Here is a 115343-nt window from a genome sequence, read left to right on the forward strand (position 1 = left end):
TACGATCCGATCCTCGGGATACATGAGCCTGCAATCCTTCTTTTTCAATCACTTCAACAATAGCTTGAATATGTTCTTCAGGTGTTTGAACACCAGCGATAACGATCATTTTTTTCTTCCTCTCTATAAACCATATTTTATTATCCACATAGAATAATATTATGACACTTAGACGCTTGTTCGCTTTTAAGCTTTTATCCGTTAAAGCAACTATACCTGTTTTAACTTGCCTCGTCAAGGCTTAATTATCCCGAATAGTTCTTTTTTTTGACTTAGTGAAGCTGATCTAATTGAATAATATCGGTACTTAAACAATTTGAAAAAAGCCGCTACCCGGATGTTTGTATCCGAATAACGGCTGTAATCAATGACATACTATTTCGTCGTTTTTGACTTTTCTCGTACAGGAGGCAGCAGTTTTTTCATATCAATGGTTCGCTGAATCTCCCATGTTTCCGGGTTATCCGCTTCATACTGTTCCAAATACGTAATGACCTCTTTGGTAATCAGCGTAGGTGTTGAAGCCCCGGAGGTCACAGCTACTTTGGCTACACCCTCAAGCCACTCCCTCTTCAGCTCCGTTATATCAGAAATACGATAAGCCGTAGTACCAGCTATTTCCTCTGACACCTGAGCCAATCGGTTGGAATTGTTGCTTCGCGGGTCACCGACCACGATTACCAGATCCGCCTGTCCTGCCTGCTCAGCTACCGCTTCCTGACGTACCTGTGTCGCCAAACAGATTTCATTGTGTATCTCGGCACCTGGGTACTTTTCTAGAAGCTTTTTCATTATGTGCTTGATGTCCCATTGACTCATGGTCGTCTGATTCGTAATGAGGATTTTGTCTGCTGACAGTGTAAGACTGTCAATCTCTTCTTCCTTTTCAATCAGATGAACATGGTCAGGAGCAATACCGATAGCTCCCTCTGGCTCTGGATGATTCTTTTTGCCAATATAAATAATCTGATAGCCTTCGGCAGACTTCTCCCGAATCAGATCATGTGTCTTCGTGACGTCAGGGCAGGTTGCGTCAACCGTAGTCAATCCCTTGTCTCGTGCCAGCTTGCGAACCTCTGGTGATACGCCATGAGCAGTGAAAATGACAGTACCACTCTCTACCTGGCTTAAAATCTCCATGCGGTTCGGTCCGTCCAATGTAATGATTCCTTCGTCTTCGAAGGAATTGGTGACATGACTGTTATGAACAATCATGCCTAGTATATAAATAGGCCGGGGTAAGTCCAAATTTCTGGCTGCCTGACGAGCCAATACCATGGCATCGACTACGCCGTAGCAGTAACCCCGGGGCGAAATTCTGAGTACCTCCAAAAATAGCCCCCACTTTCTTCGACACAGTATACAGCTCCAGTAACTGGACAGCTGCAGGCCTTTATGCCTCTACCGGCCAATTCTATGATGTAGTTCTCCTCCTATTATAGCCTATTCCAAAGGCGCGGAAAAGCTGACAGGAAGCCAAATGACAAAGGTTGTTCCTTCTCCTTGGCGCGTAACCACTTCCACAGACCCCTGATGTTCATCAATAATCCACTTGGCAATAGATAATCCCAAGCCAATTCCCTCCGTCACGCCGCGTGACTCATCTGCCCGGTAAAACCGGTCAAAAATAAAGGGAACCTCACTTTTGTCCATACCAATACCTGTATCACTGATCCGTAGCCCCACCTGACCCTGATAAACAATCGCATCAAATCGGACTGTGCCTTCAGGTGTATATTTAAAAGCATTATCAATGAAAATGAATAGCATTTGCTGCAAATAATCTTTGCTTCCGTCCATATAAATACCATTCAACAACGAAAAGTCGCCCACATTCCATTCGGCCGTTCGCTCCAAAAACTGAGCACGACGAGCAACCTCGTTTACGAGCGGCTCCAGCGCAACAGGCATCTTATCGAATGTTTTCCCCGTGTCCGCTCTTGCGAGTGACAACATATCGCTCACCAAGCGACTCATTCGCTTGCCTTCATCCGCCATGTCATTCAGCGCCTCCATGGAAAGCTCGCGAATCATGGCTTCATCCATATTCGGTCGCTCGCCCGGTTCGGTAGTCCACATTTTGAGCAGAAAATCAACGTTGCCACGAATCGTCGTCAAAGGTGTGCGCAGTTCATGGGAAGCATCGGCCACAAACCGGCGCTGCGCACCATATGCATCTTCAAGTTCCTTATAGAACACTTCTGTACGCCCCAGCATGTTGTTAACCGTCCCGATCAATTGTCCAATTTCATCTGGTGGTCCGTCATATTCAATCCGAACACTCAAATCATTACTCGATTGAATCTGATTGGCCCCCTCAATGACCTTAACCAGCGGCTTCATAGATTTACGAGCCAGGAAGAGACCAGAGGTCGCAGCAGCGAGTAAGGCAAATAGTGAACCGTACACAAGCACATTTTGTAACCTGTTCATAAGTCGGTCCTGAGAACCCGTGAATTGCCCTACCTGTAGCAGCCCGACCACCAAGCCCAACTCCTCGGATTTGATCGGCTGTTGAATAATCATAAAGGAATCACCATTTACGTTCACACGCCGAATTCCTTCATTTTGAACTGCTCCTGCCGCTGTAGACGGAACAGGGAAGGTGATACTGAGGTCTTTCATATTTTGGGTCGTTTTGGTTACACCGGACGTATAATTGTAAATTTGAACATAGAGCTGTGAGTCATCTATTCCACGCCCCTGCTCCAATCCCAAATCCAGATTAGGGACCTCAAACAATCCCCCTTTTATAATAAGGCGTAATTGCTTGTTAATCTGTGGCGCCTGAGTCATAAGCTGACTTTTCACTTCATTATATGTGTAGTAATATACTAGTCCGTAAATAGCCAGACCAAAAATGACAAGCACTATAGCCAAGATGCTCGAATACCAAGCTGTCAGCCGCCACCGAATAGACATATTACACATCACCTCTTAAAATATAGCCAGCTCCCCGAATGGTACGAATAAGCCGTTTGCCACCATCCTGCTCCGTTTTTTGTCGCAACATGGCAATATATACTTCCAGCACATTCGATTCTCCGCTATAGTCATAGCCCCAAATTTTATCCATAATCAGATCACGCGACAGAACGCGTTTTGGGTTTTGCATGAACAGATGGAGCAGTTCAAATTCTTTGGCCGTCAGTTCCAAGCGTTTGCCACCACGAACTACTTCACGTGATTCGTTATCCAGTTGTAAATCCTCGAAGGTAAGCCGATTCCCATTATTGTCCTGCTGTTCAGTTTTACGCCGCAAAAGCGCTCGTACGCGTGCCAGCAGCTCCTCCAGAGCAAACGGCTTCACGAGATAATCATCAGCCCCCAGGTCCAGACCCTTCACCCGGTTCTCCACCTCATCCTTGGCTGTAAGCATCAGGACAGGTACTGTGCTTCCCCCCTCCCGCATACGACGGCAAACCTCAAAACCATCGACCTGCGGCATCATTACATCGAGCACGACCAAATCAGGCTCAGCCGTTAGCATTTTATTTAATCCCTCTGCTCCATTGGCGGCTGTCAGCACTTCATATCCTTCAAAAGCCAGCCCTCTGCGCAGCATGGATACAATTTTTTCATCATCATCAATGATCAGAATAGTAGAGCGCATACACGATCAAACTCCTTTATCTCTTCTTCTTTTCCCTCTATTGTAGCAGGAGTAGACGCGTGTAGCATCTTGCCGCCGCATACAGCAAGAAACGGAAGGGTCGTCTTCCTTCCGTTTCTTACGTTCGTGTTCAATTCTAGAGTTGTTCTCTTACTGCTGAAGAGTCGAGCTAAAGTCATTTTTATTTCCTATTTTTAGTTGAATATCTTTTTTCTGCCCGGCTCGTTCGATGTTAAGCGTAAGTGCTGTACCCACTTTTTGTTTTTGAATGAATTGAATTAACTCCTGTGATGTGCTATAAGGCGTGCCATTAGCTCCGATAATTACATCATAAGGACGTAGATCGGCCTGATATGCTGGTGATTTGTATATAATATCCCGAACAACCGAGCCTTCAGTCAGAGATGTACCCAATTCCTTGGCTACTTCAGGGCTCAAGTTCAACAGACTTGCACCAATGAAAGGTACAGGTTCTTTTGGAATAGGCTGGTTATTTTTCAGCTTATCGACGACTTCCAAAATCGTATTGGACGGAATTGCAAACCCGATCCCCTGTGCATCTGCACTAACAGCTACGTTCATACCGATAACCTGCCCTTGCAGATTTAACAACGGTCCGCCAGAGTTACCAGGATTAATGGAGGCATCCGTCTGAATGAGATGCTTGTATTGTGTCGGTTTTCCAGTTGACTCACTATTAATGGTGATGGTACGTTCTTTCGCGCTTAGCACACCGGCTGTTACCGAATGCTCAAAGCCTTCTGGGTTACCGATTGCAACCATCCACTCGCCGACTTTAGCGTTATCGGAGTCTCCCAAGGTTACGGTCGGGAAGTTATTTTTGCCTTCAATTTTAAGAACTGCCAAATCTAGATCTGCATTTTTGCCCAAAACTTTGGCTTCGTAAGGCTTGTTGGTTCCCTCTACTGTAACCTGTACCACACTCGCGCCTTCCACAACATGGTTGTTAGTCAGGACGTAACCCGATTTATCAAAAATAAAACCGGAACCAATACCCAGCGGAGTCAGCTGTCCACTGTTGCTGCCTTCATTTTCATTACTATTGCCGCTGCTGCCACTATCCCCATACTGGTTACCGAAAAAGTATTGATACAGCGGGTCATTGTAATAAGGGCTGCTTTGTCTGCCGCTTCCAGCACTAGATTGCTTGGCAAGTGTTTCAATTTTGACGACTGCCGGGCCAGCCTTGGCTACAACAGATTGAACATCAGCCGTACCTGAAGGCATCACAGCCGGAACTGCGCTTGGAGACGAGTTAGTGGTTCCCGAATTCGTCGTTTCTCCGCTTTCAGCTGCCGCCGAAGTCAACGCTGTCTCCGGTGTGAACATATTGGTTCGGTCAGCTGTATACATCAATACCGTAATGACCAGCATTCCGGCTAAAAAAGATAACAAAATCGTTTTTACCTGCGATTTGGGCTTATTCGGTTTAAATTGCCAGTTGCCGCTATTCCGACCAGAACCATCCTGTTGCTCAGGCATAGCACGTTGATAAGAGGAAGGAAGCGGTCTCACTGCCTGCGGTGGCGTAATCTCAACGTCCTCCACCGACTGCCCTTCCCTGCGTTGTCCGTCCGACTGCACTGAGGAGAAAGGGCCATAGGAATAGTAATATGAGGAACCATTTGAATCGTTTGGCCGAGTTGTTTTATCGTTATCAACCTGATCATTGTCGTTCCGGCGCCCGGAATTATTATTTTTAAATTCGTCCATTGTATATCTCCTCCCAAACCCTATGCTTCAAGGTGGTGTTGTTTAGCTGACTTTATTTTGCACTTTAAACCTTAATTCCACCTTAAAAAAAATTAAAAAGGAGATAAAACCTCAGACCTATTGTATCTAGCCACTTTTACTCAACACGAAATGCCCCGGAATTCAATCCGGAGCATTTCGTGTTGAGTATGCTTTTTATTTTGTGTTAAAGTTCTCGTCGAACTTTTCGTTCGGTGTTTGTGCATTGCTTTGAATTTTGCTGCGACTGGAGTTTTGAACTTTTTGCGCTACTGCACTTGTACCGCCTTGATCTGTTGCAAATTCTTCATCATACTTCTCATTTGGTGTTTGGAAGTTGTCTTGAATTTTATTTTGTTCAGACTGCTTCACCTTTTGAGAAACAACGCCTACCGTATCGTCCTGTGCAAATTCCGCTTTGAACTGATTTCCTGTGTTTGCCTTGAAGCCTTTGTTCATGAAAGAACTACCGCCTTGATTTGGCATATTCCTCGACCTCCCAGTATGGTTTGCGGGATAAGCTCATCCCGAAACATAGTATGTGAAGTCAGGAAAAACAATATTCAAGGATTATATGGAAGCATCCAGTGTCTCGGGCGGAATGGTCTTATGCGTTTCTATCGCCTTTTGCAGCGATTTTATCATTTTTTCGGTACACTTGCCGTTTCCTTTTTTTATGATTTGAACATCCACATCTTTCTTGCCCCATTCAGAATACACCTGCCGGATTGTTTTAAAATACAAGTCAATTTTATTGCCCTTAATCGCTGAACCTGTATCTGCTACAATCCCGTAACCGTAACCTGGAATGTACAATATGCTGCCCAAAGGAAACATCTTCGGATCAGCCGCAATCGTGGACAGTGTATTTTTGTCACGACGCACTTTTACACCGGAATACGTAATACCGTAACCGGGATGATTCGGCCGTTTGCCAGTGGATTCATACCCTGCTGTATAACCTGTTGCCGTGACTGTCATGGTCGTAATAACCTGCTCTTCGCGTGGAGCTATAACAGGTGCGGATTGCCATTTCTTATGCTGGACCGGTTCTTTGTGACCGTAAACCTCATTGCCGGATAATACCAGACAGATTGCGATTAACATGGTTCCCAAAACCCGTTTCCATACCAACATGGATCTCATAAAAAACCTCCCCTTGAGGCAAAGGCTTTCCAGAAATCCATGAGTTTATACGGACTATTAATTATTTTTGAACATCCTGCCCCGGATAAAGTCTGCTCAGCTTTACTTTGTCTTCAAAAATATGCAAGAGCGTCCGTACAATAGGGGTGTGCTCATCGTCTGTGTGCAATATAATGGAAGCAGGGGATATCGAAATAAGAGTGCTGACGATTCGATCCTCTACCTCCATCTCCAGTTCAATACCGGGCATTTCAACAATAATATCATCTGCATCAGGAGTCGGTATGGGCACCATGGCACTATCGAGAATGATAAAATCATGCCCGCCTTGGTGAAGTACATGCACGAGTGGAACTTTGCTCTCCTGAAAAAACACAAAATATTTAAGCAGCCCCATAAATTCTTCGTATTGCCGATCTGCCCAGAATTCTTCCATCGCATAGTCAACGATTTCTTCAAGCTCTTTTTTATACGCATGCAGTCTGAATTGAATAAGCCCTTCCAAATTGATTACACGAAGCTCCTTAAAGTCCTTTTCCAAGAGGGTGGTCAGCTTACCATGGCGCTTTAAACGTCCTCGGGGACCATCATCATTTAACAGTGAGCGAATCATGCTACGAATTTGTTCAACGTCCTCTTTCTCCAGCAACGAGCAGGCTTTGTTGAGAATATGATCGAGAATCCCCCACTCCCTGACTTCGATAATATAATCCGCTATTGCCGAAGACATGATGCTGTATACACAGGGAAGAAAGCTTTCAAACGCTGAATTGCTTTCAGTGCCCTTGCAGGTCCATGCCACTTTGTTGTCCAGCTGTCTGAAAGTGAATCGAAATCCGCGCCGTGACATATGTAGTCCCTTGGTTCTACTTTTGACCACTTCGTAAAAACGGTCGGTTTCTTGATCTCCGTCTGTATTGGTCCACACTGTAAACAGTTCCATTGGCTCACTCCTTTCGATCACTGCTTTCAGTATATGGCGGCCTCTGAAGGGTTATACGAAGTGAACGACTGGAAACAAAAAGACATATGCAAAAGAGGCTGATCAGGTTTCAAAGAGACGTTAAGCGTGTTATAAACAATTACCGTGATTAGGTAAAAACCGAAAGACGTTTGAATATTTAGGGCGGGGTATGTTAAGGTTATAGTGATATGAATTTTTCACAAGAGGGAGGAGATAAGATGTCAACGATGCTGAACATGCTGCGCACATTCATGATCGTCATATTGAGCCTCGTTCAGATTTTGTCCCTTCCTGTGACGTTTCACGCGGAAGATACCACTCAATCCCTTCAGTTTACTTCGGGATCTTCACTTATGCTTCATGCTGATGTTACTTCGTTAGAAACAGATTCTCACGGTCTGGAACATCATTCCAAACCAGCGGTGCGCAAATCCTCCCCATTACTGCATCTGGTGATCGCTGCGGCTAAATCACTTCCCTTTGTCATTCTGATAGCGCTTGTGCTGCTAATGAGCATTCCTAAGCTACGTCTGCCTTTTATTCCTGTCATCTGTAAGCTAAAGAAACAATTGTTTTTGTTCCCCATCAAATTTACCTCTAGTTATGTGGCTTAACCTCCTTTTAGCATGCATATCACCATATTTGCATGTCTCTTTGCTAACTTTTCCTATTCATCTACTGCGTAAAATTTAATTTTCCATTTTTATTTAAAATTTAATGCAATCTAATTTTTCATATGACTTCCAAAGTATGTGATTTATTTCCCATATCATTCACTTAAATAAACGTATTATACAGGAGGCTTTATAAATGGATATTCGAGAGTCTATTTTGCCAGGAATCGGAATTAAGTATCGAATTGATGCGGAGAGTGGCGACCGAATTGTCATTATTATTCATGATGATGGCAGACGTGAGCTATATCACTTTGATTACGAGGATCTGGAACAAAGCATTTCTATGACGACCCTGAATGATCAGGAAGCACGATTAGTAGCCTCCATCATCGGTGGTATGACTTATAAGCCCAAGCAGCTCGAAAGTGTAGAGATGACATTTGACGATTTTATTATCGAATGGTACAGAGTGGAATCCCACTATGCAAGTGTAGGCAAATCCATTGGGGAGCTCGATGTAAGGCAAAATTCGGGTGCCACGGTTATTGCCATTGTGGAGAAAAAGGGAAAAAAATATGTAAATCCTGGCCCTGAAGTGATTATTAGCGATGATGCCACTGTAGTTGTTGTTGGAGAACGTGACCAGCAGAAACGCTTTAAACAAATCCTTATGAACGGAAGCGGGTGATTGGATGGATCATCTGGTATTTGAGGTTGGATTGGCTATTGCTCTAATTGCTGCAGCGGGGCTGATATCCTCCAAACTGCGCTTCTCGGTCATCCCTTTTTATATTCTGATCGGAATGGCAGTTGGACCTCATGCGATGGAGCTATGGCATTTTGATTTTCGGTTTATCGAAAGCGCCCCGTTTATTGATTTTATGGGGAGAATCGGAGTGCTGTTTCTTCTCTTCTACCTAGGGCTGGAGTTCTCAGTAGGTCGGTTGATTAAATCAGGTCGTTCCATTGCTGTGGGCGGTACCATTTATATTGGCATCAATTTTACACTGGGGCTGGCTCTCGGCTTCCTGAGCGGCTTTCCTGTAGCCGAGACACTAGTTATTGCCGGAATTACGACAATATCATCCAGTGCGATTGCAGCCAAGGTGCTAGTCGATCTCAAGCGTACCGCTAATGCTGAAACAGAAATGATTTTAGGTATTATTATGTTTGAGGATGTTTTCCTCGCCGTCTACATCTCCATCCTCTCCGGATTGGTTCTTAGCGACTCTTCCTCGCTCGGGGGTGTACTGCTATCGGCACTCATCGCACTTGGCTTTATGCTTGCAGTTATTATTATCGGTCGAAAGGCCGTCCCTCTGCTAAATCGGATTCTCCGTATCCGCTCCAATGAGGTATTCGGCCTCGTTGTTTTTGGCTCACTGTTTCTGGTGGCTGGTTTTTCAGAAACGATCCATGTAGCAGAAGCTATTGGAGCCCTGCTGGTCGGTCTGGTACTGGCCGAAACGGAACACGCCAAACGGATTGAGCATTTAATTGTTCCTTTCCGCGATTTCTTTGGTGCCCTGTTCTTCTTCAGTTTCGGACTGTCCATTGATCCGCTGTCTCTAGGAGGTAACGCCATATGGCTTGCGCTGGCAGCAGTCCTTCTCACACTATTTGGTAACATTTGGGCGGGTATGCTGGCTGGGCGTACAGCGTCTCTATCTCCCAAAGCATCCGCAAATATCGGTTTGACTATTGTGGCGCGAGGCGAATTTTCGATCATCATGGCCAACTTGGGTAAAGAAGGCGGTTTGCTTGATATTGTTCAACCTTTTGCAGCCATCTATGTACTCATACTGGCCATTCTTGGACCGCTTCTGACAAAGCAGTCAAAGCCTATCTTTAATATGCTAAACAAAATATTCAAATTTAAGGACCCTCGCTTACGAAAGGAAGAAAGCAAATCGGCGTAACTGTAAAAGCTGGATACGACAATCCATAGGAGGGAAGGCTATGCCGCACGTTGTAAAACATGCCGAAACTTTATGAGGCGGCTTGTGAAGCCCGCTTCAGGAGATGCGAGCAGGTTCCCTGTCTTTTATACGATAATTGGCGGAATTACGGCATCCGTCGGTCTGGAATTGTTTTTACATCCGCATGATATGATCGCTGGAGGCGTTACGGGAATCTCCAGACTCATGTCGCTTTATACACAGGAGCATTTTGGGTTACTGCTATTTGTTTTGAACTTGCCACTAATGCTGCTGTATTCTTTGTCTACTCACAAACCCATGCTGCTTCGCGCACTCCCCGGCTTGTTTGCCTTTTCAGGCTCAGCCATCATTCTCTCGCCTTTTCCGGCAGTGAGTGGCCATCCGGTCGTATGTGCTTTGGGAGGCGGAATCTGTATTGGGCTTGGGGCAGCGCTGACAGCTCGTCACGGGGGGTTGCTTGATTCATTAGGACTCAGCGAATCTGACGATGGCCGTCCATCCACTTTGTTGCTAATTCATCGGAAAATTCCGTTAATACAGATCGTAATGTTGTGTAATGGCCTGCTGCTCATTACGGCTGGTTTTGTGTTAGGCTGGGAGCCAGCCCTCTATTCCGCCTTATCCTGTCTCGCTGCCTATGAAACGACTCGGCTGATGTTTACTGGTCTGAGACGCATGGTCTGTGTTGTCAGCAAAAAACAGCCAACTGTCGAAGATGCCATATATCGCAGGTTGCGTTTACACAGCACACCTATTGAAGGTTCTGCCGCCCAGATAAAGGGCAAGATTAAAAGCGAATCAGATAAAAAAGAACAAATGGTCATCATTTACAGTGTTCATCTTTTGGATTTGCAGCGCTTTAAGGCGGCCATCCAAATGGCAGACCCACAGGCTGAGATCATGTATATGAAGCGATGGGAAACGTAGCAAAGCCCAAATATATTAACCATAATAGAAAAAAGATTAAAGATATTGTAGTATTCACTCTTCCGCACAAAAACGCTTATCTTCACTATCCTTGTACATAGGATAGTGAAAGATAAGCGTTTTATAATGTACGATATTAGCTGATATTAATTTTGCATAATAAAGTCATGCTCAATACTGCTGGCACTGTCAAAAGTACGAATAATATCATAACGGGTATTGCGCTGTGCCGGAATGTGACCCGTCTCACGGATCAACTGTAAAATGGATTCGATGTTAACCTTATACGTTGCGCCTGCAGCGGAAACTACATTTTCCTCAATCATGGTGCTGCCAAAATCATCACAACCGTAGTACAGTGATTTTTTACCGATTTCCGGTCCCATCGTTACCCATGAAGACTGGATATGCTTGATGTTATCCAAAACAAGACGACTGATCGCTACAGTCTTCAAATATTCCTCTGGCGTCTGGCGTTCTTTCTTCAAATTCGTGTTGTCTGGTTGGAAGGTCCAAGGAATAAAGGCCAGAAATCCTTCAGAATTATATTTGTTTTCAATGCATTCGTCCTGAGCATCACGGACACGCAGCAAATGCAGCGCACGCTCCTCCATCAGCTCGCCAAATCCGATTACCATGGTAGCCGTTGTGTTCATCCCAACCTTGTGAGCTGTTTGCATGACATCCATCCAATCACGCCAGGAGCCTTTGAGACGGCTAATTTTGCGGCGTGTACGGTCATCCAAAATTTCTCCGCCTCCACCCGGCAGCGAATCCAATCCAGCTTCATGAATGGCTCGGATCGTTTCCTCCATGGATAGGCCGGATTTTTCCTTCATTTTGTGAATTTCAGCTGGTGAGAAGGAGTGCATTGTAATATCTGGAAAACGTTCCTTAATAGCTTTCAGCAAATCGGTATAATAGCTGAACGGCAGGTTTGGATTTACACCGCCTTGCATTAGGATTTCGGTGCCACCTACATCCTGCGTTTCCTTAATTTTTTGGAAAATCACCTCATCCGGCAAAACATAACCTTCATCGGAACCCGGTCTGCGGTAAAATGCGCAAAAGCGGCAGTATACGTCACACACGTTCGTATAGTTAATATTTCGTCCGATGACGAAGGTTTTTATGGGATCGGGATGCATGCGATTCATGACTTTATTCGCCGCATGACCTATTTTTTCAACCTCGTCTGATTCGAACAAAGCAACGGTATCCTCTAAATTCAGGCGTTCGCCGCGTAGGGCTTTATCTAAAATATGGTCGATTACACTCATGGTGTATCCTCCTTCGCTGTCACAGGGCGACGAAATGAAAGACAGGACTTATGAACGAGAATGCTTTCACAAACCTGCGTTCGAACCCTGCCGTAATGTATGTTCATGACTAGCCTTGTATGTTGTCTGTGCTATTTAGCATAGTAAAACCTAATGATAATACTAACATATCTTTTGGTAAGGAACCATACTTAGACTGAAAAGTGCCTTTTTTCACACTGTCTATCATGTCATTCATATAGAAAACAGCAAGTCTCCTGAATACCGGAAACCTGCTGCTTAGGGCTGTACCTATTTGCTTCCTTCGTATAACGTTGAGATGCTATGGACGTGCTAACGTTCTAGCTCAGCGCCTCATCCAGATCACGGATCAGGTCATCAATGTCCTCCAGACCTACGGAGAAACGAAGTAGTCCGTCTGTAATCCCGCGCTCCAACCGTACACTTTGCGGCATAGCCGCATGTGACATCATTGCTGGGTACGACAAGATACTTTCCACAGCTCCCAGACTCACCGCCACAATGGGAATACGTACACGACTGAGGACCTCTTTTGCACGCTCACCAGAACCCACATCAAACGATATCACTGCACCATAACCGCTCGATTGACTCTCATGAATTGCACGCCCTGGATGGTTCTCCAAACCCGGATAGTATACCGCTTCAATGTCATTGTGCTCGTTTAGCCAGTTTGCAAGCTTAGCTGCACTTTTTTCGCTGTGAGCCATACGCGCCTCTAGTGTCTTCATCCCACGCATAAGCAACCAAGACTCTTGCGGAGCCAGCACGGTACCCAATCCATTCTGCAGCTGCTTGATTTGTCTTCCCAATGATTCAGTACGCGCTACCGCAAGTCCTGCCAGTACATCACTGTGTCCACCTAAAAACTTGGTCGCACTGTGCAATACAATATCGACTCCCTGCTCAATCGGACGTTGATAATATGGTGTCATAAAAGTATTATCCAATAACGTCAATAGCCCATTATCTCTTGCCCAAGAGGTTATTCCTGCCACATCGGTAATTTTAAGTGTCGGATTAGAGGGGGTTTCCATATACACAGCCCTTGTATTTTCCTGCAACGCCTCTTTCACAAGGTTGAGATCCGTCATATCGACGAAGGTCGTTTCGATATTCATCCGTTTCAAGATGGAGGTCAGCAGTCGATATGTTCCTCCATATACGTCCTCCGTAACAATGACATGATCACCAGCAGATAAGAGCATAAATGTAGTGGAGATAGCAGCCATACCAGAAGCAAAGGCAAAACCGCAAGCTCCGCCTTCTAATAATGCGATATAATCTTCTAAAGCTTGTCGTGTCGGATTACCTGAACGGCTATAATCATGCTGTGGAGGATTAAAAATATCATGATGGTGAAAGGTCGAAGCTTGATAGATCGGGACACTCGATGCCCCTGTAACACTGTCAATTTCAGAGCCAAAATGCAGCAGCTTGGTTGCGAATTTCCGCCCTTTGTCCTGATCCTCTCCGATCTTCCTCGCATCCTCTATCATTGCTGCTCCCCTCCTTCTACCTCTTGACGTGCCGCTTCCAGTGCCGAACGCAAATCTTCAATCAGGTCATCTGTATGCTCGATACCTACGGAGAAACGAAGCAACCTGTCATCTACCCCGACTGCATCCCGAATTTCTGCCGGTATGTCCGCATGTGTCTGCACAGCAGGATAAGTCATTAGCGATTCCACACCGCCTAGACTTTCGGCAAACGCAATAAGCTTAATATGACGAAGCAAAGGCTCCACATAACGAGCATCCTTTACTTTGAAAGAGAAAATACCCGTATTTCCGCTGGATTGTTTATTTTGTATCTCACGACCTGGATGGCCCTCAAGCGCCGGGTAAAATACTTCCGCCACTGCCGGATGCGTCAGTAAATAATTAGACAACACCGTTGCATTATGCTCATGTCGATCCATGCGCAGCGCTAACGTCTTCATCCCCTTCATCAACTGATAACAGTCGCTCGGGGAAAGCACGGCCCCTATGGAATTGTGCAGGAAGGAAATTTCAGCTGACAGCTCTTTTCCTTTGGTTACAATCAACCCTGCCAGCACATCGTTGTGCCCGCCCAAATATTTGGTTGCGCTATGTACCACAATATCCGCACCCAGTTCCAATGGCCGCTGGAAATATGGTGTTAGCAGCGTATTATCTACAATAGTAAGCAACTCATGTTGTGATGCCCATGAAGCCACCGCTTGAATATCAGTTATCATCATTAACGGGTTTGTAGGCGTTTCTATGAATACAGCTTTGGTATTCGGTCGACATGACTGTTGGAGTGCTTCGAGATCGTTTGTATCCACATAAGTTGCGGTCACACCAAATTTGGATAAAATACGCTCTAGCAAACGATAGGTCCCGCCATAAAGATCCAGCGATACAATGAGATGGTCTCCCTGTCCAAACAAAGCAAATACCGTTTGCAGCGCTGCCATACCTGAACTGCAAGCAAAGCCTGCATCACCAGATTCAAGTGCAGCAGCAGCCTCTTCCAGTACCTTTCGCGTGGGATTAATCGTCCGAATGTAATCAAACCCTGTGCTTTGACCCAGACGGGGATGGCGGAACGCCGTAGATTGGTAAATCGGGTAATTAACAGCCCCGGTTACTGGCTCCTCTACTGAACCGATTTGTGCCAATCTGCTTTCGATTCTCCACTGCTTATCACTCATATGAATCCTCCTGTTCACTTCCATAGTAGGTGCTATAACATATGCTGCAAAAATGGATGTCCAAGACTATACTGCTGCGCTACTGCAAGGCGGTACTGTATAAGGGTAAACTACAAACCCATTTTTAAATCTGAGGTCCGATATCATAAGGTGTTTCTTGGTATACATAATAGTTAAGCCAATTTGAAAATAATAAATTGGCATGAGCCCGCCAGATCGAGGGCGGTATGCGTCCAGGATCATCATTAGGATAATAATTTTTGGGGACGTCAATATCCAGTCCTTTGGCTATATCGCGATCGTATTCCCATTTCAGCGAAAGTGGGTCATATTCAGAATGCCCTGTTACAAAAATTTGTTTACCATCAAGCGTGGCTACCAGGTACACTCCAGCTTCCTCGGATTCGGATAAAACTTCTAATTCGGCAATATGGTCAATATCTTCCCGCCGAACCTCGGTATGCCGAGAGTGGGGAGCATAAAACAGTTCATCAAAGCCGCGTAGCAGTTTCACTTTAGGTTTAATAACGGTGTGTGGAAATACCCCAAAGCATTTGGTGTCGAGCCCGTATTTCGGAACATTGAAATGATGGTATAAGCCTGCCTGTGAGGCCCAACAGATATGCATGGTCGAAGTAACATTTGTTTTCGTCCACTCAAAGATTTGCCGGATCTCCGCCCAGTAGGTCACATCCTCAAACTCAAGTTGTTCTACGGGGGCTCCTGTAATAATCATGCCGTCAAAACGACTGTTCTTGATCTCATCAAACGTTTTATAAAACATGTTCAAATATTCTTGCGATGTATTTTTAGATACATGTGACTTCATATGCACCAACGTGACATCCACTTGTAACGGCGTATTGCCGACCAGACGCAACAGTTGGGTTTCCGTTGTTTCCTTCGTAGGCATCAAATTCAAAATGGCGATGCGCAACGGACGAATATCCTGATGATAAGCCAGGCTTTCGTCCATTACGAAAATATTTTCGCCCTCCAGTACTTCCTTAGCAGGCAGTGTATCTGGAATTTTAATCGGCATGTAAACTCACTCCTTGATCGGTAAGTTGTGCGAAAATCGTCTGGTAGAGATGCCGGGCATATAATAAAAAGACCTTTCTCGGTTAGAGAAAGGTCATATTTGTATCCATATGCGCCTCTCTCATCTGTCAGGGCTACGCTTCTTTGTACAAAGCGCGAGTCCTGCAAGAATTAGCACCGTGCGATAAAAATCGCCGGTTGCCGGGTATCATCGGGCTAGTCCCTCCACCTGCTCTTGATAAGAAAATGACATTTAATTAGCCTTAATTAATCTTAGAAAACCTTATTGTACCAAGGGTTTTCCTTGTTTAACTTGCTAATTAACCTTATTTAGTTTTAAGTAATATTACCTATTTTTTTTGTCGGCGTGACCGCTGAGTGACCACTACAACAATAAAAAAGAACATGCTCAACATCTAGATGCTTCATTGCATGTTCATAATTATACACATATTATTCAGTTCCGCAAGAGGATTCGATTATGTATTTTGCAAAGAATGGTTTGGCGACTCTCATCAGTTTGCCAACCTTCATGACTGGGAACTTTCCTGATTTCATTTCTTGATAGGCAACATTTTCACCCACCATTAGTATTTCCATGATGTGTTTTACATCTAACAATGGTGGATATGCTTCTAAAGCCTTTACCATTTCATCTATATATGTACTGTTATTTACTTGGTTTTCTTCTGTGTATGTATCTAGTTCAGTACTCATCATTGCCGCCTAACATTCCAATAGCTTCATCTCCAGAACTATTACTTATCAATTTTTCTTGAGCTAAACCAATAATTCTAAAAGTGGCATCGTCTTTTAATCCTTGTTCACTCAAAATAGTAGCAAACAAGTAACTAACTGTTTCTAGATCAGATTTTTTCAATGTAATATTATCTCCTTAGTCTATGTATTTTTGCTATTTAAATCTAAATTAGTTCATCAATATTTGTCTCTAAAATTATTCCATTTGACTTCATTTTAAAATATAATTCAGCTTTCTCGTACAAAGAACAGATGAGTATGCCTTCGCCTAGAGTTCCACTAATAATATCTTCATGAGTATATGTATGTTTGTTCTGAATATCATTTAAAAAATCACAAATTAGTTTTGTCAAATAGGTCGTATCCTTTCTCATAAAACTATTATTTTATTTAGACTTCTTTCCCACTTGCTACCGTAAAAGATACATAACAATCGCCTTCATATCCATTTACATAAATCAAAGCATATCCACTTTCATAACTCTTTTCTAAATCCAACTCTCTTAATGTGTCGCTATGATATTGATAGATTGTTTCACCAACAAAATTAAATTGCTCAATCAAAGTAGCGTCTACTGGAAGAAAACGTTCCGATTGCTCCTTAGCCTGTTCTATTGAGTCTGTTTCAGCAGAAATATTATATACTTGCTGATTTTCATTAACAGCGCAAACAATGTTCAGCCCTTCATGATAATATCTAGCCAAATTATTGTTACCGTGATTAGCTCCAAAATGTAACCGATATGTATCCAATGTATCCCCAAGCTGCGGATAGTTCTTTTCATTCATTTATTGTTCTCCCTTTTAATTAATTTTTAGTACAGCACCTACCAACTTGGTAGGCACTGAAGTTTAATATGTTTTAATTGAATTCCATGGATTTTGCTACATTACTATCAAATTCAACATCTTGCGTTAGATTCAATACATAATTAGCTCTATGCCCTTTTAAGTAGTTACCATTACCCGGCTTAACAATAATTCTAATATTGAAATTATCTGATTCCAATTCATCACATTCATTAGTTCGTGTAGTTTCATTTAGCTGTTCATTTAAGAGCAATTTAAACATCTCAAATAGCTTGTCTTTTTCATTTCTATTCGGGACAATTACGATTGCGTTTTTCGGTTCAACGGCTTTTGAATTAGATTTAAACAATGAACCCTTCATAAACAAATCGCCATCGGGAGAGGTATACAAAGACTGCGAAGAGAAATTTCGATTTATGGATTTAACTCCAATATTCATCCATTCTACAAAAGCATCTAAATTGTTTCGTCCAGCAATTAATACCCCAAGTTTTTGTTGCTCTTCTTTTGTGAGATAATCCCATTCATCTGAGAGATATTCAATGATTTCTTTTGGTGAATAATTATATTCTGAAATACGATGCGACATCATATCCGAAAGTTTCTCAATTACATGTTCATTTTCCAGTCGTGCATAAAGATTATCCTGAAACTTTTGACAATTTTCTTCAACTGACTCTAGTGCTTTCCCCAGATCGTTTAGTGCATAACCTAAATAGTTTGATAGATTTATAAATCTATCGATTTCATATTGGATAGCTTCTTTGTTAGAATTACTCATTATATTATTCATCCTTTTTATTATGTATTTTTATTTTGGTGAAATTATCATTTAACATATCAAAGTATTCCTTACTGTAAATCTTCTTATTATTTGTTTCATACAACATTTTATCTCTGTATCTTCTCAAATTTCCGTCCGAACAAAGATACTTTGTGTATCCTCCACCAAAAGGAGACGGGACAAACACTCCTTCATTGGCTTTCCTCATAAGTTCGATTCCTTTATAAATTCCTTCTTGCACTCCTTGTGTGTAGGCTCTAGTTTCAATCTGTTTAATGCGCTTTCTAAACAATAGATTCAAAATGCTCATTTAATTCTTCCCTCCTTTTTTGCTGAATTTTTTAGGATAATCAGAGTAAACTCAAAAATCAGTCAGAACGTAACCCATTTCTTTTCACCTCCCTTCTCAATTTCTTTTCCAATTTAGTCAAGCGTTCTACTTTACGTCTATATTTGTCGTGATCCATAAAGCCGCCTACGATTCTGTCCTTATCCGACAACGCCAGATTATCAATATCAACATTTGCAGATACTAGAATTTCATTCGGTCTTTTAGATGGATCTGTTAAATTAAAATCTGATTCTTTGTAGATATACTTTTGGCGTTCAGACCTTTTGTATGGATTTATAGCACCACGTCCAAGAACAACACAAATATTATTTTTCAATCCTGCATCAATAAGTGTAGCAACCATTTTTTGAGTTTGATTGATACCACCTATATCTACTATATATGTCATGTCACTTTTCTTGGATTCCTCAATTGCATTCAATAAGAGCAATTCAGCCTGCTTGTTTATTTCTTCATACACCTTTAGTAAAAGGCTGTTACCAAAAACTAATTTATCTTTCAAACGACTAACTCCCTTTTTATTTATGTCATACAACGTGATACAAATACAGACGATTAAGTACGATGTATGCCACAAAATCAAATCAGTCTTTTACTTAAAACTAAAGGTCCCTAACTATCTATTTACAGTGTTGTTTGGTCGATTTTACAAGCGCTTGGGACCTAACCTTCGTCACTTTGACGATAGTTCAACAATCCTCTTTCAATCAATTCTTGATGATACGCAAGAAGCATTCTCCGCACATATAATTGGGTTGCGTTTGAAATGTGAGGTTCAAGGCTAAAACCAAGCTCTTCACTAGCTTCATTAATTACTTTTCTGCTTAAATGATTTAACTCAAATCGGTTCATTATGTATTCTCCTTACACGAGTTTAAGATTTGGTCTATTCAATTTCATGTCTGTGATATTCCCAAGCTCATCCACTGTACTTGTGAATGATGGCAGTGGTTGCCCTACAATATCCTGAACCATGTCAAAGATATCGAATCCACCTTGTTTCAACATCTCATAGCTTTCATGCATCAAAAACTTGCCTAGAGCACGGTCATTCAATAGAACGCTGTCTGTAGCAGCGAATTGTAAGAACGCATTCCCATCAATCATATCTGGCAAATCATTGATTGCTTCAATCGTTCCTTTATAATTTGCTCTACTCCCATCGTCTTTATCTTTATCCCGATTAAAGGAAAACAGCCCAAGGAACTCGTCTTTCGTCAGTGGATGAAGATCAAAAAAATAGCTGTATTCTTTTAGTTTTGGGTAGCTCACTTCAAACTTTTGTCTGATATTTGAATCAATATCGAGCATCATAGCCTTCTTATTTTCAAAGTCATTCTTAACCTGTTTCGTTACCCCATCTAAATTATCTCGCACACAGGTACAAATACGTTTAGCTTCATTTGAAGCCTTTTTAAAAATTCTTTCATATGTATGAATCTTATTAATCATAGTATTAAGATAAACGATTGCGCTTGTTGCTTTTATTTTTGGTATCGCTGGAGAATCATCAGCAAGAATTCCAGACAATTCTTTATATGTTTTGATTAGAGCTTGTTCAGCATAATCAAATTTTCCATCTCTATCTAGGTCTATAGATGCGCTTACCATTAGCATTACACAATAATCAAGTTCATCAAGTTGTTTTTTAATCTCAAAATTTTTATCCATTTAATTACTCCCTTTATGTATGTTTTGATAAAACTTATCTTTTACTTGACCTTACTTTTCAATCTCTTAAGTTCTTGTAATGCCCTATTAACTAGAACATCATCATCGTCAGGTTGAACAGGAATACTAAATCTAGGTTTACCGTGAATCAAGTTTTCAATGGCTCTTTCTACTTTCTCAATATCGACTGGCTCGTCACATTTACGTAAAAATTCTTCGTTTGTCATTCTTATTTTCCGTCCCATTCATATCTATTTAAAATTTTCTCTGTAGATTCAGGAACGTAAAATTGATTCAAAAATTCTTTTGTCGCTTCTTTTGAAGGTTGTTCTCCCCATTCAATCGTATCATCTAAATAATCATCAGGCGTTTTAATATATGATGCAGTTAAAATATGTGCGTGTGGTTCATTGATGCTTAGTGCTTCGAAACTCAATGAGGCTACATAAAGTGCATAATCCTTATTCATTTCATCTACTGTTAATGATTTATTCATTATTCCATCTCCATTATGATTATTTTAGTTTTGTCCATTTAATCGTCGGCAATTTTTTTACTCCAAAATATGATAATAGCCAAAATTTAAAATAAATTAACCCCTCAACGTTCTGTCTAAATACCTCTATCTTTTTCCTATCAATTAATTCGTATAAAACCACACTTTGATAATAATCGTTCTCATGTTTTGGGTCTTTGAGCATACCCTTCGAATACAAAGTATCTGTAGACACAGCATAAAATTTTCTTTTTTTGTATTCAAAGACGTTTGAGATATACCGCCCATCTAATACTGACAACATTTCAGTATTGTCTTTACCGAATGAAGTATCTTTATTTGCTAATCTGATCCACTCATTGAAAATATAAAAATTAGTGAATCCTGTAGCTATAGGAATACGTGCATCGTTTAAATTTTTAAAGATCCTGTCCTGTGCATCATAATGGACTATAGTCGTTGATAATCCTTTTACTAAATTTGTTAAATTCTTAGCACCGTAGATGTATTTATAATCGTATTTTTCACGTAGTTCAATCGCTTTTTTATATGTATCAACAACCACATTGTGTCCTTGTTGTCTAGCATATTCAGTCAGAGCAGTTAGTAACATATCTTCATCTTGGATTTCATTTGTTCTCAATAATTCATGACTTTGTTCTGCTTTGGCGAGTTGATTTTTTATTTCATCTACCGTTAAATTAGGACTACATAAATCATTTATGTGTGAACCTATACGTATTTTATACAATTTAACTCCTTGTTATATGTATTTGTTGAACAAGGAGTATGCAAAGAGCATACACCCTATCCTATTTAATTAATATCTAAAATATTAATTCCCAATTGTAGCGACTTAAAAATTCTTCAATCTGTTCTGATTTATAAAATCGACTTAGAAAATCTTTAGCTACTTCTCTAGAAGGAAGCTCTGCAAGTTCATTAGTGAGATCAATATATTCTTCTGGATCAACAATATATGATACAAAGTCGTCGCTAGTTACTTCAGGCTCAAGGGCTTCAATAGCGAGTTGTCCCACATATAGAGCATAATCAATCATTAGTTGGTCAGCGCTTTTAATGTTTTTGTTTGTCATAGTATTTAATTTTCTCCCTTTATATGTATCTATGTTTTTATCAGTTCATTATTTTCTCTTATTCAACATCCATCATATCTTCGTACAACTCTACGGTTCTTTCTCCTGACTCATATCGTTGAATCATAATATTCAGAAAGTGTAATCCAAAAATTCCTGTAGGGATTTCTTTATAAAGTTCTCGATAGTACTCTGCATGCTCAATGGCTTGATCCCACTGTTCTTGTGTAATAGTTGACATCTAAATATCTCCTTTTAGTTATTTGATTGAGTCAATTTCTACAATAAGATTTCCACTCTTGTTCCAATATTGAACAACTTCGCGTATTGGATCATTATCAGTGCCAGCTCCCTTGTTAGTCACAACTTTGATTACCTCTTCAATTCCACATTGCTTGATTGTCATCTTAAATCTCCCTTTATATGTATGTTTATTGTTCAATCCATTTAATTCTTTTACCTTTACAATTCAGTTGAGTGCGAATAGTTGTACTACAGTCTCTAAGGTTGTAAATGTTATGTGGGTTAATGTAAATCTCATTCAACTCTTCGTTCTCAACCTCGTAGATAGTAAGACTAAAGTCAGCGTCTGGACAGAAAATCTTGTAATTCTTAGCAACAGCTTCATAATATTTTCCCTCATGTTGAAACGATGTTTTGTATTGCTCCAACTCTTCACCTCCCTTCATGATATTGGACTGTCATTTTAATTTCGAGAGACGCTTATCAATTTCTTCTAGTATTGGATTGACACAGGTAGAAATGAAATAGCTTTTCCCTTCACCTTGGGGCAACATTGAAAGAGTATCTAATTGAATGCTTAATGTAATCAATAGGCTCTTGTTAGTGTGATCTTTTAAATCGTGATCTTCACCATACAAAGTATCTTCAATAGAATAGTCTTTTGGGATATAAAACTTGTACATTTTCATTCCTCCGTTAATATATTATTATTTTGTGTGTAAAATCCTTATTTTATCTATTCTTCTTTCCACTTGATTCGCTTGAATTTACACTTGACAATCAACTTTACTATTTCTGTTGCGTCTTTAAGATTAAAAACAGTATCGGGCAATGTTAGTATTTCCTCTTTATGTTCATTGTCAATCTCATAGATGATTAAATAGAATGCTCTATCTTCATCAATATTCCTACTAATAACAGATTCGTACCTTTTACCATCATAATCAATTATTGATCTGTACCTTTCTACATTAACCACATATCTTACTTCAGTGTCTTTCGGTATAACCCCATACTTTTCTTTTAATCTGTTGATAAATTTGATTTCTTCTTTTATTTCTTTCTTGGTGTGATTAGGATTCAATTCAATGTAACAAGATACATTTCGTTCATGTAGCCATCTAACAAACTGACAAAATGAGTTGATGTTATCCATTGGTTCATATCCATATTTATTTTTAAATAAATTTAACTCAAACTCACCAAAGTATTTATCTGTGACAACTACTGCAATAGCTTGATCAAAGATAAACATTTTGCCTTCATGACAATTTGCAGTACTAATTTTGCATGTCTCCTTCTTTTATGTAGCTCTCTATCAGATATTCAGCCTTCGAAACTCGCATTGGATTCTTGTAATTGTACTCACTATTGCATTTCAAATACTCACCAAGATAGGGTAAACTTTCATTTTGTGTTGCTGGTAAATGGAACTTGTAATCGCCAACCTTATAATATGTAAAATAAGTCTTATTTCCAAACAGGTCAGTTTTGCTATGTATCCCAACTACTTCTGCCAATCCGCTGTCTACTAGATTAGCAATCGCGCGTTCTTTCAAAGAATAATATTGTTGCTGTAGCTTCAATAGTTTGTGATTGGCACATTTACCGTTTGTCATTTTCTTGTTGTACCAAAGTAATCTATTCAATCTTCTAGCTGCTCGATTCAGAGTATACAATGCTTGCCCGACATCAACACCTTCGTTAATCATAGTTTGAATCTCAATCACCTCCTTTCTATATTTTCATTATATTTAGTTATTTATTGTTTGTCAACATTTAATTATTTTTGTGTTTTAACGAATTAAATATAGTATTTTTGCGGACATAGCAACATTGGGGTAATACTTTGTATGCCTGCTTCATTTACAACATAGAACTCTTCGCTATACATTTCAGTTTCTGGATAACTAAACAGCTCGTAAACTTTACCATATGTAATTTCCATCGGCACTTCGTGAATAGGTCGATCAAAAACTACATAATGAGCCGATTTGATATTGTCTACTTCGTTTAACGTTAGTTGTTGCATAATATCTTCCTCCAAATATATATTAATTCTATTATTAAATATCTGCTGTACTCATATGTAGGGCATCATTCATTACTGTTCTATATTTTGCTGGAGCTTCAAAAAACTTTACACTTAACTTATCTTTTAGAATTGTAATATGCTGCTCAAACTGAACCACACTATCCCTATCAATGCCACAATCTTCTTTTCTCATAAGAACATGAGTTGGTAGTTTTGCTTTTTGAATCTGAGCAGTTATTGGAACTACTACTACTACTGGAGAAAATCTGTTTCCTATATTATTACTAATCACCATTACTGGTCGAACTCCAGCTTGCACACTTCCTTCTGGTTTACCTAAGTCTGCCATCCATACATCAAATTTTTTGATTAACTTCGCATCCACCCTTTCGCGTTCCAATGTTGCATTCATTCCAATCACTCCCGACTAGTTTTTTTAATTTCATTATTTTTGTTTATCTGCTGTAATTACATTAAACCATATCGCATAATACATAACAAGAGAACAAGTGTTCTTTTTATAATTTATTTCATTATTTTTGTTTATTAGGATATAAAATGATAAAAAAAAGAGCCAACCCATAATTGGATTGACTCTCTGATTTGTTGTTATTTTAATAGATTTTCCATAGGGACACCCAATGCACTCGAAATAAGCTTAATTGTCTCTATATTAGGAGATGAACCGTACTCTAGTTCTTCGATATCTGATTCTTCTAATTTTGTTATATTTGCAACAGCTAAATGTGTTAAGTCTAATTCTTCCCAAGCCTTTACAAGTCTTGAAACCATCTTATTTAGGGTTTCTGAATCGTATTGTATTGGTTCATAAGCCGGCTCATCCATTTCACCAAGCTTGAATATCATATTTGCTAAACTACCGTTATTAGATAGCCATTTAAATCCTCTTTTATTGTAAAACTCCACGGTACTTTCTAAAGCTTCCACGTTCAAAAAGTTACATCCGCTCAACTCAGATATGTCGGCTGCAATCTTTATAGCTTCTAGAACCATATATTTTCCATAGCCCAGCTTACGATATTTTGTATCAACACCTAAATAATGAAGCTTTACTGAGGGAAATTGAGTTAGATCGCTATCTTTGGGAAGTGTCCATCCATACAAACTTTCTAATCTATCTCTCTGCTTTGGATTAATAGCAATTAAATCATTATGTAAAGTAAAGAACCCAACCAATTTATCATTGTCATCAAAATAGAGTCGGGTTCTAGCAGTTTGTAGTTCATGCAACAAAAGAGCTTTCTCTTTTAAAAAATTCTCTACAGACATTTCATCAGGAGTTTGTGCAAAACTAAGTCCCTCAATATCCTTTATATATTTCGAAGAGATATCATCGTATATTAACAAGAATCATGGCCTACTTTCTTTTAGCTGATCTCACATGATCTTTTAGTTCTTTTCGAACTCGGTTCATAATTTCATTGTCTGTTTTTTTTCTGCTTGTGGCATATTCAATAAAATTTTTATAGTCAGTTTCATTTTCGAAAAAAATCTGAGTTTGACGAATTGGTTTGATTTCAGTTGCTTGCATTTTTTTATCCTCCTTACCACTACACATTTTACGCACCTCCACACACAATACTTTTTTCTTAAAAGTATGTCACCGCAAAGTGTAACTTATACTGTGTGATTATGCTTTGTGTACCTTTGACTATATCTGTCGTATATTCATTATAGCACGTGTCACGTAACACGTACAATATGTCACGTGACACAAATGGAAAATAATTGTACGATTTTCGTCTGAAAATAGACGATTTATTGAGGGATATTTCAAGTTGAAATAAGGGTGAAAAATTGAACAACAAAAAACGCCCATTATGGACGTTTATTTATGTGAGTTGAGCATTGTTTTTTTATCTCCCTTTTGAGACTCCAATTAGAATAGATAAATCAAGTCGGTTTGTAGTTGAATTACTCCTTACTTGTTTACACATATTATCGATCACAAAATTCACATTGTTTTCTTTCCTATAAATGTTCAAAATTGTTGTTCATTTATCCGTCTTTTCCGCATTGTAAATGCTGATGAATTTATGCTAAAATAAAGCCAAGAAGCGTATACTAAAAAAGAGCAAGGATGGGTGAACATCCCTACTCTTTTGGTAACAACCGCCTTGAAGAGCGGTCAGCCGTGGTTTGGTTCAACGAAATAGACCGTTTACCTTTGCACAGGGGCGGTCTATTTTCGTTTGTTTTGGTTCAATGCAATAACAATCGTGACGATCAATCCGATCAACGCTACAATCAGCGTACCGAACATCATCATTAATGTCAGAGCATCTTTAACCTCCACAGGCATCACCTCCTTTGCAGGAGACTAGCCGACCGCCCATCTAAGCCATTCTGTTACCAAGGAATATTATAACATATTGATAGATAAGTGAACATTAAAAAGAGGAGTCGGAGTTTAAGTCCGCTTCCTCTCTACTACTGCTTAAGTATTACCACATGTATACTTCCAATAAAGATTTAGCTGTAGAATTCGCTTTGGCATAGTCAATTGGTAATTTACCTTCAGCGTTCTTGATTGTTGGTGTAGCCTTCAAGTCTTTAAGTTCACCCAAGAAAAAACCATTTTCATCTTTAACAGCTTCATGTAAAGGAGTATCCCCAAACGAACGATTCTTTACGTTCACATTCAAGCCATTCTTCTTGATCACAAGGTATGTTGCATAGTCATTCTTACGAATTACCCAATGAAGGATTGAGTCTCCATTTGCATCCTGACTGTTAATCGTTAACTCACCAGAAGCAATGGCTGCTGCAATCTTTTCACTGTCTAATTTATCTCCTTTTGCATACTGCTCCACGTTAAAAGTTTTACCTCCTTGCTTAACCGCTGTTGTTGCTGGCTCAGCTTTTGTAGTTTGTGTAGTTGTACTCGTAGAAGTTGAGGAAGGTGTGTTTGTTCCCCCCTCCACTAACTCAATTTTGCTGCTACTTGCTGATTTAACACTATAACCCATTGCTGAAGCCGTATCGCGTACAGGCAAGTAGCTGCGTCCATTGACTGAAATAGGCTGATCGTTCAGTTTAGCTTCTGTACCGTTCACAATTACTTTTGTATTCAACAATGTTGCTTTAACAAAGTTAGATGCTCCAACAGATACACTGGTTGTTACAAGTATTCCGACTCCAAGACCGAATAGGAATGTTGGAATTTTTCTTTTCATAGTATGTACCCCCATAAATTAGCTAGTCTTTACATTATTATCGGTCTTTGGAGTGGAAAATTTTAGATGCAATTACATGAAGTCATAGCGCTTTGCGTTAAAGACCATAGTTCCGTCCGCCTTGCATTCAATGTAGGCTAAACTATTTCCTAGCTTAGTGGCACCACCAGTAGATGAAAGTAAACTAATGTCTTTTGCTCTGATTATAACATCTTTATCCTGAGATGTTATAAACACACCTTCATCACCTAATTTTAATGATCTCTCTTTACCTGTATTGCTTGCCCCGTAGATGAAATCAAATGAGCCATTAGGCTTCTTAATCCAACCTATACCACTATTCTCAGTTGCTCCATCACCAAGCCCCATTTTACGATATGGAGTACTGGCATCCCCAGAACCTTCAAATCCATCTTCCATTTTAATTTTCTGGTTCTGGCTTGTATCGTACACATATACAGGCCAAGCCGTTGGATTAATAGTGTACTTACCAGATTGGGCAGATGTTTCCCAATACAACAATCTTCCATCAGGAAGTTTCTTCTGTTCTCCCTGTGTGACCTTACCCGTAATCCATCTAGCCTTATTACCTTCAATAGTTATGTAATTAGACCAATCAGTAATGGCAGCATTTGTCAAAGTCGACAACCTACCCGCTGTCAGATCCGTGATCACACCGCTATCGCCTGCAAAAATATTAGCCGCCATTAGCTGCGCGTCGACCATCCCAGCACCAATAATGTTATAATTATTGAGAAAAAGATCACCGTTTAACGAATTCATCAACTTTGTTCCATCTGGTTTGGTAATCTCTACATTTTTAAATCTAGCTGAACCATCCATTCTAATTACTGCATTTGCTGTATTTTCGTCTGCGCTCCCCAGTCTCAACCCGTTCTGGTCGATTACAACGATTCTATTTCCTGATCCAACTTGGAACTTACTATCGACAACAACTGAATCACTAATATCGGCTCCAACCATCCATACTTTACCGTAGTAATCTATGTGGAACGGAGATGAACTCCATTGACCACTCCCCATTGACAAGCCCTCTTTATCGACGCGGAAAACTCTTTCACCTTCGCCAGCTTGAAAGTTGCCCTTCATAAACAAATCGCCATCGGGAGAGGTATAGAGTGTCTTTTCAAAAGTGCCATTACGATTGCGCTCTAGCTTAAAACCATCTACATTATCGAAGGTGAATCTATTCAAAATCTTATCATTTCCACATACATTCGGTTCTTCGAATCTATTAATTTGCATACCAAATCTATCTGGATCGGTACTCAGCAATCCAATACGTTGAACTTCACGATGACAACGGTCAAAGATACTGAATTTTGGACCTCTTATATCTAAGAGTCCATCATTATCACCTAGATTCAAATTTACTCCAACTATAAGTTTGCCCCATACATTATCAGCTACTATATGCGTTGGGGTGATCGCTGTCTTAAAAGAAAGACCGCCATCGTCTGTCAGGGCTATTATCCCGTTAGACATTCGAACAAACTTCAAATTATCGTTCGTATCAGTTAAAGTAATTCCTTTTCTATCGATGGTAACTGTTTGATTGTTGGCTATGTTGATCTCATTGGTAATTTTATTTCTAAAGTTATCAATTTGTTTCGTTATGTCATTTGATTCAACAATAGCTTTATCATATCTGTACTTACTTGTGTCTACAGCTACAGATGTTCTATTTGCATTCTCAAGTACCTTTTTAAGATCGGTAAATTCATCGGCAACATTTTTCACATTGGCAACAACAAGATTAACATTTGAGCCTTCATAATCGTATTTAATCTCTGTGATTCTAGCAGTCAAGTTAAGTTCCATTGGTTCATACTTTACATTAACAAAGTCACCAAGATTTAATTTCTTCCAATCAAACTGAGCTTCTACAATTTCCATGAAATTTACAATGTCTAAGTCCATGCTTAGTTGAGGAACCTGTAATTCTTTAAACTTCTCTTGTGCTGCATTATATAAATCTTGCTCATCTATGTATTTACTATCTGAAAATTCTTTTTCTATAATATAATCCTTTAGTTCATACAACTGCTCATTTGTAAAATTGACACTTTCACTTGTTTCGTGTTGAAGTGTACTAATTCTATTTTTCACATCTGTAATTTTATCTTCTATAGATTGTATTTCTTCTTTTTTTATTCTAATCTGGTTCTCTTTATTGTCGTAATTGTACTTGTCTATAATTTTGTCGGCATTCCCTGAAGCTTCAAGTTCTTCAACAGAAATGAATGCTACTTGCATAAATACTTGAGTAGAACCACCGGATACATTCACCGTAGTATTGCTCTTATCTCTAAACTTATCTAATAAGACCCATTTGCCTGACTGAATAACTTTGTTTGAACCGTCAACACTCACACTCACACCGTTTGCATTATCAACCTTAATCATAACGGCATAACCTAGTCTGTTGTTTAACTCAAATGTTCGTGAGCTATTGCCACTATGTTGATACTTTTCAAAAAACATTTTACCATCAAACTGTTGAGTAACTTGTAGTTCACCCAAAACGGAATTGTCATTCAACAACTTATTCAATTCTACATTAAGTTGATTTAACTGTTTTTCGTAACCTTGTCTTTCTTTTAGATAGCTGTCATACAAACCCTTTTTGGACTTCAACAAATCTGCATAATCAAGCAGAGCATGACAAAGCGAATCAGACATAAAGTAACTAGACTGAATAACATTTCTGTTTTTGTCTCGGTTAAAAGGATAAATCCAATAGGTGAAATCTTCGATATAGTTTTGCCCTGTTGGATTCACATTTTGAATCCCCATATCATCTTGACCATATGCATATAATCGTGTGATAATTCCCTCTACGTTAGATATAACATTCATTGTTTTTAAATATTTATTCCAACTAAAGGTCAAGCCTAGATTGTTACCGAATAGTTCCGGCTTAATTAAATCGACTAGCCGTTTATCTGTATCGAATCTTACAATTGCATTATATGTATCTGCTACAGTGTATATTGCGTCTAAAACATTTGTACTGTCGAAGGAAAATGTTCTATAAGTTAATTGAAAATCAGCATCAATTGTACCTATCTCCCATTTAGTATCAGCCAACAAATCATCCATAACTCGTTTAGCATGATACGCTTCTTTATTATAACCACGGATTTTTTTATCTTTTAGCTCGAAAGTCAAAGAGTCGGCACGTACAGTTCTAGCATCACGTTCCTCAGTAGAATCATCGATAATATTATTAATCATAAACCATTCAGTTTTATGACCTTCGATAACTTTGATTAAATACTTTTCACGTAAGAGTTCAATATTCTTATTTTTCACTAAACGATGATTGATATCGATATGGAAAGGAAGGGATAATTCAATTGAAGATACTTGGTTTATCTTTGTTTCTTTACTGTCATTATAAGCTTCACTTAATTTACTTATAATTGTTCTATCTCGCTTACACAGAAAATATTGTGGTTGTATTGGTTTTAAGCTAAAATCTATTTCACCTATCAATATATTAATCTCCTTAATATAAAAGAAGGGCTAAATTTAGCCCCCCAATTTCTTACTTTATATTTATGTCAAATCCATTACGTTTTAATTCTCTCATTAAAGTTTGAACATTATCTTTCATTGCTCTCTTATCACTGGAACCCTGCAAAGTAATTTCTGCATGATAATTATTTGTGATTCTGGAATCTGAATTATTGTTCGTTACAGGTGTAACCTTCGAAACATCAAATCCACCACTTATTTTATCAACGATACTGCGCGTAACATCCACAACTTTAATCAGATTAGCCGTATCGCTCTTATTAAGTATCAATTCCTTCTCATGAGCCAACAGGAACATGCCTTTACCGCCCATGTTATCGGGTGTCTTACCACCAGTTTCGGCACTAAATACTTTCTGTTTAACCAGATAGTCGTAGTTTCCATCTGGAAATCCCCATCTTGAGCGCATTGCATCATTTTCAGCTTTAAGAGACTGAAATTGTGCTTGAAGACTTTTAATTTTATTGTTATCTGGTTTCTTTTCGCGCTGTAACTGTGTAACTTGTCTAGAGATTGATTCGGCTTGTTGTTTGTTTGAAAGGTATTTCTGCCAATCTCCTTTTTGGTCGCTATTGCCCTTGCCATTTCCTGAACCATTTCCAATGCCTACACCTGAACCACTGCCTTTACCACCATTATCTAAATTCAAGAAATCATCAAGCTTGCTTTGATCCATAGTCAAACTATCACGCATATTCTGCATTTGTTTAGCTGTCTCGGTTGCTTGATCTTGAAGGAACGTAAAGAAATTAGAATACTCGCCTTTCAGTTCGTCTATGGTTGATTTAACTTTTGTCTTATCGTCTGACATAAGATTTTGCTTCATTCTGTAGTACCGTTGCTCATCTTCAAGGATATCGTCAAATTTACGCTCAGTTAAATCTTTTTCTCTCTCAATATTGTCCGTTATTGCATCGTGCGCTTTATCTTCAGCGTCTTTGGATTTATCAAGATATTTCTTACGGTCTTCAAGTTGGTCGCTCAGGTTTTCTTGACGTAGTTCGCGTTCACGATCTAATTTAAACTTGTCGATTTCCTCATTTTTAGCATCAATTTGTTCCTGTAAATCTTTTCGTCTAGCTTTAGCTTCGAATGAGTTATCTAGTAATTCCTTATTAAATCTATCCTGTAACTTCTGACGTTCATCAAGTTTCTTCTTTAATTCCTTTTCATAGTCGTCTGCTTCGTCAGAACGATTCATCGCTTTGATTCGGGCATTAATCATATCCTCAAAACGCTTTGCTTCATCGTCTATATTTTTTGTTGCCTGATCGTGACGCTTATCCTCAGCTTCTTTTTGTTTATCGATAGCCTTTAGAGCAATATCTTTTTGCTCTTCAACTTGTTTCTTATAATCCTCGATAATCTTATCGGCTGCATCAGATTTGATTCTTCTGATTGCGTTCTGGTACTCAAGAAGTTTCAGATTCAATTCTTCTTGTTGTTTTATGTATTCTTCCTTATTTTTAGCAGATAATTTTTCACTGACAATCATCTTGTCTAAATCAGCAATTGTTTTTCTGGTAATATTGCTTTGTTGATTATATAGAGAAATCTGTTTCTGCAATACCTTCTGATATTCTGGCGAATGTTCATCTAACGCTTCGAGTTGGGCATTTGTAACCTCTAATTCTCTACCGAGTTTCTCAACTTTTTCACTACTTTCGCCCAAATTACTATTGAATACAGCCACACGTTTTTCTTGAATACTATTGTCGAACTCTGCAATTTTGGCGTTATTATCTCTAATTTGCTTCTCGAATTCACCAGCAGTTATTTGCTTAGATGCTACCATCTTCTTCAATGACTCATTCTGCTTACGAACCTCATCTTGTTGCTTTGTCATGTAGCTTATTTGAGACATTTCTTCTTTACGCCATTTACTGGACGTTTCCGAATACATAGACTGCTTTGACTGAGAGATAGCGATTAAGTTATCTATATTATCTAGTTTATTTTGAGATTCAGTAATATAGTCATTAATCCAATTTACTCTATTTTGATATTGCTTTTCATCTAGTTCTGAATATGTTTTCTGTGCATCTTCCTTAGCCTTTGCCATATCAGAAGCAGAAGGGAGCGAATATTTGTTTTTAGATTTACCGCTAAACACACTAGAACTATCACCGTCATAATATCGAAGAACATTGCCAACATAATTCGTATCACCATAGACTTTACTACCAGTTTTCTGCTTTTGCATAGCAGAGAACTTCTTCATGTTCTCTACACTGTAGCCACCATTTTTATTGAAATATTCCAATATTCCTGGTCCCATATTATACATAGCTAGAGCAACGTCTACGTTACCTGTTTGATTGAGATATTTAGCAAACATAGCAGTTCCAGTTTTAATACTGCTTTCAACATTAGTGTTTTTACCAAGGCTGCTAACCTGCATTACATTTTTAATACCATTAGCGCCATTACCTGACTCTTGTTGAATGATCGCCTTAATTAACGCAGGGTCTACACCATTAGCTCCAGCATATTTGTTTATTAAGTCAGCGTTTTTCCCTGTGACCTTAGTAGACGAAGAAGTAGTGGGAGCTTGAATATCTGGAATAGCATTAGCACCGGGGATACGTCTGGCACCACTGTACCTATCTGCCCAGTATTTAGTGTTCAGATTCCCTTGCTTTAGTCCAGAATCACCCATCTGCATAAAGTTACCGTCACCCATGTAGAAACCGACATGTGAATTGGCTTTACCTTTGACAGTGTTAAAGAATACAAGGTCACCTTTTTGTAAATCCTTTTTATTGGTCACGGCTTGACCTTGTTTTACTTGCTCCTGCGTAGTTCGAGGAAGTTTGATATCAAGGAATTGTTTAAACATCTGTTGAACGAATAGAGAACAATCGGATACAGCGGTAGCAGTGAACTGGTCATAACTAACATTAGATTTAGCCGCTTGACTATACTTGAACGTTTTGGAAGAAGACAATGAAAGAGCTTCAGAAACCATTGAATCCAAACCAGTACCGCCTTTAGTAGTGGTAGTCACTTTTGTAGATACCAGTTTTGATGGATCAGCAATACCTTCCTTGAGTAGATTCTTTCGTTGTTCTATTAATTTGTTTTCTTGCTCAAGTGATTTACGGTATGCCGCAGACCCTTTACGCATTCTAGTTCGTTTATTTTCCAAATCGTCCTGTGCAGCAGCGACAGCTTTAAGTTTCTTCTGTGTTTCGGTTAAGATTTCATTAGTTTCTGACAAAGAATCGTTGTATTGGTCATTCTTCTTGGTGGCTTCTTTACTGACTCCTAAATCGGGGTCAGAGTAAATACCCAACATCTCTTTAGCAATCTTAGACTTCTCTTCAAGAGCAGATGTGAATTTATCTAATTCAGCTCTTTGTTCCTCTAAAGCCTTTGTTCGGAAAGTTGTTAATCCTTGACCTTCAGGTATTTGCTGATTCTTTGGAAGTAGCCCATTCAGAGCATCCCTAATACCATCTGTAATAGGTAGCTTACTTTTTGCTATTTCCTCATCAATCTTAGCAAGAGCTTTTTTGGCATCAGCTAAATCTTTTATGCTATTAAGTTCAAGTCCATAAGCTTTAATATTACTAATAACAGAATTGACGTTATTGATCTCTCTCTGTTTTTCACTTTCTAATGCTTGTTTGACCATCAGAATTTGAGCTTGTCTTAAATCCTCAATTGCTTTAGATTCTAGCACATATCCATCTTTGACCTTCTTAACACTCGCAGCCAATTGTGGGTTCTTCTTAATCAATTCTGCGACCGTTTCAGCACTTAGGTAGCCATTTTTCTGTTGGTCATACATGACTTGATTCAAAGATTTAAGTTCAGATGCAGAGTCATCTAATGTCTTGTTTAACTTTTCCCTAGATTCAGTAGCATCATCTGTAGCATTAGCCAATTTATTCGAAACACCAGCTAATTGATCGGTAGCATCAATATTAGCTGTATATTTTTGATACGCTTCATCCATTTCGCCAGTAAGTTTGTTCTGACTAATCGTTAAAGTTTCAACTTCTTTTTCAGCACTAGCTATCATCTGGTAATAGCCTTGAATAGTTTCAGGCGTTTTTGCGAACGATCCCATAATCGAATTATCGTTCAATAAAGTATTCAAATCTTTTTTATAATTAGCTAACTTACTTTTTGCTGTTTTAAGAAGTTCATCATTATTATTTTTCGCAGACTTTTTCTTTTCATAATCTACCCTTGAACTTTCAACATTAGCTTCTATTTCAGCCTGCTTCTTTTTCTTTAATAGTTCGATTTCATACTTGATTGCTTCTTCGCTAAAATTTGCCGCTTTTAATCTTTTCAAGCCATCTTCTTCAATTGTAATTCCAACAGCTTTATACATCTCTTCTAGTTGCTTTTGGGCATTTGCTTGTTGTTGGGCAGATAGAGTACCAGAATCGACTATTTTCTTATACTTCTGAATAGCATTAGTCAGTTTAGGCAGGAAATCAATTTGTCGTTTATATTGACTTATTTGTCGCTCTCTAGCTTCAATATTATCATTTATCTGTTGTGTCTCATCGCGTTGCGCTTTTTCTGCTGTACCCAATCCAAATGCCAATGAAGCTAATAGCCCTATTGCAAGTGATATACCAGCAGTTGCCACAGCCGTAGTAATAGCAGCTCTAGCCGCAGCAGCAGTTTGTTGATTGATTGCAACTGTTGTGAGTTCGGTTGCCACAGTTCTTCCAGCTTCAGCACTGGCGGCGGCTTTAGAATTTACCGCATTTGCAGCGGTTGCTACAGAATTGGCTGTCACTGCTGCTGTTTCTGTATTTGTAACAGAAACTAATCCCGATCTAATACCTCTTACAACGGTTAGCGAATCTATAACTGTTTTGATTGGTGATTTTAAAGTAAGAAACGCTGCACCTAATGCAACAACAGCAGTCGATACACCGAATACACTTGAAGGTATCTTTGTTAAACCAATAAATAATTGGTCTGTGATATCGAGTACACTCTTAATCATGGTACGCAATCCATCATTACCAGCAGTATTGAATATATCAATGAAAGAGGTTTTTACTTGTGATGCTTTACGAGAAATAGTGTCCATCTGTGTAGTCAAATATTCCAAAGTTGAACCAGTTGAACCAATAGAATATGCCGTACCAAGTAAAATATCACCCGGATTTAATGAAGCGGCTAATTTAGCATATTGATAAACACCACGAGAAATAGCAGCGTATGATTGTGTTAAATCATAGTTTTTATCAATGACTGCAATGGACAGATCTAGTAAGATGTCTTCAGCTTTGCGCCATTGTTCAACACCGTTTACAACGTCTTTAGTTTTGACACCTAATTTTTCAATCTCTGAAACGGCTTTACCTGTACGAATAGTACCCAATACTGTCTTCCACATGTTACCTAGATTTTCACCAGATAATGCGGTGTTACGCATACCCGATGAAATCAAACCGTTCATGAAATCAAAACTAACGCCTGTTTCTTGAGCAATTTTACCTGTGCGCTCAAATGCTGCGCCTAAGTCTCTAGCAGGAGCCATAGTTTCGTGCGCTACCTTACTCCAAGAATCAAGGATTCGACCACCATACAGTTGTGCATCATTTGTATTCTTAAGTTGCACACCATATTGAGCTAGCACCGATTCCATTGATTTTGTGGCATCTTCAAGACTCACCAAGTCAACAGTAGACAACATGGTAGATTGGCGAACTAGCGTCTGAACAACACCAACATCTTTATACATACGACCCCAGAGACGTGCAGACTCAATTACATCGTTAATGGCAGCGCCTTGATCGTGTGCGGTTTGGATGAATTGTCTGGATTGGTCATTGACCTTTTGCATATCCAAAGCACCATGTTGCAGACCTTTAAAATAATCTTCATTAGTTTGAATATAGCCAGCCATCTTAGTTTCAATGTCAACCATACCTTTGAAACCTTCTGAAATAGAAGAAAATACAGTCCCATATAATGCACCAGCAATTAGATGTGCTCCAATTGACTTGAATGCATGGCTAACCTTATCACCAAATGACTGAACTTGTGTGCTTGCAGTTTTAGCGGAAGATTCTAAATCTCTGAATCCTTGCTGAATCTGCTTAATTTTATTTTTCAGATTGGAATCATTGATATCTAATTTGGAAGCATTATTTAAAAGAGAAGTCAAATCAACTTGATTAACTGTTGACCCATATTTAGTATTTAAACGTTTAGCGCTTGCTTCGGCTTGTTGTTTAAACTCATTCAGATTTTGAAGTTTCTTTTGATTTGCACTCGTTTCAGCTATTTCTTGTTGGCGTAGGTTTCGAGTCCACCAATCAGCATATTCTTTTCTTGATTGTTGATTTTTTAACTCGGCGGCTCTTTGTAATTCAGCATTCTTTTGAACGCTTTGCTGTTGATTGGTGGATAGTTGTCTTTCTGAATCTCTAACTCGCTCCATGGACTTGATGCGTCCATTGTACATTTGATTAACTAAAGATTCTTGATCCTTTAGGACTTTGGCATGATTAATTATTTCATCATATTTTTTTACAATCCCGTTTTGATCAATATTTGCTGTAACTTTTTGTCCAGTTTCTTTGTTCTCATATGTATTTTTATATCCTACAACTTGCCCTTTGCCATTCTTGATTGCTTTTTCAGTAGCTAGGTTATACCCTTTTAGTTCTGATTCTAATTGTTTGATTGACTTTCTTTTCTTATCATAAGCTTCAGTCTCTTGCTGTAATTTCTGCCTATGTTCATCAACAATTTTATTCGACTTCGTAATAACAGAGTTATCTGCTAATCGTTGCTGAGTTACCTTTTCAATGGTTCCATCTAATCGTTTATATGTAGTAGTGGATTCGTTTACTACTTTATTCTGTTGTTCCATCGCTACATTCAATTTGTTTGCAGCGGCAACAAAGCTATTCATAGACTTAACGAAACTTTGATCTATATTTATCTTCACATTTAACTTTTGTAAAGACGGATGATTCGCCAATGCCTTTAGTTTTTCATTTACGGATTTTAAACTAGTACCGACATTTAAGTCGGCAGTCACTAATATTTTTAACATGTCATTCATAAGTTCTTGAATCACTTCCTTTTTATACTTTGCACTGAAAATTAAAATAAAAAAAAGAAGAGACTCAATATCTCTTCTTAATTATCTTTCCTATTTATTTCACTTCGACATTCAAACCCTGTCTAACTAACCCCTTATGTAGAGCAGCTACATGAGCATTTGTATTACGTAGTTCCTCAGCAGTTTTTTCTACGAATGGACGAGGACGACCAGAATAAGCGAACTCATGATCATATCCAGCCCCTGTCTCGACAACCTGTCCAACATTCTTATCGCCATCCATACGTCTACTTTCAATTGAGACAGTATCGTTACCTATCATATTTACTACAATGTTTTCATCGTCAGTCAAACCACCATGTTCTTTCTGTCGTTCATACATTGTAGGAGTGTATACATTATAGACTTCTTCCTGAACTTTCTCCTTCATTGTTTCCCTGACACTTTGTGCCACTTCAACTAGTAGAGATGCAGCGATTTTTTGCTTTATTAGCTTCTCAAGTTCTTTAAAGTTATTCGCTGTCGCCATTGTGTTCGGCCTCAACAGGTACAGTTGTCGTTTCGTTTGCTTTTCTTTCAATTTCATCAAAAGTAGATTTAATATCATTAAAACGTTTTTCTACTTTTCTTATTTGATCTTCAGGTAGTTTGTTCATTACTTCTACATAGATGTTTGTATTCAACAAGTTTTCATATACTTTAATCAAAGTTTGGAAATCATTTTTATTTGGAATAGGCAAATCAGTAAATTCACGCAGCATCAAAGTCATTCCGATTTGTTGAGCAATTCTACTGAACGTCAATTCTGTTAGTTCCGATGCCTCAATACCTTTAACGACTTCAACTAGTCCAGTAAAAATATTGTTGATTGAGGTATCTTTAAAGTGTTGATTAATAATTACGTCAAATTGTCCATCCAAAATTGGATATGTTCTTGTTTCATTAATTCCTTTACTTAATTTATTCAAGTCTGTTGCAGTCAGTTTTTTAGCCATTATTTATTCCTCCAATTTGTATGTAAGTCAACCTTCAAATCGTGACTCCTTTTGAGTCCCTATAAACGCAAAAAAGAAGTACCCATTTCAAGGTAGCTTCAATTTAATCAAATTCGTATTTTATCATGATTATTTCGTTTCACAGATTTTTGATAGCAAAGGCATGAAGTGTATACCATGTTCTCTTGCATAATCCATAAGTGCTTTCATATAAGTATCCTGTAATGTTCGCATATCAGTAAGTAATGAATGCCCTTGTTCGAACCCTTCAATTTCATCAACAGTTAACGAACAATATTTTGCAATATCTTCAGTAGTAGCTTTCAGTTCATTCCTAACCCAAGTGAAATTAATCCCAATTTGTTCATAAAAATGATCTGTTGTGGTGTAATTCATTTTACCCACCTCACTTCGAGATTCTAACTTTTTTTCAACTTTAGCAATGTCGTCTTTTGAAAACACAGACATAAACTTATCTAAATAAGATATATCCTCACTTTTTGATTGCATGTCATTCAGTTGTATTATATTTTTCATGAAGCGTTTAATGTCCCTGTGCATACTAAAACTCATTCGCTCTAAACCAATTCTGGTGAAATGCTTTATTATTAATCCTTCTATTAAAAGATTAAAATTAGGATTGATTTCATGTACCTTGTCATATATATCGTGATACTCAGAAACTAGAATTTCTATTTCACTATTTCTAAAATTCTCATAGTAACTAAACGTCCTATCGTCAATAATTACTTTTTTTAATGTGAATGTATTATCGACAGCTTTAGATACTTCGTCTATTGTTAAATCTTTCTCACACATTCACTATCCCTCTTTAATGTAATAACAGGGGAACTTAGTCCCCTGTGTTTATGTAATTAGTTGTTGTTATTCGTCTTCCAGCACATCGATAATAACCATAGCCGTGGAATTCGTATCCTTCAATACCTCACACGTAAACGTAAAAGGCTGTGGATCTCCAGAGCTTGCCATATTGATTTTGAAGTTAGGTTGTACTTTTAACTTGGGAATTGTGTACAATGCTTCAACATCAACACCATCTTCTGTACGCCACAGAGTAGTTCCTTCAAGCAAGTATGTACCCGGAAAAATATCAGATGTAATTGTTAGACTTTTAGTAGTAGTAGGAGCATTGTAATAATAATCAGCAATAACTCTGTCTCCTTCAGTTAGCCCTGCAAAAGTCATACTTTGTGATACTGGCGTAGCTGCTACAAGCTTTTCATCCATAACTGTTCCATTAGTTGTCTTAAAGAAGAAAGATTTTTTACTTGCTAGTGGCTCTTTAGTAAGTTCAATTGTTCCACCAGTACCAGCAGTAATGACTTCTTTCTTGTGGACAGGTTTAGCACCAGCTTTAAATTCAGAACCAGTGAGAACACCCAGAGATTCTTTACTAATCAAAGCATCTTCCATGTTCATAGTGGCATCTTTTTCAGAATCCCATCCAATCAGCTTGGGGTGTCCCTTTCCGCCACGGGCATAAACTGACGATCCTTGGAATTCCAAAGATGATGTAGTCAAACTTTCAAGATATGCTTTTGGTTCTCCTGTTCGAACGTCCTTCAAAACAACGTCCATAATTTCGCGTGAGCCGTAACGATCACCCATTAATAAGTTCCTCCAATGAATATTATTCTTTTATTTTTGAAAGCCAATGCTCCAGTTTTATTTGCTTGGAATCTGCTCCATGAATTAGAGCATTTATATTGACCTCATAATCTTTAGTAATTTTTAGTCGGTTAAATTGGTCATTGAATTGTAGGTAATTCAAATCGTAGACATTGAAAATATTGATTCCATTCGCATTAGCTGCAACTATAGAAATCAAATCGTAAAGCGTAAGCTTATCATCGTCACTTGAATCAGCTTTGAGTTCTTGTATTCTTTTCTTTCTGGCTAAGATTCTTTCTTTAAGCTTTTTGGCTCGTTCATTCGCAGGATTGAAGTCGTCATTTTTCAAAGCTACAATTGCACAATTCTGAATTTTAATTATTTCTGTTATGGCTGTTAAATCTTCATAATAGACCTCTATCTCGTCTAAATATAAATTTCCGTTTTCAGTGATTACAAACTTGCCATCTAAGAAGAACTCAATTGAATTCAAGTAAGCATTTAAGAACTCAGCATCTCCTGACCTAACTATTAGTTCAGAAAGGTGCATGTCTTTATACTCATCATTTAAATCAGGGAAAATTGTTTCTTTTGAAACAGCAGCCACACTTAAACACTGGTTATATGTATCAAGTCCTTTTTCAGCTATGCTTCGCAAACTTTTTGGTTTAATCACAATTCCATTATGGTATGAAGGAAGGTTTGCTAACGTCTTCATTTTAATGTCTTGGATATTCAAGACTACTTAAAATCCCAAAGTTTGTACTGCAAATAAAAGCCTACATACTTTTCATTAACAAACATTTCATCCATACGATAGAATTCCAATTTACCAATACCAAGCTCCCTATTTTCATTAAACAATTCATCAATACAAACTAGAATATGGTCATATCTCAACATTTCATAGTCGGTAGAAATTAAATCCTTATGCACAATGATTTGAAAATGAAGTAATCCAGATTTAAACGAATTTTTTACTGGACGGTAGTCTTTAAACGAAAAGGTAAGGTAAGAGGAAGCTGTATCAGCTAATTTTGGAACATGACCATAGGGGAAGATCTTATTACTAATCAGTTCCGAGGTGTCTTCAATGTCTGGTTTATCTAGGTAATTACCATCATCATAATGTAATGCTTTACAAAGTTCTTGAGAGCTGGTTAACTGCTGAAGCACGACTAGACGATTTTCCCCCAATTCTTGAAACCTAGACATGTTAATTCACAATGAAATCTGGTTTAATTTCATATTTCACATACCCACTTGTGGACACATCTCTTGTACTGTCAAAGGTACTAATAACTTTGTCAATTTGATCAAGTGTTAAAGGATTAGTGCGATGCAATTCTGCCCCTAGATTGTCACGGGCAATTACTCTATAATAGTCGCCATTTCTTTTCAAATCGCCTAATTCATAAGTAATTGTCACACACTTTAAGCTGTCAAGAGCGCTACCCTTATCAGCATGTTTGCTTTTTGCAAAAGCTAATTTAAGTTTGTTATCTGTTGAAATCGAATATGAATAATCATAAGCCGCATCAATTACAACGTCCAAATCTGCATCAATAATTTCTACTGCTTTCAGTGCATTAAGAATAACGTCACCATCAATACCAGAAGAATGTTGTTTTGATTCAGGCAGTGTACTGAAGATGAGCCAGTTGTTGTTTGTTCCCTGAACGAATTGTTCCAATTTCAATTCAGCGAGTTTAATAATTGTCTCCATAATTACCTCCTTATAATAATGATTTGATTTCTATTTTCTTGCTAATTTGAGATAGACCGCTACTGTTTTCAACGTGCAACAATACATAACCCTTTTTGTTACTAGCTTTAATCTTGCAAGTATTTTCAGTATCGTTTTGTTCTGTTATGGTGGCAAGCGTTGTGACTTCTCCATCTAAACCAGTAATCCAAAACCGACTCTTATCTACTTGTTGCGTACCGTTGTTTCTGAAAATCCCGGTGAAAGTTTTGATCATATTATATTTAATAAAATCATCACCTGTGATTTCAGCCGAGTAATTATTGACTACATCTTCTATTACATTTAACTGAATAGAATCGGACACATCTTTGTACTCTGCTCTAACAACACATGAACCTTTTGCAATTGCAGTTATCATTCCATTTTCATCAATAGTGACTATGCTTTCGTCTGACGAATAATATGTAACTACTGCTTGAATTGGAACATCTCGATTAGTCACCTTGACATTCAACTGTAAAGTCTCGTCAACTTTGAATGCCGTAACATCTCGATTCAGAATATCAACTTTATAGTCAACAACTTTTCCATAGTAATCAGCGATGCCTAATTCTAAATTATCGGTTGTAGAATTGTATGTATCTGATTTAAAACTTAGATTTACTAATCCTTCATCACTCACAAAATCAACATCATTTACTTTGAATAAATCCCCACCAATAATGAACCTTTGATCTCGACGAATTTTAACCGTATCTTCGTTTTTTGGAAGCACAGTCTGTCTTCGTCCGTCTACGAGGTTCATTATCTTCCCTTCTTCAATACCGAAACTTGAACGTGTATTAAAGTAAACAACCGATGGATAAGAAACGATATTACCTGTTTCGTCTAGCCATTTTAAATAAATATTACACATTTCCATTTTACTGGATTGATACATCCGATTGTCTTGAGGAAGAAGATTGATTAAATAATCATGACCTTTATACGAAACAATATCTCCAGCATGAAAAGAGCCGATAATTCCAATAATCTTTAATACGTTATCTTTCGTGGTTTGCTGGATAATGCTTTTAACTTTTTGGTTATTTATCATTACCTCATAAGCTTCAGGTGAATTGTCAAGTAGTTCACTAAAGCCAGAAACTGCATAATCATCAAATTCATTTGTTTCATAGCCACTATAATATGTATCTTTCATTAAATACCATGATGATGATATATCTATCACCTCTAATCGTAGAAACTTGATTCTTTTAGCTTATTTATTGTGGTTTGGTTTGACTTTGCAAGGCTCTCAAGCCTAGCATTGGTGACTCTTTTTGAATCTCCCATTCCTGTAAGACTAATGTCTTTACCCACAATGCTATTTAATTTGATTATTCTGTCTAGCTCTCTTTCCATATAAGCCTGATACATTAAAGAAGACAACAGGGATATTTCTGAAGTAGATAATTCCTTCTCAAACTCAAAAGAATCTTCGTTCCAATTTAACAAATATAGATCTAACTCGAAATACCCTAATGCAGTATTAAAAAATTCATGAATCAAGCCTTCTGGAAAAAGCGATTTCTTTTGAGGTTTGGAATGAAATGATTGAATAACTTTCTCATAGGAAGTCACTTTTATCACTCCTTGTTAAATTTCAAACCTGTATATTCTTCAATAAATTTAATTTTCTCAAAGTCATTGAGTTTATTCTTTTTGCTCACGTTCAAGAGCAGGTGTTTTTGGTTTTCAGTCACAACTTTTTTCTCAATATTATCTTTAAATGAATTGAATGTTTTTAGATTGATAATCCGTTCAATCTCTTCTGCGGTAAGAATCTCCTGTTTTACTTCTCCGTCTTCAGACTCAAAGTCTAAATGAACACGCAAATCTCTATCTTCAATATAAATTCTTGGATTAGATCCCATTCCATCTGTTCCAGTAAATAAGTTATTACCGTTATTTACTTGGGCTTCAATTTCTTCTCGTGTAAGCTTTACAGTCTTATTGGCTGCAATCTTTACGTCACCATTTTTTAAAATACGTTTAATAAACAAATCCCAATTACACAGATTTTTAATTAGTACTTTTTCATCCATATTTAGTTCCATAGTCGACCACCTTTTTAGTAAAGAGGGGAAATCCCCTCTTATGATTTTATCTTTTAGTTTTACTGTCCAACTTGTTGCACTTCGTAAGAAGTATCGTTAATTAGACCAATTTCATACTCACGACCTTTAACGACATCGGCTGCGATTTCCATATCAAAACGTGTAATTTCTGTACCTGTGGTAATATCGTTTGCAGACATACTTGTTAATCCACCACGCTGGAATGTTTGCAATGGAGAAATACCACCTTGAGGAATAACAAACAGCAAACCTTCTGGCAGATACTTTGTAAAATTGGCTCCATCCGCAGTCAATTTTGTGAAGTTGTATTGATTAGGAATCTCAACAACTGGCGCACCATTATAAGTTTTCAACAGTCCAGTTTGCATAATTTCGTCCATTACTGCTTGAGATAGAAATGTATTTTTCAAATCTGTTGCGTCAGCTTTGAATCCAGCAAAATCATTCAGTTGACTAATCACATTGTAATCGCCAACTAGAGAAGGACGTCCATTTGGTCGAACATCTTTCATAACTTCGTCTACTGCTGCTTTAACAATTCCATGAGCTTCTTTGTAATACTTAACACCATTTGCATTCTTAATTGCATTGAAAAGAGTAGCTACTACATAGAGCATGAAGTTATTCATCATATCTGTTTTCACTTGTTGAATACCTTCAGATACTTTATCTAAATTTCCGCTTGCGATTTCACGGTAATTAACAGCATAACCGCTAGAAATTGTTTGAGTTTTAATTGGGTATTCATCCCAAGCAACCGTAGGGAAATTTACATCGCCTTGAGAAGCTTGAAAGTTACTGCGGATTGATTCATGTTTACGAGTAGTAACCATTGGTTGAACATCGTAACCAATCTGCTTATGATCACCAAAGAAGCTGGCAAGTTTGATTTCATTCAAAAGGTGCGGCTCAATCGAGAAGCGCTGAATGGTATTCAATTCATGTCGTGCCATAGAATCACCGCGAGACACTCTTTGCGCCAAATTTTTAACATGATTCATGACTGTATCTACGTTTTTACCATACTTACTGTAGTCTTTATCGTTGACAATGGCAGAAAAGATTTCAACCATAGGAGACTTACTGTTGAATTTAAATTCAAATGCATCATCTCTTTGGATGTTTTGATGCGTATTTACCTCGAAAAACTGTTTAACAAAATTTTTGAAATTGAAACCTGTGTTGCTCATAATATTATATTCCTCCAAATTTTATGTATTAGTTAGTAACTACTTCACAATAGAATCCTTTGTCACCAAAAGAAGTTTTCTCAATAACTAGAAGCTTAACTTTGTAATCTGCCGCCTCAGCAATGGTCACTTTTTTCCATTTTCCTGCATCTACACCATCGTCGGCTACATTTGTTGACACTAGAACATCTTTAACGTTCACGTCTTGGTATGCATCCTTAACAATTCTATAATCAAGTTCAACTGGCAAACCAGCAAGATCAGAGAGACGGAAAGAGCGGACATATTCACCGATTTCAATTTTAAAATCTTTACTATTACGAATTTCTGGCTTATCAATGATATTCCCAGCAACATACACATCTCCTTTTGCCTGAGCTGGTGTAGCAGGAACAGGAGATTCATTCAGAATTCTATCAGGAATTACTGTCATTCCATCTAACAAAACACTTTTAGCTTTACCTCTAGGATTGTTGCGCACCTGTTTATACGCACCGATTGTACCAAATTTAAACATATCTTTTCCTCCGTTTATTAATATAGTTTTGTGATATCGTTATCAACGCTGCCGTTACTATTGCTTTCGAATACATCGCCAAAAATTGCATCACTTTTTTGATGTTGTACATTGGTTGGATTCTTTCTTGCTTTAATTACTTGACCAGCAATTGCTGAATTGATTTCGTTAATAATCTCATTGATCTTTCCTTGTTGCGGTTCTTTTGAGAATTGTTCAACTTTATTTTTAACAATCTCTTTTTCGCTATCGCTGTACTCAGACAGTTTCTGATTCAATTCCGCTACCAAAAGTTTATCCTCATTTTGTTTTTTATAATTACGTAGTTCATTTAGTTCATTCGTCAATGTCCCAACCTGTTCAGTAAGCCCACTAACCTTTTCTTCTAATTCTTTGCTCATTTTTTCTTCCTCCTTATTGTTATAACTATTCATTTCAATCAAAATAGCCTTATCATCTGATGGTTCAATTCCAATAATAGCAACTCCCGTATAATCGTAAATCATGGGAATACGACCTTCGCCACCTTGATTGTTTTCATAAATAATAGTTTCATTGTCTCCATTAGCTTTATTGCAAATTTCTACTGATGTATCTGGAAACTCTTTATCGTATAATTTAGTTTTTATCCAATCTACAAAATTAGGATAGCGTTGTTCATATATATAGCCTTCACCTATTAATGCTCTAATAGTTTCACCGTCAACCTCGATATCATCTATGTATGCACCTTCAGTTGTTCCAACAGTTGTACTGTATTCAAACAGCACCTTATTATCTTTGGTATTACTTAAGCCATGACCCATCGGTTCTGATTTGTCGCAATCCAAAAACTCAACACATATTGGCATCCCTTTTAATGAATCAATATTATTAAGGACATACTGTTCTTTCCAACTAATCCCATTTTTATTCCATTTATTTGGATCGTTGTAGATTTCATGTATAATCCATTTAATATATCGTCTTCCTGTTATCTTCTTGTTTTCTGATAACTCAAAAATCCTATTTTTCAAAAGTTCACCTCCTTTACCCCTTCTCTTTTGATGGTGCTGGATTTTCATTGTTATTATTTGTTTTTGTCTTAACTGTATGTTCGCTCTCAGGATTTAGATTTTCTGGCTTTTTATCATTATTGCTCTGAGTAAAAGAGGTTTGATGCACTGGATATTTTTGATCAAACTTTTCTTCTCTTTCTCTATCCATAAGTGATAAGTAAGCTTCTGGAGGGATACCAATTGAACTAATCCAAGCCATCAAAGAACCGCCAGCATGAGTATACAAATCCTTCATGTGGCCGATTTTCTCATTTCTATTTAAATGTGTAATGGGAAGATAGGTTAGAATAATCGGGTTTTTCATGTCTTTAATAACATTCAAATTAATTACCTTATTCAATTCTTCCACAATTTGTTCTAACCATGTAAATACTTCGGCTGTAATTAGATTTAAGTTCGTTTGTTGACTTGAATAATTGCCCTTGTCACCATTGAGGGCAGACACAGCAAATCCCAAGTCGGTTGATATTTTCTTCAACAGGTCTTCATCTTTAATTTTTGTTAAAATATCTGAGTCTACTTCTATATTTTCAAGTTTTGTCCCGGCTGCCAAAGAAACTAGGTTTTGTCCATTACTGTTTCTTCGCGCAAACAAAGCCTTCTTTAAACTCTCATGTTGATTTTTTTGTTGTGTCAAAGTTAAAGTAGACTGACCTTTTTCATTACTCTCTGGAAATGTATGAACAACTAAGTTGCCATTAGTTTCATCAATAACATTCCTTTTAGTGTCTGAGAACAATTGATCGAATAATATATCAACAAAGGCTTGAAGACCGCGAGGTATACCCCATTGGTCGGATATGTTGACACCGACTTTTAACGTTATCGTTTTATCATTGTCCATTACATACCAATTTTTATTTCTTTCTTTGAGATATTTTTGATAAGCGTTCCTAATTTCTTTTGGATACTTTCTCAACTTATTTGCCAATCCATTAGTTCTGTATTGATCAAAGTAACTCAAATCAAATGCCGAAACGTAACTAGTATCTTTTGTCCCAACAATTTTGCAATAATTAGAAGGTAGTGTTAAAACGCTGCACTTAATTATTTCATTGGTATTAATTTCGTTAATATACCTTAATTCATCGTTAGAAAATGAACCTTGCGTTTTAGGTTGTTCATTTGTTTCAAGATAGCCAAAATATGTTCCTTCGATACCAAGTTTGAGTAAAATGTCTCTAACGATTAATTTATGTTTTGAAACTCTCAAGGCATCATTGAACTTATCTATATTTTTATGGCTTTTTTTAGATTTTTGAAGTTCATAAACAATATGATCTAGTGTAGGAAGGCTAACCATATAATTAATTACTCTAGAATAAACACCATTACTAAAATAAAGATATTTGGACACATCTCTTATTTGTTGATTATAAATTACTGGATCAGATACCCATCTTTTTATATCTTCTAAGGTACTAGATCTATAATTCAGTATGCTGCTGTCTATCCACTGTAAATCGACATATGAATTGAACTCATAAGAATTTTCCTCTGTATTTGTAATTAGTTTCACCTCCGATTAATTAAAAAAGAATCCAAAGTCGTATTGGTCTTCTTTATTTGATTTTAAATTTTCATCTTCAAGCTCGTATATGTATTGCAATCCATATCCCAAGCTAGTAACCCTGTCACGCTTTGTTTGTTTTGTTATTCTGATATACTGTATATTATTATTTTCGGTAGTTTCTTGTTTTATATTGCTCAGTTCTGAGACCAAAGCATCTGTATTCAAAATTAATGAAAATTCTTCTAATGTCATTTTTTCGTCTTCTTCTTCGAATTCATCTGCAATTGCTCTTCTTAAAAGTCTCAGACTCTTATCTTCAAAACAAGCTTTCATATATGTATACATTAAATTATTAGAAGCCTGAGTTGCATTCACTCTTCTTATTAAAGGAATTGCACCTTTAATCTTCATTGCTTTTTCGTCGTCATCGGGAACCAAGGGTGGACATTCAATAATTTTTCCAGAATCATCCTTGTATTCCCAAGGTTCTGCAAAGAATCTAGGTAAAGATTGCCCATTGCCTCTAACGTCAATAATTAGCTTTATTGTGTTAGGAAACTTTAATAGTAAGTTTCTTAGAAAGTCATGTTGTTCTGGTAAATCCATTCCTTTATGTGCCTTTATGTAAACCACTTCTTTTATGTATGTTCCATTCGATTTTTCTTTCAACTTTATTACAGTGGTAGCTGCATTATCATTTTGCTTATTTCCGCTAATTGCTACATCATGACTAATGACATAACTAACAGTAGATTTGTGTGGTTGTCCTAGTTCGCCCTTGTTAACAATTCTAGATTGTTCTGTCAGTTCATAAGGATAGTATGAATCGCCTGAACTGCCCACAAATATTGCTCCATACTCGTATTCAAACATCTCTTCTGTCATACTAATTTTATTACGCTCTTTTTCAATACCTTCTTCTGATAATATGCCTTCATCAATACCAATCTGATAAGGGAAAGCTGCCACAAAGTAATCCTTGCTTCCATTTTTCATTTCTGTATAATGCTTCATAAATCTCTGATAGAAAGAACTTGTTTTTAAATATGCAGATGATATGTAAATCATTTTTCCACTCTCTATAGGTAGGAGCCTTTTTAGTTTTCCTTGTAGCGTAAGAAGTGTACTTCTTTTCGTTTGGGTCATCGGTGATAGGATTTCTGATATCACTCTGTCCGTTACAATTCTAGCTTCATCAACCAAAATCATATTAAAACGCCATGATCTTGCACTTTCTCCGTCATGACCCAACACAATTGCACGTATTTCAGAGTTATTATGAAAAATTACTACACAATCATCTTTGCCTGTCCTAATATCCTTGATTTCTCTAGCAACGTTTGGATTATTCATTAGTTCGCCTTTTATTTTTTGAATAATCACATTTCTGGCTTGCTGTCCTTTACCAGAGGCTATTCCTAGCTTTATGTTACTGTATAGAATCCCAACACATATAAAAAACACTGCTGAGATAAATGATTTTGTTAGTCCTCGACATGCAACAATCATAATTTCAGTATGTCTTCCCATTGCTCTTAACGTAAGACGCTGAAACGGCGACAAAGTTATTCCAAGTACATCAACCGCAAATTCATCTATGTAATATCTATAGTACGAAATGAATTCTACCCATTTTTCTACCTTAATATCGCTGGTGTCATTTATATTTAAGTTACTATTATCCATATAATTAAACCCTTTACACAGACTTATCAACATGCTTTTGATTTTCAAGCAAGCGATCATACAGGTCTTTGTCAAATGGGACATGTTCATATACATATGTTCCATTTTCAACTGTGTCTACAATCTTACTAAGGCTTCCTGATGATAAATCTTTATTTCTACTACTTTCCGCAAAATTTGCTGATTTTGATAAATCGTCGAATATTTTTTTAGCTGATTCATATTTTTTATCCGCTCCAGCTACTCCACTAGACATTTCATCAAAACATTTGTCCATATGAAGGCTTGCTTTGCATATTTTTCTAGCGTAATCCATATGTGATGTATTAATAATTTTGAAGTCTTTCATAAGACCACTCAAATAATTATTTAAAAATTCAATATCTTCATTCGGGTAAGTCCCTCTCCATTTTTCACTATATCCATAATCATTGTTGACATTTTCTGTTGCTAGAATTTCTTTTTTGAATTCACTATCATGAAATGTAAGTGTCTTATTTTGAGACAAGGACAATTCTTTAAGATATTTGCCAAAGTTACATTCATTTTTGATCCACGACGAATGAATGTATGGACGATTCAACATACGCAATACATCTATAACCTTGTCGATATATCCAACGTCTTTGCTATTACCCATATACTTTTGAATACAGTTTTTATGTACTGGAAAATATTCTGGCTCAAACCCATCATTATTGTGTTTGTAACACATATTAGTGGTGAGACTCACATCTTTACCACAAAAAAGACATTTAAGAATACCTATATTCGTGTGATTTTTTTCGTTTTTTATGTTAATCACCCATTTCATTTCATTATTTAATTATCTTTTTAATTGGTCATTGCTCGACATTATCAAATTATCACCGAATAAAAAGAAGAGGATGTAAGTTTCAATTAGAAACCCACATCCCAAGAGGTTCAACCATCTTTGCTCGGAGAATGATTGATTATAAGGAGGTAAAAAAGTGTTGCTGATTGAGAAAAAAACAAATAAGGTCAATTGGAGGGCTGCCTAGTAGTATGAGGACTAGACAGCAAATAAATACAATTGTAAATCTGAGAAAAGGTTGTTCACTCCTTCTCTCCAATATTGAATAATACCATAATATAGTCTTAATTTTTATTCTTCATATAATACTTTGCATTAATTTCTTTTCTGCGCTTCTTTAAACATACTTTGCAATATCTTGTGTTCTTATGTTTTACTTCAATCTCTTTACCACATTTATCACACACTATGTATTTGGGCATACTATCGCGAATATGATTTAACGTCTTTCCCTTTATACTTTTATTGAAATAATTTATCACATAATTCTCTTCTGTGAATATTGTTTCATTCCTATATTCCCATCCATGTTCTTGTTCATATCGTTCTGGTGTTTTATACAAATCAAACAAATGATCGATCCAGCCATTCACCAGTTCAACATATTCATCCCATGTTAATGAAAGCTTTTTATTTGATGAGTTTGCCTTTGCCTGTTCTGCTAAATCAAAAGATCGTTTAATCTCTTCTTCTATTTCTTTTGTGTCTATATGTATATTTCCATCTTGTTTTAGCTGTCCAATTACTTCATAATATTTATTTGCTGCTGTGCTTAACAGTCGGTAATACTCTTTGTCCAAGTACACTTCACTATCAAAATGATAGGCGTACAGATTGTTGATCCTGATTCTGATAAAATCGATGTAGTCTAATTCATCATAACTATATCTGTTTCGGTTGTTAAAGTATTCGAATTTCTTATGCCTGTCAAACATTTCAATCAATTCTTTATCGTTTTGCAACAAAGAATCAACAACCCTGTATTTATATGATAGTTTCCTCTTCTTTAGTTTCAATTTGCTACCCCATAGAGTTTCTTTGAATTCTTCAATTAGAGCAGGATCGTGCGTTTCAGTATATTCTTCTAGTATTGTAGACAATAATTTCAATTACATTTCTCCTTTACTGTTTCTTTGAAAGTATAGTATCTCCCCAGGTACTCTTTAGCCCCTTCGGTTTCTTTGCTACATTCTTCTATTTGGTATCTATATTTGCTATCTGAATTTTGCTGAAGATTAGACAGCATCTCTTCCCCAAACAATGACCAACATAAAACTTTATCGCTAGAAATGTTAGTATAAGAAATCTTGATAACATAATTGGCAAGTTCTTTTTTATTGTTATGTATGGAATACAGTAATTCTTCGTATTCAGTAAATATATTGTTTAGCGCCTTACCTCTTTTACCCTGATTGATTAACTGTTTAAATTCAGCATTGAAATTTGAAATGACTATTTTTATTTTCTCCATTAACTGCTTATCGGTAAGACTCGGTTCAATCTTTTTATCAATTAATAAGTGTCCATTGTTCACCACATTTATGTTTTTCCACATTCCTTTTTCCCAATGCCATCTATCAACATATCTACACAACTCATTCATTGCAGATGGAGAATCAAAAACGTTATACGGAATTTTTTTATCAATACCTCTTTTTTCATATTCCTTATTTTTCTTTTTTATCTTCTCGTACATTTCTTTTTCCTTCGGATATTTATAAATAAGAAAGTGTGGCAGCTTTTTGGCCTTATTTCTCATTATCTTCGGTATGCTCCATCTTAATCCTGTTTTCCGATAATCGATTTCTTTGCCCTGTGCCAGCCGCAAAAAGGCTATACTATCCTTATTAAAACTTATTGTTTTTTCATCTTCTGAGCGTTGATTTATCAAAGATGTAGCTGTGTTTGTAATTTCACCAATTCTGCTGTCACGGCTATTCAATTCAAACTTAACTATGGCATCTATGTTATATTTTAGTGATTTGGATGTTGCTTTATCCTCAACATCAATGACTATTGGACGTTGAATTACCGAATCAATAATTGACATATCATTACATAAATAGAATCCATCCCCATCCAAATCTGCGCCGCCCTGCTGCGGTAAAGAAAGATCGTACATATTAAACATAACGATATCTTGATTAGTGAAGTAGTCAAAGTATTTTTTAGTAATCTCATTTTCCACTATATTTACCTTGTTTACTTCACTTACGTCCATTAGTGGCGATCTGAAGGAAACCACTTCTCCAACTGGCAAAGTCTTTACGAATATTTCTCCAGCTTTTAAGCAGCCTACTACTGGAAGTCCAGCCGCATATTCAAGATAACCTATAATATCACCAATGCCAGTATGGTAGAATCCATCAACATATATCTTGCCCTGCTTGGCTTCTTTTATTTGTTTGTCTAGCAATCGACGAATAGAAGACTTAACTGAAGGATCATTGATCATAATGGGATTTGTTAAAATAGCATTGATGTAATTACTTGTTGAAGTGTAGCCTTGTGTATCTCCAATTCCTAGTAGTTTTAATGTATAAAATAGATCACCATTGATAATCTTTTCAAATATATCAGTAGTATACCTAGCCAACTTAACCATTTTTCCATCGTTCTTAATATCGAGAATGTCATATTCTTTGTCTTTATTGTTGAAGCTCTCAATATATTTTGGATTGTCTAAATCTAGACACTGCAAATATTGAAAATTCATTCTGGTTTTGAGTGGAGACTTTGACTTATCATGTGAATACTTGCTTATACCAATTTGTTCTAATCCATATTTCTCAGTGCGTTTCACATATTCATCCCAAGGTGTCTTTTCGGCTGTGTTAGGAAAAGTCTTTTTAAATAGCCCATATGCCTTCCACATTGAAACGTTCCATATACAATCAATGTCCTCAACTCTGTGTGATTTACCAAACACATCAACAATATGAGTTACACTACGTTCAGCATAATATTCCTCTATAGGTGCTTCAACTGACACACCTTTCATAAATGGTTTTCGGATTTGACCTAATACTACATCAAACATTTTTGAAACATGTGGTTTATGTACGCCGAATCCATCAAATGGTGAAATCTCAACATCATGATAACCCTCTTCTATCTTCTTATCAGTAAAACTATATTCTTTTCCTGTTTTCTTATCTACACCTGTCATTGGAGTCAACTTTGCATATCTAATATACTGATCTTTTAATGTCTTCTTGTATTCATCGATAATCACTATGTAAGGTGGTCTTCCTTCCACAAACGTACAGGAAGTAAATAGTAAATTCCTTTGTGCTTCATATTTGCTTGTGACTACTGTATCAGGCGTAACACCTAATTGACTGGCTTCAATTAAAACTTCGCTTATATCCTCAACAACAAAATTAGTAACTCCATCGCTTCCAATACTATAACGTACATATTTCTTATCATTAAAAATGAAACCATTGCGAATGATATGTTCCAGATGCTTATCCTTTTTCTTGTTCTTTGGAGCTTCGACAAAAATCATATCATCAATGTAAGGTATAATTCGCTTCTTCTTTTTGACCTTCAAACTAATATAATTAATCAGTGGAAAATGATTATACCTCTTGGACAGGCGATAGGTCGTCTTTTTGTTTTGACAGTCTGTTTCCTGATTATTTAATCTACGATAATTCATTATAAATTGAAGTACAGCGTTGTTCTGCTGCTCGACAAACAAATGACGATAATCAGAATAATCCATAGACAAGTTATAATCTGATTCAATGAGTTGATCAATGTTAATTTTGACAATATTGTATTGTATAGTTTTAGTTTTCAATAAATAAGTCCTCCTTTAATGTTTAAGAACCCAAATTACAGACAGTCACTTGTGACTGGATGACGTAGCAATAGCGTAGCGCTTGCGGAGACTCTTTTGACCTTGATCTTTAAAAGCTTAAGTGCAAGGGAAACTCAGTGGCAATAAAACTATTCCGCTACGCTGCATAGTAGTATTGCTTGTCACCGTTTCCCCTCTTGCCTTTGGCAATTCACCCCTATGCTCCTAATTTGGTATATCTTTCTGTTCTGCTTTCTCTTTGTACAGATAGATTCCAATAAAAAGCACCAAAAGCATCTAAAAAACCTTATTAACATTGGAATTTTGCAATAGTGTTCTTCTCTTATATAGAGACTTATCCAATAAAAAGCACCAAAAGCATCTAAAAAACCTTATTAACATTGGAATTTTGCAATAACCCAATAATATTTATCGTGATTTGGATTAGGCTGACCATTACTCAAAGTCCTTCTCTTGTCTCTGTTTTTATAACTGATAACATACGGTATTTCGTTTTCAGAGAAATATACATTTAGTGATTTAGCAGATTTCTGTAATCTTTTTCTACCATCACGTAGACCTATTTTTTTCACCAATTTGTCCTGATCTTCTTTATATAGTCGTTTATTAATTAACGTGTCTAAAAAGTCTGATAAACTTACTTTCTCATATGTATCATCTAACACTGTATATGTTTGTTGCTGAAGTTTGCTTTGAATGTAGTTCATATATCCATTTTCTTCTAATAGCATACTTTCATAAAGCTCCTTATCATAGTTTTCTTTAAAAAATCTCAGCTCATTAATTGTCTTTTTGTAACCTGTTTCATCATCAGACAAACAATCATACACTATTTTGTTATTGGTCTTCTTTTTGTATTTTTTCACATACTCTGCTGCACCATTTTCTTTCAGATAAATTGCTGGGTTAATCTGTATTTCACAATCTCTAATTAATTTATTTATCATCTTATCAGATATGTCCTTGATGATCACAGTAACTTTATCTCTCTTATCAATGATTCTTTTTCTACCCAAACATTGAATTAAAGTATCTACATCACCAATATCGGCAATTACGTATTTGATCGCTCTGTCTTTTAGATTAACACCATTATCTAACGTAGAAGTTGTGAAAAGAAACTTTTCAGCGAACTTTTCTTCTGTCAGCATGTTCATTACTTTATCTTTGTCCACATACTTTTTTTCTTTAGTTGTACCAGAATCAGAACAAACAAATAATGAATTTTTAAATGTTTCGTGTAATGCTAGTCCTTTGGCTGAACTTTTATTGAAACAGATTGCCTTCTTATTTTTAGGCACAGTACCTAGAAACTTTTCTAGCACTTTGTCGTTCTTATAGAAAATCAGTTCTTTTATATGACTGTAATCATGAGGTATAGAGTGACTTTCATGTTCTATATTTTTGAATTTTAAATAGGAAATCATTGCATCAGCAGTTGCAGACATAAATATGCGAATCTTATTTTTCTCCTTGATTATTGCGTTAAATGAATCTTCTGTGTTCTCATTAAATTTTGATTCCGTCAAGAAATAATGAAACTCATCGCATACTAGATACTTATATTCTTCGTTTACTACCACATTGTTATGTATAAGTTCCCATTCATATTTCTGATAGAGTCGAATAGTTATCACATCAGTTTTACAATCTCGTTCTATTTCTTTTTGAAATTGTTCATTTAACCTAGTCCTATTCAACAAGAATAAAATTTTAGAGCCTTCTTCCTTTGCCACAGGGTAAAGTCCATTTTTAATGAAATGACTTTTGCCTACTCCCGTACCAGCTTCTATTGTAATAATATCTCCACGTTGCCACTTGTGCATATGATCCTTTAGCACATCTGAAACAGTAATCCTTTTATTCCGAGCCAATCTCTCACCCTCTCTGATTTATTGAGCTACAATCAGCTCCTATGAACATTATATGATTAGCGGTCTTACATGTCAACATATTTCATTATATTTAATTATTTTTCTGTATTGGATTTGTAGTTATCAGTAAACCCGTATCGAGAAATGAACTATTTTGATTAATAATCCGTATATATAAAGGAAGAAACTCGATTATGGTGTCGGAAGTATCGAAGAAACTATTGGTATCATTGTGTTTTTGGACAGTTTTGGAGTGAAATTAGAGAGAGTATACATAAAACAATTAAAAATGTGGAGAGAAAAGTGGCTATTTGTATAGGTGTTTTCGATAAGGGTGTCGATACGGGTAGGATAAAACTGTACCATATTATAACGTAAATAAGAGTGATACAGTCATGAGCAATAGTGATTGAAAATTATAGTTGGGTGTCGGAGTGGAAGTGCTACAGCATTATTTGGTAATTTTAACACTAATTACGATTTTATATACCCCCCACTACCCTATTCTAAATGAGGTAAAACCACAGTTGTAGCGCATTTAGATACCATATAAGTATAGTTATGTAGTATATGTGATTTGGCATTAATTTCGATGAAAATCGTTGACATTATGATATGATTATGCTTATTAATTTGTAAAAAATTTCAAAATAATATGACCAAAAAACAAAACTGTTATAGTGTTATTAAAAAATCTGTACCAGTGCAAGACGCATCGCCTATTATAATAGGAATCGCGGAACGTTTGTGTTATAGTTAGGATTCACTAACCATATACTATCATCTTGTCCTACTCTACTCGCCAACTATGTTCATGCTGTCCTACTACTCACCAGTATCATATCCACATCATAACTACAAATAACACCTAACTTTCAACATACAAAAATAAATAAATACTTGAATATAATGAAATAACGTGGTATAATTATATATGTAAGGAAGAGAGGTGGTGACAACATGAAAGAATACATACCTTACATTATCAGCACTCTAACCTTAATCCTAACGTCAATCAAATTCATTCTTGACGAAAAGCGAGCAAGACGAAAGGAACGGCTTGAACTATTGGACAGGCTAAAGGATGCTGAAAATGAAAAGAGTGCATTTCCTCCACGAAAGGAAACACACTCAAAACGGTAAAGCTTCACAACTAAGGGAATCGAAAGTTGGTTCCCTTAGAACCACACCTACATATTACCACAGTTATTGACTATAGACAACGTAAAGGAGGAATTTGACCATGAAACGATTCATCAAAGGTCTATCGAATGTTTATGTATTATTGCTCATCACTGCTATCGCTTCAATGTTTTTCGTCTATCCATCCCAGCAAACCAATATACTTATGAAAGCAATATCAATCATAACCGCTGTATTATGTATAATCGGATTGGTACGTTACAGAAAGAATAAATAAATACAGCAACCAAGCACACAAGCAATACGACACAATGTATAACTATGATTTGACAATCTTAATCCAATATCGAATTGCCATTCTTATCCGCATCTTATGGTACAATATAGCTAAACTATTGATAGGATGGGGCAAATGAATATGTCTGATAGGTACAACAAATTTCTTGCATCACAGGCAAGACTTAATAAAAAGTCGGATTATGCAAGTGATTACCATGAACGTATAATAGAAATGATAGCAGACTTTGAAAGTGAATTAGACGATACTCAAGAGGTGGGCATGAGACTTGTTACATTTGGACAAAGTGTTACCTTTCATGTTCAAAATATTGGCTACTATGATCCTTATCTAATTCGATTTATAGGACAGCTTGAAGATGGTTCACCAGTTGAATTGGTTCAACACGTTTCACAAATTAGTTTCTTACTTATGGCTGCTAAAAAGCTTGATCCTGAAAAGCCAGCCAACAGAATTGGCTTTATCCTTGAGGAAGAAAAGTAAGATAATAAAACACAAACAAGCCTAGATACCGTTATGGTCTAGGCTCTTTACTATGCTTATCAGTAGGGGTCAAGTTGACCATCGCTTGTTTAACACTGTGTTAAACTGTTGGACTGTTGGACTTAACGTCCAAGTTAATTATTGTACACAGCATACAACTTTTGCGAGGTCTGTAACGAACCTGACAAATCATATTGAATACACAGGCAAAAAGGACAACCATTACAGGTCATCCACTTTACAATATATTCAATTCATTACCCTAATCACAATGAACACCCATAATGTTATACAACTAATCAGCGTTGCTTTATCTTTCATTCTCCACTTCATCGACATATCACCCTTTCAAATGTATGTAGACATGTTAGCCTTGGTACTCAACTCTATCTGTTTGGAATGCTGTAGAAAGCTCCAATATATCCAGATCCGTTCCAAGGGAATGTATGATAACAGACCCATCCTTTTTAACTACATGTATATGCTTCAACGAGTTCATACCGTGACACCATGTAACGCTTTAAGAAACGTTATAGGATTGATTGAATCTGGATTAAACACGTTGTTATCTGCATCCAATACATTGAACAAGTCATCAACAACTTGAATACGGTCAAAGTAAACATAGCTTTTCTTGCTTCCATTCATACGGTAACTGTATCCACGTCTAAAACATTCAGCCTGTACCAATTCATCAAAACTATCCGAACAAGTTTGATTAATGTAAATATTATATCCACAATTTTCATTATTTTTATTTATGTATTTTTGTATTTCAGCTACAGTTTTAGGTGATACGTCATATATAGTTATTGCAATTTCATTATGTGAAACAGGTAATCCAGCAACAATCAATTTAGGAAACGCAGTTTTAACCTCTTTTTCTTTAATCTTTGCGACTGTACCTATTGGCATATGATTCATTATATATCGCTCCTTTTTATTATTATTATTTGTTCGATTCATTATTTTCGATTACTTCCAAAGGTAAGCTATCTTTCATTTCATTCAGTCCCCAAAGTCCTGCTCTGATTTTGAAAAAGTATTTTTGGTTTTGAACAATCCTTCTTATAGTTGCATCTGGTGTTTTAGTTTTCCATTCTACTCCCTCAACTTGTCGAACATCTACATACAACTCTTTAAGCGTTGCATATCCACCTTTTTGTTTCATTGCTTCAATTACGGCTTGCGTTTGAGTTACCTTTGTCATTTGTTGTTCTCTCCTTTTGTATTCCTCTTGATATCTTTATTATATAATAACCACTAGTGTTTAGCAAGTAGTATTTAATTGTTAATCACAATTATTTTTTGTATAATAGATTCAATAATATAATGGAGGAATACGTTTTTATGCTGAAGGTTACACCACGTTTAGGAGAGGTATTGAAAGAAAAAGGTTATACATCGCAATTGTCATTTTGTAATGAACATGGAATCAATCAAAGAGCTGTCAATTCGTTTGATAAAAGTGTTCAACATAAAAGTGTTAATTTGTTCGCAATAGCTAGAGCGCTAAATGTTAATGTGGAAGAATTGTTTAAGGTTGAGGAAGTACCAGACGAAGAAACTACAGAGTAATTAGGATTGAGGACACATGAAAATTACGCCAAGACTAAACGAACTATTAAAAGAACATGGATACACAAGCCAACTACAATTTTGCAAACAGCATGGTTTGTCACAACGTTCAGTGAATCAATTTGATAAAAACAAAGCATTCCACATTAAAACCTTGTTTGCAATATCGTCTGCATTAGGCGTTAGTATCAATGAGCTGTTTATAGTTGAATATGATGAATAAAAGAAAAGAGCCATTTGTATTGTGGCTCTTTGTGTATTTTAAGCTTTAGTGTTGCTTTTCAATTTTCAAACCTATGCTATTAAGGTATTAAATAAAAGGTTCCCATAGTTTCTTCATATTCTCCCATCTTGGCTGCAAGAACTCTTTTACTTTATCCTCATCCTCTTTGTTTACTTTAACTGTACAGTATTGATAATCGCCTATCCGCTGAAGTATCCAAAACATATGTAATTCATCGCTACCTTCGTCATACACTTTCCAATCCCATCTAAAGAGCAAATGGTAATCCATATCTGCATCATCCCATTCTTTCAAAAACTTTTTGAATGAATCATACTCACACCCTCCTTCATCTCCTTTTGTGCGATAATTGCTCAAATTGCAATAGTAGGGATGTTCAACTTCCCACAAATGTTTTGTCATATCTTTTATTCCTCTCTTTTAGAGATACAGTGCTTTTTAAAGTATAGCAAACTATCTTATTTTCACTGAAAATATGATCCCATTTATTTGTTTTCTGTTTGTTGATTTTCCTAGTTCCTGAGATTTTTCGTTTGTTCTTTTTGAATCTTTAATTGCAGATCCTTTTCAATCAATGAATCCTCAAATGCTTCAGCCGCACGATTTAAATCAATATGACTAAGCCCTACAAATACATCATAAAGGACATTAACAATTTGCTTATCGCTTTTCATATGATATTTCATCGACAACATAATCAGTCCTAACACACGCTCAGTACTAAACTCATAAAAATCTTTATATCCTGCCTTCTCATATCCTGCTTTATACGCCTCTTTTAATGCTTCTTCGAATAGGTCTAATGCCTTTTCTTGTTTAAGTGACATTCTTTTTGGATATAGTTTCTTTTGAATGTTATAGCGAAACTGTCTTTCGTTTATCATTTTTTGCAAGAAATCGCCCTCTTTTTTATCCGTATAATTTAAATACTCATCATTGTTATAGTATTCTTTTGCTTAGGACTGATATCATTCAGTACAAAACGCGCTTTATTAACCAATTGTTTAGTCTTGTCATCACTAAATCTCAACTGTCTACAAACAATAGCTAGATAGCCTAAACACGATTCATTATCCCATTGGGCTGGTTCTTCCGGTGGCTCAACCTCTGTGTAAAATATTTTCGTCATATTTAACACTCACTTCTGTCACAAATTGGGCTTAATACTTCAGCTAATGCAATCAATCCATTAGTGAATAGTGTAGGAACCCACATGTTATGAATCGACTCAGGTAGGTGTGTAATCATCTTTTCTAATGTGAATAAGGTTAGATTATTGATTGGTATTAGGATATATTTAATCATTGTCAATTTACGTTTCCCTTCAAAGTGATGCTTTACATAATTCCAATACATTGTTGCTCGTTTCCAGTACAGTGTTACGTACCCACAAGTGGGCATCATCATTTCGCATCTTGTTGCGAATAAAATGGCAATTTTACATTGATTTTAGTTCTTCTTTGTAGGGTATAAGTGCATCCCAAATCTCTACATTAATAGCTTCTAAGTAATTCTGTTCTTGTGAATACGAAGGTTTGTCTATGTCCAAGCAATCAATGATTGTCTGTAGCTTAGGAATCTTCTCCTTTGCTTTCTCCAGATAAGAAATATACAGTATTGTCGTTGTGTTATATTCGGGAAAGTATTTAGCCAACATTTGACGCATTAACAAGTAATCTTTAGCTTTCCACTTTTTACGTTCTTTTTTACGAAGTCGATCATAATCATCTATCCATTGAGATAATTGTTCATCCAATTCCTTTCACCTCATAAATGTTATTAATTAGTTGTTATATGATTTAACAGGACAGATATGACCTATGATGAGTGAAGTATGTAGTTTGACCTGTCCTGCTATGTATTATTGAATTAGATGGATAATGCCACAGTTAACGATGAAGAATATTTGCCTTTTTTAAAGTATGCATCATAGATAAGTTCAGGGTTGTCCGTTTTAAAACGTCTAATCTTGACCGCCTTCATTGGTTCCTGAAACAATTTCTCCAATGCAGACTGTTTATCTCGATAATAATCGTAAACGAATGTTGCTTTATCGGTATAGCTGTAGGAATCAATATCCTCTTTTCTCATTTTAGCGAGTAATGACAATTCAGGTACGCTACCGCTAGTTTCAAACAGTAACCGTTCAACAAACTCATTTAGTCGTTCAATCGTTTTGAGATGAAACTTCATCAGGTCGATAATGATCGTTGCTTTAGGTGAGATTTCGAGTTCAATCATAACTTTTTGTAATTCCGCGTCCATGTTGTACACCCCTTTGTTGGTATTGGATTGAGTTGGTTGCGGCTTTGTTAATGTGATTGTCATATGTATCAGTTCCCTTCAGATTAGGTCGTTTAACCGTTTCGTTTAACCTTGTTTACACTTCGAATTATACTGTCTGTTTAACCAACTGTCAACACTATTAAACAAGATTATTTTATTCTGTTAAGACTTTTTTTGCTTTTTTTGTAGTACAATATGTTTAACGAATATTACAGGAGGAAAATGTATAAATGGAGCATTTTGGTTCTTTCCTCAAATCAATAAGAGGTGACATGAGTTTGCGAAAGGCTGCTGAAAAAAGTGGTCTAAGCCACACCTATATAAGTTTTCTTGAGAAAGGTGAACATCCTAAAACCCACAAACCTATCAACCCAACTCCTGACACGTTGAAGGCATTAGCACTTGCATATAATTATCCTTATAAAGATTTGCTACTTAAAGCGGGATACTTGAGTAATCAGTATTCCTTAGATTTTGAAACAGGTGGGACACGCCCAGCAACAGTTGAGGAAAGTTATTCGGATTATCTTACTGACAAAAGATATAAAGACAACGATATAAGGAAAATTCTTTATGAAAATGATGACTTGAACTATGGTGGTCGAGTTTTAACTATGAGTGAAAAAGAACGTATAATTCAACTGATTCCAATTTTGATTAATGAATAATTTCATGGATCAATCATACAGTGCCATCCTAATTTTCAGGATGGTTTTTTGTTGTATTGCGGATGAATTTAGCACGAATTTTGGATTTTGGTTGTAGACCTCCTTTTTGTTTATTATATTCAATCGAATTTATCATTAAAACGTTCGATATAATAGTTATAGTCCATTTTTTCGATTGTGTCAAACATTAAAATGATTAAATGAAGTGAATTTCAATTCATTTTTCTGTTATAATGAATGAAACAATAGTCGAAGTGAGGGAAAAAAGTGTCTACAGTCAACAATAATTTAAATACAATCGGAGAAAGATTATTTGTACTTCGTAAGAGCAAAAACTTGTCTATGCAAGAACTAGCAAGTCAATTGCTTATTCCTGTTTCCCGAGTAGATAATAAAGATATAGTTAGATATAAAGCCGTAGCTCAATCGACAATAAATAATATTGAAAAAGACATAAACAAACCGACTTCGGATATAATCATTGCCATATGTAATTTTTTTGACGTTTCGGCAGATTGGTTTTTAACTGGCAAAGAATACGAACCCAGAAAAGAAGAACAAGTTAAATTTTCCGCTTCAATCAAATTAGACGATAACTATGACGAACACAATGACATGCAACGTTTTATTTATGAAACGGCTATAAACTATGTTCAAAGCGATGAATTCACTGAAAAAATCACAAAAAAAATAAAAGACAAAATCAAAAAAGAGGATTCCTAAATAATGGAGTCCTCTTTTGTTTTGTACAGAATATTCAATTGGCTTTTAACAAGTTAACAAAACCATTGATATGACTGGTGTTAATACTGAAATTAATTCAGCATTTAACCAACGGAGAATTCCGTTCGTCTTGATTCCACGAATTTAAGTGTTCTTTTCACATAACGAGAAAACCCTACTCATACACCTTCAGAAACGTATCCAACACATTCGCCACGTCAGCGCCTACCTTACAGTTTAAGCTGCCATATTGATGAAATAATAGATATGTCTCGGAATTGAATTGTGAGCTAATTTGCCTATACTCAGCGCTTGTAAATATGATATTGCGATGCTTTGCTATATGCTCTAATGCTGTTCGATTAAAAACTAACGTTAGGTCGACAACAAACTCAATTTGCTTGTAGTTAACCACCAGTGATACATATTTCTCCTTATGATACAGCAGCACTTCGATTCTAGGCTCTTGTGTAGTAAAGGTAAAGGGATTACCTCTCAACTCGTTAACGTCCCATACAATGACAATATGATCGTCTCTACCGTTCTGAATAACAGACACGCGCTTCAAAGTTTCCCCTACTCTCTACTATGTATATTATTTTTCTAACATTCTATCTTGCATCCTAATTGGCAGATCCCATCCTAAATATTCAGTTACATATAAAACTAGAATAACTGCAAGGACAGCCAATACAAGGAATATCCATTCTCTTCGACTTTTTGGTTTTATTTTGTCCCATAATTTCTTCATGGTGTCAACCCCTTAGATGCATATGATTTAAGTTTACTATGGGCATGGTAAGGTTGACCAATTGAAAAAGTTTACAATTAAAAAAAAGACACCCCAAAAGGATGACTTTATGTTCCAGAGAACCATCTAAATATTTTTTCAAAAAAGCTTACAAATTCATCAGATGATTCAGGTAAGTTTGAGAAAAAATAAATTAAGTAGAGTACAGCTATTATCAAAAGTATTATTTGTGTAATCGAGATATCATTTTTTGATGAATTCAATAGTTTTAGTCTCCTTAATATGTTGTTATCCCCATTCTATCACGTTCTATATATGCTATTCAAACAAGCATCTTATCACTTTCTGTTGCAAAAAACGATATATGTGATATGATTATTTTGTTTCATTATATTTAATTATATTTATATTTTGGGAGGGTACTTATGTCAAAAGGTTCAGTCAAACTTGATGAAAAAACAGGTACATATTATTTCGTTGTGGACGTTGCGAAGAAAGGTGAGCCACGAAAGCAGAAAAAGGAACGAGGATTCAAAAGAAAGAAAGATGCACAAGCAGCTTTAACGGATTTATTAGCTCAGGTAAACAAAGGAGAGTACATTGAACCAAGCAAGATAAAATTTACAGATTATATGTTGAATGAGTGGTTAACTGAGAAAGAACAAAACCAACATATGACTAGGCTCACAGTTGACTCGTATAAATCATACATTACAAATCACATTGAACCTTTTTTAAAAAGCAAAACGCTTGGAGAGTTAACCACTAGTCACATAAAAGGACTCGTGAAGTATTTAAAGACGAAAAAGAGTCCACAGAACAATAAACCGCTCTCAGACTCAACTGTACAACGTATATATAATATTGTTGTGACTGCATTAAATTATGCTGTAAAAAATGAATTGATAAAAGTCAATCCAGCTAAAAAAGTAGATCGTCCTAAAATAGCAAAGAGAAAATTGACCATCTGGAACGTCGAACAGATTCAAAAATTTCTGAGCAGTTTCGAATACAGTCGTCACTACGTTGCTTTCTTTTTAGCAATACACACAGGAATGCGGCAGGGTGAAATACTTGGACTTCCTTGGAGCAATATCGATTATCAGAATAGAATAATAATGGTGACCCAGACTTTGGAGCATGATGGAAAGGGTATTAAGCAAGGAGCGAAGACTTCTTCAGGGGTTCGTCCAATCGCTGTTTCGGATGAGGTAATCGAAGTGTTACAGAAACAACATGAAAGAGTTTATTTAGAAAAAGAAATGGCTGGAGAAATGTATGTAGACAATGATCTCGTGTGTTGTACTAATATCGGTAAACCAGTATTCCCTGACACTTTAACAAAGATGATGCGAAGAAAGATAAAAGAATTGGAACTACCACCTATTCGATTTCATGACCTTAGACATACATCGGCTACATTAATGTTATCCATTGGAGTTCATCCAAAAGTTGTTTCTGAAAGATTGGGACATAGCAGTGTAGTAATTACATTAGACACTTATTCACATTTGCTTATGAATATGCAGTCTGATGCAACAGAAGGATTAAGCAAGTTATTGAGCAATAAAGAAGAAACAGAACCAGTAGAAATTGAAGAAAATTTGTGTGACCAAAAATGTGAACAGACCACTGAAATTAAGAAGAAGTAGTAAGCAAAACCCTTGATACATAAGGATTTTTTGATAAGGCTATAATAAAATCATCTTATCTGCTCTTGATAAGATTTCGCTATATTCATTTTGGGTTCACAAAGTTCTTGTTGTTCACTTTAATGCATCGGCTGGGCTTCGTCAAGATGGACTTGTAAATTTGTGCCCTGCATTCACATTTTGTCTACCTTTTCCATAGGTTAAATCATATCCCCCCTTTCGCAGAAGCTCATATGACTGCTGTTGATTTAGCCCATGATTTTGCCCTTGAAAGGCCGTAGGCCGAGCGTTATACTATACAAGTGCTAATAGGCAAAAATACGGTGCAACAGTGTAGATTAGAGTGTTTTCTTCGATACTGTGGCAACCTAAAAAAGAACATTTGTGAGGTGAATCCGGAATGGAAGGCGACCCGAGTCCGAATAGGCGGCGATCCCTGAACAACAGCATAGGAATGACTTCAGCTTGCCGAAAGACGGGACGCCAGGCTCCGCATGCTCCAAAAGCCTTCTGCTTTTGATGGTATGCACGCTTACCCGCACCGGCTAACTGGCTAACTGAGTCCATTCCTTATGCTTAAGGTAAACGTATTTCCGTTACGACGGAGCATAAGGAGTGACATATATGAAAATCCGTTTGGTTAACAACGGGGTTTTTACCCCTGTCGAAGAAATTGAAATGGCGCTCACTGCACCGGCAGAAGGCTTTTATTGGATTGATGCCGATGTCGAGGATCTGACAGTGCTTCAGCCCTTATTTTCTATGCATGATCTTGCAGTAGAAGACTGTTTGAGTGAAGAAGAACAGCGTCCAAAGATTGAAATTTATGAAAGCCATTATTTTATCGTTGTAAATAGTATTCGTTTTGATGATGAAGAAATATTTTTGCGTGCTTTGAACATTTTTCTCGGCCGCCATTTTATCATTACGGTGACCAAGCAGAAAATCAATGAGCTTCGTACTCTCAAGCCTATGCTGTGGGAGCAGGAAGTTAGCCAGCCTGACCGTTTTATGTATCTGTTGGTCGATTTGATCGTTGATAACTATTTTCTGGTTGGTGACCGGATTGAAGTTCGTATTGAAAAGCTGGAAGAAGACATTCTGATGCATACGAAAAAGTCGCACTTGAACGAAATCATCGGCTTGCGCAGTGAGATTTTATGGCTAAAAAAAGTGCTCGGCCCGCAAAAGGAAGTCATCAATACCCTGAACAAACGGGATTTGCGGCTTATCGACGATCAACTACAAAAATATTTTAGCGACATTTATGAAAATGCTGTGAAAATTTCGGAGACTTTCGAAACTTATCGCGACTTGATGGGGAACCTTAGAGAAGCTTATCAGTCAAGTATCGCCAACCGTGCTAATGAAATCATGCGTGTGTTTACCGCCATTACAACCGTATTTATGCCGTTGACGGTCATTACCGGAATATATGGGATGAACTTTGATAATATGCCTGAGCTTCATACACGTTATGGTTATTTTGTCGTCATTGGGATTATGGTGGCACTAGGTGTCAGTATGTTCTGTATTTTCCGCAAGAAGGATTGGGTTTGAATTATTTGGTTTTCAAGCTTGGTCATCAAAAGCAGCAGCCGAGTCCTATGAGGAACTCGCTGCTGCTTTTTTTATGTTGCACCTTATTTGTACTTTAGGACACTTTCAATCGTCTCTATATTATCCAACATGTCGGTCAGGTACCTCCTGATGGCGGAACCGTATACGAATCAATCGCAGTCGCTCATAAATTTCATCCAGCCCTGCTTCCGTCGCTTTTTCTTCTCCATACACTTTTAGCATAATGGGCTTGAGCAGCGTATCTCCCAACTCTGCATAAGCAGACCAGATGGCTGCCTGCTCCTCCTCTGATACATGTGCCAATTCCTTGCGGATCAGCTTCTCCATATCCATTCCATCCCTATCCAAATGCTCCACAGCTTCAATCATTTCTCGACGGTGCAAGCCTGTCTTCATTCCGATATGCTCCAGTGAAAGACCGTCCGAAATGCCTTCGATAATCGCTCTAGTCAGGCTAAACTTATTCAGTTCCTGTCTGTACTGGTTTTCTTTTTGCTTGTACAGCCATGACAAAAAAACTTCTTCTTCAAGTGTCTCTGTTACCCAGTTCAGCGGAAAGGGCGTGGTCCGATCATTTTGTTTCGTAATAGCCAATAGCTCCGTCCCATATTGCGACACCTTACCCAGGCCCATACCAGGCAGTTCTAACAATTCTTCTTCGGTATGAGGAAGATAGACGCTGATGAGTCGAAGTAGTCGATTCGTAGCGATAAAATAAGGTGCTTTTCGCTCAGTTGCTGCCTTTTGCCGTCTCCACATTGTTAATTGTTCATACACCTCATCACGCGGAAACAAATCACTATAGCAATACAGCTTTTGTAGCGTTTGTCCACGTCCTGATGATCCTTCTTGCTCATGAAAAACGCCATGAATTAGAGGCCTATAGCCCTCAGCCATCTTGAGTGCCAGCTCATGACGGTATACATGCAGTAATTCCTGCCACAAACTGCCTTCATACCAAAGGTCGTCTATACTTTCATCTGGGACATGATGTGTGCTCCAGCCTGCACTCCATCCCCCTTCATGTTGTCCGATCCATACCTGCGCAAAGTCCTCGCAGCCTTCTTCATTCTGTTTGGACAAGCGGTTTAAAAATACAATCTCCATGGTTTTTCCTCCCTCATAAGGTTAAAATGACTGACTCGCACAATACACAACGCAAAAAAAAGCACCTATCCTGCGTATTCGCAAGAAAGGTGCTTCCCTTTTTGATCCGTACTATGCTGTTGCCTATATGATAACCGGACCTTGGAGTACCGTCAACCATAAATTCTAAGAATTCAGCTTTTCCTTGGCCAAAGCCAGAGCACCGCACAATCCAGCATTGTCACCCAAGCCCGGAGATACGATATATTGCTCAATTTCTGTAGTCAGACTCGGATGCTGTACGTACCCATTTAAAAGTTGTTGAAGCTTGGTACGAATGAGCGGGAACAATTGATCCTGCTTCATTACTCCGCCGCCCATAATAATTTTTTGCGGTGACAGGATTAATACATAGCTCATTAAAGCCTGGGCCAGATAATGCGCCTCCATTTCCCAGGCCGGGTGATCCACAGAAAGCTCATGCCCTTTAACCTTCCATCTTTTTTCGAGTGCTGGCCCCGCTGCCAGTCCTTCCAGACAATCTCCATGATATGGACATGTGCCCTCATAGTGATCTTCTGGATGACGACGTACCAAAATATGTCCCATTTCCGGGTGGGATAATCCATGTACCAGCTTTCCGCCAACCAAAGCACCCGCTCCGATGCCTGTACCTATTGTAATATACAGACAGTTGTCCAATCCTTTAGCCGCACCCCAAATGGACTCACCCAGTGCTGCTCCATTCACATCCGTGTCAAACCCCATAGGTACATCGAAATGCTCCTTCAGTTTGCCAATCAGATTATAATTTCCCCAATGCGGCTTTGGCGTTGTTGTAATATAACCATATGTATCACTGCCTTCGATAGGATCAATCGGTCCGAATGAGCCTACACCCAGCGCTTCAATCCCCTTGCCTTCAAAAAATGCAATGACATTCTCCATGGTTTCTGCTGGAGTCGTTGTTGGAAAGCTTGCTCTTTCCAATACCTCTCCTCGTTCATTTCCAATTCCACATACAAATTTGGTACCGCCTGCCTCAATTGCTCCCAATACTGTCATAGCTGCTGTAATCCCCTCTCCATGATCTCTCTCCATTATATTCACCTGAAACGAGCCTAAGGTCAATCCCCTTATCACAATTGTATAAAATCCTTCACATGGTTATATACCTAAGCTGAGTTAGTTGTATACAAATAAGGACACTAACGCACCAAGCGCCAGCATCCCTATATAACTTAGTCCACCTGAAATGCACAGCACAAGCCTAACAGCTTCATTATGATCCGGTTGCGACACCCATCAACGTACACAAGCTCTTCATTTCAAGCTGCTCAAACTTATCGACAATTTGCACGTGATCCAGCGTCAACAGACAGCTGTCTAAAGCACACGCAACAGGCACATCACAGTGAATTTTAGCAAGTTTGCGTGAAAGATGCAGCATATCCAAATCACTCTCGATCTTTTTACGAACCGATGGAGTCAATTGATCCAGATTTTCCAGAATGCCTTCAATGGAGTCGTACTCCTGCACCAGCTTGAGGGCCGTTTTCTCACCGATTCCGCGTACTCCCGGGTAATTGTCACTTGCATCACCCATCAAGCCTTTGAGGTCGACCACTTGGCGCGGCTTAAGCCCTTTTTCTGACAGCAGGGTCTCCGGGGTATATACCATATAATTTCCATGCCCTTTTTTCATAATAATGACTTGTGTCCGCTCATCTACCAATTGAAGTAAATCATGATCTCCCGAGAGAATCATGACATCCATATCCTCATTTTGCGAATAATGGCGTGCGAGCGTACCGATGCAATCATCCGCTTCAAAGCCTTCCGCCCCAATGTTGGGAATGCCGAGGCTGTCCGTCACTTCACGGATCAAAGTAAATTGAGGAATCAAATCATCTGGCGCGTCGGCACGGTTGCCCTTATACGCAGCAAAATGTTCCCCACGGAATGTCGTTCCACCCATATCCCAGCAGCAAATGACATGTGTAGGATTAAAGGTTTGAACTGCATCCCAAAAATATCGAATAAAACCATATATGGCGTTCGTTGGTACTCCAGTTTTTGTACGACGGATATAACCGTTTGCAGCGGTTGCATAATAAGCACGAAAAAGCAGAGCCATGCCGTCAACCAGCATTACGGATTGTTCATTGCGTTGTGTCACAGATTGTATTGCTCCCATTCATCATAATATTTAACCCTCACAGTATAACATAATGTGGGGGTAAATTGGGCTTTACTGAGCTCCCCATGTCCCCTCAAATGTTTCCTCTTTGAATCCTACGGTTACTTTATTCCCGTCAGTTACAATCGGGCGTTTAATTAATCTTCCATTCGAGGACAAAAGCGAAATTTGCTCTTCACGGCTCATGTCTCCAAGCTTATCTTTCAGCTTTAACTCTTTGTATACTTCACCGCTCGTATTGAAAAACTTTTTCAGTTCCAGCCCGCTTTTTTTTATCAAGTCTTCCAATTCCTCCGGGCCGGGCGGTTGTTCAAAAATAGGAATCAGTTCCGTCTCATGCCCCTTGTTTTGCAGCCATTTCACTGCATTACGACAGGTGCTGCATTTAGAATACTGGTATACTTTCAGTTGGCTCATCGCTAGATTAACCTCCATTTGGTTTCAATCTTTGTTGAATATTTATTCTGGATATTGAGCCCTTAACAGCTCTTGCATTCCGATCATATCATCCGGTAGAGGAGCACAAAACGTCATTCGCTCCCCGGTCACAGGGTGCACCAAGGATAATTCTGAAGCATGCAGGGCTTGTCGAGGCATCTTGGCATCAAGCTGATCATATCGCTCACGTTGCACAGCGTCATCGGGTGTAATCCGGTACATTTTGTCTCCGATCAACGGGCATCCGATATATGTCATGTGAACCCGAATTTGGTGCGTACGTCCGGATTCCAATTTTAAACCGATGCGGCTTCCTCTGCTCCACACTTCCTCCAGCTTATATAGCGTAAGAGCAGGATAACCATCCGGGGTCACCATGCGCAAATGCGGATTATCCGGATTGCGGTCAATCGGTCCGTCCACCCTGCCTTCCTGCTGCTCAGGGCGTCCATGCACCAAAGCTGTATAGCGCTTGTCCACCGTTCCCGCAATCATCTGTTCGGAAATATGCTGGTGAACATACGGATTTTTAGCTACAACTAGCACGCCCGTCGTCTCATGATCAAGACGATGAACAGGACGAAACCGAAACAGCTCCCCCTTGGCCTGCCAATAATGCACAACCCCGTTAGCCAGCGTCCCTGTGTAGTGACCATGAGTCGGATGGACAACCATGCCCGCCGCCTTGTTCACTACTAACAGATGTTCATCCTCAAACAAAATCTCAAAAGGAATGGGTTCGGGTAAAATATCGTCGGAACGCTCGCGCTCCATGCGAATCTCTACTCGATCCCCGGACTTTACCTTTACGCTAATATACACACGTATCCCGTTCAGCATAATCCCCTGTTCGGTCAGCTTGAGTTTGGATATGAGCTTACGAGAAATGTTCATACGTTTTTGGAGAATGGTCTTCAACAACATGCCCTCCTCCTCAGGAGGGATCATATATACGATAGGTTCATAGTACAAGCTCATCACAAATTCCCGATTGCCTCCTTATTTGCGGAACACTTTTTTGCTGCGCACATATTCGACATCGGGCACACCCTGACGCACATTCGCTGTGCGAGCCACAACAAAGAAGTAATCGGACAGGCGGTTCAAATACCGACGTACCGCAGGATTGATATCTGTGTGCTTACCTAGTGTAACCGCACGGCGTTCCGCGCGTCGGCAAACCGTGCGGCAAACATGAAGCGTCGAAGATAATGTGCTGCCTCCCGGGATAATAAAGCGCTCCACCTTTGGATTTTCCTCCTGGCATGCATCAATCCAGCCTTCCAGCCGCTCTGCCAGCTCGTCTTTGACCTTATATTTACTTTCACTGATTTTAACAAACGCCAAATCTGAACCACAATCGAACAGCTCCTGCTGTATTTCTTCCAATTGAGTCCGAATGTCCGCAAACTTTTCCCCTTCGGCAAAGCTGATCGCTTGTCCTACAAAGCTGTTCAGCTCGTCAATGGTACCGTACGCCTCCACACGGTCGTCATCTTTAGACACTCGACCGCCGATCACAGAAGTTTGTCCTTCATCACCTGTTCTGGTATAAATCCCCATACTTTTTCATCCCCTTTATCATTCTGTGAGTGCTTTCAGCACCTTGATGGCTTCTTCCTTATTGCTTGTGCGTGGCGGTACGGTAGCAAATAATGTGTTTGAGTTATATTTTAGGTCCTTAAACATCTTCATCTGCTCCACCGGAATTCCGAACAAATGAGTTTCCTTGATGACATCCGTTCCTTCTTCCCCTTGCTCCTTTTTCTTAAATACGCCGCCTTCGAATACACCCCGGGCATATGTCTTCTTGTCAAAGGCATCATCTAAGGGTAGATTCGAACCATTTTGTCCATACAACTTCATGTCCTCTTCCGGCAAAAGAAACAAATCATGTTCTCCGGCCGCATATTCTACGACCAGCTTCTGCTGATTATACAGTGGGCTGACTGAAATCTCGATTGTCGGAGCCTGTTCGCCCAGCTTATCCTTAAGCTTTTGTGCCAGCTCGTCACGAATGACTGAAGCATCCCCTTTATCCATAATAAATATGGAGAAGCTGTCCTTGTCTCGCCCCCCACATCCAGCCAATAGTACAAGTGCTATGATTCCGATGATCCATGGCGATAGCCTTTTTAGCCCTGCTTTCATCTGTACGCCCCCTCTTCCATGCCACTAATATATCATAAGTTGTGAACGCAAAAAAAGAAGGCCCTGCGGCCTTCTTCGTAGCTATGGTGACTTCACACAGTTACACTCTGCATTCCGTACCGTACAGCTTCATGTATTCATTGATTTTCAAATCTAGTTTGCAGCTAATCTCGATGACAAGATCAGAGGTCAAGGACTGCTCTTCCTGAAACGTCCGCATCATCTCATTGCGCAGGAACAAAATTTCATCTTCCAGGGAAATGTCGTATCCTATTGAACTCGGAGAATTATATCCAACATATGACATGAGCACTCCTCCTGTAATTGAAAAATTGAACTTCCTGCTTCCGATTTCAAATTATAGCATAGAAATTTAGAAATAAAAGACTATTTTCTATGAATTACCCATAAAAAAATAAATTTAACCTTCTTTTTTCACTTTTTCTACAAAATGACCAATTCGATCCAAAGCTTCCGTAAGCTGAGTGACAGAAGTCGCGTATGAGCAACGAAGATACCCTTCGCCTCCCAAACCAAACACATTGCCCGGTACAGCCGCAACTTTGGCCTCTGCCAGTAGGCGCTGTGCAAATTCATCCGAGCTGAGGCCTGTGCTTTGAATACTCGGGAAAACGTAAAAAGCCCCTCTTGGCTCGTGGCATTCCAGACCAATGTCACGGAATCCCTCAACCATCAGACGACGACGCTGATTATAGGCTTCTACCATTCGATCTTTTTCACCCATACCATTTCGCAAGCCTTCCAAGGCTGCAACTTGGCCCATAGAGGGCGCACACATGACGGTGTACTGATGGATTTTGAGCATAGCAGCAATCAAATCAGGATGCCCGCAAGTATATCCAATACGCCAGCCAGTCATGGCGAAGGCTTTGGAAAAACCACTGACGAGAATCGTACGATCCATCATACCCGGTACCGAAGCAAAGCTGACGTGCTTATCGCCATAATTCAATTCGGCATAGATTTCATCAGAGATGACGATCAAATCATGTTTTTCCACGATTTCCGCAATCGGAAGCCAATCTTCATAAGTCATCGTAGCACCGGTCGGGTTGCTCGGATAGCATAAAATTAGCACCTTGGATTTAGGTGTAATTTTGGCCTCCAGCGCCTCAGCCGTCAGCTTAAACTCGTCCTTGGCAAACGTTTCAATGCCGACCGGAATCCCGCCTCCAATCGAAGTGATTGGAGAATAGGAGATGTAACACGGCTCAGGCACGAGAATTTCATCACCAGGTACAATTAAGGCGCGCAACGCAAGATCAATCGCCTCGCTACCTCCAACTGTTACGATAATCTCATTTTTAGGATCATAGCGGACGTCAAATTGCTCATTCAGATACTCACTAATCGCTTCACGCAGTTCTGGCGTTCCCGCATTAGATGTATAGCTGGTGAAGCCTCGCTCCAATGAATAGACACAGGCTTCCCGCATGTGCCAAGGGGTTGTAAAATCTGGTTCGCCTACCCCCAGGGTAATAATGTCCTTGTTACCACCCACCAGGTCAAAAAACTTACGAATACCCGATGATGGGATCTCGCGTACCAATGGGGATAAATAAGAACTCATGGCTTTGTTGCTGTCGGTAAATGCTTCTGTTTTGAGATTCATCATGATCTTCCTTTACGGCGAAATCATCAGACGATTATCTTCCTCATGGTTCTCAAAGATAATTCCGTCCTGCTTGTATTTTTTAAGCGTAAAATTAGTCTTGGTAGACAAAACCGAGTCAATAGGCGACAGTTTCTCCGACACAAAATTAGCGACTTCACGGAGGTTTCGGCCCTCCACCTCTACCAGCAAGTCGTATGCTCCGGACATGAGATAAACAGATTTAACTTGCGGATACAAATAAATCCGCTCTGCAATCCCTTCAAATCCTCTTCCACGCTCAGGTGTAATCTGTACTTCAATCAAAGCGGTAACCTTTTCGTCATCAACTTTGTCCCAATTGACTACAGCGGCGTACTTGACAATCACATGTTGATCTTCGAGCTCTTTAATTGAGGTGCGTACATCCTGCTCGTCAACCCCCAGCAAAGTAGCCAACAAAGTCGGTGTTCTTCTTGCATCTTCTTTTAACAATTCCAGTACTTTTAATTTCAATTCATTCAGCTCTGTCATTCTACATAAGGCCTCCATCGAAAGAGATTACTATACATCATACAATACGCACTTTAAACCTGCAAAGAAAAACCGTCCTCCCCGGTAAACCCGGCAGACGGACGGCTGTTATGGGAAATTGCTTCAAAAACGGAAAATCCCGTTTACATATAATAAGGGTTACTTTGGTGAGTAGACTGGCCTTGATGCATAGGCTGGCCATATGCTCTGGCGGATGATGACTTCTGCTGAATGAACTGTTGGCATTCCTGTTGGGTCTTGCGAGCTTCTTGAATCTGTTTGTCCAAATCAATGCGCAGTGCTTTCGTTGGGGCGGCGTACATATTGTTCTGGCTCATTAGATGATACAAATCACCTTGCATACGCAATGTATCATTCGTAAGGTCGGTGAACATCTGACGCACAGACGGACAATTGGATTCTGTCGTCGCTGTTGTGTACTCGCGTACTGTACGTTTCATATCAGCAAGAATGCTATAGAGCAAATCCTCTTCGGGCATAAATGACATATTGTTTTGTGAATACATCCTGTCAAACCTCCTTTTGTAGTAATTACTGCTGCGGTTGCATAGGAGCAAGCTGTTGATGTTGTTGAAGAGCATTGAAAAGTACATTCAAGTGGTGCTCATGAGTTTTCGCCAGTTGCAAACAGGCTTGTTGAATGGCAGGCTGCTGAATAGACGCCGCTGTTGCCGCACATTGTTTTAACAGGAGTTCCTCATTGGAAATGGAGTCAACGATGTACTCCAGTTCTTTGCCTGACAAGGGTTGCATGTTCATAGATTGCATAGTCTTTTTGTCCCTCCTTAAATGTTTTGTTGCACGCTGGTTATCTTGTCCGTTTGGCGAAATACTATGTACACATAAGAGATACTACATATTGCCTATGGGGAGTGCTATTTATATGGAATTAATAAGCGGGAATACGTATTGGCCGAGTACCTTGGAGCAAACGCTGGATTTTCCTCCTTTAGCTGAGGATATAAATTGTGATGTACTAATCATCGGCGGCGGGATGGGTGGATCCCTCTGCTCCCGGTTATTGGGAGAACGACAGGTCGACACTGTACTTATTGACAAGCGAAGGCTGGTACATGGAAGTTCTTCAGCCAATACTGGATTGCTGCAATATAGCAATGACAAGACTTTAACCTCTTTTATTAACACGTTTGGCGAGACCAACGGCGTACTGTTTTACCGTATGTGTAGGGATGCTCTGAATCAGCTAGATCAACTGGCTGCCACACTGGACAGAGACCCTTCCTTTATTCGCCGCAGCAGCCTGTACTACGCAAGTACTGCAGAGGATGTGCAGGTGCTGCAGGAAGAATACAAACAGTTAACCCGTTTTGGATTTCCAGTGGAATACTGGGATGAGCACCAGGTTGCTGCCCGATTTCCATTTCGAAAACCAGCAGCCTTGTATACGCACGAAGATGCCGAGGTTAATCCATTTTTGTTTGCCCAGGGACTGCTGCAATCTGCCAGCCGTCTCGGTGTTCGCTTATATGAGCATACAGAAGCTAAGCATTTTGAATTCAAAGAGAATGAGGTCGTTTGTCATGCCAATGGCCGGATGATCCGTGCAAAAAAAGTTGTTTTTGCAACAGGTTATGAAACTCAAGAGATTAAAACAGATCGCGGAGCCGTGCTAGAAAGCTCTTACGCTATCGCCACCAATCCAATCGGAGAGGCGCCTTTATGGCATGAACAGTGTCTGATCTGGGAAACTGCTCGTCCTTATCTATATATGCGCTCAACACAGGAAGGGCGCATCATCATTGGTGGTTTGGATGAACCTGTACTGGTTGCCAAGCAGCGCGAAATCAGGCTGTTGCACCAACAGCACAAGCTGCTGCAAGCACTACAGGAACATTTTCCCGGTGTCCCCTTTCAAATCGATTATGCTTGGGCGGCTGTATTCGGCTCTTCTCACGACGGCTTGCCGTATATTGGTCCACATCCGCGTTTTCCTAACTGCTACTTTTTGGAGGGTTACGGGGGAAATGGGACGGTTACGAGCATGGTGGCCGCACAGCTATTGGCTGATGAACTGACGGGCACACACCGACCTGAAATGGAGCTTTTTTCTCTGACCCGTCCCACCAAACCCTCGCCTGAGACAACAGAACCGATGATTTAAATGTGATACAAAAAGACCTCCTTTTCCTATATCAACGGATTTGGAGGCTCTTTTGTATTGAATTTTTCAATTATTCGGTTTGCTTGTGCAAGCGTCGTGCATGGGAATGAGACTTGCTTTGCTTCGTTTTTTGTTCCATTTTCAGCACACTTCGCATAAAAACCCATCCAATCACTGGCATTAATGCCAGCCCAATCAACAACCAGATCATCGCTGTAGGAGCCTTGCTGATACTTAGGACACCCAAGAAAATGAGTGTTCCTGTCAACCGACCTATCATTAAGCATAGTTCGCGCAGTACAACCAGTTCCACTCTCTGATTAGCATCTCCTTCACTCGTACCCATTAGATCAAAGCTCGCAGAGATCATAGGAATTAAATACAAGGGCATGAACAAAGCGGTGCCAATCCCCATAATCAGCAGCGTGCTATACTCCATACGCCACAATAATGGTAAAAGCGCGATCACCAACAGCACGGCACCCAACAACATACCAGCCGAGCGATAGTGTGGCTTGAGCCATTTTCCGACAGCCCAAAAGCTGAAAAATGAAACCCCCGATGTAATAAGTGAAAACTGTGCTAGCTTCCATTCCTGTTGAGTAACTACATACACGAGCAGCGTAATCAGGAAAGCAAACACTCCCTCACGGATGCCCTGTGTAACAAGTGATAACGACAACAGACGCCACATACTTCCTTTTTGTGACAAACGCTGCTTAGGCTCTTTCCAATTGTACTTTCCTGTCGGTTTACGCTTGCGAAGAAAGAAACTTAGCACCACTCCTACGACATAAAAGGCCAAAGAAATACTGAATATCACGCGATAACCCGCGTCATCCTCCATACGCGCAATAATCCAACCAGAGAGCCAAGGACCCACTATACCGGAAAACGAGCCCAGCAGACCCACCCATCCGTTAAAATGATCACGGCTTGCCTGATCCGTGACTTCGAAAAAAATGACATTAAACGCTAGCCAAAATAAACCTAAGGCTGCACCCAACAACATTCCGAGCGGCCATATGTAGTTTACAGCCTGCGGTCCTGTATACAACACGATGAGATAAAATAAGCCGGACAATGCGGTTCCCACGCGCAGGGCATTCATTTTATTATGTTCCTTGACCCACTTTCCAGCTACCCAGACCATAATTCCCAGCGCAATTTGTTGACTGACATTAAACCAGCCAATCATCGCGTAATCCTGCCTGCTTTTCCACAAATACACATTAAGAAATGTGCCGGACAATGCTGCTGCAAACACAAACAATCCATTCAAGCTTAATAGCAGAATGGATTGTCCGTTCAGGTTTGATTTCAATGCAGTTCCCCCTAACGGAAAAATCACCAATCAGCTTATTACGAGTCAGCTTGTTCAAAGATTTCTTTGATTTAACATGCCCGTATTGAGATGGGACCTATCCGGGGAATTGCCATTTAATTATTGGAAATACCGCTGAGCTTCTCCAGCATTCGCAGTCGGTCATTCTCTGACAAAGTCTGCTGAACATGGAAGCAGCTAGGACACACATAAACATTCAAGACGAACGGCAAGTCCAGAACAGGTTTGCCGAGCACCGGAGACATCGATGGTTCGAAGCCCTCTCTGGTTACGGTTTGTGAACCCGCATGCAGCATATACTCTCCACATTGGGAACATTCAAGAACCTCATCTTGTCTGTCGAGTAATTGTTCAGCACCTTGCTCATAAGCCATTAGATCCGCACCGCTTTCTTCGAATTTTTGTAAAGTATGCAGCACAGGCAGCTTATGAAGCTCATTATCCTGCAATAACGGTGCATCAGCTGGCTTTTCAGATACGATTTCATCCTCTGCCTCGTATAAAATATCCTGCTCCTCATCATCGCCGAGCTGAATACTTAATGTACGATAACCCTTGAGGTCTTCTTTTCCATGAGCGCCGAGCGCCGGACTTACAGAAACCGCATGATCGTGTGTCGCATCTTCATGCCCATCCGTATGTCTGTGAACAGATGGAGAAACAGACTCAGACTCCTCTTCGTCATCGGCTATGTCTGAGTATCCTTTCAGATCATTATGGCAATAAGGACACTCTTCTTCAGGTCCTAATTCTTCATCCCAAATAATTTCCATGTTACACCATGGACAAATAGTCATTTCCAAGCTTTATCATCCTTCCGTTCCGAAGCGTATACCAAGCTTTAGTATACAGGATGTGTCAAGTTACACTCGCACCAATCACATACGATAACGATATTGAAATAATCATAGAGAACAAGCCGACCGCACGGTTATCTTCTTTAATCTCTTGATCGATAGAAAATACCGGTGTCAGAAATTCAAAAAGAAAGTACGCCGCAAGTAGCAGTAAAAAACCAACGAATGACCAGATCATCGTATCATATACGCTGGATTTAGCCTCCATCGCAAAGCGGAGCACGTTGCAAATACCAAACATTTTCCCACCCGTTGCCATGGCTACCGAAACATTGCCTCGCTTGATCTCTTCCCAGCATTTATAACGGGTTACCAGCTCAAAGCAGGACAAAAATACAATCAACTCCAGCACCGCCACGGAGAAATAACCCAGCATCATCCCCAACGGATGTGATAGCAATTCATCAATCGCCATCTTCACCTCGTCCCTCCCGTTCTACCAAGCGTTCTCGGTCAGCAACCCATATCTATTCCAATTCAGCAACCGTTACACCCGTGCCGCCTTCATTGTAGTTACCGATACGGTAGCTTTTCACATGCTTATGCTTGCGAAGGTACTCCTGAATACCAGTTCTCAGGACCCCCGTACCTTTGCCGTGAATAATGTATACCTGACCCAGATTGGCTAAAAACGCTTCATCCATGAAGCGGTCCACCTCCATCAGCGCTTCCTCCACGTTTGCCCCCGAAGGTCAAGTTCACTTCGCACGTTATCATCCCGTGTCCGCTTAACGCCAGTCACTGGCTTTTGGACCTTTGGAGTAGTCGTTGGGGCTGGTTGCAGCAGCTCCAGATCATCCAGACTGACCTTCATTTTCATGATACCCAGTTGAACGATAGCTTCCTTGCTGCCAGTTAGTTCAACCACATGGCCTTTTTTATTCAGACTGTGAACTGATACTTCATCGCCAGCCATGATGGAACGAGTACGCGGAGTCGCCGGACGTTTGACTGTACTTTTCTTACGTTGTTTCGGTTCTGCTTCATCCAGTTCTCTACGAGCTGCAATCAGCTTGTGCTCCTTAACCGAGGCTCCCTCTTCCTGAGCCAATTTACGCAAATCCGTAATGATTTTCTCTGCTTCACTACGAGCCTTATCCACGAGAACTCTTGCTTCGTCTTCGGCCTTTTCTAGCATACGGTCCCGTTGTGACTCCAGCTTATCTAGCTCGGTCTTATGACGTGTACGCAATACTTCCATTTCCTTACGCAGCTGCTCTGCTTTTTCCCGTTCTTGCTCAGCGGTCAAACGGTTCTGCTCCAGTGACGCAATCATGTGCTCGACGCGCTGGTCTTCTTCGGTTACCTCACCACGGGCATAGTCTAATATACGTCCTGGTAATCCCAATCGCTCGGCAATAGCAAAAGCGTTACTTCGCCCAGGTACACCAACCAGAAGGCGGTAAGTCGGGCTTAATGTAGCGACATCAAACTCCATACTTGCATTAATAATTCCTTTGCGCTCATAGGCATACGCCTTCAATTCACTATAGTGAGTCGTCGCCACCATGCGGCAACCCAGAGCATGTATATGCTCCAGAATAGATACAGCCAGGGCAGAACCTTCTGCCGGGTCCGTTCCTGCTCCCACTTCGTCAAGCAATACAAGACTTTTGGGTGTCATATTTTTCAAGATGCTAATAATATTGGTCATGTGACTGGAAAATGTACTCAAGTTTTGCTCAATGCTCTGCTCGTCACCAATATCGGCATAGATTGCATCAAACACGCAGAGCTGGCTTTCATCCTCAACAGGCACAAACAGTCCAGACATCGCCATCAAGCTTAGCAGACCTATCGTTTTCAGGGTAACGGTTTTCCCCCCTGTGTTCGGTCCGGTAACGATAATGGAGGTGTACGAATTACCCAGTTCCACATCTATGGGAACGACCTGTTCCAACGGAATTAGAGGGTGTCTACCCTTTTTCAGCTTCAAGTACCCGCGATCATTCATTAAGGGAAGCGTTGCCTTCATTTCACGAGCGAGACGAGCTTTCGCAAAAATAAAATCAAGATTGCCTAAAATATCCACATCATACAGCAACATATCCGCTTGTTCTGCGACAAGTGCGGTCAGCTTTTGTAAAATGACTTCAATTTCACGCTCTTCTCTCAGCCTGGTTTCCCTCAGCTTGTTGTTCATGGCCACGATGGATTCTGGCTCGATAAACAAGGTTGCGCCAGACCCGGATTGATCATGCACAATTCCGCCAAAATAAGAACGGTATTCGGCCTTGACCGGGATGACAAACCGATCTCCACGAATCGTAATCAACTGATCCTGAAGCATTTTGGACACAGTTGAGGAACGAATCATGGAATCCAGCTTTTCACGAATACGCACTTCACCGGAGCGCAGTTCCCGGCGAATTTGTGAAAGCTCTGTACTGGCAGAATCCAGTACCTCTGCATTTTCGTCAATACAGCCTTTAATGGAGTTTTCCAAACTTCTTTGTTCCGAAAGTTGCTCACTCCAATACAGCAATGTTTCAACCGGATTTTCCTCATGCAAACTTGTTACATACACCTGTATACGGCGTGCAGCTTGAACCGTTGTCCGAATACCATGTAACTCCTGCGGACTTAACGTTCCTCCAATACGGGCACGCTTCACCGTAGGAGTGATATCCACCACTCCGTTAAATGAAGGCACTCCTTTCAGCCGATCAGCAGCATAGGCCTCATCCGTACCTTTCAGCAATTTCTTGATATGCTCCAAATCATCGCTGGGCTGTAATCGAAGGGCTGTCTGTTGTCCCGTTGCCGTTTGGGCATAGTGACTTAGTTTATTTAGAATTTTTTGATATTCAAGGGTTTTAAAAATTTTAGAGTCCAACTTCACTGCTCCTTTCACTTATATCTATATTATACCGAAAGCAGCAAACTTACGCTATTTGCCAACTCTGCTTTACACATAAGAAAGCTCTTCATGCCACACACTAACCTTTGTCTAACCCTGTTAATTCAAAAAAACAAAGGAGGTTATTCCGTGAGCATTCTTGGGCACATTGTACGTTTCATCGTTGCCGCTCTGGTTCTGATGGTCGTAAGCTGGATCGTTCCCGGATTTAGTGTAGGCGGCTTTTGGAGTGCGCTGATCCTTGCCATTGTCATTGCCTTGATTGGCTATATCGTCGAGGCGATATTTGGTCGACGCGTTTCTCCATTTGGACGCGGTATCGTTGGTTTTCTAGTGAGCGCTCTGGTTATCTGGGTCGCTCAATATGTCGTGGCCCATGTTAGTGTTTCGATTATGGGCGCATTGCTCGCTGCATTGGTTATCGGGATTATCGATCTGTTCATTCCGGTATCGACACCATTTGAAGCCGGGCGCAAGGAAGGGAAATAATTTCGGCAAACACTTCCAGCATAGCTGTCCCGAAGCAGATTCATCTGCCAAAGGACAGCTTTTGGTCATTTATACTTCTTAGCGATACCATAAACAAACAATCCCCGGCCATGAGCAGCCGGGGATTGCCTTACATTTATAATCCGTATCTACTGATCCTGTTCGATAAGCTCAATCCATTCATTATACTCGGTTTGAAGCTTGGTGTATTCTTCCTTTAGTTGACGCAATTCTGTTGAAATCTTCTCTGCATTTTCTCGGTCTACGTCCTGTTGTACTTGTAGTAAACGAAGCTGATGAGCCGCCATTTCATATTTTTGACCTACTTCATCTAACTCAGACTGCAAGGCCATGCGTTCCTGCTCTATGGACTGCTGTTCTGCCTTTGCGGTGTTGGCAGCTTCAACCGCGGAACGAATCTCCTCCTGAAGCTGTTCTTTTTGTTCAATCGTTACCGCTATTTCCCGTTCCCAAGAAGCAAATTCTTCCTTGCGGGCAGCATCTTCAGCTTCCAAACGTTCCGCTTCAGCCTTCAACTGATCGTATTTAAGCTGCCATTCCACAGAGGCCTTCTCAGCACGTTCCAATTCACTTTGCCGGTCATGATTTTCCTGCTGGAGTTGCTTAATATGTTGCTCCAGCTGTCCAGCTCGGCTCTTCATGCTTCCATATTGATCCTGAAGCGATTGATACGCCTTCGCACTCTCTTGCTCTCGGACTTGGGCTTTCTCAAGCTCGTCCTGAACACGAATCAGCTCAGGCGACAGCTCCTTGATTTTCGCTTCAAGTTGAACCAGCCGTTGCTGTTGTGAAGCATATTTATCATTAGCAGCCTCAACCTCAGCCACAGTCTGCTGTAGTTGTTCCTCTGTCGCTTCCTTCTGTTCACGCGCTTCCAGCAGGGAAAGCTCCAACTCATCGGCTGCCAACTGACGTTCTTCTGCAAGCTTCTTCCATGACTTCTCACTTTCAGCCAGCGTAGCCAGCTCGCTTTGCAGCTTGCGAGAAGATACATGAGCTTGCTCCAGCAGCTTCTGCATCCGGCGCTGCTCTTCCTCCAGCTTAGCCGCCTGCTGCTGCGTAGCCTTGGCTTCATTCACCAACTGATCATATCTGCTTTGCAGTTCTTCACGCGCAAGCGTATTTGCCTGCTCCCGCTCTGTTGCTGCCTGTTGCTGTGTTTGCAGTTCAGCCTCCAGCTCGGACTGTTGTTGCTCCAATGCTGCAGCTTGCTCTTGAGCCTTCTCCAGACGAGAAGAAAGCTCTGCATTTCCTGCTTGTACTTGTTCTAATTGCTCCTGAAGCTCCTCCATCCGAATCTCCTGCTCCAGTGCAGCTTCTTCAGCACGTTTCTGCGCTTCCTCATGCTGGAGCTTTTCCTCATTTAGAGCCAATTCAGCCTGTTTACGTTCCTGCTCCAGCTGCTCATTCAGCCCGGAGCATTTGATCTGCCATTCGCTTATCTTCTGGCTATGCTCTTGCTGCAAAGTAGATCGCAAATTGTCCAGCTCTATACGTTTTCGCTCCTGATGAGCCTTTTCCGCAGCGGAAAGCTTAGCTTCAGCCTGTTTAGCCGCTTCGGCTATTTCCTTCTTCAACTGCTCTTCTGTCTGCCGGACACGCGCATTTGCAGCCTCTTGCTGCTCTTTCAGCTTACGAGAAGCCTCTTGACGAGATTCTTCCAATTCACGCTTAGCTTGTTTTTGTGCATTTTCAAGTTCAGCCGCTTTTTTCTCCTGCTGTTCAAGCTTTGCCCTTAGTTCGGCAATTTCCTTGGCTGATGTAGATTCGGTCTCCACCAGTTTCTTCTGCGTCGTTTCTTTTTCTTCCCTCAATTGAACAAGGGCTTGGTGCATATCTGTATTTTTCTGCTGTTGTTCCCCTAGAGCCGTCTGGAGTTGGGCCAGATCTCCCCGGAGCTCCGCCCGTTCCGCTGCCAAGCGGTTCATATGGCTCTGAATCTCCTGAATTTGTACAGCTTCTTCAGCCATATGAACCGCAGCCAGCACGGCAATTCGGGGCATATCCAGACGCGAATGTGCTTGAGAAATGCTGTGCATACGTTCATCTACGTAATTAGCAACCTGCTTCATATAATCGCTATTGCTGCCGACAAGTTTATAAGAAGTACCGTAGATCTCTACAGTGACGCGAGTACGATCTGGTGTAGTCACAATTATGCCCTCCTTCAATACTACTGTATGTTGATTCTAAGGTGTATCCGGTACTAGGGTAACCCGCCTTCCGTGAAGCGTTCAACCTTATTAGTCCGGCTTCCCCGCAGCGGGTGAATATCAGAGTAGAGAGCTTCTATGATGATAGGCCAAAAAGCCGTATCGAACCTCTGTCACTAAGATTCGATACGGCTTCCCGCATTTCCTGCTACTTTCTCAATTCCGCTCCAAAAGTTTGTTCTAGAGACGTAACGACAGGAGAATGCGCCGCATTAATCTCTTCATCCGTCAACGTATGCTCCCAATGACGATAGGTCAGGGAAATAGCCACGCTCTTCTTGTCTTCACCAAGCTTGCTGCCTGTAAATACATCAAACACCCGTGCATCCTGCAACAGTTCTCCGCCTGCAGCGTGAATAACACGAAGCAGTTCACCTGCCTCAACGTCTTTATTCACCACGAGGGCAATGTCACGTTCCACGGACGGGAAGCGAGCCAGCTCTCTGAACTGAATATGGGAGTTTGCATGCTCAACGAGCTGTTGCAACGCGATTTCAGCTACATACGTATCGTTCAGCCCATAGGACTGTTGCAGTTCAGGATGAATCTGCCCAACTGTACCGATCCGTTGGGAGTTTCCGTTCACATCCAGCCATACCGAAGCGGAACGTCCTGGGTGGTAGCTTTGCGGCTGGTCAGCCACATAGCGAATGCTGGCACTTAGTCCAAAATAGTCGAACACTGTTTCAAGCGCACCTTTAATATCAAAGAAGTCGACCTTTTCGGCTCCGATGTTCCATTGTTTTTCACGGCGCACTCCAGTCAGCAGCAGACTCAGCACTTGAATTTCCTGCGGCTGGCGGGTTAATGTTTGCTCTTCTGTATAAAATACAGTTCCCATCTCAAAAATCGCCAGATTATCTTGCTTCCGATTCATGTTGTACACCGCTGTATCCAGCATTTGCGGAATGATGCTTGTACGCAATACACTACGGTCTTCGCTCATAGGCATAGCCAAACGTACCGGATGGCTGCCTTCTGTCAGAGCATTAAATAAAGCTGTGCTTTGCGGATGCACAAAAGAGTAACTGATCGTTTCCTGCCAGCCACCATGAGCCAGCAATCTGCGCAAGGAACGACGCAGGGACTGCGATGCCGTCAAAGCTCCTGGAGTTGTCGGTCCCTCAATAGGCGTGGTTGGGATATTGTCATAGCCATACAGACGTGCCACTTCTTCGATTAAGTCCACATCAATGGTAATATCTCCACGGCGTGTAGGTACTTCAACTTCCAGCACCCCTTGTTCTGCATCGCCACATCCAAAATGAAGTCTACCAAGAATCGTCTTCACCTCAAGCAGGGACAGTTCGGTTCCCAAATATCGGTTTATTTTATCTAGCGACAGCTTGATAATGTGGTTTTTAGCTTTTGCAGAAGCAGACTCTACGATGCCCTGGTGTACAGTGCCCCCTGCATAACGCTGAATCAGCGCAGCTGCACGATTTACAGCAGGTATAACAGCTCCTGGATCAACCTCTTTTTCAAAACGCAGACTTGCTTCCGAACGCAGTCCCAGTTGGCGGGATGTTTTGCGAACGGTACCGCCGTCAAACTTCGCAGATTCCAACGCAATGCTAACCGTCGCATCCGTAACCTCAGAATTGGCTCCACCCATCACGCCTGCCAATGCAATCGGCTTTACACCGTCTGTGATCAACAGCATATGTGGTTCCAGCTTACGCTCCTGATTGTCAAGTGTAATCAAAGTTTCGCCTGTACGAGCAAGTCGCACCTCAATATTTCCATTTTCCAGCTTATCCGCATCAAAAGCATGCAACGGCTGACCATATTCCAGCATAACGTAGTTCGTAATATCTACGATATTGTTTATCGGACGAACACCTGCCGCCATCAGACGGTTTTGAATCCATAACGGTGAAGGGCCCACTTTAACACCTGTGATATAACGCGCTGCATAGTGTGTGCACAGTTCAGGAGTATCTACCTTAACGGACAAGTGATCTGCCGCAGCATCGCTAATTTCCACCAGATCCTTAGCAGGGTCAGCGAGCGAAATGTCACGTCCTAGAATGGCACTTACTTCATATGCAGCTCCATGCATGCTCAGGCAATCCGAGCGGTTGGGTGTCAAATCAAAATCCAGCACCTGATCATCCAGGGCAAGCAGCTTCGTAATTGACGTACCAATTTCAGCATCCTCTGGCAGCACCAAAATGCCTTCCTGCAATTCTTTTGGCAATAGCTTATCATTCATGCCCAGTTCCTTGGCCGAGCAGATCATGCCCATGGACACAACACCACGCAGCTTGGCCTTTTTAATATGAAAATCTCCTGGTAGCTTGGCACCTACAACTGCAACAGGAACCTTTTGACCTGCATCCACGTTCTTGGCACCACACACAATTTGCAGGTCTTCTCCCTGACCCGCATCGACAATACACACATTCAGCTTATCCGCATCCGGGTGCTTTTCCTTGCTTTTGACATAGCCTACAACGACGCCAGTAATTCCTTGGTTACGATGTTCAACTTCATCAATTTCAATGCCCGAACGGGTGATTTTTTCTGCTAGCTCCTCCGCACTCACTTGATCCAGTGATACATACTCGGACAGCCACTCGAATGATACTTTCATATGGGTTCACTTCCCTTGATATAGTTGTTTATTGACGCGCAAACTGCTTCAAGAACGACAGATCGCTGTTATAAAAATGGCGAATATCGTCAATGCCGTATTTCAAAATGGCTATCCGTTCTACACCCATACCGAATGCAAAGCCACTGTACACCTCGGGATCAAAACCACCCATTTCCAGCACTTTCGGATGCACCATACCACAGCCCAAAATTTCAATCCACACGCGCTCGCCGTTTTTCTTCACAAAAGTCACGTCTACTTCAGCACTTGGCTCGGTGAACGGAAAGAAGCTTGGGCGCAAGCGGATTTCGGTCGATTCCCCGAACATTTCGCGTGCAAATTGCAGCAAGGTTCCTTTCAAATCACTCATACGAATGTCTTTTCCAATCACAAGGCCTTCAATTTGGTGGAATTGGAAGGAATGCGTTGCATCGTCATCATCACGTCGGAATACCGTACCCGGACAAATCACCTTAATAGGCGTTTCACCCTTCATCGCCTCCATCGCGCGAATCTGAACTGGTGACGTATGAGTACGCATCAACAGATCCTCGGTCAGGTAAAATGAATCCTGCATATCACGTGCCGGGTGGTTTTTAGGCAGATTCAAAGCTTCGAAGTTATAATAATCGGTCTCTGCCTGTGGTCCCTCAGCCACTCGATATCCCATACCTGTAAAAATATCTTCGATTTGCTCGATCACTTTGTTAAGTGGGTGGAGCCCGCCTTGCGGCATTGCGCGTCCAGGCAACGTAACGTCGATTTTTTCTGCTTGCAGGCGCTCATTCGTTTCTGCTTTCGTGAACTCGTCCTGCTTACGGTTAACGACCTCTTCAATCGCCTCACGCACCTCATTGGCTACCTGGCCAACAACTGGACGCTCTTCCGCACTCAGCTTGCCCATACCGCGCAAAATTTCGGTCAGTGCACCCTTTTTACCCGAATATTTAACTCGTAGATCAGCCAGCTCCTTGGGTGTTTCCACCTTCTCCAATACTTCCAGTGCTTCTTCCTTCAAGGCCAGCAAATGTTCCTTCATTTGGATGGTTTCGCTCATCGCCTGTTCAGTCCCCTTTCTTCATATCCAGCTTTTCAGACAACAAAAAAAGGTCTTTTCTCCCGAAAAGGGACGAAAAGACCGTGGTACCACCCTCGTTAGACAATGAAGTTCAGCTACCCGACGCGTTGCCTTGTGGCAATCAGTACGGGGGTTCATTCATGCTATGCATCATCATCTCGCTCTGCACGTTGTAACGGTCGTGAACCGGTATCCCCTACTTGCACAACCGCCATTTACATGACGCTTGAGGTTCAAGGAACTGCTCCGGAGCGAACTTCAACAGCCCAATATTTGCAGAAACGCTCTCAATCCTACGGCGCTTCCTCCCTGTTCAATCGGACACTGCCTACTCTTCTCCATCAAGACATTTTCTAAATACGAACTATTGTTCATTATTATATGCAAACTACTGCACTTTGGCAAGCAGCGCCTATATTTCATTCCTTCAGATATCGGGATCATTCAACTGATCCAGCTTGGCACGAATGCGCCTGATATCGCTCAAGAGCTCCTCATTTGCTTCACTCGTCCCCGTCATTCCCATCAGTTCGGTAAGACGCAGCTGTAATCGTAGACGTTCCTCCCGCTCTCCCTGATCCTTGGGCTCTCGGATGCTTCTCCGTTCATCTTCTTGTTTTTCGTCGGCCGTCCCCTCGTAGATTTCATATCCGCCCCCCGGCTGCATATCGAGTAATCGAGTTGACGTACAACGCACCAGCTCCCGGTCATGCGAGACGAGTACCAGTGCCCCATCATATCGGCGTAAAGAGTCCTCTACAATTTCACGGGTTTCAATGTCAAAGTAATTCGTCGGTTCATCCAGCACCAGCAGATTGGCTCCACTAAAGTACAGACGCAGAAAAGCTACCCTGCATTTTTCTCCCATACTGAGCGTTCCGATCCTTTTGAATACATCCTCTTTGGCAAATAAAAAACAGCCCAGCACTGTTCTCGCTTTTGTTTGGGTCATGGTTGGGAGTGCAAGCAGACTGTCGAGCAACGTCTGATCCTCTGGAAGCTGCTCCAACTCCTGTGAAAAATACCCGATATTCAACTGTGGGTTGGCTGTGATTTTTCCCGTCTTCGGTTCAAGCTGACCTGTTAATAACCGAAGCAGCGTGGTTTTACCAATTCCATTGGGCCCCCGAACAGCCAAACGCTCCCCACGTGCAACGTTCAGATTTAGATTTTTCACGATGACATGGTCGTCGTAGCTAAAGTCAACCTGCTCAGTACGCAGCAAATATTTAGCCTGAAACCCGCTGTCATTTAATTTCATGTGCAAAGACGGAGCTTCACGTGGTTGCTCTACCCTGTTAGCCTCCAGTCGCTCCAATTCCTTCTCCTTTGCATGATAACGGGAAATATTTTTTTTAGCCTTGGCCTTGTAAAAGCTCTGCGTAATGGCCATTTCAACCTTGGATGCGCTGCGATACGCCTGATGAAACCATTCCCTGTAATTTCGAATCGTTTCCTCCAGCGCCTGTCTCGCCAGTTCCTGCTTCCGATAGCTCGCCTCCTGCTCTCGCAGTTCCCGCTCCTTCTGCGCTTTATATTCCTTATAACCACCTTTATAGCGCTCAATACCTGTGGATGTAAGCTCAACTATACTCGTAGCCACCTGATCCAAAAAGGCTCTGTCATGCGATACAAACAGCAGTGTTCCAGGATACGAGGACAGCCACTGCTCCAGCCAGAGCATACTTTCGGCATCCAAATGGTTGGTTGGCTCATCCAGTACCAGCAGCTTGGGCTGCCTGACCATCAGGCCAGCCAGTCGTACTCTCGTCTTCTGTCCGCCACTCAGATCACCATAAGCAATGGACCACGTCTGTGCAGGCATTCCCATTCGGGTGAGCGCCTTTTCCACCTCAGACTCCCAAGCAAAGCCTTGCAGGCGTTCGTATTCATCCATCAGCTCGCCGTAACGCTCCAGTTGCTGCTCCATATCCTTACCAGCATTGGCTAGGTCAGCTTCCAGCTCTCCCAGCGTTTGCTTGAGACGCCAATGCCGAGGGCTGGCCTGCTGTGCGGCCTCCAGTGCGGTTCGAGACCTATCCACTGTATCCTGCTGCTTCAGCCAGCCTCGCTCTTCCATGGGCAAATCATGTTCTACTTGACCGGAGGTTGGCGCTTCATCTCCCAGCAATATTCGTAATAACGTTGTTTTACCGGCTCCATTTCTCCCAAACAACGCGAGCCGTTCTCCTTCCGTCACATCCATCGACACATTCTCAAATATAGATGTCCCGTTCCATTCCTTGACTACATTGCGAACTCGCAAAATGGTTTTCATACCACGATCATCCTTTCCCAGCCCGGTTTTTACACCGGAAGCAATAAAAAAAGCCGCAGAAGGCTGCGGCTTGCATACAGGAAAATAGAATGACTGCTATGAATTATTTCAGAACATATGCATATGAAAAATAACACCGCGAACGAAAAAAACAAATCCCGTTTCGGAAATATACGCATACGTCCCTACTTTCATTTCAGACACACTTCTCCCGTTGCAGCTTGCAGCCGCCTGCCAGTAACGTGCAGTTGAGTGGGAAAATCAGTGTGCTTACTTCATCGGACGTATGGTTACCTTCCTTTTTATGGGATACTTACTTGCAGTCAGTATAGCAGATCACAGTATTTTTGCAATACCAGTTTTATTTTCCAAATACCAACGTTGTATTGGACGAACCTGCATACTTAGTTACAAATTCTTTAGTATATTCAGGGGTTTGAACTTGATAACTGTAGTTCTTGCTCGGATTCCATCGGGTCACAGGCGATTTTTGGTTGGTGATGGCTGGAAAACTACCTACATCTTTAAATTCACCATTGGCTTTATCATCCAGAATACCACCCTTTTCACTACCTTTTCCAAAATAATTATTTTCGGAATAAATTCGTGCATTGGTTGCTATTGTGTAAGCCAACTGAAAATTATTAATATAATTATTTTTCACATGGAAATATCCATATCTCATCAGACCTGGACCGCGTACAAGTAAGTTTTCAAAATAATTATTAGCAATTGTAATATGCGGCATGCCATCATAATTTTTATTGCTGTCATCTGGATAACCCAGAATAAGGCCATATTTATGATTAGCAAATTTGGAGTTGCTAATGGTTACATAATCAGCCGATTGCCCTATGTACAAAAGCTTGTCCAGATCCGAGCCATTTGCATTATAATTATGACCTGCAAAAGTAACATGATCAATCCAATAATTTGTGCCCGCAGTAAGATATAGCTGGATATCATCATTGCCATTAATGCTGGCGCTGTGCTCAAAAGTTAAATTTTGAAAGATCACATTTCCCGAGTTAGCTGTTGTTTTCAAATGAATATTGATTAGCTTATTTTGCGCATAAGAGCCGATTAGCGATTTGTTGGAACCAATATTGATCACGGTTTTAGAAGAAGCAGAAATATTCTTTTCGATGACCAGAATTTTAGGTGTTGAGTCCCCTAGCTGATTTTTCAATTCGTTTAGATTATTGATATAGATGACCTGACCATTTTTGCCCCCTGTTGTAGCAGGCTTTGAAGCTCCCGTTTCGCTTTTAGCCTGTCCAGCAAAACCAATCATGCCATTCGTCGACGTATTTGGGAAATCAGTCGCAGCGAACGTAGCACTTGCTGAAAAAGTAAAAAACACAAAGGCTAAAGCTAAAAGAAAAGAGATTTTTCTCATCGCAGCTACACCATCCTTTTTTTATATTAAATTCCAATTACGAGACTATACTTTTTTCGCAAAATGGTAAATAGTTCTTTTTATCTGTTTATTTATAGCATATAAGAAAAATATTTAATATTGTATTATTTATCAGCGTGAAAATAGTTCGTAGGAACGCAAAAAGCCGGGATCCCCCATTGGTATCCCGGCTAAAATATATTCTTATTGCAAACAAAATAAAAACCCTTGAGTCACAAGGGTTTCGAAATTTTAAAAATCGTAAGCGGGTGATGGGAATCGAACCCACGCTATCAGCTTGGAAGGCTGATTCCCACCCTATTCATAGGAAGTCAATCTCAGTCAAAAGATAGATGGATTAACGTTTTTAAAGAATAAGGGTAGTCATGAGCAGCATGTACAATCGTTGAATATACAATTGACTGCCCCATAACTGCCCCATATATTAATAAAGAAAACATCAGCCCTTCGGAATAAAAACGAAGGGCTGATTACTTACATTACTTTGACCATGTCCTTAAGCTTAGACAACAAAGTGATGACTAGCTTTAATGGAGGTCTTTTGCTTTATCACATCTACTCTAAATTAAAACTGATCAACGAGAAAGCTCTGCTGAACAATTAGAGTTAGCAGAGTTATTTTGTAATGTGTAAAATCTATAATATTAACAAGTTCTTTTAATAAAGGACTTCCTCAATATCTTCCAAGGTAATAGCATTATCTGAGGCAAGCTGCTTAATTACATCTAAAGCCCAGGCTTTTCTCTGCTGCTCACCCTTCTCAGCAGACCATTCACCATTAATCTTCTCAGCATGATACCTTGATAGCAATCCTGGGAATAGAATGGTGTAGATTAGAATAGACGTTTTGGGGAATTCATCCATAACCGACCCCGTCTCTCCTTCTTTCGAAATGACAGAACGAGAAGAATCAAGTACGCAAGTACAAGAGTTTGTAACTTTAGTAAGAAGCTGCATATCTGGCATTACAATGTGTAATCCACCCTCATAGACGCTCTGATTGATTCCTAATCCTGACAAGGTAGGAAGAGACCCTAGGACTCCCGCACCTTCACTCTTGTTATCATACACTTCTCTTTCTGAGAGTTGAGAAACGGCATGAATATCAATAAGACTTATAATGTAGTCTTCTCTACCTTCGACACTCTGAATATTAATCTTTTGGCCACGTTTGTTAAAGAGCCAATAGAAGAAGTCGCTATCCAGAGTATACTGGGCTAATTTTTCATGTTGAACCTTGCCCCATTCCTCCTTTTTCAATCTTTTGTAACCTTGACCAAACAGAACAGATCTAACCCTTTTTTCTTGGCTTACGCTTACATCAAGAATACAGTAAACTCGGCCATGATTTTCAAAGAAAACAGCATCAACTGTTTTATTAAACACACGGTACTCTCTCGGTAAAACAACTCTTTCATCAATCACAGCTCTTGTTTCACCCAGACTATCTTCATACTTGCCTATAGCAGAAATATAATTATAGTCTTCATCTCCAACTCGAAGAGTTTCCACAGAGAACTCATCACTATCAGCAGGACGCCACTCTATTTGTAACGTTTTTTCGTATGAGGTTAAATCATCTCTATCTGAAAGATAGTCGATAGGTAGATTGTAATCCATCCTTAAAACATCCATTATAGAATCTAGTGTATGTATCTGGTCCATTGCCCAAATAGTCAGACGCTTATCAAAATCAAAGGCTGCCAATATACTTCATCTCCTATCTTCTGAAAAAAACAATCTTATGATTATTTGTTTCAAATTTAATAAATAGTTTCAAGAACCTGGAAGGCTTATTCCCAATGTATAGCTTTGGCTGAACTATCGCACTTAAGTTGTGGGATATATGAATATCGGGATGATCTGCAACAATGTATGGAAATGACTTATTAATAGAGAACTTTCCGCTTCCTGCCCTCATACTTTTTATGAGGAGGCTGATATCTATACTAAAGCCAGTTTCTCCCATTGATACATCATTAAGAAGTAATGAATCAGGCGGTTGGATCAATAACTCATCAGGAGTAGCATGTATAACAATGTTAACTGTTCTTTGCCTTAGAAACCAAATTAGAATTCTCCACCATATGCTACCTCTCCTAACAATCTCGATCGATAAATTAACAGTTCTAAGTGTTTGGTGAGTTTTCATAGCATCGTTTTCTAGTAGAATTGGGGTCACATCAACTCCACCACCTAATCTACTTTCTTGTTTCAAAGTTATAACCAGAGGTCGAAATAACCATGAAAAAAAAGGAATCACCATGTAGACAAAGTAACTCACTAACAGAATTATCGTATCTCTTACTTTATTTTCAAACCATGGTTGTCCTGTTGACCCATGAAAGAAAACTAGAATGAGAGCAAATTGAAACGTTTGGGTAAGTATCATTTTCAAATATTGGTTCAATATCCAAACGTCCTTTCAGTTGGGAACTTCTTGAAACCAATAACCATTGCTAATGGAGTCTCCAGAGTCAAAGAAGGTATCTCATCCCAGTCTCCAATTATTTCTGCTACGGCATATTTGGTAACTCGATATTGACGACCTCTGAAATTAAAAGTAACGGCACTGATGTCAACGTTCTCTGACCGAATAATTTCAGCTATTTCGTAAATATGTGAAGTAGATCGGCCCCTTAGAGCATCCTTAAATTCTTCTTCTAACTCGTAATCAATATCATCAAATTCAACTTTTAGAATTTGTATATTTAATTTTTCAGATTTAGAAATTAGATTGTACAGATTGTTTTGTTGAAGCTCGAAGGGACGAAGTTTTAGATTAAATCTCTTTGAATCCCGGGGATTGGTTAAACCAGCAATGTGGTAAGATTCCAAAACAAAAAAGCTTTCACCATCTACGGTACCGAATTGTTCTCCGACCGTATAGTAATAGTATATGACATGCTTTTCCATTGATCATCCCCCCCCTTCATCTAATTATAGTTTACACAAAACACCCTGAGAATGATACAAAATTCATAAAAAAAGGACCTCACCAGCGTTATGCCAGTGAGGTCCTTTTTACCGATGCTTTGGGATTTGTCCTTATTCTACTCCAATTATCCTTCTGATTCAATCTGTTTCAGGCGTTCGTCCAGGTCGGTCACGTTACCGTTAACCCCTGCAATCAAGGCTAGGAAATTTTTCCTTAGCCGATTAATCACGATTGCGGATTCCTCGCGTGTGATCTGCGCTTCAGGATGCGTCCCGTCAAAATACCCGTTGGCCGTTACCTCGGCCCACGCTGTGGCTGCCCACTTGCTGGGTACGTTAATATCTCTTTCTTGGCTCACTGGTTTGTCCTCCTTTTTATCCTCCGTTGAATCCGACGGTGTGTTAAAAAGATCAAGCTCGGCCTGTCTGCGCCGTGTCAGACCAGCTAGCACCTTACCCCCGGCCTTGTCGTATTTGGTGATACTGGCAGCAATCTGTGCGACTGTGCGACCTTTACAGAGCGCCTTGAGATTGCCTGCACCGCAGTTGTAGCAAAAACTTGTAAGTGCGTCGAACTGGTTTTGTGTGAGCTGATCCGTAACTGGGACGTAGGCCGGGTTGTTAACGTAAGCTTCGTATTTACCCATGTCCTCGGCCAACATTGCGTCCGCCTGTTCCTGCGTAATGGTCATGCCCTGCTTAACGTCCGGGCCGTAATGTCCCCAGCCGATGGTCCACCATTTTTCAGTGGGTACAGGCTTGTATGCATACAAGCGACAGCCCTCGGAATTTTTAATTAAACTTAGTCCCGCTTTTGATATTTTGCGCATTTGCATTACTTATCAGCTCCTTTGTCGTTATCGTTACCGCCTTTTCCCTTCAATACCTCAACAGCCTGCCGGATAACAGGAGGGATAGGTGCGCCCAGCCTTCCCCCGTTTTCGATGATCGATAGCAGTTCATTTGCCATATAGAAGTAGGCCACTGTATCCCTAAACAAGTGGCTATCTCCCAGCACACCGTCCACAAGATGCCCCACAGCAACCATTGCAAAGATGAATACCTTACGGGCAATACCGATCATGCCAACTTTGCTTTTTAATCCAACTGTTGCCCCTGCTGCTACACACCCGGTTATATAGTCAAAGATTACGAACACCAGTAATACGCCTAGCACACCAGACCAGCCACCAAAAAAATAAGCTGCTGCCGTACTACCAGCAGCAGTAAACCATTTAAATACTAAATCCAATCTATCCACTTAATTTCCTCCGTCTCTTAATTATTCCAACACAAAATAAGCCCCTGACCACTCCAGGGACTACACAGGTAGATATTTTGTTATTGCATAACTGATCACCTCCCCCAAATAACTAAAACTTTTAGTCTGAAATACCGTAATAAATGGTATAATCTATGAAAAAAGGAGCTGTACCCCTTGAAAAAAATGATAATCGGTTTAGTAGCTGGTATGTTGATCGGATCGGCAACGGCGGCTGTAGCTGCTACCTCCCCAACTGTCCAAGCTGTAGTAAGTAAATATGCAATTACTGTAGATGGTCAGCAGCAAACACTTAAATCAGATCCACTCGTATATAAAGGCACTACATATTTACCAGTCAGAGAGGTTGCCGGGTTGACCGGATATGATTTGCAATTTGATGCAAAGAGCAAGAAGATTGATTTGCAATCTAAATCGGAAGGAGGTTCAACAGTGAGTCAAACTACAAGCCAACCTACTGAGAAAAAAGTTACATGGATTCCAGCTAGTGAGGCTAATGAAAAATATGGTATTAAATATGTTATGAGCAACGAAACCACCATTTCCTATGGAGAAAACAAAGTTGTTTTTCCAGTCTCAATGTATGATAAAAAAGACGGGAAAACATTTACCAATGCCGAAAAAACAGCCTCAATTATGTTTAAGAATGCCGTTACTTATTTAGGTAGTGATACTCTACAAACCTTGGGAATAACTCAATAATTGCCTCCTCCGCGACTCTGCACAAACAATTGAGTCACCACGTTTGCAATAACGCGCCCTAAACTATTGGGCGCTATTTGTATTTCATGCCAAGTTCCGCGAGATACTCGTCCATCTCCATCCTTGGACAGATAAGGGATAATATTGATGTCGTTACCGCTAGTCTCCCTTATCGGGACTGTATTACCATCCACCATAATAGAAACGTTCTTTGGCTGAGGACCTTCGTAAATCCCATACTCAATTTCATGGGTATGTTCTGGGATATTTAGTTCGTGCGTATGTTCCGGTATTTCAACCGTGTGATTGTGACCAGGAATCGTCACTTGGTGACTATGTCCAGGAATTGTCACCCTGTGTTTATGTTCTGAGGTCAGCACATGCCGATGTTTACCGGACATGGAAAATGTGACTGTTTCCCCTGTGCTTGTCATAAGGTTTGTACCGTCAGGTATACCGTGGTTATGATCTCCCTCGGCGCTTACTGCATCGGGAACGTAAGTAGCAAACTGATCCCATTCATCAGATGGACTAGAAGATTCAACAGTTGCCGCTAGTGTAGTAGTTGTTGGCGTTTGAACTGCTGACGTGGATGTGGATGGTACAGAAGCCCCACCCGCTGCCGTTGTTGTACTGACACCCCCGCCGCCTTCAATGGCTTTACTGTATGCCCGGAAAGCTTCAGTTTGGAAAGACAGCATAACCTTATTAATTCGGACAGTTTCATCAGGTACATAGAATTTCAGTATGGCTGGATGGTCTGGATCGCAATTGTCTGCAAAGTCCCTCGTATCCAAGTTGGTTGCCCCCTGCGCGTATACCTCGCTTATATGCATACGGTTCCGTAAGTCCGCTATACTGCTGGCGATATCCTGTGTTTTGTTGGCAATCTCCAATTTTACCGCTCCCGGCTGTCCCAGAATGTTGCTTTTGCCTACCTTGACCACTCGGGCCTTAATGTCAATGCCCATTTCCGCGTCCTGCACCCGAACCATAGCCCCTACTTTAAAACGGTCAATAGGGTCCTTTGTTATCGCGTAGATTTCAGCGGCATCAACCGTATATTGCATGCTTGGCACCTTCAGTTCATTGAGCATGGCCCGGCACCGTGCTAATAAGGTGTCAGCAAATTCAAAACGCTTGTCCGCAAAAATGGTTTGTACAAGACCAAAGCGCTGAATGTATTCCGGTTCTGCGTCAATATAGGGCTTACCACCATTAATATCAGCGAAAGTGAGCTGGTTAACCCCTTCACCATAGCCCAAGCCATAAATGCGCGTAGTAACCTGAGACGGGTCTATTTTCCTTTCTATGCCCTGCAAATTCACACCGTAACGAATGTATGCTTCTTCTCGTCCAGAAGGCTGTACAAGGTTCAGAGTCCACGGGTAGGCTGTTGTGTCAAACGTCCACATGTATTCGTCCGTAAAGGGCTGGGGTACGGAAAAAAGAGCGCCTAGAAGGTTTTCATTTTCCCAGTTATATTCGAATTGATGTGTGAATTGAATATCACCCAGCCGCCAACGCTGCGTAGTCTGCCGATCCAGAATGTATTTAAGTACTTGCGGTGTGTAATAACCCAAATTACCAACCGTGTGATATTGAAACAGCACATCATCCAGCAGCGTAGCTAAAACGTGTTCACACTGATACGTGATTGTTTCCCCGCCGCTACCGCGCTTTGCCGCACTGGATAGGATGCGGAACAACTCAAGTCGAACATCACCATCAAATATTTCTACGAAGTACAACGGTTGACATTCGGCGTTCTTTTCATCCCCAGCAGGCAAAGAAAATTGAGCTGTCCAAAGTGCGTTCATTGATGCGTCATAACCAATATCGAATGCATTTTCCAGAAATGCCACCCGGCGCATTTGTAAATCATAAACTGTCACATGTGTCCTCATGTTTCCTCCTTATACAAACCGATCCCGGTAGGTGATGCGGAACAAAATGTCACGCCCTGTTTCCGGGTCTGTCCACGTTAGGACGTTATTTCCCAAGTTCAAATCAAAAAAATTACCCTGCATCTCATGCAGAGCATTCCGGCCGTTCTTTGTAATTTTGAGGTTCTTTGAATCAATAATGACTTTATCTCCTGGCGCGAATAATCCTATAAGCTCGATATAATCTGTGTGGAATCGGCTGGCATCTGCTGTTATGCGGCCCTCGCCGTGCATAGGTACAGCCTGCGCCAATATATCACGGATATACACGGCATCTGTCATACGTCCCTCACCAGACATAGGTACAGCTTCCAAGGCATATTCACGGACAAAATCAGCCTGCGCCTGACCTTCACCGGACAACTCCGCAGCGGCAGTCATATCCAAAACAAACTCCAAAATGTATTCCGTTACGGTACCAGGTTCGTCCACATTAAAAGCCATAAGATTGAACGCATTATCGCTTTCGGTTCCATCCGTTTCCACCTTCCGTGAGTACATTTGCCCGGAACCAGAAAGAGATGCAGAAAGGTCAATAATGTTCCCTTCTACATCCCCTATATTAAAACCAAGGCTATTAAATCCACCATTAAACATAGCGTCCTCCTATCAGGCAAGGAAAATTTTCCTTACTGGAAGTCCACGCCTGTAATGGTCTTGTATTCTTCCGGTGTGATTTCTCCGAAACGGTTTGTCTCCGTGATTACTGCGCCCTTCAATTTCTCTGCCGTTACCCAGTTCCACTTAAAAGCAAGAGTCCAAAATGTCATGATTGATTAGCCCCTTTCAGATTGATTAGTTCCAATTTTGTAGCTGCCAGTTCAGCGCCCATGCTGGCTAAAAGTTGAGTTTGTTGCATGGTTTGAATCTTCATTTCAGCGAGTTGCTGCCCAAGAAGTTCATCACTGGTCAGTTGTGCAGAACCCTTTACAATCAGACCGCCATCCGGTGCAACTTCAATTTCCTGCTGCTCAATAACAGCTCCTTCTGGTAATGGGTTGGTGACCCGATCCTCGTAAACAGCCTCTTTTGTTACGTTACCCTCATCATCATGCTCGGCTGGTGATACCATAACAGACAGAAGCTTGTAATCCCATGGACCAATATTAATTACTTGTCCATCTAGTACCACTACATCTTTAATCATTAGACCGCCCTCCATCCTGTATTACCTGAGCCGGACTCTTTAATGTAGAGCGTTGATCCGGTTCCTCCGACTCTATTACGATAAAACGCACCCACAGGGGCAACAATCACTCCCTCGGGGCTTCCTACTCCTCTATACATCTCTACTAAATTGTCAGCCGATATTGTGCCGCTAGAAGTAGCGATAATAACATTGTCGCGTGATACATTTATTCCTCGGTCAAAGTTCCAATCAGTTTTTCCGTTAGTCCAAGATGGGGCGATGAAGAAGCTTCCGCTCGCACTACTATGAAACACCCATGACGGTTGTCCAGGAATTACGGATGCCAGGGGAATAGGCGAAGATGCTGTAATTGTGCCTGATACTGCTCCGCCACGAGTCATGAAAATTTCCGTCCACTCTCTCCAGTCAGCACCAGCAAACGCAATTCGTGTATAGACACGACCTGGATTATCATGTGAAAAGTACATTTGAACAATAGCACCGCTGTCGTAATTCACCACAAGTTTGCCATAGGTATAGGCTCCGGGTGGATAGTTCGAAAAACCTGTCCATGCGGAAAGAGCCACATTGTAGCTGCCCGATAGGGTGGCATCATTACAGTTTGCTGGTGCATTGCCTCGATTACGATATGCGCTATTTGCTAGGCCATACGCAGAACTTACTGCACTCTCTGTAGCCGCTATATCATCCCGTGTCCCGTTGACTGCCTTGGAGAGTTGGGTAACACCCTTTTTAGTTAAAGATGCATTCTGAGTCTTCTCGGCTACCGTAGCGGACAAGTCTGTTACCTTTTCATCAATCTCAGTAACATTGCCCTGTACTGCCCGGAAGTCCGCTGCCGTGAAATTGCGTGCAATCCGTGTACCGACAGGCCAAGCACGGGCAACACCCTCATAGCCACGTACACAGCCTTTCAGAATGTTTTCCTTTACGCTTGTATACGTAATGGTTTCTGCTACATCCCCATTGCCTAAAACAGCAATACCCTCGCCCTGTAAAAGCACAGCGGCGTTGGCGACTGTAATTTCGGTTTGCGTGTCTGTGATCAGTTCTGCAAGCTCAGTTTTAGGAGAGTTCACCACTGGTGGATACATTTTTTCCACGCTTCACACCTACCCTTCGTCTACTTTTATTTGCCCAGCCAGAAACCGAAGTGTGTCATTCGTCTGGACCGTGCGCGGTGTTTTGACTGCCCCGTGATATACAAGATTGCCCCCTGTTGCCGCCGTGCGAATGCCGATATGAGTTACCAAGCCCCAATCTGCTCCAGCTATAGGGAAAGAGACATCCCCCACGCTGGAAGTAACGGCGCGTCGATCCGCTATAACTGGTTCAGAAAACGTCACAGCACGGCGCGTATAGCCTCCACCGCTTACCTCCTGCCCTGTATCCGCATCGGTTGGACTACTGGTGTATAGGGCAATGTATAGCGCTTGAGGAGAAGCAAAGTTAATCCCACGCAAGGCCGCATTAATACAGGCTGTTTTCCACCAGTTCGACTTACTTAGTATTATGTCTGCCAATATAAAGACCTCCTATTCTACTTGGTATTCGTTCGCAATACGGAAGCTACGCAAAGTCGTTGTTCCCACATTGGTCAGAACGATATATGGAAAAGCTCTAATGTTGCCACCGCTAAATACTTGAATCTCTTGAGGGGACTCAGTGATATGCAATTCAGTTATGCGCTCCTGACCATAGGCAAACGGATCAAAAGCGACTAAAGGCAAGGAAAATTTTCCTACACCCATAATCCGTTCCACATCAAAACTCCCTGCATATTGAACTACGAAAGATTGCCCCGGACGCTCCCGTTGCTTTAGCTCTAACTCCCGCGGCTTGCCGTAGCTGTCCACCAAATGTGCAGCTAAGGTCATGACCCGCTGTTGCAACTCCATATAATCTTTTGTGATAAAAGCACATTCATAGTTAAAGTTTCTAGCCTCATGATCGGCTCCATAATTCCACAGCCCGTTGCGCCCTGGGATAGATAACGTCCGGTCTACCGTGTTTGGTAACCCCGGACGTTTGGACGTACCCAGCACAAAAAAGCCCAATTCAGCATTGGACTTCCCACCAAGCCATATCATCTCATCAATCAACGTGTTCCACCTGCCCCGCGTGCGGCTCCCTGAGTCAGCGCAAATAATTCATACGCCATCTCTTTAGCCAACGATTTAATGTCTTCGTCCCGTCTGACGTTAAATATTGCTCCAGCAAACAAGCCTTCCATGTTAATGGTGGTTGTCCCGCTTGCAGCGGCATCACCTGTTGTTGGTGACACAGAAGGTTGAACAGCTACAGCCATTTCATGCGCCTGCTGCCTAACACTGGACATCATGCCTGCCATACCTTGTACAAGCCCCTGACCAGCCATTTCACCGATCCACGCCATTTCGCGGGAAGGGGAATGAATGTCTAACGCTTTTTGCATGGTAGTACGAACAGAATTGGCAATCTCGCGTGCTTTAGCTGTTACAGCCCCCTGCATGGAAGATAAACCATTTAACAACCCCTGCATGGCCTGCTTACCGATCGTCGGAAGATCAGCTTTCATTGCGTTAAACTGACCAACGGTACCGGACCGGATTGCTTTTACCTTCGCTTCAAAGTCCTTTTTCAGACCGTCCATTTCCGTGTTAGCCTTGGCACGAAGCTGTTGAATCTGAAGGTCAGTGTCTTGCCGCATTCCTTGTAACTCCTGCACCGCAATAGCCCGTGATTCTGCGGACTTGGTACGCCAAAGCTCTGAATATTCCGCTAGTTGGGCATCTGTCAATTCATTCAACGCTGCAAGCTCAGGCGCAGCTTTCGGACCCATCTGTCGTAATTCCTCCAGCAAACCTTTATCAATGCCTCGTGCCGCCAGTGTTTCAATGCTTGAGGCCCAGGTAGCAAGATAATCCACCTGACCGCGCAAATTATCTAAGAGTTGTTGTCCGGTTGTCTCTGACTTCATGACGACAGCATCAAATAAGCCAGCAAAATCATTAATAGATTTCGCTCGCTGCTCTACGGCCTGTTCATATACCTGATTCAGCCGTAATTCTTCAGCCGCCACATTTTCATTGATGGCTTTAGTCTTGGCCAAAAAGTCATCGCCCGCTTGGTTCAACTGATTATAAATCTCCAGTCTCACCTTTCCCGCTGCTTCCTCTGCTGCCTTTCGTTGCTCTGATCCAGCTTTATACCGTGCCTGTACCTTTTCCCAGGCTACAAGCTGCTGAGTCAACGAAAGCTGATTCGCTTGAGTCTGCTTATCAATCCACGCTTTAGAGTTGTCAAAAGACTGTTTTAGCGCCTGTTCCTGTTCCTTGGTTAAAGTCTTGTTTACCTTAGATATTTCTTCTGTTACTTTGCGGTATTGCGCTGAGGTTTTAGCATATTGTCCCTGCACACCTTGCAGAGCAGCAATGTACTGTGACGTATCCAGCGTACCGACTTTGTATTTATGCTGTGCGCTGGCAAACGATTCTTTAAAAGCATCATTCACCTTTTTTGCTGTATTTTTGGCGGATTTTTCCGCTGCTTTAGATTTATTATCAATCCCGTTTGCCAAGCCCTGCGCGATGTATTCACCATATTCTGTAGTTAATCGGGACGGTGAATGAATACCAAAGAACTCTTTTATAGAACCCCCGACACTCTCACTTATTTCCTTGGCTTTTTTAACAGCCGCATCCTTCATTTCACCGATACCTTTTATAAGGCCTCGGATGATATCTTGACCGATTTTAACCATCGTCTGGAACGCGTTTTTAAACAATCCTGTGATGCCGTTCCAGATCGTCGTAACAACGGACTTTGCATTTTCCCAAGCTCCAGCCCAATCCCCTTTGAAAATAGCCAGCCATGTTTTAATAATGCCAGAGATAACCCCAATGACGGTTTCGATGATGATTTTGATAGCGTTCCAAGTACCTGAAAAAACTGTCTTCACCACTGCAAATACAGTTTTAAACAGCGTGGTTATTGTAGCTCCCCAGGTATCCCAGAAAGCTTTAATTTGCGTAAAGATGGATTTGATCACAACAAATATCGCGTTAAATGTTGCACCGAAGATGGTATTCAGGATTGTAAAAATCCCTTTAAAGGCTTCAATAATGGTGCTGCCCCATTTATCCCAAAAGGCTTTAATCTCATTGAATATAAATTTTATGGCTTCAAAGATTGCCGAAAAAATAGTGCCGTAGATAAGCTTTAAGGCTTCCAAATTCGCTTTAAAGAATATGGTAATATCTTTGCCCCACTTATCCCAAAAAGCTTTTATACCGTCAAAAACGGACTTGACCACATCGGCAATCGCGTTAATAACGGTGTCAAATACAGACTTGACTAGATCCCACATTCCTTGAAACAGTTCAGTGATTTGCCCGCCCCATTGGTCCCAGAAGTCTTTAATTGCTCCAAAGATGGCCATCGCCGCCGCCTTGATAGCTTCCCAAGCGGCATTAAGCCCATTACGCACCGTTTCGTTGTTGTTGTATAGATAGGTCAGACCCGCCACTAAAGCGGTTATTGCCGCTATTACTATACCTATAGGTCCGGTCAGTGCAGCAACAACCGGACCAAAAGCGGCAAAGGCTCCAGATACCGCGCTAAAGGCTGTGATGATCGTACCTATAGAAGATATAATGGTGCCGAAAATTACAACCAGCGGGCCAATGGCTGCTAAAATACCCGCTATAGCAAGCACAACCATTTGCATAGATGGAGACATAGACGAAAACGCAGTCGCAAGGGTGTCCACGGCCTGTGTGATCGGAGGCAGAGCTTTTTCGGCTAGGCTTACCAGTGTTTCCCCTAATGGGGTCAAACTGCTTTGTAGGTTCCGAATTAAGATCGTGAATCGGTCACCCAAATTATCTTTAAGTGCAGCTCCCGCTTTATCCGTTGATCCTCTAAATTCTCCCAGGTCAGTATTTACCGTGGCGAAAAAGTCACGGAACTGAGGCCCTAAGTCCTCCAGCGGTGTACCCATGAGAGCAACAGCAGTTTGCGCCCTCTTTGCCGGGTCCTTGATGGAAGAAATAGCTGTTGTAACAGCCATAAATGCTTTTTGGGTTGATGCCCCGCCGCTGTTTATGTCGTTCTCCACTTTTTTGAAGTCCAAACCCAAAGCTTTTAATGCGTCGCGCGAACCACCGCTACCGTCTCCGATACGAAGAAAGGCTTCCTTTGCGCTGTCCCCAATTTTATCCAGATTGAACGCGCCTTTTTCTGCACCAGCAATCAGAATAGCGGTGAACTGTTCGGCGCTGTAGCCCAATCCCTTGAACTGTGGAGCATACTCCCGTAAGGTATCCAGCAATTCATCCGAAAAGTTACCACCACGCTGAAAACCTACGGTGATAAGGTCCATAGCATCTGATCCAGAAATTTTAAAGTTCTTCATCAAGACCGATGCAGTCCGGGTCGTTTCATTTACCTCAGCATCAAATGTTTCCTTGAGGATCATTGCTTTTTGGGTTAAATCTGTCAGAGTTGAATCATTCAAACCACGAATATTGGTTTTGGTGGTGATAAGCGCCTGATCGACTTCTCCAAGGCTTTCCCCGAATCCGTTCTTCCAGATACCCTGAGCTGCAACAGCCAGCTTTTCCGCTTCCTCTGCCGTGATCCCCAGGGAAGCTTCCATTTTCCCCGCTGCCGCGTCTAGATCCATTGCCGTTTTCCCAGCTATCGCACCGATAGCCACAAGCGGCGCAGTAACACCCGCCGTAAGTCCTACGCCGACACCTTTAATTTTATCGCCTGCCGCCTTGAACTTTTCCCCGACTTCCCCTATCTTGTTGCCTGCATCGCCTGCTTCATCGCTTAAATCGTCCAGTTCTCCACGGGCTTCACGTAAGCCGTTTTCAAACCGTTGAAGTTCCTGTTCTGTGCGAACTAGTTCACGTTGAAAAGCTCGATACTGTTCTTCCGATATCTCGCCACGCTGAAACTGCTCTGTGACCTGTTGTTGAGCGCTGCGAAGCGTGTTCAGCTTATCGGATGTATTGGAAATGGCATCGGATAGAAGCTTTTGTTTTTGAGCAAGCAATTCCGTGTTACCTGGATCAAATTTCAAAAGCTGGTCCACTTGCCGCAGTTCCGTTTGCAGCTCTTTACTACGCTTGTTAACACCGTCCAATGATGCGTATAAATCCTTGGTGTCTCCATTAATGACAACGTTAATTGTTGGCACGTTCAAACTGTTCAGGCTGTTTTGTAGCCTTTTCAATTCCTGTTCAGTCTGGACAAGCTCTCTTTGAAAAGCACGGTACTGACCTTCTGTGATATCGCCACGCGCAAATTGGTCAGCTACTTGCTGTTGCGCTGCCTTTAGGGTTTGAAGCTTGTCCGAAGTGTTTGAAATGGCATCCGTTAAAATCTTCTGCTTCTGTGCTAATAGCTCCGTATTCCCAGGGTCAAATTTAAGCAGCTTATCAATCTGTTTTAGCTCACCCTGTAAATCCTTACTACGTTTATTCACATCTGATAAAGCAGCCGATAGCCCTTTTGTCTCTGCTCCGATAACGACATTAATACCCTTGATCGTTTCAGCCAAAATCTACACCTCCCCTCTTATCTGCCGTAAAATGCGTCTATATCATCCTGTGTCGCCTCTTTGGTTTCTTCCTCGTTGTCGCTACCTGTGAAGCTACGGGCTAAGTCTATAAGATCCTGACACCTCAAATCATTAATCTCCGTAAAGCTCAAACCAATCCGTTTACCGATGGCAAGCAAATCCATTTCAAGATGGGAATCATTGGTTGGCTGGGACGCCGCCTTTGATCCCGTTGGACTGCTGACGAAAAAAGCCTTCCGTGGCTTCCTCCAATGCCCCGACAAAGAATGTTGTGTCCGAAAAATCCAGATCATCATCTAAAGCGGCAAGCCATGTCGAAAAGCCGTCATATGGTTTTGGATATTCGGCTGATTTAGCCATAGCCCAGACCATTTGCAAGTTGGCAAGAAAATCAATAGAGCTTGGATCAATTTCAACGTTTGGTCCTCCCCCCACATTATCGCCCACCATTTTCAACATATCGCCCAGCAAATCCGACTTAAATTCCTGCTTATAAAATAAAAGAGCCAAGGCACCCGCCTTGACTCGAATTTGCTTGCTACCAATGGTTAAATCTCTCATGCTTCTGCTCCCCCTGTAGTTACATTTGTGAATTTAGGCGTATACACAGAATCAAAAAACGCGCTATAAGCAGCAGCATTTGTTTCATTTAGCTCCAGGTCACCTTTAACAACTGTGCGCCCACCAAGCTCAATCGGGGAAACTGTCAGGTTCAATACATCGGTTGCAACTTCGACGGATTCACCTTTCGTCTGGCGTTCCTTAGCCGGGCGGTCAGCTTGGCAATCGTAATAAACAAAACGGCGGTTCTTCTGATCGCCCTGTACCTGTCCAAGCAGCGCAAACTTTTTAGGCGTTGCGTCAGACACTTCCACCAACATTCCATTCTCGTCGATGATCCATCCAAGCATTTTGGCCAGAATATCATCGGGAACCAATGCTAATTCCAATTCACCTGTATAGCCATTGTTCGAAGTCGCTACATAATATTTGGTATTATCGGCGTAAAACTCCGACTGTTCGCCCTGCGCCTCCGGTGTCCATCTAACCGCGCCCGGAATAGGGATTGGTGTACCCCAAGCGGGTTGAGTTGTGCTGTCCTCATCGTAAAAAGCAATATGCACCTTGTCCAAACCAAATGTAACTTTGTTCTTAGGCATTTCGTCACGCTCCTATAAGTTGAATTTCATATAAAATCTGATACATTTTTTCATCATCCAGCCAGCTTTCCAACTTTGAATAAGGTAAGCCCAATTCCTTCAGCTTATCTTGGACTTTCTTTTCAGTAGCCAAATCCTTTTTAGTGGTGTACAACTCCACCTGATAGTTCCCAACATCTACATAATTTTGGTTATCTGCTATCATGTCAGAACTGTATGCGAACTGAAATGTTATGAACGGCGGGGCCGGGGCGGGATTTTTTTCCGTCACTGTAAAATGACTATAAGTTACTGGGATTCCTAGTGATTTAAGTTCGACAAACAACTCTGATTGTTCCATTACCTACCTCCGTTACGAATGATGCGCTTGATATCATCAGCGAGATGTGCCGCATGGTGATCATATGCAGGCCGTAAGTGAGGATAAGCCCTTACCCGCCCACCTCCACGCTTGGCGTGTCCAAACTCCAGCAAATGCACACGGCGGGAATGCTTTTTGTTCCAGACCACCAGCCGTTTTAGTGTCCCTTTGCTTTGGTCCGATACTTTGAAGCCCTTGGCGTACTTCCCGGTATGCTTAGGTGCGCTTGTCTCTGCTTCCTGTCGTACCTTTTCGGCTACTTCATCCAAATGCTGGTCAATTCCCTTTTCTACATCATCGGTGTATTCCTGTACGGATCGGGTGATTTCGGAAACAAGCTGATCAATGTCAATGTCTCTAGCCATCTGCCGCCACCCTCTCACACGTTAGTTCTAGTTCTTCAAATCCGGTTGCATAGGTGCGAATCACCCTGTACAGCACGCCATCAAAACGGACAGACTGTTCATAGTTGTACTCATAGCCATGAATAACAAACACCATTTCAGGTCGTAGCCCTGCAACCGCTGCATTGTAAAACTCAGTACGTCCCACAGATTGGAGTTTACACAATACGACCGTCTCTACTGGATCACCGGGAATCTGATTGCCTATATCGTCCTGTGTAATTTCACCGGGCCTGATTAGCGTAAGCTCATAATCCCAACTCATGGTACCCTCCGGTTATGAAGAATTAGATTGTGTAATCTGAATTGGAGATGACGCGGCATAGCCCCGGATTCATCCCGGGACTGATACCGCCATGTAGCATAATCAGCACAAAAAAGAAGATGATTGAAGTTCTCCGCATCAAGTGCAAGCCCTTTTTCATCTTCCAGTTCGGTAATGACTGATTGTGTAATAGACTCCAGATAACTGTCACGCACCGTTGTACGAATGCCCAGCCGTTCTTTTACAAGGTTAACGATTGTGGATGCATCCATATCAACCCTTGGCTTCTAAAGCCGTTACGCGGGCTGCTAGAGCGTCATATTGGACCTTTGTGACCTCGCCCGGATCGCCTTTATCTCCCTTGTCACCTTTTGCCCCGGCTGCGCCCGTTGCCCCAGTATCGCCTTTATCGCCCTTTGGTCCTGCTGGCCCTGTTGGTCCCGCTGGGCCTGTTTCTCCTTTATCACCTTTTGGCCCTGGTTGCCCTGCGCCGCCTCCGGTAGTAGAGCGAATCACGGAAGCCAACTCACCAGCCTTTACCTCTTTGGCTACATACCCGAATCCCGTTTCTGACGCTACAACTACACCGCCAGTGCCTGCCGCCACTGTTGCCCCGGCCGCGATATCCTCACCAGCTTCCACTAACCAAGTGGGGCTATTGTTAATGATTACGGTGATAACATCACCCTTTTTCAGCGTACCAGTTGAACGGAAGTCAGGCGTACCGCCTGCTGTAGTTGCCGCCAACGTGATACCTTCAGCTCCTACCGTTTTAGATAGGAGTCTGTTTGCTGCCACATCCTCAGTCACTACCGCTGTAAACTTGCTCATCCCTGAGCACCCCCCGCTGTAATTGTGAGTAGTGCAAAGTATTCTTTATAAACTGGTTTGCCGTCATATCGTCCAGTACCCTTGAATACCGTTTGATCCTGAATAAAGCGTACCTCTTTAGAGCTTTCAATTTTTACCCCTGCACGTTCAGCCAACAAATATTTCTTAAAATCACCCAAGACAATTGTTTCAGCCGGGGCATATTGTGAAAATACAATACGGGTACCGTCCGGTAGGAGTGGATTAGTTGCATTTTGTACAACCACTCTACCATCTGCTGTTTTAACAAGCGTTTGCGGTACAATGTGCTTGTAATAAGTGGATCGACGCATAACAGCAATGACTTCTTCAATTGGCGCTCCGTCTTCTCCATCATCAATCAGTGCCAACTGGGTGACAATACTTTCGATAGATTTATCCACGGTAACATTGCGGCTTGTATCATCTTTCAATGCCGTTACCACCCCAAGCGGCTGTTTTGCTGTCGGGCCTGTACCAATCAAAATAGCCTTGTCCAACGCCTTACCAATTGCCATTGCCAAACGGCGTTCGACAAAATTCGCCAAATCAATCATGCTGTCCTCTAAAATGGCGTTGCACAGAGGAATAAAGCCGCCCACTTTAAAACCATCCAGTTCGGTTTGTGTGAAGGCATCTGCCAGCTCTTGAACAGGATCACACATTTCAACCCAAATCGCTTCAGGAATTGCACCGTCCAAAATAACACGTGCATCACCATTCAGCGGAACTACTTCAACCTCTTTGTAAAGGCGGCTAAAATCACCAATTCGCGTGCGGATCATATCAATAACAACGGTTGGAATCGTTGCATCTGCTCCTGTGAGTGCACGATTTTCTTTCACAGCCGTAGCCAGTGCGGAATAAAAATCACGTACCTCCGGTTGGTTCAATCTCTCAAGTGTTTGCGCCCGTGTTTCGTATTTGTTGCCTCTCATTCTTGTTTCGCCTCCTGTTTGTGTATGGTTTCTTTCGGATGGTGCTGGAGCTGGTACAGGGTTCGGGGTATTATCAGGTGCTTGGCTGTTGAGTTGTTCCAGCTCTCCTTCAAGTGCTGCAATCTCGCCTTCCAATACGCCTTTCTGCTCAGCAACCCCCGTTTTCTCCTGCTCCAGCTCCGTAACACTTTCTTCTACAGCCGCAATTTCTTCGTCGGTGGCGGCTTCCTCAATTGCGGATTCCAACTCATCGGATCTCGTTTGCAAGCTGCGTTCTTGCCCCAACAGTTCTTCAAGAGCAGCTTTACGCTGCTGAATCTTTTTTGCTAGCATAATTTGTCTAAGTGCCATTATCTTTTCAGCCTCGCTTTCAATTGGTGTTTTCGTTGCTGGAGCTGTCGCTCCCGGTGCTGCTCAACCTCAGATTTTCGCGCTTGTACTCCCGTATCTGCATAAGCGGGGAAGGTGCAAACGGAAACTTCGTGAAGGTCAACTTCTCGAATGGTCCATTTAACAGTTCCGTCGTCTCTCCAATCCGTGTCCTCTTTCAAAATGCTGAAGCCAAAGGAACACTGGTCCACGTCTCCGCGTTTAACGCGCTCGTACATGTTCACTGCGTCGCTATCGTTCGGATTCACCTTCACACGCCCCCACAAGCCGTGAGAATCGGCTTTAAGCTCCAGCGTGCCAGATTTATTCCTGCCAAGTACCAATGTGGTGTCATGGTTAATTAAGGCGCGTACGTCATTCCCTAGCGTGTTACTGAACGCTTCAGGGGCCAACTCTTCAAATGCTCCGGTCCATAATTCTGTTGGACGGTTGAACACGGCAAAATAGCCTTCAATAAACATGTCCTGTCCATCCTGTTCAGATCGGGTTTTTAGCTCCGTGTGCAGGCTGCGCACAACCTTCTGACTCCTATCCATCATCATCCTCACCTCCCCCCTGGTTTAATTTTTTCTGATCACCAATCATTCCAGCTGGGATATAATTTTCTAAGATGATGCGTTCGTTCAATCCTTCAAGCGGCGATAAACCGATCCAATCCCGTACCTCGTTCCCCAGCATGAGGCTGCGAACAAAAAGATTGCTTCCGACATCTGCCAGCTCCTTGAGGTCATAGGCGTATAGGCTACGGGGATTAAACTTGAAATATAAATCCGGGCTATAAAGCAGCTTGCGGGTCAATTCTTGGACAAGCCCGGTAGCCATTGGCAGGATCGTCGTATTGATGAAGCTGTTATATTCATCTTTTTTGAAGTCACCAACCCCAACAAAAAAAGCCGGCACCCCAAAGATGCCCGCCACTGTTCGCTTATCCAGTTGTACTGAATCATTAATTGCCAAATCGTTCAGGCTCAGGGGTTTGACCTGCTCCACATCAATCATTTCCGCAGGAATGATCCACGGCTGTCCTGCCTCAGACCGTTTCAAGTACATATCAAATACTTTTTCTCGCCCTTCCTCGCTACTCAGTTCCGCTGTATTAGCATCAACCTTGATAATGAGAGAGGGCATGTACTTACCGGACATAAACCCCTTCTTGGTAGCCGTAGCCTGCTTGAGATTATGAATAATATCCTTGAGTACAGCCCGGTACCCCTGCCCTTTCCACGGCCGTTCAGGATCGGGGTTTATGATAAAGTGAAGTACCTCATCATGCTGATAGATATTTCCTTTATACAAAATTTGATATGCGTCCAATGTCTCCATAAAGCTGACGCTGGACGGTTTGAGTGGGATTAAATCGGCTATAAAACCATTTAACATTTTGGGATATACCACACTATTCCCCTCGCCCGAAAGCAGTAGGTTTTGAACGATGTTGTATATCCATGCCTTACGCGTCATGAGGCTGTAAGGATTAACGTCCAGCTTGCGAGAAAGCTCATTCTTAACGCGAATATCCCCATCACTCGTGTTCTGCATCAGGTGGATTGTCATGGAAGATATCAGGTCCGCTATCTTATGAACAGCCATCTTCACTTCTGGATTATCAGACAGTCTTGTATAACCAGGTACACAAAGCGTGTCATATGCATCTTGTGTCAGAAAATAACCAATGCTACTTTCTGGTGCAGCCCGTGTGTCACGTTTCTTGCGCATCCAATTTCTAAGCCCCAATTAAACCAACTCCTTTCATCCATTTTTTAGCCAGTTTGCTGCGCTGCCTGACTTCTCCAAGTTCTCCAGCATTCGAACAGCTCCAAACACCGCAGCGTCAAATATATCAATCCGCTGATTCATCGAAACTTTTTCATACTGGATCATGTCGTCAGTCTTTTCAATGGCGTGTACATTCTGTAGACAATATTCAAACGCTTCAGAATGAAGGTAATAGAAATTACCGTCCTTGGCTGACTTCTCAATTCTGCGGAAACCTTCCGACTTTTTATAAAAGAACTGCGGTTGGTCAATGATGGAAAATCCAGCTCGTTTCATACCTAAGAAAAACTCTCGCCCAAACTTCCTGTCAAAGCCCACTTGATGAATTTTGAATCCCATTTCCTTCATTTTGACAAACCACTTCACAACGTCTGAATGATTCACGGTTGGAGTATTACACATGTCTAGCCAGCCATCTTCCTTCCAGCCAAACAATGGAATGTTATCTTCTTCCGCTTTGGCGGTAGCTCTAACAACCGGGAACCATGCATGAGAAATGACAATATCCACCCCGTTATAATTTCCATACAACGCACTAGCAGTTAAGTCATGCATTTTACTAAGATCAGCGCCGCCATACCACTTCACTGGCAATTTAGCCAGATCCGATAAAGTCCATTTGTACTTACGGTCACTAGCTTTAAATTCATCCAGATTGAAATAGGCTTTCATGGCGCCCGTATAAACGTTCAGAGACTTAGCCAGAAAATCTTTTCGTTGCTGCGGATCATTCTGAGCTTCTAAGGCTTCTTTCATGATGTCTTGCGGACGAATGCTGACCCCATAATTCGGGTTTGCCTTCTCATGTTCAGCAGCGGAAGTATAATCCACTTCGCCCTTTTCACCCTGATCGGCTTTGCAGATAAACACAAAATAGTGTTCAGCTT

The 115343-nt window shown here is 40.6% G+C and carries 124 protein-coding genes, 1 pseudogene and 1 riboswitch (2 of these 126 cut by a window edge); of the genes and pseudogenes, 14 read left to right on the forward strand and 111 right to left on the reverse strand.

What is annotated here, in order from left to right:
- The 8 genes from aroF to G7035_RS00305 all read right to left on the reverse strand — a co-directional run.
- On the reverse strand, positions 1–109 hold the 5' end (the start) of the coding sequence (gene aroF / locus G7035_RS00270) for a 3-deoxy-7-phosphoheptulonate synthase (RefSeq protein WP_017426658.1). 929 nt of this gene lie to the left of the window's left edge; only the first 109 of its 1038 coding nucleotides appear in the window; its start codon is at positions 107–109; its stop codon lies off the left edge, out of view.
- Between the two features lie 266 nt (positions 110–375).
- Positions 376–1332, reverse strand: coding sequence for a 4-hydroxy-3-methylbut-2-enyl diphosphate reductase (locus G7035_RS00275; protein ID WP_017426657.1), 957 nt, complete (start codon positions 1330–1332; stop codon positions 376–378).
- A gap of 111 nt (positions 1333–1443) precedes the next feature.
- On the reverse strand, positions 1444–2922 hold the full coding sequence (locus G7035_RS00280) for a sensor histidine kinase (RefSeq protein ID WP_017426656.1): 1479 nt from the start codon (positions 2920–2922) through the stop codon (positions 1444–1446).
- 1 nt (position 2923) lies between these two features.
- Positions 2924–3613 carry a response regulator transcription factor gene (locus tag G7035_RS00285; protein ID WP_016820507.1) on the reverse strand — a complete coding sequence of 230 codons (690 nt, stop codon included), beginning with the start codon at positions 3611–3613 and terminating at the stop codon, positions 2924–2926.
- A 150-nt stretch (positions 3614–3763) separates the two neighbouring features.
- Positions 3764–5347 carry a S1C family serine protease gene (locus G7035_RS00290; RefSeq protein ID WP_019686771.1) on the reverse strand — a complete coding sequence of 528 codons (1584 nt, stop codon included), beginning with the start codon at positions 5345–5347 and terminating at the stop codon, positions 3764–3766.
- A gap of 195 nt (positions 5348–5542) precedes the next feature.
- A complete protein-coding gene (locus G7035_RS00295) occupies positions 5543–5851 on the reverse strand; it encodes a hypothetical protein (RefSeq protein WP_016820509.1) in 309 nt (102 codons plus the stop codon).
- Between the two features lie 84 nt (positions 5852–5935).
- On the reverse strand, positions 5936–6511 hold the full coding sequence (locus G7035_RS00300; RefSeq protein WP_016820510.1) for a 3D domain-containing protein: 576 nt from the start codon (positions 6509–6511) through the stop codon (positions 5936–5938).
- A 61-nt stretch (positions 6512–6572) separates the two neighbouring features.
- The gene (locus G7035_RS00305) at positions 6573–7454 is read right to left on the reverse strand and encodes a putative sporulation protein YtxC (protein ID WP_016820511.1); all 882 of its coding nucleotides are present in this window, start codon (positions 7452–7454) and stop codon (positions 6573–6575) included.
- A 239-nt stretch (positions 7455–7693) separates the two neighbouring features.
- Between G7035_RS00305 and G7035_RS00310 the strand changes: the two genes are divergently transcribed.
- From G7035_RS00310 to G7035_RS00325, 4 genes are all read left to right on the forward strand, one after another.
- Positions 7694–8089, forward strand: coding sequence for a hypothetical protein (locus G7035_RS00310; protein ID WP_016820512.1), 396 nt, complete (start codon positions 7694–7696; stop codon positions 8087–8089).
- Positions 8090–8285: 196 nt separating this feature from the next.
- The gene (locus G7035_RS00315) at positions 8286–8780 is read left to right on the forward strand and encodes a cation:proton antiporter regulatory subunit (RefSeq protein ID WP_017426654.1); all 495 of its coding nucleotides are present in this window, start codon (positions 8286–8288) and stop codon (positions 8778–8780) included.
- 4 nt (positions 8781–8784) lie between these two features.
- Complete coding sequence (locus G7035_RS00320) at positions 8785–10011, forward strand: cation:proton antiporter (protein WP_017426653.1); 1227 nt, start codon at positions 8785–8787, stop codon at positions 10009–10011.
- 84 nt (positions 10012–10095) lie between these two features.
- Entirely contained in the window at positions 10096–10959 is an 864-nt protein-coding gene (locus G7035_RS00325; RefSeq protein WP_019686770.1) for a YitT family protein, read from the forward strand.
- A 146-nt stretch (positions 10960–11105) separates the two neighbouring features.
- Here G7035_RS00325 and mqnC read toward each other — a convergent pair whose 3' ends face one another.
- The 48 genes from mqnC to G7035_RS00560 all read right to left on the reverse strand — a co-directional run bounded on the left by mqnC (position 11106) and on the right by G7035_RS00560 (position 56994).
- The gene (gene mqnC, locus G7035_RS00330; RefSeq protein WP_016820516.1) at positions 11106–12239 is read right to left on the reverse strand and encodes a cyclic dehypoxanthinyl futalosine synthase; all 1134 of its coding nucleotides are present in this window, start codon (positions 12237–12239) and stop codon (positions 11106–11108) included.
- A gap of 341 nt (positions 12240–12580) precedes the next feature.
- Positions 12581–13759, reverse strand: coding sequence for an aminotransferase class V-fold PLP-dependent enzyme (locus G7035_RS00335; protein WP_019686769.1), 1179 nt, complete (start codon positions 13757–13759; stop codon positions 12581–12583).
- Positions 13756–14940 carry a PLP-dependent transferase gene (locus tag G7035_RS00340; RefSeq protein WP_019686768.1) on the reverse strand — a complete coding sequence of 395 codons (1185 nt, stop codon included), beginning with the start codon at positions 14938–14940 and terminating at the stop codon, positions 13756–13758. Before G7035_RS00340 ends, G7035_RS00335 begins: the two co-directional genes overlap by 4 nt.
- A 124-nt stretch (positions 14941–15064) precedes the next feature.
- On the reverse strand, positions 15065–15982 hold the full coding sequence (metA, locus tag G7035_RS00345) for a homoserine O-acetyltransferase MetA (RefSeq protein WP_019686767.1): 918 nt from the start codon (positions 15980–15982) through the stop codon (positions 15065–15067).
- Between the two features lie 117 nt (positions 15983–16099).
- Positions 16100–16226: riboswitch (SAM riboswitch) on the reverse strand.
- 208 nt (positions 16227–16434) lie between these two features.
- Complete coding sequence (locus G7035_RS00350; protein ID WP_019686766.1) at positions 16435–16701, reverse strand: helix-turn-helix domain-containing protein; 267 nt, start codon at positions 16699–16701, stop codon at positions 16435–16437.
- Entirely contained in the window at positions 16688–16861 is a 174-nt protein-coding gene (locus tag G7035_RS00355; protein ID WP_019686765.1) for a hypothetical protein, read from the reverse strand. Before G7035_RS00355 ends, G7035_RS00350 begins: the two co-directional genes overlap by 14 nt.
- A gap of 269 nt (positions 16862–17130) precedes the next feature.
- On the reverse strand, positions 17131–17529 hold the full coding sequence (locus G7035_RS00360) for a hypothetical protein (protein WP_019686763.1): 399 nt from the start codon (positions 17527–17529) through the stop codon (positions 17131–17133).
- A 73-nt stretch (positions 17530–17602) separates the two neighbouring features.
- Positions 17603–18331 (reverse strand): hypothetical protein, encoded by a 729-nt coding sequence (locus tag G7035_RS00365; protein WP_019686762.1) that lies wholly within the window; start codon positions 18329–18331, stop codon positions 17603–17605.
- Between the two features lie 4 nt (positions 18332–18335).
- On the reverse strand, positions 18336–18644 hold the full coding sequence (locus G7035_RS00370) for a hypothetical protein (protein ID WP_019686761.1): 309 nt from the start codon (positions 18642–18644) through the stop codon (positions 18336–18338).
- 58 nt (positions 18645–18702) lie between these two features.
- Complete coding sequence (locus G7035_RS00375; RefSeq protein ID WP_019686760.1) at positions 18703–19188, reverse strand: hypothetical protein; 486 nt, start codon at positions 19186–19188, stop codon at positions 18703–18705.
- A 161-nt stretch (positions 19189–19349) separates the two neighbouring features.
- Positions 19350–19538: a hypothetical protein gene (locus tag G7035_RS00380; RefSeq protein ID WP_019686759.1), complete on the reverse strand. Its 189-nt coding sequence runs from the start codon at positions 19536–19538 to the stop codon at positions 19350–19352.
- Positions 19539–19550: 12 nt separating this feature from the next.
- Positions 19551–20357, reverse strand: a complete 807-nt coding sequence (locus G7035_RS00385) for a hypothetical protein (RefSeq protein ID WP_019686758.1) — start codon at positions 20355–20357, stop codon at positions 19551–19553.
- 41 nt (positions 20358–20398) lie between these two features.
- Positions 20399–20584 (reverse strand): hypothetical protein, encoded by a 186-nt coding sequence (locus tag G7035_RS00390; RefSeq protein ID WP_019686757.1) that lies wholly within the window; start codon positions 20582–20584, stop codon positions 20399–20401.
- Positions 20585–20586: 2 nt separating this feature from the next.
- Complete coding sequence (locus G7035_RS00395; RefSeq protein ID WP_019686756.1) at positions 20587–20853, reverse strand: hypothetical protein; 267 nt, start codon at positions 20851–20853, stop codon at positions 20587–20589.
- A gap of 19 nt (positions 20854–20872) precedes the next feature.
- A complete protein-coding gene (locus tag G7035_RS00400; protein WP_019686755.1) occupies positions 20873–21604 on the reverse strand; it encodes an adenine nucleotide alpha hydrolase family protein in 732 nt (243 codons plus the stop codon).
- 76 nt (positions 21605–21680) lie between these two features.
- Positions 21681–21950 (reverse strand): hypothetical protein, encoded by a 270-nt coding sequence (locus G7035_RS00405; protein ID WP_019686754.1) that lies wholly within the window; start codon positions 21948–21950, stop codon positions 21681–21683.
- Between the two features lie 58 nt (positions 21951–22008).
- Complete coding sequence (locus tag G7035_RS00410) at positions 22009–22191, reverse strand: hypothetical protein (RefSeq protein WP_019686753.1); 183 nt, start codon at positions 22189–22191, stop codon at positions 22009–22011.
- A gap of 18 nt (positions 22192–22209) precedes the next feature.
- A complete protein-coding gene (locus G7035_RS00415) occupies positions 22210–22356 on the reverse strand; it encodes a hypothetical protein (protein WP_019686752.1) in 147 nt (48 codons plus the stop codon).
- A 295-nt stretch (positions 22357–22651) separates the two neighbouring features.
- Positions 22652–22876: a hypothetical protein gene (locus G7035_RS00420; RefSeq protein WP_019686750.1), complete on the reverse strand. Its 225-nt coding sequence runs from the start codon at positions 22874–22876 to the stop codon at positions 22652–22654.
- A 53-nt stretch (positions 22877–22929) separates the two neighbouring features.
- On the reverse strand, positions 22930–23448 hold the full coding sequence (locus tag G7035_RS00425) for a hypothetical protein (RefSeq protein WP_019686749.1): 519 nt from the start codon (positions 23446–23448) through the stop codon (positions 22930–22932).
- Between the two features lie 25 nt (positions 23449–23473).
- On the reverse strand, positions 23474–23923 hold the full coding sequence (locus G7035_RS00430) for a YkyB family protein (RefSeq protein ID WP_196478888.1): 450 nt from the start codon (positions 23921–23923) through the stop codon (positions 23474–23476).
- 74 nt (positions 23924–23997) lie between these two features.
- Complete coding sequence (locus tag G7035_RS00435) at positions 23998–24225, reverse strand: hypothetical protein (RefSeq protein WP_019686747.1); 228 nt, start codon at positions 24223–24225, stop codon at positions 23998–24000.
- A 34-nt stretch (positions 24226–24259) separates the two neighbouring features.
- A complete protein-coding gene (locus tag G7035_RS00440; RefSeq protein WP_019686746.1) occupies positions 24260–24640 on the reverse strand; it encodes a type II toxin-antitoxin system PemK/MazF family toxin in 381 nt (126 codons plus the stop codon).
- A 197-nt stretch (positions 24641–24837) separates the two neighbouring features.
- Positions 24838–25596 (reverse strand): GNAT family N-acetyltransferase, encoded by a 759-nt coding sequence (locus G7035_RS00445; RefSeq protein ID WP_019686745.1) that lies wholly within the window; start codon positions 25594–25596, stop codon positions 24838–24840.
- Between the two features lie 10 nt (positions 25597–25606).
- On the reverse strand, positions 25607–25780 hold the full coding sequence (locus tag G7035_RS00450; protein WP_019686744.1) for a hypothetical protein: 174 nt from the start codon (positions 25778–25780) through the stop codon (positions 25607–25609).
- Between the two features lie 651 nt (positions 25781–26431).
- Positions 26432–26545, reverse strand: coding sequence for a putative holin-like toxin (locus G7035_RS27120; RefSeq protein ID WP_019686743.1), 114 nt, complete (start codon positions 26543–26545; stop codon positions 26432–26434).
- Between the two features lie 148 nt (positions 26546–26693).
- On the reverse strand, positions 26694–27425 hold the full coding sequence (locus tag G7035_RS00455; protein ID WP_019686742.1) for a stalk domain-containing protein: 732 nt from the start codon (positions 27423–27425) through the stop codon (positions 26694–26696).
- Positions 27426–27497: 72 nt separating this feature from the next.
- Entirely contained in the window at positions 27498–30944 is a 3447-nt protein-coding gene (locus G7035_RS00460; RefSeq protein WP_019686741.1) for a phage tail spike protein, read from the reverse strand.
- Positions 30945–30996: 52 nt separating this feature from the next.
- Entirely contained in the window at positions 30997–38037 is a 7041-nt protein-coding gene (locus G7035_RS00465) for an NlpC/P60 family protein (protein WP_019686740.1), read from the reverse strand.
- Between the two features lie 94 nt (positions 38038–38131).
- Positions 38132–38566, reverse strand: a complete 435-nt coding sequence (locus G7035_RS00470) for a hypothetical protein (protein WP_019686739.1) — start codon at positions 38564–38566, stop codon at positions 38132–38134.
- Entirely contained in the window at positions 38550–39032 is a 483-nt protein-coding gene (locus G7035_RS00475; RefSeq protein WP_019686738.1) for a hypothetical protein, read from the reverse strand. Before G7035_RS00475 ends, G7035_RS00470 begins: the two co-directional genes overlap by 17 nt.
- Before the next feature lie 129 nt (positions 39033–39161).
- Complete coding sequence (locus tag G7035_RS00480; protein ID WP_019686737.1) at positions 39162–39851, reverse strand: hypothetical protein; 690 nt, start codon at positions 39849–39851, stop codon at positions 39162–39164.
- Between the two features lie 66 nt (positions 39852–39917).
- On the reverse strand, positions 39918–40661 hold the full coding sequence (locus tag G7035_RS00485) for a hypothetical protein (protein WP_019686736.1): 744 nt from the start codon (positions 40659–40661) through the stop codon (positions 39918–39920).
- Positions 40662–40683: 22 nt separating this feature from the next.
- Positions 40684–41403, reverse strand: coding sequence for a hypothetical protein (locus G7035_RS00490; RefSeq protein ID WP_019686735.1), 720 nt, complete (start codon positions 41401–41403; stop codon positions 40684–40686).
- Positions 41404–41405: 2 nt separating this feature from the next.
- Positions 41406–41879 carry a hypothetical protein gene (locus G7035_RS00495; protein WP_029514965.1) on the reverse strand — a complete coding sequence of 158 codons (474 nt, stop codon included), beginning with the start codon at positions 41877–41879 and terminating at the stop codon, positions 41406–41408.
- 1 nt (position 41880) lies between these two features.
- Complete coding sequence (locus G7035_RS00500; protein WP_019686733.1) at positions 41881–42390, reverse strand: hypothetical protein; 510 nt, start codon at positions 42388–42390, stop codon at positions 41881–41883.
- 10 nt (positions 42391–42400) lie between these two features.
- The gene (locus tag G7035_RS00505) at positions 42401–43573 is read right to left on the reverse strand and encodes an Ig-like domain-containing protein (RefSeq protein ID WP_019686732.1); all 1173 of its coding nucleotides are present in this window, start codon (positions 43571–43573) and stop codon (positions 42401–42403) included.
- 32 nt (positions 43574–43605) lie between these two features.
- Entirely contained in the window at positions 43606–43995 is a 390-nt protein-coding gene (locus tag G7035_RS00510; protein WP_019686731.1) for a hypothetical protein, read from the reverse strand.
- Between the two features lie 5 nt (positions 43996–44000).
- A complete protein-coding gene (locus G7035_RS00515; protein ID WP_019686730.1) occupies positions 44001–44471 on the reverse strand; it encodes a hypothetical protein in 471 nt (156 codons plus the stop codon).
- A 59-nt stretch (positions 44472–44530) separates the two neighbouring features.
- Complete coding sequence (locus tag G7035_RS00520) at positions 44531–45682, reverse strand: hypothetical protein (RefSeq protein WP_019686729.1); 1152 nt, start codon at positions 45680–45682, stop codon at positions 44531–44533.
- Between the two features lie 28 nt (positions 45683–45710).
- A complete protein-coding gene (locus tag G7035_RS00525; protein WP_019686728.1) occupies positions 45711–46199 on the reverse strand; it encodes a hypothetical protein in 489 nt (162 codons plus the stop codon).
- 17 nt (positions 46200–46216) lie between these two features.
- Positions 46217–47215, reverse strand: a complete 999-nt coding sequence (locus tag G7035_RS00530; RefSeq protein ID WP_019686727.1) for an OmpH family outer membrane protein — start codon at positions 47213–47215, stop codon at positions 46217–46219.
- Positions 47216–47228: 13 nt separating this feature from the next.
- Complete coding sequence (locus tag G7035_RS00535) at positions 47229–48776, reverse strand: hypothetical protein (RefSeq protein ID WP_029514962.1); 1548 nt, start codon at positions 48774–48776, stop codon at positions 47229–47231.
- A gap of 6 nt (positions 48777–48782) precedes the next feature.
- Positions 48783–50456 (reverse strand): hypothetical protein, encoded by a 1674-nt coding sequence (locus G7035_RS00540; protein ID WP_019686725.1) that lies wholly within the window; start codon positions 50454–50456, stop codon positions 48783–48785.
- A gap of 13 nt (positions 50457–50469) precedes the next feature.
- Positions 50470–51270 (reverse strand): hypothetical protein, encoded by an 801-nt coding sequence (locus tag G7035_RS00545; protein ID WP_154654537.1) that lies wholly within the window; start codon positions 51268–51270, stop codon positions 50470–50472.
- Between the two features lie 305 nt (positions 51271–51575).
- A complete protein-coding gene (locus G7035_RS00550; protein WP_019686723.1) occupies positions 51576–52400 on the reverse strand; it encodes a hypothetical protein in 825 nt (274 codons plus the stop codon).
- The gene (locus G7035_RS00555; protein WP_019686722.1) at positions 52397–55099 is read right to left on the reverse strand and encodes an RNA dependent RNA polymerase; all 2703 of its coding nucleotides are present in this window, start codon (positions 55097–55099) and stop codon (positions 52397–52399) included. The genes G7035_RS00550 and G7035_RS00555 overlap by 4 nt, the downstream gene beginning before the upstream one ends.
- A 395-nt stretch (positions 55100–55494) precedes the next feature.
- Positions 55495–56994 carry a DEAD/DEAH box helicase family protein gene (locus G7035_RS00560; RefSeq protein ID WP_019686721.1) on the reverse strand — a complete coding sequence of 500 codons (1500 nt, stop codon included), beginning with the start codon at positions 56992–56994 and terminating at the stop codon, positions 55495–55497.
- A gap of 1555 nt (positions 56995–58549) precedes the next feature.
- Here G7035_RS00560 and G7035_RS00565 point away from each other — a divergent pair.
- Entirely contained in the window at positions 58550–58918 is a 369-nt protein-coding gene (locus tag G7035_RS00565) for a DUF6173 family protein (RefSeq protein ID WP_019686718.1), read from the forward strand.
- A 495-nt stretch (positions 58919–59413) separates the two neighbouring features.
- On the opposite strand, the gene G7035_RS00570 is transcribed toward G7035_RS00565, so the two are convergent.
- Both G7035_RS00570 and G7035_RS00575 read right to left on the reverse strand, forming a co-directional pair.
- Entirely contained in the window at positions 59414–59842 is a 429-nt protein-coding gene (locus G7035_RS00570; RefSeq protein WP_019686717.1) for a hypothetical protein, read from the reverse strand.
- Positions 59843–59867: 25 nt separating this feature from the next.
- On the reverse strand, positions 59868–60128 hold the full coding sequence (locus G7035_RS00575; protein ID WP_019686716.1) for an HTH domain-containing protein: 261 nt from the start codon (positions 60126–60128) through the stop codon (positions 59868–59870).
- Positions 60129–60268: 140 nt separating this feature from the next.
- Between G7035_RS00575 and G7035_RS00580 the strand changes: the two genes are divergently transcribed.
- Both G7035_RS00580 and G7035_RS00585 read left to right on the forward strand, forming a co-directional pair.
- Positions 60269–60496, forward strand: coding sequence for a transcriptional regulator (locus G7035_RS00580; RefSeq protein WP_019686715.1), 228 nt, complete (start codon positions 60269–60271; stop codon positions 60494–60496).
- A 16-nt stretch (positions 60497–60512) separates the two neighbouring features.
- A complete protein-coding gene (locus tag G7035_RS00585; RefSeq protein WP_019686714.1) occupies positions 60513–60719 on the forward strand; it encodes a helix-turn-helix transcriptional regulator in 207 nt (68 codons plus the stop codon).
- Positions 60720–60806: 87 nt separating this feature from the next.
- Here G7035_RS00585 and G7035_RS00590 read toward each other — a convergent pair whose 3' ends face one another.
- The 5 genes from G7035_RS00590 to G7035_RS00610 form a co-directional block, all read right to left on the reverse strand.
- Positions 60807–61142: a hypothetical protein gene (locus G7035_RS00590; RefSeq protein WP_019686713.1), complete on the reverse strand. Its 336-nt coding sequence runs from the start codon at positions 61140–61142 to the stop codon at positions 60807–60809.
- A 110-nt stretch (positions 61143–61252) separates the two neighbouring features.
- On the reverse strand, positions 61253–61633 hold the full coding sequence (locus tag G7035_RS00595; RefSeq protein WP_019686712.1) for a hypothetical protein: 381 nt from the start codon (positions 61631–61633) through the stop codon (positions 61253–61255).
- 29 nt (positions 61634–61662) lie between these two features.
- Positions 61663–61869: a hypothetical protein gene (locus G7035_RS00600; protein ID WP_019686711.1), complete on the reverse strand. Its 207-nt coding sequence runs from the start codon at positions 61867–61869 to the stop codon at positions 61663–61665.
- A 309-nt stretch (positions 61870–62178) separates the two neighbouring features.
- The gene (locus G7035_RS00605; RefSeq protein ID WP_019686710.1) at positions 62179–62496 is read right to left on the reverse strand and encodes a hypothetical protein; all 318 of its coding nucleotides are present in this window, start codon (positions 62494–62496) and stop codon (positions 62179–62181) included.
- Positions 62497–62609: 113 nt separating this feature from the next.
- Positions 62610–63005 carry a hypothetical protein gene (locus G7035_RS00610; protein WP_019686709.1) on the reverse strand — a complete coding sequence of 132 codons (396 nt, stop codon included), beginning with the start codon at positions 63003–63005 and terminating at the stop codon, positions 62610–62612.
- A 251-nt stretch (positions 63006–63256) separates the two neighbouring features.
- On the opposite strand from G7035_RS00610, the gene G7035_RS00615 reads away from it, so the two are divergent.
- Both G7035_RS00615 and G7035_RS00620 read left to right on the forward strand, forming a co-directional pair.
- Positions 63257–63694: a helix-turn-helix domain-containing protein gene (locus tag G7035_RS00615; RefSeq protein ID WP_019686708.1), complete on the forward strand. Its 438-nt coding sequence runs from the start codon at positions 63257–63259 to the stop codon at positions 63692–63694.
- A gap of 267 nt (positions 63695–63961) precedes the next feature.
- Positions 63962–64417 carry a helix-turn-helix domain-containing protein gene (locus tag G7035_RS00620; RefSeq protein WP_019686707.1) on the forward strand — a complete coding sequence of 152 codons (456 nt, stop codon included), beginning with the start codon at positions 63962–63964 and terminating at the stop codon, positions 64415–64417.
- A gap of 175 nt (positions 64418–64592) precedes the next feature.
- Here G7035_RS00620 and G7035_RS00625 read toward each other — a convergent pair whose 3' ends face one another.
- Positions 64593–64985, reverse strand: coding sequence for a hypothetical protein (locus G7035_RS00625; protein WP_019686706.1), 393 nt, complete (start codon positions 64983–64985; stop codon positions 64593–64595).
- A gap of 27 nt (positions 64986–65012) precedes the next feature.
- Positions 65013–65168 carry a hypothetical protein gene (locus G7035_RS00630; protein WP_019686705.1) on the reverse strand — a complete coding sequence of 52 codons (156 nt, stop codon included), beginning with the start codon at positions 65166–65168 and terminating at the stop codon, positions 65013–65015.
- A 425-nt stretch (positions 65169–65593) separates the two neighbouring features.
- Between G7035_RS00630 and G7035_RS00635 the strand changes: the two genes are divergently transcribed.
- Both G7035_RS00635 and corA read left to right on the forward strand, forming a co-directional pair.
- The gene (locus G7035_RS00635) at positions 65594–66820 is read left to right on the forward strand and encodes a site-specific integrase (RefSeq protein ID WP_019686704.1); all 1227 of its coding nucleotides are present in this window, start codon (positions 65594–65596) and stop codon (positions 66818–66820) included.
- Between the two features lie 624 nt (positions 66821–67444).
- Positions 67445–68380: a magnesium/cobalt transporter CorA gene (gene corA, locus G7035_RS00640; protein ID WP_013370115.1), complete on the forward strand. Its 936-nt coding sequence runs from the start codon at positions 67445–67447 to the stop codon at positions 68378–68380.
- A 120-nt stretch (positions 68381–68500) separates the two neighbouring features.
- Here corA and G7035_RS00645 read toward each other — a convergent pair whose 3' ends face one another.
- The 12 genes from G7035_RS00645 to G7035_RS00700 all read right to left on the reverse strand — a co-directional run bounded on the left by G7035_RS00645 (position 68501) and on the right by G7035_RS00700 (position 77211).
- Entirely contained in the window at positions 68501–69508 is a 1008-nt protein-coding gene (locus tag G7035_RS00645; protein WP_019686703.1) for an HRDC domain-containing protein, read from the reverse strand.
- Between the two features lie 165 nt (positions 69509–69673).
- Complete coding sequence (locus tag G7035_RS00650; RefSeq protein WP_031463162.1) at positions 69674–70552, reverse strand: ROK family protein; 879 nt, start codon at positions 70550–70552, stop codon at positions 69674–69676.
- A 217-nt stretch (positions 70553–70769) separates the two neighbouring features.
- On the reverse strand, positions 70770–71666 hold the full coding sequence (locus G7035_RS00655; RefSeq protein ID WP_019686702.1) for a 5'-3' exonuclease: 897 nt from the start codon (positions 71664–71666) through the stop codon (positions 70770–70772).
- Between the two features lie 72 nt (positions 71667–71738).
- Entirely contained in the window at positions 71739–72104 is a 366-nt protein-coding gene (locus G7035_RS00660) for an arsenate reductase family protein (RefSeq protein WP_019686701.1), read from the reverse strand.
- A gap of 42 nt (positions 72105–72146) precedes the next feature.
- Positions 72147–73103: an RluA family pseudouridine synthase gene (locus tag G7035_RS00665; RefSeq protein WP_029514950.1), complete on the reverse strand. Its 957-nt coding sequence runs from the start codon at positions 73101–73103 to the stop codon at positions 72147–72149.
- Positions 73104–73124: 21 nt separating this feature from the next.
- Positions 73125–73688 (reverse strand): cob(I)yrinic acid a,c-diamide adenosyltransferase, encoded by a 564-nt coding sequence (locus G7035_RS00670; RefSeq protein ID WP_016820526.1) that lies wholly within the window; start codon positions 73686–73688, stop codon positions 73125–73127.
- A gap of 18 nt (positions 73689–73706) precedes the next feature.
- On the reverse strand, positions 73707–74276 hold the full coding sequence (locus G7035_RS00675) for a hypothetical protein (protein ID WP_016820527.1): 570 nt from the start codon (positions 74274–74276) through the stop codon (positions 73707–73709).
- Positions 74277–74376: 100 nt separating this feature from the next.
- Positions 74377–74583 (reverse strand): aspartyl-phosphate phosphatase Spo0E family protein, encoded by a 207-nt coding sequence (locus tag G7035_RS00680; RefSeq protein WP_016820528.1) that lies wholly within the window; start codon positions 74581–74583, stop codon positions 74377–74379.
- 114 nt (positions 74584–74697) lie between these two features.
- The gene (locus G7035_RS00685) at positions 74698–75909 is read right to left on the reverse strand and encodes an aminotransferase class I/II-fold pyridoxal phosphate-dependent enzyme (RefSeq protein WP_016820529.1); all 1212 of its coding nucleotides are present in this window, start codon (positions 75907–75909) and stop codon (positions 74698–74700) included.
- 12 nt (positions 75910–75921) lie between these two features.
- Complete coding sequence (locus G7035_RS00690; protein WP_019686699.1) at positions 75922–76422, reverse strand: Lrp/AsnC family transcriptional regulator; 501 nt, start codon at positions 76420–76422, stop codon at positions 75922–75924.
- 143 nt (positions 76423–76565) lie between these two features.
- Positions 76566–76949 (reverse strand): spore coat protein, encoded by a 384-nt coding sequence (locus tag G7035_RS00695; protein ID WP_016820531.1) that lies wholly within the window; start codon positions 76947–76949, stop codon positions 76566–76568.
- Between the two features lie 25 nt (positions 76950–76974).
- Positions 76975–77211 carry a hypothetical protein gene (locus tag G7035_RS00700; protein WP_016820532.1) on the reverse strand — a complete coding sequence of 79 codons (237 nt, stop codon included), beginning with the start codon at positions 77209–77211 and terminating at the stop codon, positions 76975–76977.
- A 115-nt stretch (positions 77212–77326) separates the two neighbouring features.
- Between G7035_RS00700 and G7035_RS00705 the strand changes: the two genes are divergently transcribed.
- The gene (locus tag G7035_RS00705) at positions 77327–78565 is read left to right on the forward strand and encodes an NAD(P)/FAD-dependent oxidoreductase (RefSeq protein ID WP_019686698.1); all 1239 of its coding nucleotides are present in this window, start codon (positions 77327–77329) and stop codon (positions 78563–78565) included.
- Between the two features lie 70 nt (positions 78566–78635).
- Here G7035_RS00705 and G7035_RS00710 read toward each other — a convergent pair whose 3' ends face one another.
- The 4 genes and pseudogenes from G7035_RS00710 to G7035_RS00725 form a co-directional block, all read right to left on the reverse strand.
- Complete coding sequence (locus G7035_RS00710; protein ID WP_019686697.1) at positions 78636–79889, reverse strand: MFS transporter; 1254 nt, start codon at positions 79887–79889, stop codon at positions 78636–78638.
- 116 nt (positions 79890–80005) lie between these two features.
- A complete protein-coding gene (locus G7035_RS00715) occupies positions 80006–80713 on the reverse strand; it encodes a hypothetical protein (RefSeq protein ID WP_016820535.1) in 708 nt (235 codons plus the stop codon).
- Positions 80714–80768: 55 nt separating this feature from the next.
- Positions 80769–81182 (reverse strand): DUF350 domain-containing protein, encoded by a 414-nt coding sequence (locus tag G7035_RS00720; protein WP_014599569.1) that lies wholly within the window; start codon positions 81180–81182, stop codon positions 80769–80771.
- A gap of 52 nt (positions 81183–81234) precedes the next feature.
- Positions 81235–83603, reverse strand: a pseudogene (locus G7035_RS00725) (endonuclease MutS2).
- A 153-nt stretch (positions 83604–83756) separates the two neighbouring features.
- Here G7035_RS00725 and G7035_RS00730 point away from each other — a divergent pair.
- The gene (locus tag G7035_RS00730; protein ID WP_016820537.1) at positions 83757–84116 is read left to right on the forward strand and encodes a phage holin family protein; all 360 of its coding nucleotides are present in this window, start codon (positions 83757–83759) and stop codon (positions 84114–84116) included.
- A 149-nt stretch (positions 84117–84265) separates the two neighbouring features.
- Here the strand turns inward: G7035_RS00730 and G7035_RS00735 are convergent, their stop codons facing one another.
- The 10 genes from G7035_RS00735 to G7035_RS00780 all read right to left on the reverse strand — a co-directional run bounded on the left by G7035_RS00735 (position 84266) and on the right by G7035_RS00780 (position 97923).
- On the reverse strand, positions 84266–86290 hold the full coding sequence (locus G7035_RS00735; RefSeq protein WP_017426638.1) for a DNA repair ATPase: 2025 nt from the start codon (positions 86288–86290) through the stop codon (positions 84266–84268).
- Positions 86291–86498: 208 nt separating this feature from the next.
- On the reverse strand, positions 86499–88946 hold the full coding sequence (gene pheT, locus G7035_RS00740) for a phenylalanine--tRNA ligase subunit beta (protein WP_019686696.1): 2448 nt from the start codon (positions 88944–88946) through the stop codon (positions 86499–86501).
- Between the two features lie 28 nt (positions 88947–88974).
- On the reverse strand, positions 88975–90006 hold the full coding sequence (gene pheS, locus G7035_RS00745) for a phenylalanine--tRNA ligase subunit alpha (RefSeq protein WP_016820540.1): 1032 nt from the start codon (positions 90004–90006) through the stop codon (positions 88975–88977).
- A 448-nt stretch (positions 90007–90454) separates the two neighbouring features.
- Complete coding sequence (abc-f, locus tag G7035_RS00750) at positions 90455–92305, reverse strand: ribosomal protection-like ABC-F family protein (RefSeq protein WP_019686695.1); 1851 nt, start codon at positions 92303–92305, stop codon at positions 90455–90457.
- 361 nt (positions 92306–92666) lie between these two features.
- A complete protein-coding gene (locus G7035_RS00755; RefSeq protein WP_019686694.1) occupies positions 92667–93704 on the reverse strand; it encodes a pectate lyase family protein in 1038 nt (345 codons plus the stop codon).
- 678 nt (positions 93705–94382) lie between these two features.
- Positions 94383–95432, reverse strand: coding sequence for a hypothetical protein (locus G7035_RS00760; RefSeq protein WP_019686693.1), 1050 nt, complete (start codon positions 95430–95432; stop codon positions 94383–94385).
- A 13-nt stretch (positions 95433–95445) separates the two neighbouring features.
- Entirely contained in the window at positions 95446–95907 is a 462-nt protein-coding gene (locus tag G7035_RS00765) for a hypothetical protein (RefSeq protein ID WP_147288164.1), read from the reverse strand.
- 224 nt (positions 95908–96131) lie between these two features.
- Positions 96132–96641, reverse strand: a complete 510-nt coding sequence (locus G7035_RS00770; protein WP_019686691.1) for a hypothetical protein — start codon at positions 96639–96641, stop codon at positions 96132–96134.
- A gap of 146 nt (positions 96642–96787) precedes the next feature.
- On the reverse strand, positions 96788–97498 hold the full coding sequence (locus G7035_RS00775; protein ID WP_019686690.1) for a lysozyme: 711 nt from the start codon (positions 97496–97498) through the stop codon (positions 96788–96790).
- Entirely contained in the window at positions 97498–97923 is a 426-nt protein-coding gene (locus G7035_RS00780) for a phage holin family protein (protein WP_019686689.1), read from the reverse strand. The genes G7035_RS00775 and G7035_RS00780 overlap by 1 nt, the downstream gene beginning before the upstream one ends.
- Before the next feature lie 186 nt (positions 97924–98109).
- Here G7035_RS00780 and G7035_RS00785 point away from each other — a divergent pair, with 186 nt between their 5' ends.
- A complete protein-coding gene (locus G7035_RS00785; RefSeq protein WP_230877441.1) occupies positions 98110–98646 on the forward strand; it encodes a stalk domain-containing protein in 537 nt (178 codons plus the stop codon).
- Here the strand turns inward: G7035_RS00785 and G7035_RS00790 are convergent.
- The 20 genes in view from G7035_RS00790 to G7035_RS00885 are tightly spaced (at most 32 nt apart) and all read right to left on the reverse strand, a layout consistent with a single transcriptional unit that may run on beyond the window.
- Positions 98640–100553 carry a phage tail protein gene (locus G7035_RS00790; RefSeq protein WP_019686687.1) on the reverse strand — a complete coding sequence of 638 codons (1914 nt, stop codon included), beginning with the start codon at positions 100551–100553 and terminating at the stop codon, positions 98640–98642. The two genes, G7035_RS00785 and G7035_RS00790, sit on opposite strands and share 7 nt — an antisense overlap.
- Positions 100554–100562: 9 nt before the next feature.
- Positions 100563–101189: a phage distal tail protein gene (locus tag G7035_RS00795; protein ID WP_019686686.1), complete on the reverse strand. Its 627-nt coding sequence runs from the start codon at positions 101187–101189 to the stop codon at positions 100563–100565.
- A 32-nt stretch (positions 101190–101221) separates the two neighbouring features.
- Positions 101222–101362: an XkdX family protein gene (locus tag G7035_RS00800; protein WP_019686685.1), complete on the reverse strand. Its 141-nt coding sequence runs from the start codon at positions 101360–101362 to the stop codon at positions 101222–101224.
- On the reverse strand, positions 101359–101739 hold the full coding sequence (locus G7035_RS00805; RefSeq protein ID WP_019686684.1) for a hypothetical protein: 381 nt from the start codon (positions 101737–101739) through the stop codon (positions 101359–101361). The genes G7035_RS00800 and G7035_RS00805 overlap by 4 nt, the downstream gene beginning before the upstream one ends.
- Positions 101739–102845, reverse strand: coding sequence for a pyocin knob domain-containing protein (locus G7035_RS00810; protein ID WP_019686683.1), 1107 nt, complete (start codon positions 102843–102845; stop codon positions 101739–101741). Before G7035_RS00810 ends, G7035_RS00805 begins: the two co-directional genes overlap by 1 nt.
- Before the next feature lie 9 nt (positions 102846–102854).
- Entirely contained in the window at positions 102855–103265 is a 411-nt protein-coding gene (locus G7035_RS00815) for a phage tail fiber protein (RefSeq protein ID WP_019686682.1), read from the reverse strand.
- Between the two features lie 12 nt (positions 103266–103277).
- Entirely contained in the window at positions 103278–103844 is a 567-nt protein-coding gene (locus tag G7035_RS00820; RefSeq protein WP_019686681.1) for a phage tail domain-containing protein, read from the reverse strand.
- Positions 103841–108292 (reverse strand): phage tail tape measure protein, encoded by a 4452-nt coding sequence (locus tag G7035_RS00825; RefSeq protein ID WP_019686680.1) that lies wholly within the window; start codon positions 108290–108292, stop codon positions 103841–103843. Before G7035_RS00825 ends, G7035_RS00820 begins: the two co-directional genes overlap by 4 nt.
- Before the next feature lie 17 nt (positions 108293–108309).
- Positions 108310–108477, reverse strand: coding sequence for a hypothetical protein (locus G7035_RS00830; RefSeq protein ID WP_019686679.1), 168 nt, complete (start codon positions 108475–108477; stop codon positions 108310–108312).
- Between the two features lie 13 nt (positions 108478–108490).
- Positions 108491–108874 (reverse strand): hypothetical protein, encoded by a 384-nt coding sequence (locus G7035_RS00835; protein ID WP_019686678.1) that lies wholly within the window; start codon positions 108872–108874, stop codon positions 108491–108493.
- Positions 108871–109473: a major tail protein gene (locus tag G7035_RS00840; protein ID WP_019686677.1), complete on the reverse strand. Its 603-nt coding sequence runs from the start codon at positions 109471–109473 to the stop codon at positions 108871–108873. The genes G7035_RS00835 and G7035_RS00840 overlap by 4 nt, the downstream gene beginning before the upstream one ends.
- 4 nt (positions 109474–109477) lie before the next feature.
- The gene (locus tag G7035_RS00845; protein ID WP_019686676.1) at positions 109478–109813 is read right to left on the reverse strand and encodes a hypothetical protein; all 336 of its coding nucleotides are present in this window, start codon (positions 109811–109813) and stop codon (positions 109478–109480) included.
- A complete protein-coding gene (locus tag G7035_RS00850; RefSeq protein ID WP_019686675.1) occupies positions 109813–110199 on the reverse strand; it encodes an HK97 gp10 family phage protein in 387 nt (128 codons plus the stop codon). The genes G7035_RS00845 and G7035_RS00850 overlap by 1 nt, the downstream gene beginning before the upstream one ends.
- A complete protein-coding gene (locus tag G7035_RS00855) occupies positions 110192–110503 on the reverse strand; it encodes a phage head closure protein (RefSeq protein WP_019686674.1) in 312 nt (103 codons plus the stop codon). The genes G7035_RS00850 and G7035_RS00855 overlap by 8 nt, the downstream gene beginning before the upstream one ends.
- Positions 110500–110775 (reverse strand): hypothetical protein, encoded by a 276-nt coding sequence (locus G7035_RS00860; RefSeq protein ID WP_019686673.1) that lies wholly within the window; start codon positions 110773–110775, stop codon positions 110500–110502. The genes G7035_RS00855 and G7035_RS00860 overlap by 4 nt, the downstream gene beginning before the upstream one ends.
- A 1-nt stretch (position 110776) precedes the next feature.
- On the reverse strand, positions 110777–111334 hold the full coding sequence (locus tag G7035_RS27625) for a head fiber protein (protein WP_019686672.1): 558 nt from the start codon (positions 111332–111334) through the stop codon (positions 110777–110779).
- On the reverse strand, positions 111331–112641 hold the full coding sequence (locus G7035_RS00870; protein ID WP_019686671.1) for a phage major capsid protein: 1311 nt from the start codon (positions 112639–112641) through the stop codon (positions 111331–111333). The genes G7035_RS27625 and G7035_RS00870 overlap by 4 nt, the downstream gene beginning before the upstream one ends.
- On the reverse strand, positions 112641–113222 hold the full coding sequence (locus G7035_RS00875) for an HK97 family phage prohead protease (RefSeq protein WP_019686670.1): 582 nt from the start codon (positions 113220–113222) through the stop codon (positions 112641–112643). The genes G7035_RS00870 and G7035_RS00875 overlap by 1 nt, the downstream gene beginning before the upstream one ends.
- Positions 113209–114414, reverse strand: a complete 1206-nt coding sequence (locus G7035_RS00880) for a phage portal protein (RefSeq protein ID WP_019686669.1) — start codon at positions 114412–114414, stop codon at positions 113209–113211. The genes G7035_RS00875 and G7035_RS00880 overlap by 14 nt, the downstream gene beginning before the upstream one ends.
- 15 nt (positions 114415–114429) lie before the next feature.
- A protein-coding gene (locus tag G7035_RS00885) for a terminase large subunit (protein WP_049789323.1) crosses the window boundary here: on the reverse strand, positions 114430–115343 show its 3' portion. The gene runs 778 nt beyond the window's last position; only the last 914 of its 1692 coding nucleotides appear in the window; the start codon falls outside the window, past its right edge; its stop codon occupies positions 114430–114432.

The organism is Paenibacillus polymyxa (genome assembly GCF_015710975.1).
Classification (GTDB): Bacteria; Bacillota; Bacilli; order Paenibacillales; family Paenibacillaceae; genus Paenibacillus; species Paenibacillus polymyxa.

Bases quoted from the DNA above. Each gene is read 5' to 3' on its own strand.
- G7035_RS00370 (WP_019686761.1), bottom strand. From the start codon at position 18,644: ATGAGCATTTTGAATCTATTGTTTAGAAAGCGCATTAAACAGATTGAA.
- G7035_RS00705 (WP_019686698.1), top strand. From the start codon at position 77,327: ATGGAATTAATAAGCGGGAATACGTATTGGCCGAGTACCTTGGAGCAA.
- G7035_RS00630 (WP_019686705.1), bottom strand. From the start codon at position 65,168: ATGAAGAAATTATGGGACAAAATAAAACCAAAAAGTCGAAGAGAATGG.
- G7035_RS00335 (WP_019686769.1), bottom strand. From the start codon at position 13,759: ATGATAGAGGATGCGAGGAAGATCGGAGAGGATCAGGACAAAGGGCGG.
- G7035_RS00600 (WP_019686711.1), bottom strand. From the start codon at position 61,869: ATGACGAAAATATTTTACACAGAGGTTGAGCCACCGGAAGAACCAGCC.
- G7035_RS00755 (WP_019686694.1), bottom strand. From the start codon at position 93,704: ATGAGAAAAATCTCTTTTCTTTTAGCTTTAGCCTTTGTGTTTTTTACT.
- G7035_RS00795 (WP_019686686.1), bottom strand. From the start codon at position 101,189: ATGTTTAATGGTGGATTTAATAGCCTTGGTTTTAATATAGGGGATGTA.
- G7035_RS00870 (WP_019686671.1), bottom strand. From the start codon at position 112,641: ATGGCACTTAGACAAATTATGCTAGCAAAAAAGATTCAGCAGCGTAAA.
- G7035_RS00565 (WP_019686718.1), top strand. From the start codon at position 58,550: ATGAATATGTCTGATAGGTACAACAAATTTCTTGCATCACAGGCAAGA.
- G7035_RS00770 (WP_019686691.1), bottom strand. From the start codon at position 96,641: ATGGAAAAGCATGTCATATACTATTACTATACGGTCGGAGAACAATTC.
- G7035_RS00435 (WP_019686747.1), bottom strand. From the start codon at position 24,225: ATGCAACAACTAACGTTAAACGAAGTAGACAATATCAAATCGGCTCAT.
- G7035_RS00805 (WP_019686684.1), bottom strand. From the start codon at position 101,739: ATGATTAAAGATGTAGTGGTACTAGATGGACAAGTAATTAATATTGGT.
- G7035_RS00525 (WP_019686728.1), bottom strand. From the start codon at position 46,199: ATGTTTAAATTTGGTACAATCGGTGCGTATAAACAGGTGCGCAACAAT.
- G7035_RS27625 (WP_019686672.1), bottom strand. From the start codon at position 111,334: ATGAGCAAGTTTACAGCGGTAGTGACTGAGGATGTGGCAGCAAACAGA.
- G7035_RS00360 (WP_019686763.1), bottom strand. From the start codon at position 17,529: ATGAATGAAAAGAACTATCCGCAGCTTGGGGATACATTGGATACATAT.
- G7035_RS00570 (WP_019686717.1), bottom strand. From the start codon at position 59,842: ATGAATCATATGCCAATAGGTACAGTCGCAAAGATTAAAGAAAAAGAG.
- G7035_RS00285 (WP_016820507.1), bottom strand. From the start codon at position 3,613: ATGCGCTCTACTATTCTGATCATTGATGATGATGAAAAAATTGTATCC.
- G7035_RS00305 (WP_016820511.1), bottom strand. From the start codon at position 7,454: ATGGAACTGTTTACAGTGTGGACCAATACAGACGGAGATCAAGAAACC.
- G7035_RS00350 (WP_019686766.1), bottom strand. From the start codon at position 16,701: ATGATGAGTACTGAACTAGATACATACACAGAAGAAAACCAAGTAAAT.
- G7035_RS00875 (WP_019686670.1), bottom strand. From the start codon at position 113,222: ATGATGATGGATAGGAGTCAGAAGGTTGTGCGCAGCCTGCACACGGAG.
- G7035_RS00785 (WP_230877441.1), top strand. From the start codon at position 98,110: ATGATAATCGGTTTAGTAGCTGGTATGTTGATCGGATCGGCAACGGCG.
- G7035_RS00470 (WP_019686739.1), bottom strand. From the start codon at position 38,566: ATGGCGACAGCGAATAACTTTAAAGAACTTGAGAAGCTAATAAAGCAA.
- G7035_RS00545 (WP_154654537.1), bottom strand. From the start codon at position 51,270: ATGAAATGGGTGATTAACATAAAAAACGAAAAAAATCACACGAATATA.
- G7035_RS00610 (WP_019686709.1), bottom strand. From the start codon at position 63,005: ATGGACGCGGAATTACAAAAAGTTATGATTGAACTCGAAATCTCACCT.
- G7035_RS00860 (WP_019686673.1), bottom strand. From the start codon at position 110,775: ATGGATGCATCCACAATCGTTAACCTTGTAAAAGAACGGCTGGGCATT.
- G7035_RS00665 (WP_029514950.1), bottom strand. From the start codon at position 73,103: ATGAGCTTGTACTATGAACCTATCGTATATATGATCCCTCCTGAGGAG.
- G7035_RS00295 (WP_016820509.1), bottom strand. From the start codon at position 5,851: ATGCCAAATCAAGGCGGTAGTTCTTTCATGAACAAAGGCTTCAAGGCA.
- G7035_RS00675 (WP_016820527.1), bottom strand. From the start codon at position 74,276: ATGAAAGCAGGGCTAAAAAGGCTATCGCCATGGATCATCGGAATCATA.
- G7035_RS00840 (WP_019686677.1), bottom strand. From the start codon at position 109,473: ATGCCTAAGAACAAAGTTACATTTGGTTTGGACAAGGTGCATATTGCT.
- G7035_RS00415 (WP_019686752.1), bottom strand. From the start codon at position 22,356: ATGACAATCAAGCAATGTGGAATTGAAGAGGTAATCAAAGTTGTGACT.
- pheS (WP_016820540.1), bottom strand. From the start codon at position 90,006: ATGAGCGAAACCATCCAAATGAAGGAACATTTGCTGGCCTTGAAGGAA.
- corA (WP_013370115.1), top strand. From the start codon at position 67,445: ATGAAAATCCGTTTGGTTAACAACGGGGTTTTTACCCCTGTCGAAGAA.
- G7035_RS00695 (WP_016820531.1), bottom strand. From the start codon at position 76,949: ATGTATTCACAAAACAATATGTCATTTATGCCCGAAGAGGATTTGCTC.
- pheT (WP_019686696.1), bottom strand. From the start codon at position 88,946: ATGAAAGTATCATTCGAGTGGCTGTCCGAGTATGTATCACTGGATCAA.
- G7035_RS00650 (WP_031463162.1), bottom strand. From the start codon at position 70,552: ATGACAGTATTGGGAGCAATTGAGGCAGGCGGTACCAAATTTGTATGT.
- G7035_RS00290 (WP_019686771.1), bottom strand. From the start codon at position 5,347: ATGGACGAATTTAAAAATAATAATTCCGGGCGCCGGAACGACAATGAT.
- G7035_RS00835 (WP_019686678.1), bottom strand. From the start codon at position 108,874: ATGAGAGATTTAACCATTGGTAGCAAGCAAATTCGAGTCAAGGCGGGT.
- G7035_RS00485 (WP_019686736.1), bottom strand. From the start codon at position 40,661: ATGGGTGATCGTTACGGCTCACGCGAAATTATGGACGTTGTTTTGAAG.
- G7035_RS00505 (WP_019686732.1), bottom strand. From the start codon at position 43,573: ATGAAAGATACATATTATAGTGGCTATGAAACAAATGAATTTGATGAT.
- G7035_RS00280 (WP_017426656.1), bottom strand. From the start codon at position 2,922: ATGTCTATTCGGTGGCGGCTGACAGCTTGGTATTCGAGCATCTTGGCT.
- G7035_RS00365 (WP_019686762.1), bottom strand. From the start codon at position 18,331: ATGAGTAATTCTAACAAAGAAGCTATCCAATATGAAATCGATAGATTT.
- G7035_RS00660 (WP_019686701.1), bottom strand. From the start codon at position 72,104: ATGAGCCAACTGAAAGTATACCAGTATTCTAAATGCAGCACCTGTCGT.
- G7035_RS00685 (WP_016820529.1), bottom strand. From the start codon at position 75,909: ATGAATCTCAAAACAGAAGCATTTACCGACAGCAACAAAGCCATGAGT.
- G7035_RS00585 (WP_019686714.1), top strand. From the start codon at position 60,513: ATGAAAATTACGCCAAGACTAAACGAACTATTAAAAGAACATGGATAC.
- G7035_RS00320 (WP_017426653.1), top strand. From the start codon at position 8,785: ATGGATCATCTGGTATTTGAGGTTGGATTGGCTATTGCTCTAATTGCT.
- G7035_RS00440 (WP_019686746.1), bottom strand. From the start codon at position 24,640: ATGAATGCAACATTGGAACGCGAAAGGGTGGATGCGAAGTTAATCAAA.
- G7035_RS00850 (WP_019686675.1), bottom strand. From the start codon at position 110,199: ATGGCTAGAGACATTGACATTGATCAGCTTGTTTCCGAAATCACCCGA.
- G7035_RS00315 (WP_017426654.1), top strand. From the start codon at position 8,286: ATGGATATTCGAGAGTCTATTTTGCCAGGAATCGGAATTAAGTATCGA.
- G7035_RS00615 (WP_019686708.1), top strand. From the start codon at position 63,257: ATGGAGCATTTTGGTTCTTTCCTCAAATCAATAAGAGGTGACATGAGT.
- G7035_RS00800 (WP_019686685.1), bottom strand. From the start codon at position 101,362: ATGACATTTTGGACTCTTGCTTTTAAGTGGAACTGGGTAACGGCAGAG.
- G7035_RS00515 (WP_019686730.1), bottom strand. From the start codon at position 44,471: ATGGAACTAAATATGGATGAAAAAGTACTAATTAAAAATCTGTGTAAT.
- G7035_RS00500 (WP_019686733.1), bottom strand. From the start codon at position 42,390: ATGGAGACAATTATTAAACTCGCTGAATTGAAATTGGAACAATTCGTT.
- G7035_RS00300 (WP_016820510.1), bottom strand. From the start codon at position 6,511: ATGAGATCCATGTTGGTATGGAAACGGGTTTTGGGAACCATGTTAATC.
- G7035_RS00775 (WP_019686690.1), bottom strand. From the start codon at position 97,498: ATGCAAATGCGCAAAATATCAAAAGCGGGACTAAGTTTAATTAAAAAT.
- G7035_RS00720 (WP_014599569.1), bottom strand. From the start codon at position 81,182: ATGGCGATTGATGAATTGCTATCACATCCGTTGGGGATGATGCTGGGT.
- G7035_RS00700 (WP_016820532.1), bottom strand. From the start codon at position 77,211: ATGCAATCTATGAACATGCAACCCTTGTCAGGCAAAGAACTGGAGTAC.
- G7035_RS00385 (WP_019686758.1), bottom strand. From the start codon at position 20,357: ATGGATAAAAATTTTGAGATTAAAAAACAACTTGATGAACTTGATTAT.
- G7035_RS00420 (WP_019686750.1), bottom strand. From the start codon at position 22,876: ATGTACAAGTTTTATATCCCAAAAGACTATTCTATTGAAGATACTTTG.
- G7035_RS00405 (WP_019686754.1), bottom strand. From the start codon at position 21,950: ATGACAAACAAAAACATTAAAAGCGCTGACCAACTAATGATTGATTAT.
- G7035_RS00480 (WP_019686737.1), bottom strand. From the start codon at position 39,851: ATGTGTGAGAAAGATTTAACAATAGACGAAGTATCTAAAGCTGTCGAT.
- G7035_RS00670 (WP_016820526.1), bottom strand. From the start codon at position 73,688: ATGGGGATTTATACCAGAACAGGTGATGAAGGACAAACTTCTGTGATC.
- G7035_RS00495 (WP_029514965.1), bottom strand. From the start codon at position 41,879: ATGTCTAGGTTTCAAGAATTGGGGGAAAATCGTCTAGTCGTGCTTCAG.
- G7035_RS00520 (WP_019686729.1), bottom strand. From the start codon at position 45,682: ATGAGCAACACAGGTTTCAATTTCAAAAATTTTGTTAAACAGTTTTTC.
- G7035_RS00580 (WP_019686715.1), top strand. From the start codon at position 60,269: ATGCTGAAGGTTACACCACGTTTAGGAGAGGTATTGAAAGAAAAAGGT.
- abc-f (WP_019686695.1), bottom strand. From the start codon at position 92,305: ATGAAAACCATTTTGCGAGTTCGCAATGTAGTCAAGGAATGGAACGGG.
- G7035_RS00450 (WP_019686744.1), bottom strand. From the start codon at position 25,780: ATGCAAGCAACTGAAATCAAACCAATTCGTCAAACTCAGATTTTTTTC.
- G7035_RS00455 (WP_019686742.1), bottom strand. From the start codon at position 27,425: ATGAAAAGAAAAATTCCAACATTCCTATTCGGTCTTGGAGTCGGAATA.
- G7035_RS00340 (WP_019686768.1), bottom strand. From the start codon at position 14,940: ATGAGTGATAAGCAGTGGAGAATCGAAAGCAGATTGGCACAAATCGGT.
- G7035_RS00790 (WP_019686687.1), bottom strand. From the start codon at position 100,553: ATGAGGACACATGTGACAGTTTATGATTTACAAATGCGCCGGGTGGCA.
- G7035_RS00425 (WP_019686749.1), bottom strand. From the start codon at position 23,448: ATGTTTATCTTTGATCAAGCTATTGCAGTAGTTGTCACAGATAAATAC.
- mqnC (WP_016820516.1), bottom strand. From the start codon at position 12,239: ATGAGTGTAATCGACCATATTTTAGATAAAGCCCTACGCGGCGAACGC.
- G7035_RS00590 (WP_019686713.1), bottom strand. From the start codon at position 61,142: ATGACAAAACATTTGTGGGAAGTTGAACATCCCTACTATTGCAATTTG.
- G7035_RS00575 (WP_019686716.1), bottom strand. From the start codon at position 60,128: ATGACAAAGGTAACTCAAACGCAAGCCGTAATTGAAGCAATGAAACAA.
- G7035_RS00310 (WP_016820512.1), top strand. From the start codon at position 7,694: ATGTCAACGATGCTGAACATGCTGCGCACATTCATGATCGTCATATTG.
- G7035_RS00540 (WP_019686725.1), bottom strand. From the start codon at position 50,456: ATGGATAATAGTAACTTAAATATAAATGACACCAGCGATATTAAGGTA.
- G7035_RS00645 (WP_019686703.1), bottom strand. From the start codon at position 69,508: ATGGAGATTGTATTTTTAAACCGCTTGTCCAAACAGAATGAAGAAGGC.
- G7035_RS00830 (WP_019686679.1), bottom strand. From the start codon at position 108,477: ATGGATTTGCTTGCCATCGGTAAACGGATTGGTTTGAGCTTTACGGAG.
- G7035_RS00380 (WP_019686759.1), bottom strand. From the start codon at position 19,538: ATGAACCGATTTGAGTTAAATCATTTAAGCAGAAAAGTAATTAATGAA.
- G7035_RS00475 (WP_019686738.1), bottom strand. From the start codon at position 39,032: ATGGCTAAAAAACTGACTGCAACAGACTTGAATAAATTAAGTAAAGGA.
- G7035_RS00690 (WP_019686699.1), bottom strand. From the start codon at position 76,422: ATGACAGAGCTGAATGAATTGAAATTAAAAGTACTGGAATTGTTAAAA.
- G7035_RS00635 (WP_019686704.1), top strand. From the start codon at position 65,594: ATGTCAAAAGGTTCAGTCAAACTTGATGAAAAAACAGGTACATATTAT.
- G7035_RS00410 (WP_019686753.1), bottom strand. From the start codon at position 22,191: ATGTCAACTATTACACAAGAACAGTGGGATCAAGCCATTGAGCATGCA.
- G7035_RS00390 (WP_019686757.1), bottom strand. From the start codon at position 20,584: ATGACAAACGAAGAATTTTTACGTAAATGTGACGAGCCAGTCGATATT.
- G7035_RS00465 (WP_019686740.1), bottom strand. From the start codon at position 38,037: ATGAATGACATGTTAAAAATATTAGTGACTGCCGACTTAAATGTCGGT.
- G7035_RS00395 (WP_019686756.1), bottom strand. From the start codon at position 20,853: ATGAATAAATCATTAACAGTAGATGAAATGAATAAGGATTATGCACTT.
- G7035_RS00855 (WP_019686674.1), bottom strand. From the start codon at position 110,503: ATGAGTTGGGATTATGAGCTTACGCTAATCAGGCCCGGTGAAATTACA.
- G7035_RS00845 (WP_019686676.1), bottom strand. From the start codon at position 109,813: ATGGAACAATCAGAGTTGTTTGTCGAACTTAAATCACTAGGAATCCCA.
- G7035_RS00680 (WP_016820528.1), bottom strand. From the start codon at position 74,583: ATGTCATATGTTGGATATAATTCTCCGAGTTCAATAGGATACGACATT.
- metA (WP_019686767.1), bottom strand. From the start codon at position 15,982: ATGCCGATTAAAATTCCAGATACACTGCCTGCTAAGGAAGTACTGGAG.